Source organism: Pseudomonas sp. PGPR40 (assembly GCF_022014505.1).
GTDB lineage: Bacteria > Pseudomonadota > Gammaproteobacteria > Pseudomonadales > Pseudomonadaceae > Aquipseudomonas.
The window spans coordinates 1-114700 of record NZ_JAKLSP010000004.1 but is presented as its reverse complement, the minus strand read 5'-3'; the positions used below and the strand labels follow the sequence as shown (position 1 = coordinate 114700).

98 protein-coding genes, 5 tRNA genes and 1 pseudogene (1 of these 104 cut by a window edge) are annotated in these 114700 nt (G+C 58.4%); 47 read left to right on the top strand and 57 right to left on the bottom strand.

Annotated elements, in window-relative coordinates; genetic code table 11:
* Positions 1 to 177, top strand: the 3' portion of a protein-coding gene (locus MEB48_RS05660; RefSeq protein WP_237882788.1) for a DUF4174 domain-containing protein. It extends 357 nt beyond the left edge of the window; only the last 177 of its 534 coding nucleotides appear in the window; its start codon lies off the left edge, out of view; it ends in the stop codon at positions 175 to 177.
* 191 nt (positions 178 to 368) lie between these two features.
* Here MEB48_RS05660 and ampC read toward each other — a convergent pair whose 3' ends face one another.
* Complete coding sequence (gene ampC / locus MEB48_RS05655) at positions 369 to 1523, bottom strand: class C beta-lactamase (RefSeq protein ID WP_330932693.1); 1155 nt, start codon at positions 1521 to 1523, stop codon at positions 369 to 371.
* A 160-nt stretch (positions 1524 to 1683) separates the two neighbouring features.
* On the opposite strand from ampC, the gene MEB48_RS05650 reads away from it, so the two are divergent.
* On the top strand, positions 1684 to 2556 hold the full coding sequence (locus tag MEB48_RS05650; RefSeq protein ID WP_237882665.1) for a LysR family transcriptional regulator: 873 nt from the start codon (positions 1684 to 1686) through the stop codon (positions 2554 to 2556).
* Between the two features lie 395 nt (positions 2557 to 2951).
* Entirely contained in the window at positions 2952 to 3107 is a 156-nt protein-coding gene (locus MEB48_RS05645) for a hypothetical protein (RefSeq protein WP_237882664.1), read from the top strand.
* 129 nt (positions 3108 to 3236) lie between these two features.
* Here MEB48_RS05645 and trhP read toward each other — a convergent pair whose 3' ends face one another.
* Positions 3237 to 4562, bottom strand: a complete 1326-nt coding sequence (trhP, locus tag MEB48_RS05640) for a prephenate-dependent tRNA uridine(34) hydroxylase TrhP (RefSeq protein ID WP_237882661.1) — start codon at positions 4560 to 4562, stop codon at positions 3237 to 3239.
* A gap of 164 nt (positions 4563 to 4726) precedes the next feature.
* On the opposite strand from trhP, the gene MEB48_RS05635 reads away from it, so the two are divergent.
* A complete protein-coding gene (locus MEB48_RS05635; protein WP_237882659.1) occupies positions 4727 to 5788 on the top strand; it encodes an AI-2E family transporter in 1062 nt (353 codons plus the stop codon).
* On the opposite strand, the gene MEB48_RS05630 is transcribed toward MEB48_RS05635, so the two are convergent.
* The 3 genes from MEB48_RS05630 to MEB48_RS05620 all read right to left on the bottom strand — a co-directional run bounded on the left by MEB48_RS05630 (position 5776) and on the right by MEB48_RS05620 (position 6876).
* Positions 5776 to 5967 carry a hypothetical protein gene (locus MEB48_RS05630; protein WP_237882657.1) on the bottom strand — a complete coding sequence of 64 codons (192 nt, stop codon included), beginning with the start codon at positions 5965 to 5967 and terminating at the stop codon, positions 5776 to 5778. The genes MEB48_RS05635 and MEB48_RS05630 overlap by 13 nt on opposite strands.
* Positions 5968 to 6067: 100 nt before the next feature.
* Positions 6068 to 6262, bottom strand: a complete 195-nt coding sequence (locus tag MEB48_RS05625; RefSeq protein ID WP_095053103.1) for a hypothetical protein — start codon at positions 6260 to 6262, stop codon at positions 6068 to 6070.
* Positions 6263 to 6501: 239 nt separating this feature from the next.
* Positions 6502 to 6876: a hypothetical protein gene (locus MEB48_RS05620; RefSeq protein WP_237882656.1), complete on the bottom strand. Its 375-nt coding sequence runs from the start codon at positions 6874 to 6876 to the stop codon at positions 6502 to 6504.
* A 237-nt stretch (positions 6877 to 7113) separates the two neighbouring features.
* Here MEB48_RS05620 and MEB48_RS05615 point away from each other — a divergent pair, with 237 nt between their 5' ends.
* Complete coding sequence (locus MEB48_RS05615) at positions 7114 to 7932, top strand: shikimate 5-dehydrogenase (protein ID WP_237882654.1); 819 nt, start codon at positions 7114 to 7116, stop codon at positions 7930 to 7932.
* 113 nt (positions 7933 to 8045) lie between these two features.
* Here the strand turns inward: MEB48_RS05615 and MEB48_RS05610 are convergent, their stop codons facing one another.
* Positions 8046 to 8693: a YceH family protein gene (locus MEB48_RS05610; protein WP_237882652.1), complete on the bottom strand. Its 648-nt coding sequence runs from the start codon at positions 8691 to 8693 to the stop codon at positions 8046 to 8048.
* A gap of 140 nt (positions 8694 to 8833) precedes the next feature.
* On the opposite strand from MEB48_RS05610, the gene MEB48_RS05605 reads away from it, so the two are divergent.
* Positions 8834 to 9343 carry a DUF1993 domain-containing protein gene (locus MEB48_RS05605; RefSeq protein ID WP_237882650.1) on the top strand — a complete coding sequence of 170 codons (510 nt, stop codon included), beginning with the start codon at positions 8834 to 8836 and terminating at the stop codon, positions 9341 to 9343.
* Positions 9344 to 9535: 192 nt separating this feature from the next.
* Here MEB48_RS05605 and sstT read toward each other — a convergent pair whose 3' ends face one another.
* The gene (gene sstT, locus MEB48_RS05600; protein ID WP_237882648.1) at positions 9536 to 10795 is read right to left on the bottom strand and encodes a serine/threonine transporter SstT; all 1260 of its coding nucleotides are present in this window, start codon (positions 10793 to 10795) and stop codon (positions 9536 to 9538) included.
* A 329-nt stretch (positions 10796 to 11124) separates the two neighbouring features.
* Between sstT and MEB48_RS05595 the strand changes: the two genes are divergently transcribed.
* Positions 11125 to 12279 (top strand): MFS transporter, encoded by a 1155-nt coding sequence (locus tag MEB48_RS05595; protein ID WP_237882646.1) that lies wholly within the window; start codon positions 11125 to 11127, stop codon positions 12277 to 12279.
* Positions 12280 to 12282: 3 nt separating this feature from the next.
* Here the strand turns inward: MEB48_RS05595 and nhaR are convergent, their stop codons facing one another.
* Positions 12283 to 13182, bottom strand: a complete 900-nt coding sequence (gene nhaR / locus MEB48_RS05590) for a transcriptional activator NhaR (RefSeq protein WP_095053318.1) — start codon at positions 13180 to 13182, stop codon at positions 12283 to 12285.
* 181 nt (positions 13183 to 13363) lie between these two features.
* Here nhaR and MEB48_RS05585 point away from each other — a divergent pair, with 181 nt between their 5' ends.
* Both MEB48_RS05585 and MEB48_RS05580 read left to right on the top strand, forming a co-directional pair.
* Complete coding sequence (locus tag MEB48_RS05585; RefSeq protein ID WP_237882643.1) at positions 13364 to 13606, top strand: hypothetical protein; 243 nt, start codon at positions 13364 to 13366, stop codon at positions 13604 to 13606.
* Between the two features lie 28 nt (positions 13607 to 13634).
* On the top strand, positions 13635 to 14384 hold the full coding sequence (locus MEB48_RS05580) for a TerC family protein (RefSeq protein WP_007901783.1): 750 nt from the start codon (positions 13635 to 13637) through the stop codon (positions 14382 to 14384).
* Between the two features lie 219 nt (positions 14385 to 14603).
* Here MEB48_RS05580 and MEB48_RS05575 read toward each other — a convergent pair whose 3' ends face one another.
* A complete protein-coding gene (locus tag MEB48_RS05575; protein WP_237882641.1) occupies positions 14604 to 14774 on the bottom strand; it encodes a hypothetical protein in 171 nt (56 codons plus the stop codon).
* A gap of 171 nt (positions 14775 to 14945) precedes the next feature.
* Here MEB48_RS05575 and MEB48_RS05570 point away from each other — a divergent pair, with 171 nt between their 5' ends.
* The 3 genes from MEB48_RS05570 (at position 14946) to MEB48_RS05560 (ending at position 16220) form a co-directional block, all read left to right on the top strand.
* Entirely contained in the window at positions 14946 to 15674 is a 729-nt protein-coding gene (locus MEB48_RS05570) for a peptidase C39 family protein (RefSeq protein ID WP_237882639.1), read from the top strand.
* Positions 15675 to 15767: 93 nt separating this feature from the next.
* The gene (locus MEB48_RS05565; protein ID WP_030130813.1) at positions 15768 to 15983 is read left to right on the top strand and encodes a DUF6021 family protein; all 216 of its coding nucleotides are present in this window, start codon (positions 15768 to 15770) and stop codon (positions 15981 to 15983) included.
* Positions 15984 to 15995: 12 nt separating this feature from the next.
* Positions 15996 to 16220 carry a hypothetical protein gene (locus MEB48_RS05560; RefSeq protein ID WP_217857233.1) on the top strand — a complete coding sequence of 75 codons (225 nt, stop codon included), beginning with the start codon at positions 15996 to 15998 and terminating at the stop codon, positions 16218 to 16220.
* A gap of 56 nt (positions 16221 to 16276) precedes the next feature.
* On the opposite strand, the gene pbpG is transcribed toward MEB48_RS05560, so the two are convergent.
* Together pbpG and folD are read right to left on the bottom strand one after the other, a co-directional pair.
* Entirely contained in the window at positions 16277 to 17215 is a 939-nt protein-coding gene (pbpG, locus tag MEB48_RS05555; protein WP_237882637.1) for a D-alanyl-D-alanine endopeptidase, read from the bottom strand.
* Positions 17216 to 17451: 236 nt separating this feature from the next.
* Entirely contained in the window at positions 17452 to 18306 is an 855-nt protein-coding gene (gene folD, locus MEB48_RS05550) for a bifunctional methylenetetrahydrofolate dehydrogenase/methenyltetrahydrofolate cyclohydrolase FolD (protein WP_237882635.1), read from the bottom strand.
* Between the two features lie 274 nt (positions 18307 to 18580).
* On the opposite strand from folD, the gene MEB48_RS05545 reads away from it, so the two are divergent.
* The 12 genes from MEB48_RS05545 (at position 18581) to MEB48_RS05490 (ending at position 29098) form a co-directional block, all read left to right on the top strand.
* A tRNA-Arg gene (locus MEB48_RS05545) sits at positions 18581 to 18657 on the top strand.
* A 32-nt stretch (positions 18658 to 18689) separates the two neighbouring features.
* A tRNA-His gene (locus MEB48_RS05540) sits at positions 18690 to 18765 on the top strand.
* 58 nt (positions 18766 to 18823) lie between these two features.
* Positions 18824 to 18908 (top strand) — tRNA-Leu (locus tag MEB48_RS05535).
* A gap of 75 nt (positions 18909 to 18983) precedes the next feature.
* Positions 18984 to 19059, top strand: a tRNA-His gene (locus tag MEB48_RS05530).
* A 386-nt stretch (positions 19060 to 19445) separates the two neighbouring features.
* Positions 19446 to 20756: a trigger factor gene (gene tig / locus MEB48_RS05525; RefSeq protein WP_237882633.1), complete on the top strand. Its 1311-nt coding sequence runs from the start codon at positions 19446 to 19448 to the stop codon at positions 20754 to 20756.
* A gap of 93 nt (positions 20757 to 20849) precedes the next feature.
* Positions 20850 to 21485: an ATP-dependent Clp endopeptidase proteolytic subunit ClpP gene (clpP, locus tag MEB48_RS05520; protein ID WP_038982405.1), complete on the top strand. Its 636-nt coding sequence runs from the start codon at positions 20850 to 20852 to the stop codon at positions 21483 to 21485.
* 112 nt (positions 21486 to 21597) lie between these two features.
* Entirely contained in the window at positions 21598 to 22881 is a 1284-nt protein-coding gene (gene clpX, locus MEB48_RS05515) for an ATP-dependent Clp protease ATP-binding subunit ClpX (protein WP_007901798.1), read from the top strand.
* 252 nt (positions 22882 to 23133) lie between these two features.
* A complete protein-coding gene (gene lon, locus MEB48_RS05510) occupies positions 23134 to 25530 on the top strand; it encodes an endopeptidase La (protein ID WP_237882631.1) in 2397 nt (798 codons plus the stop codon).
* A 149-nt stretch (positions 25531 to 25679) separates the two neighbouring features.
* A complete protein-coding gene (locus MEB48_RS05505; RefSeq protein WP_002552737.1) occupies positions 25680 to 25952 on the top strand; it encodes an HU family DNA-binding protein in 273 nt (90 codons plus the stop codon).
* Positions 25953 to 26005: 53 nt separating this feature from the next.
* Positions 26006 to 26082: transfer RNA gene (locus tag MEB48_RS05500), tRNA-Asp, on the top strand.
* Positions 26083 to 26184: 102 nt separating this feature from the next.
* Positions 26185 to 28056 carry a SurA N-terminal domain-containing protein gene (locus tag MEB48_RS05495; RefSeq protein ID WP_237882629.1) on the top strand — a complete coding sequence of 624 codons (1872 nt, stop codon included), beginning with the start codon at positions 26185 to 26187 and terminating at the stop codon, positions 28054 to 28056.
* 202 nt (positions 28057 to 28258) lie between these two features.
* Positions 28259 to 29098 carry a DUF2242 domain-containing protein gene (locus tag MEB48_RS05490; RefSeq protein WP_237882627.1) on the top strand — a complete coding sequence of 280 codons (840 nt, stop codon included), beginning with the start codon at positions 28259 to 28261 and terminating at the stop codon, positions 29096 to 29098.
* 346 nt (positions 29099 to 29444) lie between these two features.
* Here MEB48_RS05490 and MEB48_RS05485 read toward each other — a convergent pair whose 3' ends face one another.
* Together MEB48_RS05485 and MEB48_RS05480 are read right to left on the bottom strand one after the other, a co-directional pair.
* The gene (locus MEB48_RS05485; protein WP_237882625.1) at positions 29445 to 30485 is read right to left on the bottom strand and encodes an AraC family transcriptional regulator; all 1041 of its coding nucleotides are present in this window, start codon (positions 30483 to 30485) and stop codon (positions 29445 to 29447) included.
* A 3-nt stretch (positions 30486 to 30488) separates the two neighbouring features.
* Positions 30489 to 31619, bottom strand: a complete 1131-nt coding sequence (locus MEB48_RS05480; RefSeq protein ID WP_237882622.1) for a carbon-nitrogen hydrolase family protein — start codon at positions 31617 to 31619, stop codon at positions 30489 to 30491.
* 208 nt (positions 31620 to 31827) lie between these two features.
* Between MEB48_RS05480 and MEB48_RS05475 the strand changes: the two genes are divergently transcribed.
* Together MEB48_RS05475 and MEB48_RS05470 are read left to right on the top strand one after the other, a co-directional pair.
* The gene (locus tag MEB48_RS05475) at positions 31828 to 33867 is read left to right on the top strand and encodes an oxidoreductase (protein ID WP_237882620.1); all 2040 of its coding nucleotides are present in this window, start codon (positions 31828 to 31830) and stop codon (positions 33865 to 33867) included.
* Positions 33868 to 34041: 174 nt separating this feature from the next.
* The gene (locus tag MEB48_RS05470) at positions 34042 to 34968 is read left to right on the top strand and encodes a 1-aminocyclopropane-1-carboxylate deaminase/D-cysteine desulfhydrase (RefSeq protein WP_237882618.1); all 927 of its coding nucleotides are present in this window, start codon (positions 34042 to 34044) and stop codon (positions 34966 to 34968) included.
* A gap of 172 nt (positions 34969 to 35140) precedes the next feature.
* On the opposite strand, the gene MEB48_RS05465 is transcribed toward MEB48_RS05470, so the two are convergent.
* Positions 35141 to 36565, bottom strand: coding sequence for a type VI secretion system Vgr family protein (locus MEB48_RS05465; protein WP_237882616.1), 1425 nt, complete (start codon positions 36563 to 36565; stop codon positions 35141 to 35143).
* A 231-nt stretch (positions 36566 to 36796) separates the two neighbouring features.
* Here MEB48_RS05465 and MEB48_RS05460 point away from each other — a divergent pair, with 231 nt between their 5' ends.
* Complete coding sequence (locus tag MEB48_RS05460) at positions 36797 to 37501, top strand: YebC/PmpR family DNA-binding transcriptional regulator (protein ID WP_095053122.1); 705 nt, start codon at positions 36797 to 36799, stop codon at positions 37499 to 37501.
* A 131-nt stretch (positions 37502 to 37632) separates the two neighbouring features.
* Here MEB48_RS05460 and MEB48_RS05455 read toward each other — a convergent pair whose 3' ends face one another.
* The 3 genes from MEB48_RS05455 to MEB48_RS05445 all read right to left on the bottom strand — a co-directional run bounded on the left by MEB48_RS05455 (position 37633) and on the right by MEB48_RS05445 (position 40445).
* A complete protein-coding gene (locus MEB48_RS05455) occupies positions 37633 to 38934 on the bottom strand; it encodes a protein kinase (RefSeq protein ID WP_237882615.1) in 1302 nt (433 codons plus the stop codon).
* A 255-nt stretch (positions 38935 to 39189) separates the two neighbouring features.
* On the bottom strand, positions 39190 to 39942 hold the full coding sequence (locus MEB48_RS05450; protein WP_237882613.1) for an anti-sigma factor family protein: 753 nt from the start codon (positions 39940 to 39942) through the stop codon (positions 39190 to 39192).
* Positions 39939 to 40445: an RNA polymerase sigma factor gene (locus MEB48_RS05445; RefSeq protein WP_237882786.1), complete on the bottom strand. Its 507-nt coding sequence runs from the start codon at positions 40443 to 40445 to the stop codon at positions 39939 to 39941. Before MEB48_RS05445 ends, MEB48_RS05450 begins: the two co-directional genes overlap by 4 nt.
* A gap of 164 nt (positions 40446 to 40609) precedes the next feature.
* On the opposite strand from MEB48_RS05445, the gene MEB48_RS05440 reads away from it, so the two are divergent.
* Both MEB48_RS05440 and MEB48_RS05435 read left to right on the top strand, forming a co-directional pair.
* On the top strand, positions 40610 to 41707 hold the full coding sequence (locus MEB48_RS05440; protein ID WP_237882611.1) for a catalase family peroxidase: 1098 nt from the start codon (positions 40610 to 40612) through the stop codon (positions 41705 to 41707).
* Positions 41704 to 42249, top strand: a complete 546-nt coding sequence (locus tag MEB48_RS05435; RefSeq protein WP_237882609.1) for a cytochrome b — start codon at positions 41704 to 41706, stop codon at positions 42247 to 42249. The genes MEB48_RS05440 and MEB48_RS05435 overlap by 4 nt, the downstream gene beginning before the upstream one ends.
* A gap of 167 nt (positions 42250 to 42416) precedes the next feature.
* Here the strand turns inward: MEB48_RS05435 and MEB48_RS05430 are convergent, their stop codons facing one another.
* Both MEB48_RS05430 and MEB48_RS05425 read right to left on the bottom strand, forming a co-directional pair.
* On the bottom strand, positions 42417 to 43568 hold the full coding sequence (locus MEB48_RS05430; protein ID WP_237882607.1) for a M14 family metallopeptidase: 1152 nt from the start codon (positions 43566 to 43568) through the stop codon (positions 42417 to 42419).
* 484 nt (positions 43569 to 44052) lie between these two features.
* Entirely contained in the window at positions 44053 to 44394 is a 342-nt protein-coding gene (locus MEB48_RS05425) for a DUF6124 family protein (protein WP_237882605.1), read from the bottom strand.
* A gap of 130 nt (positions 44395 to 44524) precedes the next feature.
* Here MEB48_RS05425 and MEB48_RS05420 point away from each other — a divergent pair, with 130 nt between their 5' ends.
* Positions 44525 to 45190, top strand: coding sequence for a LexA family protein (locus MEB48_RS05420; RefSeq protein ID WP_237882603.1), 666 nt, complete (start codon positions 44525 to 44527; stop codon positions 45188 to 45190).
* Positions 45191 to 45229: 39 nt separating this feature from the next.
* On the opposite strand, the gene MEB48_RS05415 is transcribed toward MEB48_RS05420, so the two are convergent.
* The 4 genes from MEB48_RS05415 to MEB48_RS05400 all read right to left on the bottom strand — a co-directional run bounded on the left by MEB48_RS05415 (position 45230) and on the right by MEB48_RS05400 (position 50898).
* The gene (locus MEB48_RS05415; protein ID WP_237882601.1) at positions 45230 to 47185 is read right to left on the bottom strand and encodes an acetyl/propionyl/methylcrotonyl-CoA carboxylase subunit alpha; all 1956 of its coding nucleotides are present in this window, start codon (positions 47183 to 47185) and stop codon (positions 45230 to 45232) included.
* A complete protein-coding gene (locus tag MEB48_RS05410; RefSeq protein WP_237882599.1) occupies positions 47185 to 48000 on the bottom strand; it encodes a gamma-carboxygeranoyl-CoA hydratase in 816 nt (271 codons plus the stop codon). The genes MEB48_RS05415 and MEB48_RS05410 overlap by 1 nt, the downstream gene beginning before the upstream one ends.
* Positions 48001 to 48114: 114 nt before the next feature.
* Complete coding sequence (locus tag MEB48_RS05405; RefSeq protein WP_237882597.1) at positions 48115 to 49722, bottom strand: carboxyl transferase domain-containing protein; 1608 nt, start codon at positions 49720 to 49722, stop codon at positions 48115 to 48117.
* Positions 49723 to 49734: 12 nt separating this feature from the next.
* Positions 49735 to 50898: an isovaleryl-CoA dehydrogenase gene (locus MEB48_RS05400; protein ID WP_223489832.1), complete on the bottom strand. Its 1164-nt coding sequence runs from the start codon at positions 50896 to 50898 to the stop codon at positions 49735 to 49737.
* A 237-nt stretch (positions 50899 to 51135) separates the two neighbouring features.
* Here MEB48_RS05400 and MEB48_RS05395 point away from each other — a divergent pair, with 237 nt between their 5' ends.
* A complete protein-coding gene (locus MEB48_RS05395; protein ID WP_237882595.1) occupies positions 51136 to 52833 on the top strand; it encodes an AMP-binding protein in 1698 nt (565 codons plus the stop codon).
* A gap of 675 nt (positions 52834 to 53508) precedes the next feature.
* Here the strand turns inward: MEB48_RS05395 and MEB48_RS05390 are convergent.
* The 3 genes from MEB48_RS05390 to MEB48_RS05380 form a co-directional block, all read right to left on the bottom strand.
* Positions 53509 to 54408, bottom strand: coding sequence for a hydroxymethylglutaryl-CoA lyase (locus MEB48_RS05390; protein WP_237882593.1), 900 nt, complete (start codon positions 54406 to 54408; stop codon positions 53509 to 53511).
* A gap of 143 nt (positions 54409 to 54551) precedes the next feature.
* Positions 54552 to 54953: a MerR family transcriptional regulator gene (locus MEB48_RS05385; protein ID WP_237882590.1), complete on the bottom strand. Its 402-nt coding sequence runs from the start codon at positions 54951 to 54953 to the stop codon at positions 54552 to 54554.
* Positions 54954 to 55150: 197 nt separating this feature from the next.
* Entirely contained in the window at positions 55151 to 56080 is a 930-nt protein-coding gene (locus MEB48_RS05380; RefSeq protein WP_237882588.1) for a LysR family transcriptional regulator, read from the bottom strand.
* Positions 56081 to 56244: 164 nt separating this feature from the next.
* Here MEB48_RS05380 and MEB48_RS05375 point away from each other — a divergent pair, with 164 nt between their 5' ends.
* Positions 56245 to 57474, top strand: a complete 1230-nt coding sequence (locus tag MEB48_RS05375) for an acyl-CoA dehydrogenase (protein WP_237882585.1) — start codon at positions 56245 to 56247, stop codon at positions 57472 to 57474.
* 153 nt (positions 57475 to 57627) lie between these two features.
* Here MEB48_RS05375 and MEB48_RS05370 read toward each other — a convergent pair whose 3' ends face one another.
* A complete protein-coding gene (locus tag MEB48_RS05370) occupies positions 57628 to 58968 on the bottom strand; it encodes a substrate-binding domain-containing protein (RefSeq protein ID WP_237882583.1) in 1341 nt (446 codons plus the stop codon).
* A gap of 192 nt (positions 58969 to 59160) precedes the next feature.
* On the bottom strand, positions 59161 to 59973 hold the full coding sequence (xthA, locus tag MEB48_RS05365) for an exodeoxyribonuclease III (protein ID WP_237882581.1): 813 nt from the start codon (positions 59971 to 59973) through the stop codon (positions 59161 to 59163).
* Between the two features lie 330 nt (positions 59974 to 60303).
* On the opposite strand from xthA, the gene MEB48_RS05360 reads away from it, so the two are divergent.
* The 4 genes and pseudogenes from MEB48_RS05360 to MEB48_RS05345 all read left to right on the top strand — a co-directional run.
* Complete coding sequence (locus MEB48_RS05360; RefSeq protein ID WP_237882579.1) at positions 60304 to 60954, top strand: GNAT family N-acetyltransferase; 651 nt, start codon at positions 60304 to 60306, stop codon at positions 60952 to 60954.
* Between the two features lie 64 nt (positions 60955 to 61018).
* Positions 61019 to 62746, top strand: coding sequence for an autotransporter assembly complex protein TamA (locus MEB48_RS05355; RefSeq protein ID WP_237882577.1), 1728 nt, complete (start codon positions 61019 to 61021; stop codon positions 62744 to 62746).
* Entirely contained in the window at positions 62743 to 66417 is a 3675-nt protein-coding gene (locus tag MEB48_RS05350) for a translocation/assembly module TamB domain-containing protein (RefSeq protein ID WP_237882575.1), read from the top strand. Before MEB48_RS05355 ends, MEB48_RS05350 begins: the two co-directional genes overlap by 4 nt.
* 63 nt (positions 66418 to 66480) lie before the next feature.
* Positions 66481 to 66677, top strand: a pseudogene (locus MEB48_RS05345) (MFS transporter); the annotation flags it as partial.
* Between the two features lie 96 nt (positions 66678 to 66773).
* Here MEB48_RS05345 and lpxH read toward each other — a convergent pair.
* Both lpxH and MEB48_RS05335 read right to left on the bottom strand, forming a co-directional pair.
* Positions 66774 to 67511: a UDP-2,3-diacylglucosamine diphosphatase gene (lpxH, locus tag MEB48_RS05340; protein WP_237882573.1), complete on the bottom strand. Its 738-nt coding sequence runs from the start codon at positions 67509 to 67511 to the stop codon at positions 66774 to 66776.
* A complete protein-coding gene (locus MEB48_RS05335; RefSeq protein WP_237882571.1) occupies positions 67508 to 68011 on the bottom strand; it encodes a peptidylprolyl isomerase in 504 nt (167 codons plus the stop codon). The genes lpxH and MEB48_RS05335 overlap by 4 nt, the downstream gene beginning before the upstream one ends.
* A 262-nt stretch (positions 68012 to 68273) precedes the next feature.
* On the opposite strand from MEB48_RS05335, the gene MEB48_RS05330 reads away from it, so the two are divergent.
* The 4 genes from MEB48_RS05330 (at position 68274) to MEB48_RS05315 (ending at position 76198) form a co-directional block, all read left to right on the top strand.
* Positions 68274 to 69971: a glutamine--tRNA ligase/YqeY domain fusion protein gene (locus MEB48_RS05330; RefSeq protein WP_237882569.1), complete on the top strand. Its 1698-nt coding sequence runs from the start codon at positions 68274 to 68276 to the stop codon at positions 69969 to 69971.
* Between the two features lie 24 nt (positions 69972 to 69995).
* Entirely contained in the window at positions 69996 to 71378 is a 1383-nt protein-coding gene (cysS, locus tag MEB48_RS05325; protein ID WP_237882567.1) for a cysteine--tRNA ligase, read from the top strand.
* Positions 71379 to 72176: 798 nt separating this feature from the next.
* Complete coding sequence (locus MEB48_RS05320; RefSeq protein ID WP_237882565.1) at positions 72177 to 74810, top strand: non-ribosomal peptide synthetase; 2634 nt, start codon at positions 72177 to 72179, stop codon at positions 74808 to 74810.
* 182 nt (positions 74811 to 74992) lie between these two features.
* Positions 74993 to 76198 carry an MFS transporter gene (locus tag MEB48_RS05315; protein ID WP_237882563.1) on the top strand — a complete coding sequence of 402 codons (1206 nt, stop codon included), beginning with the start codon at positions 74993 to 74995 and terminating at the stop codon, positions 76196 to 76198.
* Between the two features lie 203 nt (positions 76199 to 76401).
* Here MEB48_RS05315 and MEB48_RS05310 read toward each other — a convergent pair whose 3' ends face one another.
* The gene (locus MEB48_RS05310; RefSeq protein ID WP_237882561.1) at positions 76402 to 78255 is read right to left on the bottom strand and encodes a sigma-54-dependent Fis family transcriptional regulator; all 1854 of its coding nucleotides are present in this window, start codon (positions 78253 to 78255) and stop codon (positions 76402 to 76404) included.
* Positions 78256 to 78621: 366 nt separating this feature from the next.
* Between MEB48_RS05310 and MEB48_RS05305 the strand changes: the two genes are divergently transcribed.
* Genes MEB48_RS05305 through MEB48_RS05280 form a run of 6 tightly spaced genes read left to right on the top strand, consistent with a single transcriptional unit; the run spans position 78622 to position 84557 of the window.
* Positions 78622 to 79716, top strand: a complete 1095-nt coding sequence (locus tag MEB48_RS05305) for an ABC transporter ATP-binding protein (protein WP_237882559.1) — start codon at positions 78622 to 78624, stop codon at positions 79714 to 79716.
* Positions 79716 to 80813 carry an ABC transporter ATP-binding protein gene (locus tag MEB48_RS05300; protein WP_237882557.1) on the top strand — a complete coding sequence of 366 codons (1098 nt, stop codon included), beginning with the start codon at positions 79716 to 79718 and terminating at the stop codon, positions 80811 to 80813. Before MEB48_RS05305 ends, MEB48_RS05300 begins: the two co-directional genes overlap by 1 nt.
* Positions 80810 to 81676: a carbohydrate ABC transporter permease gene (locus MEB48_RS05295; protein ID WP_157712578.1), complete on the top strand. Its 867-nt coding sequence runs from the start codon at positions 80810 to 80812 to the stop codon at positions 81674 to 81676. The genes MEB48_RS05300 and MEB48_RS05295 overlap by 4 nt, the downstream gene beginning before the upstream one ends.
* Positions 81677 to 81684: 8 nt before the next feature.
* Positions 81685 to 82485, top strand: a complete 801-nt coding sequence (locus tag MEB48_RS05290) for a carbohydrate ABC transporter permease (protein WP_123358324.1) — start codon at positions 81685 to 81687, stop codon at positions 82483 to 82485.
* 10 nt (positions 82486 to 82495) lie between these two features.
* Positions 82496 to 82768, top strand: coding sequence for a DUF2160 domain-containing protein (locus MEB48_RS05285; RefSeq protein ID WP_038983664.1), 273 nt, complete (start codon positions 82496 to 82498; stop codon positions 82766 to 82768).
* Between the two features lie 46 nt (positions 82769 to 82814).
* Positions 82815 to 84557, top strand: coding sequence for an ABC transporter substrate-binding protein (locus tag MEB48_RS05280; protein WP_095053160.1), 1743 nt, complete (start codon positions 82815 to 82817; stop codon positions 84555 to 84557).
* Positions 84558 to 84744: 187 nt separating this feature from the next.
* Here MEB48_RS05280 and MEB48_RS05275 read toward each other — a convergent pair whose 3' ends face one another.
* The 26 genes from MEB48_RS05275 to MEB48_RS05150 all read right to left on the bottom strand — a co-directional run bounded on the left by MEB48_RS05275 (position 84745) and on the right by MEB48_RS05150 (position 112782).
* The gene (locus tag MEB48_RS05275) at positions 84745 to 85059 is read right to left on the bottom strand and encodes a helix-turn-helix domain-containing protein (protein ID WP_007896134.1); all 315 of its coding nucleotides are present in this window, start codon (positions 85057 to 85059) and stop codon (positions 84745 to 84747) included.
* A complete protein-coding gene (locus MEB48_RS05270; RefSeq protein WP_237882784.1) occupies positions 85049 to 85399 on the bottom strand; it encodes a type II toxin-antitoxin system RelE/ParE family toxin in 351 nt (116 codons plus the stop codon). The genes MEB48_RS05275 and MEB48_RS05270 overlap by 11 nt, the downstream gene beginning before the upstream one ends.
* 183 nt (positions 85400 to 85582) lie before the next feature.
* Complete coding sequence (locus tag MEB48_RS05265; protein ID WP_237882555.1) at positions 85583 to 85960, bottom strand: type II toxin-antitoxin system VapC family toxin; 378 nt, start codon at positions 85958 to 85960, stop codon at positions 85583 to 85585.
* Positions 85957 to 86337, bottom strand: a complete 381-nt coding sequence (locus tag MEB48_RS05260; protein ID WP_237882553.1) for a type II toxin-antitoxin system Phd/YefM family antitoxin — start codon at positions 86335 to 86337, stop codon at positions 85957 to 85959. The genes MEB48_RS05265 and MEB48_RS05260 overlap by 4 nt, the downstream gene beginning before the upstream one ends.
* 174 nt (positions 86338 to 86511) lie before the next feature.
* On the bottom strand, positions 86512 to 87975 hold the full coding sequence (gene nuoN, locus MEB48_RS05255) for an NADH-quinone oxidoreductase subunit NuoN (protein WP_237882551.1): 1464 nt from the start codon (positions 87973 to 87975) through the stop codon (positions 86512 to 86514).
* A gap of 7 nt (positions 87976 to 87982) precedes the next feature.
* Positions 87983 to 89515 carry an NADH-quinone oxidoreductase subunit M gene (gene nuoM / locus MEB48_RS05250; protein WP_237882549.1) on the bottom strand — a complete coding sequence of 511 codons (1533 nt, stop codon included), beginning with the start codon at positions 89513 to 89515 and terminating at the stop codon, positions 87983 to 87985.
* A 39-nt stretch (positions 89516 to 89554) separates the two neighbouring features.
* On the bottom strand, positions 89555 to 91408 hold the full coding sequence (nuoL, locus tag MEB48_RS05245; RefSeq protein WP_237882547.1) for an NADH-quinone oxidoreductase subunit L: 1854 nt from the start codon (positions 91406 to 91408) through the stop codon (positions 89555 to 89557).
* Positions 91405 to 91713 (bottom strand): NADH-quinone oxidoreductase subunit NuoK, encoded by a 309-nt coding sequence (gene nuoK, locus MEB48_RS05240; protein ID WP_007905077.1) that lies wholly within the window; start codon positions 91711 to 91713, stop codon positions 91405 to 91407. Before nuoK ends, nuoL begins: the two co-directional genes overlap by 4 nt.
* Before the next feature lie 2 nt (positions 91714 to 91715).
* Positions 91716 to 92219 carry an NADH-quinone oxidoreductase subunit J gene (gene nuoJ, locus MEB48_RS05235; protein ID WP_007905076.1) on the bottom strand — a complete coding sequence of 168 codons (504 nt, stop codon included), beginning with the start codon at positions 92217 to 92219 and terminating at the stop codon, positions 91716 to 91718.
* 9 nt (positions 92220 to 92228) lie between these two features.
* Positions 92229 to 92774, bottom strand: coding sequence for an NADH-quinone oxidoreductase subunit NuoI (gene nuoI / locus MEB48_RS05230; RefSeq protein WP_198044941.1), 546 nt, complete (start codon positions 92772 to 92774; stop codon positions 92229 to 92231).
* 12 nt (positions 92775 to 92786) lie between these two features.
* The gene (nuoH, locus tag MEB48_RS05225; RefSeq protein WP_237882545.1) at positions 92787 to 93794 is read right to left on the bottom strand and encodes an NADH-quinone oxidoreductase subunit NuoH; all 1008 of its coding nucleotides are present in this window, start codon (positions 93792 to 93794) and stop codon (positions 92787 to 92789) included.
* Positions 93791 to 96505 carry an NADH-quinone oxidoreductase subunit NuoG gene (gene nuoG / locus MEB48_RS05220; RefSeq protein ID WP_237882543.1) on the bottom strand — a complete coding sequence of 905 codons (2715 nt, stop codon included), beginning with the start codon at positions 96503 to 96505 and terminating at the stop codon, positions 93791 to 93793. Before nuoG ends, nuoH begins: the two co-directional genes overlap by 4 nt.
* 137 nt (positions 96506 to 96642) lie before the next feature.
* Entirely contained in the window at positions 96643 to 97998 is a 1356-nt protein-coding gene (gene nuoF, locus MEB48_RS05215) for an NADH-quinone oxidoreductase subunit NuoF (RefSeq protein WP_237882541.1), read from the bottom strand.
* Positions 97995 to 98492, bottom strand: a complete 498-nt coding sequence (gene nuoE, locus MEB48_RS05210; RefSeq protein WP_237882539.1) for an NADH-quinone oxidoreductase subunit NuoE — start codon at positions 98490 to 98492, stop codon at positions 97995 to 97997. The genes nuoF and nuoE overlap by 4 nt, the downstream gene beginning before the upstream one ends.
* Positions 98493 to 98494: 2 nt before the next feature.
* Complete coding sequence (nuoC, locus tag MEB48_RS05205) at positions 98495 to 100279, bottom strand: NADH-quinone oxidoreductase subunit C/D (protein ID WP_237882537.1); 1785 nt, start codon at positions 100277 to 100279, stop codon at positions 98495 to 98497.
* 72 nt (positions 100280 to 100351) lie between these two features.
* Positions 100352 to 101026, bottom strand: a complete 675-nt coding sequence (locus MEB48_RS05200) for a NuoB/complex I 20 kDa subunit family protein (protein WP_046037844.1) — start codon at positions 101024 to 101026, stop codon at positions 100352 to 100354.
* Between the two features lie 10 nt (positions 101027 to 101036).
* Entirely contained in the window at positions 101037 to 101450 is a 414-nt protein-coding gene (locus MEB48_RS05195) for an NADH-quinone oxidoreductase subunit A (RefSeq protein WP_007905050.1), read from the bottom strand.
* Between the two features lie 623 nt (positions 101451 to 102073).
* Positions 102074 to 103399, bottom strand: a complete 1326-nt coding sequence (gene aceA / locus MEB48_RS05190) for an isocitrate lyase (protein ID WP_095053167.1) — start codon at positions 103397 to 103399, stop codon at positions 102074 to 102076.
* A 512-nt stretch (positions 103400 to 103911) separates the two neighbouring features.
* Positions 103912 to 104673, bottom strand: a complete 762-nt coding sequence (locus MEB48_RS05185) for a secretin N-terminal domain-containing protein (RefSeq protein ID WP_237882535.1) — start codon at positions 104671 to 104673, stop codon at positions 103912 to 103914.
* 234 nt (positions 104674 to 104907) lie between these two features.
* Complete coding sequence (locus MEB48_RS05180; protein ID WP_237882532.1) at positions 104908 to 105333, bottom strand: GNAT family N-acetyltransferase; 426 nt, start codon at positions 105331 to 105333, stop codon at positions 104908 to 104910.
* Positions 105326 to 106495, bottom strand: a complete 1170-nt coding sequence (locus tag MEB48_RS05175) for a ribosomal protein uL16 3-hydroxylase (protein WP_237882530.1) — start codon at positions 106493 to 106495, stop codon at positions 105326 to 105328. Before MEB48_RS05175 ends, MEB48_RS05180 begins: the two co-directional genes overlap by 8 nt.
* An 86-nt stretch (positions 106496 to 106581) precedes the next feature.
* Positions 106582 to 107952 carry an adenylosuccinate lyase gene (gene purB / locus MEB48_RS05170; protein ID WP_237882528.1) on the bottom strand — a complete coding sequence of 457 codons (1371 nt, stop codon included), beginning with the start codon at positions 107950 to 107952 and terminating at the stop codon, positions 106582 to 106584.
* A gap of 127 nt (positions 107953 to 108079) precedes the next feature.
* Entirely contained in the window at positions 108080 to 108703 is a 624-nt protein-coding gene (gene hflD, locus MEB48_RS05165) for a high frequency lysogenization protein HflD (RefSeq protein WP_237882526.1), read from the bottom strand.
* Positions 108700 to 109833 carry a tRNA 2-thiouridine(34) synthase MnmA gene (mnmA, locus tag MEB48_RS05160; RefSeq protein ID WP_237882525.1) on the bottom strand — a complete coding sequence of 378 codons (1134 nt, stop codon included), beginning with the start codon at positions 109831 to 109833 and terminating at the stop codon, positions 108700 to 108702. The genes hflD and mnmA overlap by 4 nt, the downstream gene beginning before the upstream one ends.
* A 59-nt stretch (positions 109834 to 109892) precedes the next feature.
* Positions 109893 to 110339 (bottom strand): NUDIX hydrolase, encoded by a 447-nt coding sequence (locus tag MEB48_RS05155; protein WP_237882524.1) that lies wholly within the window; start codon positions 110337 to 110339, stop codon positions 109893 to 109895.
* 217 nt (positions 110340 to 110556) lie between these two features.
* Positions 110557 to 112782, bottom strand: coding sequence for an NADP-dependent isocitrate dehydrogenase (locus tag MEB48_RS05150; protein WP_237882523.1), 2226 nt, complete (start codon positions 112780 to 112782; stop codon positions 110557 to 110559).
* Between the two features lie 492 nt (positions 112783 to 113274).
* Between MEB48_RS05150 and icd the strand changes: the two genes are divergently transcribed.
* A complete protein-coding gene (icd, locus tag MEB48_RS05145; RefSeq protein ID WP_007905029.1) occupies positions 113275 to 114531 on the top strand; it encodes an NADP-dependent isocitrate dehydrogenase in 1257 nt (418 codons plus the stop codon).
* Positions 114532 to 114700: the final 169 nt, after the last annotated feature.

Below are 114700 nucleotides of genomic sequence, written 5' to 3'. Positions count from 1 at the left end.
CTTGAAAAGGATGTCGTCGAGCTGAAAGAGATTTTTGCCACCATTGACCAGTTGCCTGCAGCCGAGAAAGAGGCAACGGTGCCACTACCTCCGCCGGTAAGCGAAACTGCGCCGGTCAAGGGTGCAAAAGGCAAACCGGCGAAGCCTGCCAAGCCGCCTGAGCAGCCGGATGATTGAGTTCTGCTGCTTGAACCAATGCCGGTAAATTAAGAAATTTGAGTGACGAAGATCCTGTGGGAGCGAGGCTTGCCCGCGAAGGCGTCGTGTCATTCAACATTGATATCGACTGACACTACGCTTTCGCGGGCAAGCCACGCTCCCACAGGTTCTGCGCCGGCTGCGATCTTTTGATTTTGACTCTTGATCCGTCAGTCGCTCAGCGCACTCAATATTTTGTGAGCGATTTTGACTCGCTCGGGGTTTGGGTAGTTTTTGTTAGCCAGGATCACGATGCCGATTTCCTTCGCCGGGATAAAGGCGACGTAGGCGCCAAAGCCGCTGGTTGAGCCGGTTTTGTTGATCAGCACAGTGTCGCGTTGAGGTTGCGGCGGGTTCAGCGGTTGGACTTCATGGGCCTCCATCGCCATCTGCGACGAGTTACCCGCCAGCAATGTGTCGAGCGTTACCGGATAGTTGTAGAACTCCCAACCCAACCCTTGAGTCATCTCGCCGACGGTGTAATAACCGGTATGTGTAGTGGCGATGGCTTGCTGCAAGGGTTTTTCCAGCGACGTCGGATTCATGTTCGCTTCAACATAGCGAAGCAGATCCGAGGCACTGGTTTTCACGCCATACGCTTCGGAATCCAATGCACCCGGCCCGACTCGCACAGGCTTGTCGTCCTTGTTGTAACCCTGGGCGTAAAGCGTCATCTGGTCCTGCGGCACCTTTAGGTAGCTGTGCTTGAGGCCGAGTGTCGGCATCAAGGTTTTTTCCATCAGCGCATCGAACGGTGCCCCCATGCTGTGGGCGGCCAGATAGCCGAATAGCCCCAGGCTGGGGTTTGAATACTGGCGATGAGTGCCGGCGGCGTAGGTCGGTTTCCATTGCTTGAAATAATCGAGCATCTTGTCCGGATGATCTGCATCACCGGGGAATTGCAGCGGCAGGCCGCCGGCGGTGTAGGTGCCCAGTTGCAGCACACTGATATTGTCGAGCGCGCTGCCACGCAATGTCGGCAGAACCTGACTGGCGTTGTCCGACAGGGTCAGTTTACCTGTCGCCTGGGCGTAGGCGGCGAGGGTGGCGGTGAAGGTTTTGCTCACCGAACCGATCTCGAACAGGGTGTGTTCGGTGACGGCTTTGCCGTTTTCTTTCGAAGCCACGCCGTAGTTAAAGTAATGCGGTTTGCCATTGACGGTGATCGCGACCGCGACACCGGGGATCTTCTGTTGCTGCATCACAGGCTCGATGGCGGTCTTGACGATTGCTTCGAGGCGGTCGTCAGCAAAGCTGTGACTGACGCCGAGTAGAAGTGCGAAAGCGCTATAAGACGCGAGTTTTTTCTGATTTTTTTCAGGCATGATTGAGTCACTTTCCATGAGTTTCTGTTGTGTTAACCGCTACACTCCGAGCGGTTTTTCGAGCTGGTCCATTGCTGGGCGAGCCAAATCTATGCAGTTTGTCGAGGGCCGACAAACGACGATATCTTGCACAAGCCATTAGAAAAATTTGGGAGTAGGCATGATCCGACCGCAATTACCCCTGAATGCGCTACGCGCTTTCGAGGCCTCGGCACGCCATCTGAGTTTCACTCGGGCGGCGGTGGAGTTGTGTGTCACGCAGGCGGCGGTGAGTCATCAGGTCAAAAGCCTTGAAGCCCAGCTTGGCGTGACCTTGTTCAAGCGCCTGCCCCGAGGCCTGATGCTGACCAACGAAGGTGAAACCCTGTTGCCGGTGTTGCGTGAATCCTTCGACCGGATTGCCGAAACCCTGGAGCGTTTCGAGGGTGGGCATTTTCGCGAGGTGCTAACGGTGGGAGCCGTGGGGACGTTTGCGGTCGGTTGGCTGTTGCCGCGGCTGACGGATTTTCAGTCGAAACATCCGTTCATAGATTTGCGCCTTTCAACCAACAACAACCGAGTGGACGTGGCCGCTGAAGGTCTGGATTACGCCATTCGCTTTGGCGCGGGGGCATGGCACGGGATTGAAGCGGTACGGTTGATCGAGGCGCCGCTGTCGGTGCTCTGCGTTCCCGAGATTGCGCGGCAGTTGCACACGCCGACTGATTTGTTGCAGCAGACGCTGTTGCGCTCCTATCGCTCGGATGAGTGGCCGGAGTGGTTTCAGGCGACCGGTCTTTCGGCTCATGCCGCCCCACCCCGGAGCATTGTCTTCGACTCGTCGCTGGCGATGATGGAAGCGGCGCTGCAAGGGGCAGGTGTTGCATTGGCACCGCCGCGGATGTTTGCCCGGCAACTGGCGGCGGGCGCAATCGAGCAGCCGTTTGCCATTGGGATCACCACCGGTAGCTACTGGCTGACCCATTTGCAGTCACGGCCTGAAACGTCGGCGATGGCGGCGTTCAAGGGCTGGTTGCTGCAAGCTTCGCTTTAATACAAAACCCGGGCTTGTATCAATTGTAGGAGCGAGCTTGCTCGCGAAAGCGGCGTATCTGGCGACATCAATGTTGACGGTACCGCCGTCTTCACGGGCAAGTCGGATCGCCGCACCGCTCGCTCCTACAGGGGATTGCGGTGTTGTCAGGATCGCTATCGCCCGCGGAATCTGTGGTTGCACCTGACCAACAGTCGCGACCGCTTTTCGGCTAATCGGTAGCCGCCGTTGGTCTCCTCGATAGCACCCCGTTTGCAGGCTTGTTTCCAACCTGTACGGCCCAGATTTGCTGGACCTCATCAGTGAGGTGCGTCATGGCTAACGATCCGATCCTTCAAGGTGGGACTTCCGATAACGACCCTGTCAGACCCATTCCCGATATGGACGATCCATCGATGGATCACGACGTACCACCCGGCATGGACCCTTCGCGAGACCCGGCCGATACGGACGTTGATCGTCCTGAAGACTGGAGAGATCCGGCCCTGGAGGATGACGATGACATCCCAGCGCCGAATGAAGAAACGCCATTGTCCGACGACAGGCGATAAATAAAACCTGCCACCTGTAGGAGCGAGCTTGCTCGCGAAGACGGCGGTACAGTCAACATTGATGTCGCCTGACACACCGCTTTCGCGAGCAAGCTCGCTCCTACAGGATGGTGTCGTGCTGTTCACGACTTAACCCACACTGACATCCCGCATCAACAACCCAAACTGCAAATCCACTGCATCCGGTATCGGCAAATACACCGTGTGCCCATCCCCTGGTGCCACTTGGATCGCCTCGCCTTTGCTGTTCTGCAGCTGATGCAAATCGAAGTGGAAGTTACCCTTGGGCGTCATCAGTTCCATGTGATCGCCCAGACCAAAGCGATTCTTCACCCGCACCTCGGCCAGCCGATCCCGACGTTCGCCGGTCAACTCGCCCACGAACTGCTGGCGCTCTGAAACCGAGCTGCCGTTCTGGTAGTTCTGGTATTCGTCATGCACATGCCGCCGCAGAAAACCTTCGGTGTAGCCACGCTGGGCCAGGGATTCCAGATCGGTCATCAAATTGCGATCAAACGCCCGGCCAGCCACTGCATCATCGATCGCGCGGCGGTACACCTGGGTGGTGCGCGCGCAATAGAAATGCGATTTGGTCCGGCCTTCAATCTTCAGTGAATGCACGCCCATCTGCGTCAGGCGCTCAACGTGCTGGACGGCGCGCAGGTCCTTGGCATTCATGATGTACGTGCCATGTTCATCCTCGAATGCCGGCATCAGTTCGTCAGGGCGATTGGCTTCTTGCAACAGGAACACTTGATCGGTCGGCGCGCCGATACCCAGGGTCGGTTCGGGGGGGAATTGCTGAACGATTTCACCGAGCTGATTTTCGCTGGCCGGCGTTGCCGAGTATTTCCAGCGACAGGCGTTGGTGCAGCTGCCCTGATTGGCGTCGCGCTTGTTCATATAGCCCGACAACAGGCAGCGTCCGGAGTAGGCCATGCACAACGCGCCGTGCACAAACACTTCCAGCTCCATCGCCGGGACGTGCTGGCGGATTTCACCGATTTCTTCCAGTGACAGTTCGCGGGACAGGATGATCCGGCTCAAGCCCAGTTGCTGCCAGAACTCGACGCTGGCCCAGTTCACCGTGTTGGCCTGCACCGAGAGGTGGATCGGCATCCGCGGGAAATGCCGGCGCACCAGCATGATCAGGCCGGGGTCGGACATGATCAGCGCGTCCGGCGCCATGGCAATCACCGGTCCCAGGTCCTTCAGGAACGTTTTGAGCTTGGCGTTGTGCGGGGCGATGTTCACCACCACATAGAAGCGCTTGCCCTGAGCCTGGGCCTCGGCGATGCCGAGCGCGAGGTTGGCGTGATCGAATTCGTTGTTGCGCACCCGCAGGCTGTAGCGCGGCTGGCCGGCGTACACCGCGTCGGCGCCGTAGGCGAAGGCATAACGCATGTTTTTCAGGGTGCCGGCAGGGGCGAGCAGTTCTGGGGGCATAAGCGTCATGGCGCAGGTCATGGCAGTGTCGATCGCAAAAGCCGGCGAGGGTAATCGACCTGTCCGCGGGGTTTATTGATCTGGATCTATGCTTGATGAACAAACGGATGGCTGTGGCGGACTAAATATCAGGACGCGCAAACGGCGCCCCTGCGCACTGACATGGATCGGACATGAACGAAACGAAGCTACAAAACACATCGTTGATGGTCTTGCTGACGCTGGTGAGCATCGCCTTCATCTGGATTGTGCTGCCGTTTTATGGCGCGGTGTTTTGGGCGATCGTCCTCGCCATTATGTTTGCGCCCTTGCAGCATCAGCTGCAACGGAAGTTCAACTGGCCACACAACCTGACGGCCCTGTGCACGTTGATTATCTGTGTGCTGATCGCGATCCTGCCGGTAATCATCATCAGTACCTTGCTGGTTCAGGAAGGCGCGGCGCTCTACAGCAGAATCGAAAGCGGTGAGCTGGACATCGCCGGGTATGTGTCGCAGTTCAAACAAAGCCTGCCGCCGTACGTTCAGTACCTGCTCGATCGTTTCGGCCTGGGCGAGTTGAGCGGGCTGCGGGAGAAAATCATCAAGAGCACGATGCAAGGCAGCCAGTTTCTCGCGACCACCGTGTTCAGTTTTGGTCAGGGGACGTTCGAATTCGTGGTGAGTTTTTTCGTCATGCTGTATTTGCTGTTTTTCTTCCTGCGGGACGGGGCCGAACTGGCGCGCAAGGTGCGCATGGCGATACCGCTGGAGGACAACCAAAAGCGTCTCTTGCAACTCAAGTTCAATCGCGTGGTGCGCGCCACTATGAAGGGCGACCTGTTGATAGCGGTCACGCAAGGGATATTGGGCGGTTTTATTTTCTGGTTTCTGGACATCCCGAGCGTGGTGCTCTGGGCGGTGTTGATGGCATTTCTATCTTTGTTGCCGGCGGTGGGCGCGGGCATCGTCTGGATACCGGTGGCGGCCTATTTCCTGTTTAGCGGCGCAATTTGGAAAGCTACGGTACTCACGTTGTTCGGGCTGTTCGTGATCGGCCTGGTGGATAACGTCCTGCGACCGATCCTGGTAGGCAAGGACACCAAAATGCCGGACTACCTGATCCTCATCTCGACCCTGGGCGGCCTGGCGCTTTTCGGTTTGAACGGTTTTGTCATCGGGCCGTTGATTGCTGCGTTGTTCGTGTCGAGCTGGGCGATTTTCATCGATGGCAAGCCAAAGGTTCAGCTGCCGTAAGCGCTGAGCTGGCCTGAGCCGATACGTTGCGACAAGGCTTGGGCGGCGGGAAGCGAGGTGAGCGGACCGCTGATCGGTTCACCGTCCTGCATCAGATACCAACAAGCAAGCAATCCTCGTGCTCTGAGCGGTGCGGGAACGGCGCTACCGATAACGGACATGATCTGAACCTGAGCCATAAGTACCTCCATCAATCTATGGGGCTACCTTACGGATCGGATGCTTGACCGAACAATCAACGCTTTCGATAGTCGTCATTGATGCCGATGAGTTCTGTGGTCAGTCCACCACTTGATCGAGCATGTGCATCACTTCCTGCTCATTGAGCAGGCCTTTGCGCACCAGGTTTTCTGCCAGCAGCGAGAGAAACTTTGCGCTGCGATGACCTTCCAGGTGTTTGAGTTCAGTCAGTGCGTTGTACACCTTGCCGGAAGTGCACAAGCCGACAATGCGATGCGGGTTTTGTGTGGGCATGGAGATCGTCCTTGTTTTTATCAACCTGTTGTTTACGGACAGATCCAAAGCTTGCGGACCTGATATGACATAAATATGACCGTTATCACCAAAGTCGGAGGAGGGCGGTCAGCGTCAATCATGCCAGCTTTACCTGTCGGTACTGTCCCGACAGCGACCTTGGCGAGATTTATTCAGACTTCGTCCAGTTATTGGTCACAAAAAAGGCCCCGCTTATAAAGCGGGGCCTGATGAGTGTATTACCAGCGGTCGCCACGATAATAACCATGGGGAGGGCCGTAATAGCCGCGTGGTGGACCATATCCGCGTGGCGGACCGTAATAGATCGGTGCCGGGCGGTAGTACATCGGTTGTTGAACATAGATCGGCGCCGGTTGGTAATAAACAGGAGGGGGCTGCACGTACACCGGTTGTGGTTGAACATAAACCGGTTGCTCCACATACACTGGCCGGTCACGGCTGATTATTGCTGAGCCGATGATTGCCGAGCCGACGATCGCACCAAACACAGCCGGACCTTCCCAGCCGCCATGACCACGACCACCTGCTTCTGCCTGCCCTGCGATAGCGAGAGCACCGATCAGCAAGGCTACTGTGGGAATTTTACGGATCATGATAAGTCCTCGGTTCTTCGACCCGGCGCTCATGTCTGCAATAGACACAAGTTGTCGCAGGGATACTTCTAAGACAGCTTTTTTTTGAAAATCAGCACAGCCACTGGGTAAATTTTGTGTAAGGTCTGTACCGGTTTCTTTACGGTGCTGTGCGCTGCCATACACAGCTTTATGATTGATCAGAACAAGGTGGGATGGCTAATCCCGTCCATCAGAAAGTGATTGAAGGAGATTCAAATGCAGATGAACCCCAACAGAGACACTCAACTGTGCATGTCACTCTCGGGGCGGCCCGGCAATTTCGGCCTGCGCTTTCACAACCATCTGTACGAACAACTGGGCCTGAATTTCTACTATAAAGCCTTCAGCAGCCAGGACTTGCCGGGCGCCGTTGGCGGTATCCGCGCCTTGGGTATTCGGGGCTGCGGAGTGTCGATGCCGTTCAAGGAAGCGTGTATCGCGCTGGTCGATGAGCTGGACGCATCGGCTGAGGCTATTCAATCGATCAACACTATCGTCAACACCAACGGTCATCTCAAAGCCTACAACACCGATTACATTGCCATAGCCCAGTTACTCGAAACCCATCAAGTTCCCAAGGACTCGACCTTTGCCCTGCGCGGCAGCGGCGGCATGGCCAAGGCTGTGGCCAGTGCCTTACGCGATGGCGGCTACAAAAACGGCCTGATCGTGGCCCGTAACGAGCGCGCCGGGCGTGCCTTGGCTGAATCGTTGGGTTATTCATGGCAGGCGGAACTGGGGAGCTTGCGCCCGCAGATGCTAATCAACGTCACGCCCATCGGCATGACCGGCGGGCCGGAGGCCGATCAACTGGCGTTCGAGCCTGACGCTATCGCTGCGGCCGAAACTGTCTTCGATGTGGTAGCAATCCCCTCGGAAACACCGTTGATCGTGCGCGGTCGTGCCGAAGGTAAGCGGGTGATCACCGGACTGGAGGTGATTGCGATCCAGGCGCTGGAACAGTTCGTGCTGTACACCGGCGTACGGCCGACCGATGAGCAGTTCCAGAAGGCCGTGGCGTTTGCCCGGGGCTGATTAGCTCAATTATTGTTGGCTGCACCGGCCCTTTCGCCGGCAAGCCGGCTCCTACAGGTTCGGCGCTGAACCTGTGGGAGTGAACCTGCTCATGATCGGTCTCCAGCCAGCCCCTATTCGAGGCGTGCCAAGCGCTCTTCCAGTGCCGCAATCCGTGCTTCAAGTTCTTCGATCCGCTCAACCGACACACCGCCACTGGCGCCACGTTCCACCGGATTCTGCCGAGCCGCCAGGATCGCTTCGATGTCCGCCGGATCGCCCAGCGCATGCATGTAACGATCTTCGCGCTGGCCGGCCTGGCGCGGAATCAACAGCGCCAGACCTCTGGCGATCAAGCGCTCCAGCTGATGCACCACTTGCTCGGCATCTTCGAAGTCATGCATGCGGCCGCTGCGGGTCAGCAGTTCGTTGACGGTTTGCGGGCCGCGCAGGAACAACAACCCCGTCAGAACCACCTGCGCCGGCACCAGTTCCAGCGCCTTGTCGACCCGATGCTCCCAGCGGTCGGCACGGCTGCCCATCACCAGTCGGGTGAAGCCACGACCTTCCAGCACGCGCAGGCTCTGGCCGACCTGGCCTTGGCTGAGATTCATCACCGGTTCACGGCTGGTTTTCTGGTTGCAGGCAATCACCAGCGCATTGAGCGTCAGTGGATAGGTTTCCGGGCTGGTGGCCTGTTTCTCGATCAACGAGCCCAGAATGCGAATTTCCGTGCTGTTAAGCCGCGGTTCGTCGGAGGTCGTTTCTTGTTCAGTGCTCATCGCGCTTTTCCCTATGCAGTCGAAGCATGCAGTCGAAGCCGCCTAGCCTAATCCTTGCAGGATAAAAGACAAGCCGCAGGGCGGTCGGGCATGGCTATAATCGCTCCACGTTTTTACTCCTGTCACCACACGAGACCATCATGACTATTTCCCTGTATGCCGCTTCCGTTCCGGTTTTCCAGCAAATGCTCACTGCCCTGAGCAACAACCTGAGCAAGGCCGAAGCCCACGCCACGGCGAAAAACATCGATCCGAACGCATTCCTGCAAGCCCGTCTGTACCCGGATATGTTCCCGTTGGTGCGTCAGGTGCAGAGCGCCGTTGATTTCGCCAAAGGCGTTTCGGCGCGTCTGGCTGAAGTCGAACTGCCGAAATATGACGATACCGAAACCACCTTCGCCGAACTGCAAGCGCTGATCGCCAAGGTCCTGGCCTTCATCGGCGAGATCAAACCCGAGCAGATCGACGGCAAGGAAGGCATCGAGATCGTTACCCGTCCGGGCACGCCTAAAGAGAAGCGTTTCTCTGGTCAGGCTTACTTGCTGAGCTATGGTCTTCCGCAGTTCTTCTTCCACGTCACCACTGCTTACGCACTGCTGCGTCACAACGGCGTGGAAGTGGGCAAGCGCGATTACATGGGCGCGTTCTAAACCGTCCAGATGCAAAAAAGCCCGCCAAGGTTTACGCCTCGGCGGGCTTTTTCGTTTTGCCTTCTGTAGGAGCCAGGCTTGCCGCGCAACCCCTGTAGGAGCGAGCTTGCTCGCGAAGGCGGCGAAACAGTAAACATTGATGTTGCCTGACACACCGCCTTCGCGGGCAAGCCCGCTCCTACAGGTGCATTGTTATGCCAGACGCTGGGCTTCCCGGGCTTCCCCGGCTTTCTGGGTCTTCTGTTCCTCACCCTGGCACGCCGCCGCAGTGAACAGCACGTCGGTGGAGGAGTTCAGTGCGGTTTCCGCCGAGTCCTGCAGCACGCCAATGATGAAGCCGACTGCCACCACCTGCATGGCGATTTCGCTCGGGATGCCAAACAAGCTGCACGCCAGTGGAATCAGCAGCAACGAACCGCCGGCCACGCCCGAGGCGCCACAGGCACAGATCGCCGCGACGATGCTGAGCAGAATGGCCGTCGGAATATCCACGGCGATGCCCAACGTGTGCACGGCGGCCAGGGTCAGCACGGTGATGGTGATCGCGGCGCCGGCCATGTTGATGGTGGCGCCGAGCGGGATCGACACCGAATAGGTATCTTCATGCAGGCCCAGACGTTTGCTCAACTCCAGGTTGACCGGAATGTTCGCCGCCGAACTGCGGGTGAAGAAGGCGGTGATGCCGCTCTCGCGCAGGCAAGTGAGTACCAGCGGATACGGGTTGCGACGCAGCTTCCAGAACACAATGGCCGGGTTCATCACCAGCGCCACGAACAGCATGCAGCCCAGCAATACGGCCAACAGGTGCATGTAACCGATCAAGGCACCGAAACCGGAGGTGGCGAGGGTAGAGGCTACCAGGCCGAAGATGCCCAGCGGCGCAAAGCGAATCACCACCCGTACGATAACCGTCACGCCATTGGACAAATCGCCCAGCACCTCGCGGGTGGTTGCGCCGGCATGGCGGATCGCGATGCCCATGCCGATCGCCCAAGCGAGAATGCCGATGAAGTTGGCGTTCATCAGCGCACTGACCGGGTTATCGACCACGCTCAATGCCAGGCTTTGCAGCACTTCGCTGATGCCGCCCGGTGCGCTCACCGCAACATCCTGGGTAGCCAGCACCAGACTCGACGGAAACAACGTACTGGCGACCACCGCCACCACGGCTGCTGCGAAGGTGCCCAGCAAATACAGAAACAAAATCGGCCGGATATGGGTTTCCTGGCCATGCTTATGGTTGGCGATCGAGGCCATGACCAGCACGAACACCAGAATCGGCGCGACAGCCTTGAGCGCCGACACGAACACTTTGCCAATGAAGGCGGTGGACTTGGCCAGCTCAGGCGCGAACAGCGCCAAGGCAATCCCGGCGATCAGGCCGATGATGATTTGCGTGACCAGGCTGCTGCGTTTCAGGCGTTGCAAAAGAGAAGGGGATGAAGCGGTCATAACGGCATCTCTGATTTTATTAGGGTGCAGGGTTCTGCTCATGCAGCAAAAAGCCGGGCAGGCCACATGGAGGGAACCGAAAGGTCGCTACATCAATGCCAATCAATGGCCGATGAGCAAAGTGTAAGTACCGCAGGCCGCGGACTTTATCACAGCGTAGCCGCGATCCTTCAGACCTGTGACGATCTGCCACCCGATTGCTAAACGCGATTTGCAGGTTCGTGCAACCTTGCCCGGAAACACTCTGTTAAGCTTCGCCATCCTCATTTTCAAGTTCTGCCAGTGAGCCTTCGGGCTGTCGCTGGTGTCGTCGTTTCCTGGAGTTCTGCATGCTGTTGCCCATTCTTCTGTTGTCCGCCGCCGGTTTTACGGTGCTGACCACGGAATTCATCATCGTCGGCCTGTTACCGGCAATCGCCCGTGACCTGGACGTCAGCATCCCCCAAGCGGGTTTATTGGTAACCTTGTTTGCGTTCACCGTGGCCGCGTTCGGACCGTTCCTGACCGCCTACTTCGCCAGGTTTGAACGCAGGAAACTGTTTATCAGCGTGCTGATCATGTTCGGCCTGGCCAATACGCTGGCGGCACTGGCGCCGAACATTGGGGTAATGGCCATTGCGCGATTGATTCCGGCGCTGGGGTTGCCGGTGTTCTGGGCATTGGCCAGTGAAACCGCGGTGGACATCGTGGGGCCGGACTATGCCGGGCGGGCCATTTCCAAGATCGGTTTCGGCATCGTCTGCGCCACGGTGTTCGGCATTCCGGTGGGTACGCTGATCTCCGATGCGTTCGGCTGGCGCAGTGCCTTTGGCATTCTGGCGGTGATCGCGTTTGCCAAGGCGTTGTTGCTGTTCATTTACTTGCCGAAAACCAATCTGCACCAGCATCAGGTGAGCTTCCGTTCGCAGTTCAAAATCCTGCGCAGCCCGTTGATGCTGGGGCATGTGCTGTTATCGATCCTGGTGTTCAGCGGCATGTTCACCGCTTACACCTACCTGGCCGACATCCTTGAACGCCTCGCCGGTTTCAACGGCATGGTGGTCGGCTGGTGCCTGATGGGCTTCGGTGCGGTCGGTTTGATCGGCAACTCGCTGGGCGGTCGCGCGGTGGATCGGCATCCGCTCATCGCTTCAGTGACGTTCTGTGCCTTCATGATCGCCGGCATGGTGGCGTTGGTGCCGAATATTCATTCACCCCTCGGTCTGGCGGCAGCGATGGGGATTTGGGGCGTGACTCAGGCCGCGCTGTTTCTGGTCAGCCACGTGCGGCTGATGAAGGCTGCGCCTGAGGCTCCGGCCTTCGCTGCATCGCTGAACATCGCCGGGGCCAACCTCGGAATCGGTCTGGGCGCGATGATCGGTGGGCGGGTGATCGACAGTGTTGGCTTGGGCGGCCTGGGTTTCGCGGCAGCCGGTTTTATCCTTGTCTCGATCCTGTTGGCGATGGCGCTGATGACCTTCAAACCTCGCGAAATCTGCGCCTGACGCTCACATCGCGGTGAATAGCTCGCGGCGAGCACCTTCGGTAATGGCGACAATGCCGGGGTGCTTGACCTTGCGTTCCACCGAGATGGCGTAGAACGACTCGCGCACCGCATCGGTCTGGCCAATCACTTCCACGCCATATTGGCGTTTCACCTCGTCGGCAATCACGCTCGGGCCGATGAATATCCCGCTGCCGGATTGGCCGAAAGCCTGCATCAAGGCGCTGTCGTCGAACTCGCCGACGATCTGCGGCTGGATCTGTTGTTCGGCAAACCAGCGTTGCAAGCGACTGCGCACCACGGTTTCCGGCCCGGGAATCAGCAGCGGAGCGCCGTGCAGGCTGCGGGGGAAATTCTGGCCGTAACGCGCCGCCAGCTCAACGGTGGCGAAGAAACTGATACCGCATTCGCCGAGTTTCTGGCTGTAGCCCTTGATGTCCAGATGCGAGGGCATCGGACTGTCGGAAATCACCAGATCGAGGCGTTGAATCGCCAGGTCGGCAAGCAAGCGTTCCAGTTTGTCTTCGCGACAGGTAATACGCAGCGGTTCGTTCAACTCCATGGTCGGCGCGATCAGGCGATAGACGATGGATTTGGGCACCACATCGGCGACGCCTACCCGAAACAGAATCTGTTGCTCATTGGGTTGCGCGCGGAGCATCAATTCCAGCTCGCCACCGAGTTGAAACATCTGCTCGGCGTAAGGCAGGGTCTGGCGCCCGGCTTCGGTGAGTTCCAATTGCCGGCCGACCCGGCGAAACAACTCGATGCCATAAGTTTGCTCGAGCAGGGAAATCTGCCCGCTGATGGTTTGTGGCGTCAGGTTTAGTTGCTCGCAGGCGCGCACGATGCTGCCGGTTTTGGCCACCACCCAGAAGTAATGCAGCTGTCGATAATTCAACATGTTGATGAAAATCCCCTTGTTCACATCATCCGTAGGCACAACAAATACGATTTCTGGATTCGTTAAAGACGAAGTATAACCGCTAAAAATACGAATTTTCCTGAAGTGTTTGCTTCCTTAGAATGCCTCGCTATCGACGAATCGCCTTTTCGATTCTGTCTGTTCTATCGAGGAAAGCATCATGAAGCTTAAAACCACGGCACTGCTGATTGCGTCTTTACTGGTGTTGGCCGGTTGCGACCAGGCCGAGAAAAGTGCTCAGCAATTGATGGGCAAGGCTGCCGAATCCGCCAAACAGGCGATTGACGATACCCATAAAGCTGCCGAGCAAGCGTTGAGCGATGCCACGGGCGGTTTGATCAGCAAGAAAGAACAACCGGCCAAAGAGACGGACAAAACCGAATCTACGTCCCAGGAAATCTAAACCGTCTACAACGAGTCAGGACTGACCCATGGAATACCTTTTAGAACTTGCTGCAAGCCCCACTGCCTGGGTCGCCCTGGCCACATTGGTGGTGATGGAAATCGTGCTCGGTATCGATAACCTGATCTTCATTTCGATCCTCACCAACAAGCTGCCCGAACAGCATCGCCAGAAGGCGCGGCGCATTGGTATCGGCATGGCGTTGATCCTGCGTCTGGCGCTGTTGAGCACTATCGCATTCATCGTCCAGCTGACCGAGCCTGTGATCGAGATTCTCGGCCATGCGTTCTCCTGGAAGGACATGATCCTGATTGCCGGTGGCTTGTTCCTGTTGTGGAAGGCGACCACCGAGATCCATCACAGCATGGACCCGGCCCCGGATGATCCGACGTCGGCCACCTCGACAGTGACCTTGGGCTTTGCCGCTGCGATCGGACAGATCCTGATGCTGGACATGGTGTTCTCCATCGACAGCATTATTACCGCTGTCGGCATGACCGAGCATTTGCCGATCATGATCATCGCGGTGGTGGTGTCGGTACTGGTGATGTTGCTGGCGGCTGACCCTCTGGCCAAGTTCATCAACGACAACCCGACGGTGGTGATGCTGGCGCTGGGCTTCCTGATCATGATCGGCATGACGCTGATTGCCGAGGGCTTCGGCGCCCACGTACCGAAAGGCTATGTGTACGCGGCCATGGCGTTCTCGGCCACGATCGAAGGCTTGAACATGCTGTCGCGTCGGGCCAGGCAGAAGCGCATCGCCGCTGAAGCTTAACCTTCGTTAAACGAAACGGCCGCCTGAACTCGAAAGAGTCCAGGCGGCCAATGCCAGCCGGTTCAGGCGCGGAACCTGTGGGAGCGGGCTTGCTCGCGAAAGCGGTCTGTCAGTAGACATTGATATTGACTGGAAAGACGCTTTCGCGAGCAAGCCCGCTCCCACATGGAATGCGCTTAGCTCACGGTTTTTTTTGTTTGGGCGACTAACCAGCGCCGGTCAGTGCGCGGTGGCGGGGCGTGCAGTCGGTTGATCGGTTTTCGGCACAGGTGCCGATTGAACCGGGTGGTGATGATGCCGGCGGGTAATACGCAACACTCCCCACAGCATGGCGGCGGCCACGGCCAGCCATCCGGAAATCAACATTACAATGGTCATTGTCAGGCTCATCAGTGCCTCCTTTTTGCCCTGCATCGGGCACACGCTCTTCCTTGGTAAATGACAGTCTAGCCGCTGCTGCATTTCAGACAATTGACCAAAGGTCGCCTGTCACCAACCCGTTCGTTCTATCGAATGCAGTCAACTGCCGGTTAAGGCTATACCGCTGCCGCGCGGCATCCTATGATCGACGGCCAAGCCGGGAGTGTGGATACCTGGCGTCTGAACAAGAGAGTGATGATGGTGCGGGTATTTTCGCGAATTCGGTCTTTAATGCTGATCGTTGGCTGCGTGGCCGGCCTGGCTGGCTGTGCGGGGAGCGTGGCGCCTGAGATCAAGCGCCTGCCAGAGCGGGTCGAACTCAGCGGTACGTTCTACCGTGGGCAAAGTTATCAAAGCGGGCCTCAGGTGTTGGCCAGCCTGCTGTCCCAACAAGGCATCGTGATAACCCCGGGGTTGCTCGACAAACCGCTGCATTTGCCTGGAGCCGAAGACCGCCTGCAGCAGAATATGCAGAACCTGGCGCGCGAATACGGGATGGTGGTTTATCCCCTCGACAGTCATTTGCCGGCGCTGCTGGCCCAGGTTGCGGCCGGTTATCCGGTCATGGTGCGCTTCACCGAAGGCTCGGCGTTCTGGGCAGAGCCCCGATACGCCATTCTCGCCGGTTACAACCGTCAGAAGCAGACTGTGTTGCTGCGCGCCGGGATGAATCGTCGGTTGCTGATGGGGTTCGGTGCCTTTGAATCGGCATTCGAGAATGCCGGCGGTTGGGCCGTATTGATCCAGAAACCCGACCAGATTCCGGTCAATGTCGATCAATCGCGCTGGCTGAAAGCGGCGAGCGATCTTGCCCAGTCAGGTCAGGAGCAGGCGGCAGCCAGGGCGAAGAAAGCGTTGGGCGCGCAGTAGTTCCCGTTTGTCATCTGTAGGGCACCACTCAACGTTATTGGCCTCTCATGTAAAGGACCCGAATAATCGCCGGGTCTTGACCAGGAGGCGTCCATGGCACATTCCAATACTCCCACCGGCCCGCACTCGTCTGAGCATTCGTCCGATAACGAGTTGGGGTTCGATCCCGATTCTCCGGACGTTGCCGATCCTCAGGTCGATCCCATCGGGCCCGCCAAGGCGCCCAGGGATATAAAACCGGGTGAGGAAGGCAAGAAAGCCCCGGCGAAACCTTACGATCCACTTGGCGATCTGAAACCCAAGTTCTAGTCAGAGGTGCCTATGTCTACCGATTCGAGCTTTGACGACAAACGTCCAGATCCTCCAGACAGTGTTCCAACAACCCCCGAAGAGGATCTGGATCCGGTGATGGATCCGGACAGCCCGTTAAGGGACCCCTTGGCCAGACCGACAGTGGTGCCGACAAAGCATCCGCAGGGTTGGAAAGACCCCAGTGCCGGGGATGGCATTCCGGATGATGATCAGATGCCTTTGCCCAATGATTAACTCTGGAAAAAAAGCCCCGATTATTCGGGGCTTTTCGTTTACAGGGGTTTTTGATCTTACTTCGACGCTTCAACCACACCGCTTTGGCGATGTTTAAGGTTCTTGTCAGACTTGTACTGCAGGGCAACGGACGGCACCTTGGCGCTCTTGCCGGTTTCCATCCAGCTGCGAATCCGGTTCGCATCGGCAAAGTGCGTGTACTTGCCGAAGGCATCGAGGATTACCAGTGCAACCGGACGGTCGCCCATGTGGGTGACCAGTACCAGGCAATGGCCCGCCGCGTTGGTGAATCCGGTCTTGGTCAGCCGGATGTCCCAGTTGGGCTTATTAACCAAATGATCGGTATTGCGAAAGCCCAGGCTGTAATTGGGTTTACGGAATCTGACGGTTTTTTCCTTGGTGGTGCTCAGTTGAGTCAATAGCGGGTACTTGTGTGCGGCGATCAGCAATTTGCTCAGATCGCGGGCGGTGGACACATTGCGCGGTGAAAGACCCGTCGGCTCGACAAAGTGGGTGCTGGTCATGCCCAGCGCTTTGGCTTTGGCGTTCATGGCGGCAATGAAAGCGACATAACCGCCCGGATAGTGATGCGCCAGCGTCGCGGCAGCACGGTTTTCCGATGACATCAGGGCAATCAGCAACATTTCCCGGCGCGGCAATTCGCTTTTGAGTTTGACTCGGGAAAACACGCCTTTCATTTCCGGGGTGTCGCTGATGTTGACGGAAAGATATTCGTCCATGTTTTGCCGGGCTTCCACCACCACCAGGCCGGTCATCAGTTTACTGACGGATGCGATGGGCACTACGACGTCCGGATTGCTGGCATAGATCACTTTGTTGGTTTGCATGTCCAGTAGCAAAGCGCTGCCGGAAGCGATCTTCAGTTGTGAAATGTCTCGGGGTGCCGCGGTAGTTTCTGCTGCGTTGACTGCTGGCGTGGCGAAAGTCCCTGTAATTGCAAAAAATACACTCAGGATTGAAAGACGGATTTTCACGCTGGCGGACTCATAAAGGGTGGATATGCCGTTTTGTAACGGGCTGTTTCTTTAAAGGGACGCATTTTAGGAGTATGGCTGAAGAACTGTCGATGGTTGTTCGATGTTCAGGTGAAAGTGCCTCTGAACCTGGGGAAAACAGGCATTTCCGGCGGATGGTCGAGCTTTTTTCGTGGGCGAAAAGAACCCCGCGATTGGCGGGGTTCTTTGATGCGGCGCTGCAAGCAAGCGTGAACTCAGTCGTGCAGTGTTTCCGCGGCGTACAGCGTGTTTTCCAGCAGGCAGGCGCGGGTCATCGGGCCAACGCCACCCGGAACCGGAGTGATCCAGCCGGCGCGGGGCAGGGCGGCTTCATAGGTCACGTCGCCGACCAGCTTGCCGTCTTCCTGGCGATTGATGCCGACGTCGATCACGATCGCGCCTTCCTTGATCCATTCACCTTTGACCAGGCCCGGCTTGCCGGCGGCAACCACCACCAGATCGGCGCGACCGACATGACCCGCCAGATCCTTGGTGAAGCGGTGGGTAACGGTCACGGTGCAACCGGCCAGCAGCAGTTCCATCGCCATCGGGCGGCCAACAATGTTGGAAGCCCCGACAATGACCGCGTCCATCCCGTATAGATCGGCACCGGTGCTTTCCAGCAACGTCATGATGCCTTTGGGCGTGCACGGGCGCAGCAGCGGAATGCGCTGGGCCAGGCGGCCGACGTTATAAGGGTGAAAACCGTCGACGTCCTTGTCAGGACGAATGCGCTCCAGCAATTTGGAGGCGTCCAGGTGTTCAGGTAAAGGCAGTTGAAGCAGAACGCCGTCGATCGCCGGGTCGTCGTTCAGGCGATCGATCAGATCGGTCAGTGCTTCTTGAGTGGTGTCGGCAGGCAGGTCATAAGCTTGGGAAAGGAAGCCGACCTCTTCACAGTCTTTACGCTTGTGCGAGACATAAACCTGAGAGGCAGGATCGCTGCCGACCAGGATCACCGCGAGGCCGGGCGTGCGCAGACCTTGCTGGCGACGCTGGGCGACTCGTTTGGCGATCTGCTGGCGCAGGCTGGCGGCGATCGATTTGCCGTCGATTAGTTGTGCAGTCATTGCGCGTGATTAACCATCGAGAGGGGAAAAAAAGAGAGCGCATTCTCGCATGTCATGAGGTGAGGGCAAAGGCGCTTGGTCTGCAAATTCCCCTAACCCCTTTAATTAAATGAATTTTTTATAAAAAGGATTTGACGCCCTCTGGGGGGCTCTATACTATTCGTCGCACTTGTCGGGCACAGCCTAGCACTGGTTGAGAAGGTCGAGCGGAATCAAGGTTCTGCAAGGCTGAAAAGCACTTAGTTTGTAGTCCTTCAAGGTTACAGCTAACAAGGCGCCCGTAGCTCAGCTGGATAGAGCATCCGCCTTCTAAGCGGATGGTCGCAGGTTCGAGTCCTGCCGGGTGCGCCATTAGGCAGCTTTGGCACAAGTAACGCGATATGGTGGGCGTAGCTCAGTTGGTAGAGCACGGGATTGTGACTCCCGTTGTCGTGGGTTCGATCCCCATCGTCCACCCCATATTTCGAAAGGCGCCAGATTTAACGGTCTGGCGCCTTTGCTTTAACAGCTTCAATCCGCGGATGTGGTGGAATTGGTAGACACACTGGATTTAGGTTCCAGCGCCGCGAGGCGTAAGAGTTCGAGTCTCTTCATCCGCACCAAATAAAGCTTCGCTCATGCCAGTGGCATGATTGGGGTTCAACAAAGAAGTCGTTCATTCTTTGTAATGCAATATGGTGGGCGTAGCTCAGTTGGTAGAGCACGGGATTGTGACTCCCGTTGTCGTGGGTTCGATCCCCATCGTCCACCCCATATTTCGAAAGGCGCCAGATTTAACAGTCTGGCGCCTTTTTTGTTTCAGTGGCCGCAGGTTCTGGGTCGCAGCGGCGGGGCGTTTCGTCGTATTTATGTTTCTCGATGATGCCGCGCTGCCCGCCGGCCTTGCTCGCAAGATCGGCTGTCAGGGAAATTGTTGGCAGTCTCTTCTATATATAGAAGGGTTGGTGCAGAGCCCCGGCATGACTGGCTGTATTTGCTAACAGGGCGAGGCACAACCGTTTGTCCCCGCCTATAAATTGCCTGCTGCTTTTTTACCCGTTTTCAGTAGGGTGACTTCTTGAGTTTGACCCACTAGAATGCATGCCCTTGATTCTGGGGTCGGAAACGGCCGGCTAACGTCTGTGCAACGAGGAATATCCATGCAAGTTTCTGTTGAAAATACTACTGCTCTTGAGCGCCGCATGAGCGTCACCGTGCCGGCTGAGCGCATCGAGACTCAGGTCAACAAGCGTCTGCAGCAGACTGCCCAAAAGGCCAAGATTGCTGGCTTCCGTCCAGGCAAAGTGCCAATGAGCGAAATCAAGCGTCGTTTCGGTGCTGACGCTCGCCAGGAAGCTGTAGGCGACGTGATCCAGTCTTCCTTCTATGAGGCAGTGGTTGAGCAGAAGCTGAACCCGGCTGGTTCGCCGTCGATCGAGCCAAAATCCCTGGAAGCTGGCAAAGATCTGGAATACGTCGCAATTTTCGAAGTGTTCCCTGAGTTCACCGTTGCCGGTTTCGAAGGTATCACCGTAGAGCGCCTGAGCGCTGACGTGGCTGATGCCGATCTGGACAAGATGCTGGAAGTCCTGCGCAAGCAGAACACCCGTTTTGAAGTTGCCGATCGCGCTGCTCAGAACGAAGACCAACTGAACATCGATTTCGTCGGCAAGGTCGACGGTGAAGTGTTCGCTGGTGGTTCCGCCAAAGGCACCCAGTTGGTATTGGGTTCCGGCCGCATGATCCCTGGTTTCGAAGACGGCCTGGTTGGCGCTAAAGCCGGCGAAGAGCGCGTTCTGAACCTGACCTTCCCTGAGGACTATCAGAACCTCGATCTGGCAGGCAAAACCGCCGAATTCACCGTGACCGTGAACACCGTTTCCGAGCCTAAGCTGCCAGAACTGACCGAAGAGTTCTTCGCTCAATTCGGCATCAAGGAAACCGGCCTGGAAGGCTTCCGCACCGAAGTTCGCAAGAACATGGAGCGCGAACTGCGTCAGGCGATCAAATCCAAGGTCAAGAATCAGGTGATGGAGGGTCTGCTGGCCACCAACCCGATCGAAGTGCCAAAGGCTCTGCTGTCCAACGAAGTTGACCGTCTGCGCGTGCAGGCTGTTCAGCAGTTCGGCGGCAACATCAAGCCTGACCAACTGCCGGCCGAGCTGTTCGAAGAGCAAGCCAAGCGCCGCGTTGTGCTGGGTCTGATCGTGGCTGAAGTGGTCAAGCAATTCGACCTCAAGCCTGACGAAGCCCGCGTTCGCGAGATGATTCAGGAAATGGCTTCGGCTTACCAGGAGCCTGAGCAGGTTGTGTCTTGGTACTACAAGAACGACCAGCAATTGAACGAAGTCCGTTCGGTTGTGCTGGAAGAACAAGTTGTGGATACTGTTCTGCAGAAAGCTAGCGTGACCGACAAATCGGTCTCTTACGAAGAAGCGGTCAAGCCGGTAGAAGCTCCACAAGCCGACTGATTGTTTTTGCGGTAAGAAGCACACACCATAAGCCAGCCTTCGTGCTGGCTTATGCGTACTCAAGACATAACTATTTGGGAGTGACTGCAGAGCATGTTCCGTAATTCGTATATTCAGCAGAACTCTGATATCCAGGCCGCAGGCGGCCTGGTCCCGATGGTTGTCGAGCAGTCTGCTCGTGGCGAACGCGCCTATGACATCTACTCACGCCTTCTCAAGGAGCGAGTGATCTTTCTGGTTGGTCCGGTAGAGGACTACATGGCCAACCTGATCTGTGCGCAACTGCTGTTCCTTGAAGCGGAAAACCCGGACAAGGACATCCATCTCTATATCAACTCGCCGGGCGGTTCGGTGACGGCGGGCATGTCGATCTATGACACCATGCAGTTCATCAAGCCAAACGTGTCGACCACCTGTATCGGTCAAGCGTGCAGCATGGGTGCGTTTCTACTCACCGCCGGTGCCCAAGGCAAGCGTTACTGCCTGCCGAACTCGCGTGTGATGATTCACCAGCCACTGGGCGGTTTCCAGGGCCAGGCCTCGGATATCGAAATCCATGCCAAGGAAATCCTCTTCATTCGTGAGCGTCTCAACACGCTGATGGCCAAGCATAGTGGGCGCACTCTTGAAGAAATCGAGCGCGATACCAACCGCGATAATTTCATGAGTGCAGATGCAGCGCGTGAGTACGGGTTGATCGATGAAGTGATCAACCAGCGGCCCGCTTAAAATAAGCAGCTCAAAATAAGGTGGGTCGGCGGGTCCGATCACCAGCGGGCTTGAAAAAGCCCGCAATAGCCTTCATCTTGTGTTGCAAGCCTATCGGATTTGGATCGAACGAATGACTGACACCCGCAACGGCGAGGACAACGGCAAGCTGCTCTATTGCTCCTTCTGTGGCAAAAGCCAGCATGAAGTGCGCAAATTGATTGCCGGCCCCTCGGTCTTTATCTGCGACGAATGCGTCGACCTGTGCAATGACATCATCCGCGAGGAGGTGCAGGAAGCCCAGGCCGAAAGCAGCGCGCATAAATTGCCTTCGCCTAAAGAAATCAGCGGCATCCTTGATCAGTACGTGATTGGTCAGGAGCGTGCGAAAAAGGTTCTGGCCGTAGCGGTGTACAACCACTACAAACGTCTGAACCAGCGTGACAAAAAGAATGACGACGTCGAACTCGGCAAAAGCAACATCTTGCTGATCGGCCCGACAGGCTCGGGTAAAACCCTGCTTGCCGAAACACTGGCCCGCTTGCTGAACGTTCCGTTCACCATCGCCGATGCAACCACTCTCACCGAGGCGGGTTATGTAGGTGAGGATGTCGAGAACATCATTCAGAAGCTGCTGCAGAAGTGCGATTACGACGTAGAAAAAGCCCAGATGGGCATCGTCTACATCGATGAGATCGACAAAATCTCGCGCAAGTCTGACAACCCGTCGATCACCCGGGACGTTTCCGGTGAAGGCGTGCAGCAGGCCCTGCTCAAGTTGATCGAAGGCACGGTTGCCTCCGTTCCGCCTCAGGGCGGTCGCAAGCACCCGCAGCAGGAATTCCTTCAGGTCGACACCCGTAACATCCTGTTCATCTGCGGTGGTGCATTTTCCGGTCTGGAAAAGGTTATTCAAAACCGTTCCACCAAGGGCGGCATCGGTTTCAACGCGGAAGTGCGCAGCAAGGAAGAAGGCAAGAAAGTCGGTGAATCCCTGCGTGAAGTCGAGCCTGACGATTTGGTCAAGTTCGGTCTGATCCCGGAATTCGTCGGTCGTCTGCCGGTACTTGCCACGCTGGATGAGCTCGATGAGGCTGCGTTGATGCAGATTCTCACCGAGCCGAAAAATGCTCTGACCAAGCAGTATGCCAAGCTGTTCGAGATGGAAGGTGTGGACCTGGAATTCCGGGCCGACGCGCTGAAATCGGTCGCCAAACGTGCTCTGGAACGCAAAACCGGTGCCCGTGGACTGCGCTCGATTCTCGAGGGTGTATTGCTCGACACTATGTATGAAATCCCCTCGCAGTCCGAGGTGAGTAAAGTAGTGATCGATGAAAGCGTTATAGAAGGCAAGTCCAAGCCACTGTATATCTACGAAAACAGTGAGCCGACTGCCAAGGCTGCGCCGGACGCCTAAGCGTCGCACTGCTGGAATAAAGAAGGGGCCTTCGGGCCCCTTTGCTATTGTGGGCCCCGGTGTGGGGGCTGGCTTGTAGGCGCTGGCTGGCCAGCGAAGGCTGCCTGTTTTCCCTTGTACTCAGGCCATCGCAAGCAGCAATCGTTTAACTGGTACTTTTATCAGCTTGTTTTTTTCCAAAACAGCCCCCATCTTGGTTTCAAGCTTACTTCCATCTGTTTACGGCCTTATGGCCGCCGTAGAGGCGAAATCATGAAGACAACCATCGAATTGCCTCTCCTGCCATTGCGTGATGTCGTGGTTTATCCGCACATGGTTATCCCGCTGTTCGTGGGGCGCGAGAAATCCATCGAAGCCCTCGAGGCAGCGATGACGGGCGACAAGCAGATCCTTCTGCTGGCTCAGCGAAATCCTGCTGACGACGATCCCGGTGAAGAAGCACTTTATCGCGTAGGCACCATCGCTACCGTTCTGCAGCTGCTCAAGCTGCCTGACGGCACGGTCAAGGTTCTTGTCGAGGGCGAGCAGCGGGGCGCCGTGGAGCGCTTCAGCGAAGTCGACGGCCACTGCCGCGCCGAAGTTTCGCTGATCGACGAAGCCGACGCGCCTGAGCGCGAGTCGGAAGTGTTTGTCCGCAGCCTGCTGGCTCAGTTCGAACAATATGTGCAGCTGGGCAAGAAAGTCCCTGCTGAAGTCCTGTCGTCGCTTAACAGCATCGACGAGCCAGGCCGCCTGGTAGACACCATGGCCGCGCACATGGCCCTGAAGATCGAGCAGAAGCAGGAAATCCTCGAAATCATCGATTTGTCGGCCCGGGTCGAGCACGTTCTGGCGTTGCTGGATGCCGAGATCGATCTGCTGCAAGTCGAAAAGCGCATTCGTGGCCGCGTTAAAAAGCAAATGGAGCGCAGCCAGCGCGAGTACTACCTGAATGAGCAGATGAAGGCCATTCAGAAAGAACTGGGCGACAGCGATGAAGGCCACAACGAAATCGAAGAGCTGAAAAAGCGCATCGATGCCGCCGGTCTGCCGAAAGACGCGTTGGCCAAGGCTCAGGCAGAACTGAGCAAGCTCAAGCAAATGTCGCCAATGTCTGCGGAAGCGACGGTGGTGCGTTCGTACATCGACTGGCTGGTTCAAGTGCCGTGGAAAGCTCAGAGCAAGGTGCGTCTGGACCTGGCCCGTGCCGAAGACATTCTTGATGCCGACCACTATGGCCTGGAAGAAGTCAAAGAGCGGATCCTCGAATACCTCGCTGTACAGAAGCGCGTGAAGAAGATTCGTGGTCCGGTGCTGTGCCTGGTCGGTCCTCCTGGGGTGGGTAAAACCTCTCTGGCGGAGTCGATCGCTCACGCCACCAACCGCAAATTCGTGCGCATGGCCCTCGGTGGCGTGCGCGATGAGGCGGAAATTCGTGGTCATCGCCGGACTTATATCGGTTCGATGCCAGGAAGATTGATTCAAAAGATGACGAAAGTGGGCGTCCGCAATCCGCTGTTCCTGCTCGATGAAATCGACAAAATGGGCAGCGACATGCGTGGCGATCCGGCGTCGGCGTTGCTGGAAGTGCTCGATCCCGAGCAGAACCACAACTTCAACGATCACTATCTGGAAGTCGATTACGACCTGTCCGATGTGATGTTCCTGTGCACCTCCAACTCCATGAATATTCCGCCGGCACTTTTGGACCGGATGGAAGTGATTCGTCTGCCGGGTTACACCGAAGACGAGAAGATCAACATTGCCGTCAAATACCTTTCGCCGAAGCAGATTGCCGCCAACGGTCTGAAGAAAGGCGAGCTGGAATTCGACGCCGAAGCGATCCGCGACATCATCCGCTATTACACCCGTGAAGCCGGTGTACGTGGGCTGGAGCGCCAGATTGCCAAGGTTTGCCGCAAGGCAGTCAAAGAGCATGCAATGGAAAAACGCTTCTCGGTGAAGGTCACTGCCGACATGCTCGAGCACTTCCTGGGTGTGCGTAAATTCCGCTATGGTCTGGCTGAGTCGCAGGATCAGATCGGCCAGGTAACTGGCTTGGCGTGGACCCAGGTGGGCGGCGAATTGCTGACCATCGAAGCCGCAGTCGTACCGGGTAAAGGCCAGTTGATCAAGACAGGGTCCTTGGGTGACGTGATGGTCGAATCGATCACCGCAGCCCTGACCGTTGTCCGCAGTCGCGCGAAGAGCCTGGGGATTCCCCTGGACTTCCACGAGAAGCGCGACACGCATATCCACATGCCTGAAGGGGCGACGCCGAAGGATGGCCCTAGCGCCGGTGTAGGCATGTGCACGGCCCTGGTATCGGCATTGACGGGCATTCCTGTGCGAGCAGACGTCGCCATGACGGGCGAAATTACCTTGCGTGGTCAGGTGCTGGCGATCGGTGGCCTGAAGGAAAAACTGTTGGCTGCTCACCGTGGCGGAATCAAGACGGTGATCATTCCTGAAGAGAACGTACGCGATCTGAAGGAAATTCCGGACAATATCAAGCAAGATCTACAGATTAAACCCGTTAAATGGATTGACGAGGTCCTGCAAATTGCGCTGCAATACGCGCCGGAGCCCTTGCCGGATGTGGTTCCGGAGATCGTTGCAAAGGATGAAAAACGCGAGTCTGACTCTAAGGAAAGAATTAGCACGCATTAGTACGCATTTGCCTGGGGGGCTTGTTGACAGTTTTTTAGAGCCCTTGTTATAAAGCGGCTCTTAAGTGTCTGTAGGCCATTCAGCACTCGTTTTTTTGCTTTCACCAAAAAACTTAGAATCAAACTCAAATAGATATAAGGGGACTTAGAGTGAACAAGTCGGAACTGATTGATGCTATCGCTGCATCCGCTGATATCCCGAAAGCTGCTGCTGGCCGTGCGCTGGACGCTGTAATCGAATCCGTCACTGGCGCTCTGAAGGCTGGCGACTCTGTTGTTCTGGTTGGTTTCGGTACCTTCTCCGTGACCGATCGTCCAGCTCGCATCGGTCGCAACCCACAGACCGGTAAGACGCTGGAAATCGCCGCCGCCAAAAAACCAGGTTTCAAAGCTGGTAAAGCACTGAAAGAAGCTGTCAACTAAGTTCGATTCAGGTTTTTGCCTATCCGGGTCGGGGTCATTCCTGATTTGGCAGCGGAGCGGTAGTTCAGTCGGTTAGAATACCGGCCTGTCACGCCGGGGGTCGCGGGTTCGAGTCCCGTCCGCTCCGCCAGTTACGAGAAGGCGCATCCTCGGATGCGCCTTTCTTCTATCCGGATTCTACCCACGCTCCACGGTTGCCTAATTTTGAAGTTCAACCGTTTCTGGGGGACGCATGCTGCAGAATATCAGGGACAATTCACAAGGCTGGATTGCCAAGACCATTATCGGGATCATCGTTGTATTGATGGCTTTCACCGGTATCGAGGCCATTTTCCAGGCGACGACCAACAGCCAGGATGCGGCCAAGGTCAATGGTGAAGAAATCAGTCAAAACGAGCTGAATCAGGCGGTCGATATGCAACGCCGTCAGCTCATGCAACAGCTGGGCAAGGATTTCGATGCTTCCTTGCTCGACGAAAAAATGCTGCGCGAATCGGCCCTCAAAGGCCTGATCGATCGCAAACTGCTGCTGCAAGGCGCAGAAAAATCGAAATTCGCTTTCTCCGAAGCGGCTTTGGATCAGGTGATCCTGCAAACACCTGAATTCCAGGTGGATGGCAAGTTCAGCGCCGATCGCTTCGATCAGGTGATCCGTCAACTCGGCTACAGCCGTCTGCAATTCCGCCAGATGCTGGCTCAGGAAATGCTGATCGGTCAGCTGCGCGCTGGCCTGGCCGGTAGCGGCTTTGTCACCGATGCACAGGTTCTGGCCTTTGCCCGTCTGGAAAAACAAACCCGCGATTTCGCTACCCTGAACGTCAAGGCAGATCCTGCGGCGGTGAAACTGACCGACGATGAGGTCAAGGCCTACTACGACGAGCACGCCAAGGAATTCATGACGCCGGATCAGGTGGTCATCGACTACCTCGAATTGAAGAAGGCGTCCTTCTTTGATCAGGTCAGCGTCAAGGACGAAGACCTGCAAGCGGCGTATCAGAAAGAAACCGCAAATCTGTCCGAGCAACGCCGGGCTGCGCATATTCTGATCGAAGTGAACGATAAGGTGACCGAGGCGCAAGCCAAGGCCAAAATCGAAGAAGTGCAGGCGCGTCTGGCCAAAGGTGAGAAGTTCGAGGCTCTGGCCAAGGAATTCTCCCAGGACCCAGGTTCGGCGAACAACGGCGGTGACCTCGGTTTTGCAGGTCCAGGCGTCTACGATCCAGCGTTTGAAAAAGCCCTGTATTCGTTGGCCAAGGATCAGGTATCGGAGCCGGTTCGCACGGACTTCGGTTTCCACCTGATCAAGCTGCTGGGCGTTGAAGCCCCTGAAGTGCCAACGTTCGCCAGCCTGAAAGACAAGCTGACCCGCGAGCTGAAAACCCAGCAGGTCGAGCAGCGTTTCGTCGAGGCGACCAAGCAATTGGAAGACTCGTCGTTCGAAGCCTCCGATCTGGCCCAGCCAGCACAGGACCTGAAGCTGACCGTCCAGACCTCCGCGCCATTCGGCCGGGAAGGTGGCGAAGGTGTTGCGGCCAACCGTGCCGTGGTAACCGCTGCGTTCAGTCCTGAAGTGCTGGATGAGGGTGCCAACAGCACCGCCATCGAGCTGGACCCGGAAACCGTGATCGTGCTGCGCGCCAAGGAACACCGCAAGCCTGCGCAACTGCCGCTGGAAAGCGTGGCTGCCAGCATTCGTGCGCAGCTGACCAAGGAGCATGCCAGTGCTGCCGCCAAGACCAAGGCTGATCAACTGATCGTCAGTCTGCGCGATGGCAAGACTGCACTGGACAAGGCGATCGATGGCCAGAACTGGAAGGTGACTCAAGCGGCGACTCGTGCTCAGGAAGGGGTCGACCCAACTGTGCTGCAAGCGTTGTTCCGCATGCCCAAGCCAGTCTCCAAAGACAAGCCGACCTTCAGCAGCGTGACCCTGGCCGATGGTAGCCTGGTGATCGTGCGTCTGGACGGCGTGAACGAAGCCGCGGCGCCGACCGAAGAAGAGAAGGTTCAATACCGTCGCTACCTCGCCTCGCGCATTGGCCAGCAAGACTTTGCGGCCTACCGCAAACAGCTGGAAAGCGAAGCAGACATCAAGCGTTTCTGATGCCTTGCTGAGTACTGCGCGACACAAAAGACCCCGGCCGAAAGGCTGGGGTTTTTTTTTTAAGCCTACGCAATGTGTTTGTGTGACTTCTCCTTAGAACCCGGCTCAACAAACATGTAACCGTTTTAAGACTTAATCGATGCTCCGCTAAGCATCGATCTGTTGCACAATACGCCCCGAACCGTTTTCCTCAGGATGTTCAATGTTTAGATCAATTCCCATGCGTGTTGTCGGGCTGGCCTTGGTGCTGGCCGCCGCTGCCGGTTGTTCGTCGAAGAAAGCCGCCATCTATGAGCATGAGAACTTCGACGACTCCGGAACGTTTTCGCGCAACTACCCGGTGACCGATGCGCAGACCTGCGAGGCCGCCCGTCGGGCTTTGCTCAGCCAGGGTTACATCATCACCAGCGCCGATTCGAAACTGGTCAGTGGGCATAAAAGTTTCCAGCAGACCGGCGAGACCCACATGGAGATCAGCTTCAACGTGGTCTGTGCCGATGACGGCAGCGAAGGGCATCACGCGACGATGTTCGCCAACGCCTTGCAGGACCGTTATGCGCTGAAAAAGACCAACAACTCCGCCAGCCTCGGTGTCGGTGTGTTGGGCTCGGTATCGATGCCGATCGGTTCGTCCGACGACTCGATGGTCAAGGTTGCCAGCGAAACCGTATCTTCAGCCAAGTTCTACGAACGTTTCTTTGCCCTGGTCGAGTTGTTCCTGCCGCCGGAAGCGAAGAAGGCTGCGCACATCCCCGAGAAGCCGAAAACCGACCTGGGTGTGCCTGAGACCAAGGCTGCGCCGGCTGAGTTGGCGCCAAACCCGGTCCCGGCGGCAGAACCTGCTCCTGCTCCAGCGCCGGTAGTCGAACCTGCTCCAGCCGCTTCGGAGCCTGTTGTGCCACCCGCTGAAACGGCACCGATTACCCCAGCCGAGAACTCCGAGCCAACTTCGTCCACGGAAACGGTCACTCCTCTGTCGGACTCCAGCGCAATGCCAGCACCGACTGAGCCAATTTCGGCCATGCCTGTCTCCGGCCAGTAATAGGCTTATGTTACGGATCGGGTCAGACAACTCCGATTCCGTAACATCTTCCAAGATTGACCCACATCAAACCGAGCCATATTCCGACAGCTCGTATCGAAAAAATCCTGTGATAAATTCCTGACCACCTGCTACGTTTATTCAGTAGCGACGTAGTGTCGTGCCAGTGTCATTTTTCTTTCATGCGGGCATTTTATGCTCAGGGCACTGGTCATTTATTCAGACGATTTTTTCAACAAGCGATGGGGGTTTAATAATGGACGATTATCAAGAAGAACTGCTCGAGTATCAGGCGTTTGAATTGGACCCGCTGGAACCGGCCGAAGACGCAACCGAGTTGTAAACCTTACGCGGATTGGCGATGACTGCGGCGAAACTCGCCGGGAGTCTGGCCGTTCCAGCGTTTGAAGGCCCGTTGAAAGGCTTCGGCGGAGGCAAACCCCAGCAGGTAGGCGATTTCGCCGAACGCCAGTTCGGTATCGCGGATGTAGGTCATGGCAAGGTCGCGGCGCGTGTCGTTGAGAATTGCACGAAATTGCGTGCCTTCCTCCGCGAGTTTGCGACGCAAGGTCCAGGTCGGTAGTTTCAAGCGTGCCGCCACTTCTTCCAGGTCGGGTTCCCGACCACCATTGAGCAACGGCCCCAGTAACTGAGTGATACGTTCACGCAGGCTGCGGGTGCGTGTCAGTTGCTCCAGTTCCCGTTCACACAGTTGCAGCAGGTGCCGCCAGGTGCTCGGGCAGTGCTGCGGATTGCGCTGGGCGAGGCTGTCCAGGCTCAGGCGCAGTTGATTCTGTTCGGCGCCAAACTGAATCGGACAATCCCCCAGCACGGCGTATGCCTCGCGGTAATCCGGCGCCTGGAATTCGATTTCGATCCGTTCGGCGCGTAGCGGGGCAGAGCTTATGCTGGACAATTGCTGCAACCAGCCGGCGATGATCGAATCCACCACGAAGCGGTTGTAGGCGTTGTAGGGGCTGATGGAATAGAAACGTAGCCAAGCGCCTTGGGCATCTTCGTGAAAGCTCGACTGGCCGCGATAGTTGGAGCCGTACAGTGCTTCGAAGCGAATCAGGCAGCGCGCCGCTTCCCGCACGGTGGGGGCCTGGGCGGCGGTGACTCCGGCCAGGCCGGCCTGGCTCAGGCGACTGAGCTGGCCCATGCGCAAACCCAGTGCCGGGTCGTCGGTCAGTTGAATGGCGCCGTGACCCAGGCGCATGTAGCGCGGGATCGAGAGACGGGCGCCGGCCTCGGCCAGTCGCGCGGCGTCGAGGCCGTACTGTTCGAGCAACGGTTGTGGGTCCAGGCCATGGCTGCGCACGGCGTCGGCCAGGCTATGGACGAAGCCCACCGACAAATCTCCGAGGCGCATCGGCTGCGGTTTCATCGCTTACAGCCAGAGATTCAGCAAACGCGCGCCCCGGGCATCGCCGTCGGCGAAATGTTGCCCGTTGCTGCTGAGGAAGCTTTGACCGGCGCTGCCCTTGTCCCAGAATTGACCGCGCAGAAACACGCTCATGCCGGCGATGGTCTGGCTGCCGGTCGGTTGGGCAATCAGCGTCAGCCGATGCCAGGCCTGACCCTCACTGAGTTCGCCAGCCTTGAGGCTCACAGAGCTCGGGGTGGACTGGCCTTTATAGCCGCGCCACGGTTGATCCCAGGCCCCTCGCCCGACGACGAATGCCGGGACCGCCACCAGTTGCGCGCCTTGATCGTCGAGTTTGCGATAGTTGTCGGGGTACCAACTGTCGCTGCCGATCAGCACGCCCAGCCGTCCGGCCGGTGTATCGACGACGTTGATCGTATGCTCGGAATTGGCTTCTACAGTGTCGCGTCCAGCGAAAGTCGGGTGCATTTGCCGCTGGGGCTGGCCGATCGGCAAGCCGTCGCGACCGAACACTACGCTGCTGTTGTACAGCGCGCCGTAGCCAATCTTCAGGGTGCCGTCGCTGACACTCGGCTCGGGCAACACGATGGAACCCGCCACCAGAGTGATCTGGAATTCTTTCGCCAGGCCGCCGAACAGCGCTTGGTAACTCTTGGCCATTTTCTTGGCTTTCATCCGCAAGTGCGCGTCGTCGAGACGGTTGCCGCCCTCGGCGCTGATCAGGGCGCGGATGAACTGCAAGGGGTTGCTCACCGCCAGCCAGTTCATGGCTTCCTTGAGCGTAGTGGCCTGGTACAACTCGTCTTTTTCGCCACTGATCATCAGCCAGGTACCGATATGTTCAGGCAATACGACGATGGTCTTTTCATTCAGCAGGCCCTGATCCTGAGCCTTCTGCAAGTAAGCCGCGAGCTTGCGATGCAGGCGTTCGGGGCTTTGATAGTCGGTGGGGAACAGCTCGGGCTGGATGCCTAGCAGATTGCCGCGGTCGGCGGGGATGCCTTGATCAACCGCGAGACTGATGCGCAGGTCCGACAGGTAATGACCCACCGGACGATCCGTGGCCCATATCGCGTAGGTCGTGAGGGCGGCGATCAACGCCATGGAGAGGATCAAGTACAAAAGTTTGCGCATGAGGAAACAGTCAACGGCCGCGTGCAGGGTTCGCGACTAGGGTAGGGCTCACGTCCTCGCTTGCCAAGGGGCGCTGCGCATTTGGATCAATAAGTTGTCAGTTACGGTCATTGAGTGACGGCAGTGCGACTCTTAGTCTGTCGAACATGACTGACGGGGCCGAAGAGCTCCTGCATTTTTTCCGTGATCGCTCGTTGTGGAGTTACCGATGGCCGCCGCTCATTACCCGCACCTGTTGGCCCCGCTGGACCTGGGTTTTACCACGTTGCGCAACCGCACCCTGATGGGCTCGATGCACACGGGCCTCGAGGAAAAGCCCGGCGGTTTCGAGCGCATGGCCGCCTACTTTGCTGAGCGTGCCCGTGGCGGCGTTGGTCTGATGGTCACCGGCGGTATCGGCCCGAACGATGAGGGCGGGGTTTACTCTGGCGCGGCCAAACTGACCACCGAGGAAGAAGCGCTCAAGCACCTCATCGTCACCCGTGCGGTGCACGAGGCGGGCGGCAAGATCTGCATGCAGATTCTCCATGCCGGGCGTTATGCCTACAGCCCGAAACAGGTGGCACCGAGCGCGATTCAGGCGCCGATCAATCCGTTCAAGCCTAAAGAGCTGGACGAGGAAGGCATCGAGAAGCAGATCAGCGATTTCGTCACCTGCTCGACGCTTGCGCAAAAAGCCGAGTACGACGGCGTCGAGATCATGGGCTCCGAAGGGTATTTCATTAACCAGTTCCTCGTAGCCCACACCAACCATCGCACCGACCGCTGGGGCGGCGCTTACGAAAACCGCATGCGCCTGCCGGTGGAGATCGTGCGCCGGGTGCGCGAAGCGGTCGGCCCGAACTTCATCATTATCTTCCGCTTGTCGATGCTCGATCTGGTGGAAGGCGGCAGCACTTGGGAAGAAATCGTGCAGTTGGCCAAGGCCATCGAGCAGGCGGGTGCGACGATCATTAACACCGGCATCGGCTGGCACGAAGCGCGTATTCCGACCATCGCCACCAAAGTGCCCCGTGCGGCGTTCAGCAAAGTCACGGCCAAGCTGCGTGGGGAGGTAGGCATTCCGCTGATCACCACCAACCGCATCAATACCCCGGAAGTCGCCGAACAGATCCTGGCCGAAGGCGATGCCGACATGGTGTCCATGGCGCGGCCGTTCCTCGCCGACCCGGATTTCGTCAACAAGGCTGCGGCTGGTCGTAGCGATGAAATCAACACCTGCATCGGTTGCAACCAGGCGTGCCTGGATCATACCTTTGGCGGCAAATTGACTAGTTGCCTGGTGAACCCGCGGGCCTGCCATGAAACCGAACTCAATTACCTGCCGGTGCAGCAGATCAAGAAAATCGCCGTGGTCGGTGCCGGTCCTGCAGGTTTGTCGGCCGCGACCGTAGCCGCCGAACGTGGCCATCAGGTGACGTTGTTCGATTCGGCCAGTGAAATCGGCGGCCAGTTCAACATCGCCAAGCGTGTACCGGGCAAGGAAGAATTCTTCGAAACCCTGCGTTATTTCAACCGAAAACTGCAGACCACCCGCGTCGAGGTATGCCTGAACACCCGCGTCGATGTGGCGAAACTGGTTGAGGGCGGTTACGACGAAATCATTCTGGCCACCGGTATCGCGCCAAGAACCCCGGCAATTCCCGGCGTTGAAAATGCCAAGGTGTTGAGCTACCTGGACGTGATCCTTGAGCGCAAACCGGTGGGCAAGCGCGTCGCGGTGATCGGTGCCGGTGGTATTGGTTTCGACGTGTCGGAATTCCTCGTTCACCAGGGCGTGGCCACCAGTCAGGACCGCGAAGCATTCTGGAAGGAGTGGGGCATCGATACACATCTCGAAGCGCGCGGCGGTGTTGCAGGTATCAAGGCTGAGCCGCAGGCGCCGGCCCGTGAGGTGTTCCTGCTGCAACGCAAGACATCCAAGGTCGGCGACGGCCTGGGCAAGACCACTGGCTGGATTCACCGCACCGGTCTGAAAAACAAGCAGGTGCAGATGCTCAACAGCGTCGAGTACCTGAAGATCGACGACGAAGGCCTGCACATCCGCATTGGCGAAGGCGGCGAACCGCAGGTGCTGCCGGTGGATAACATCGTGATCTGCGCCGGGCAGGATCCATTGCGTGAGTTGCAGGACGGTCTGGTCGCGGCCGGGCAGAATGTGCACCTGGTCGGCGGGGCGGACGTGGCAGCGGAGCTGGATGCCAAGCGCGCGATCAATCAGGGGTCGCGGTTGGCGGCTCAGTTGTAATGGTGTAGGCAGGCTTAGCTTGCCAATGGCCTTCGCGGGCAAGCCTCGCTCCTACAAGTTTCAGGTTGCTCACCCAATGGTGCTTTAACTCGAAACCCTGTAGGAGCGAGGCTTGCCCGCGAAGGCGTTCTGTCTGCTGCTAAGATACCGGCTCTTTACCCCGAGTCGGCATCAATGCTTTCCCCACTAACGGACTGGCTACCCCAAGCCCCTCTCGAACCTCTTCACCTCGACTGGCTCACCACTGCCGGCATCGACGTCGCGATCCTGCGTCTGGACCAGATCGACCCGCTGATCAGTGGCAACAAGTGGTTCAAACTCGTCGAACACCTGAAAGCTGCCGATCAGAATGGCGCCCGAGGCATCATCAGCCTGGGTGGCGCTCATTCCAATCATCTTCATGCACTGGCTGCAGCGGGCAAACGCTTCGGTTTCACGACGGTTGGCCTGCTGCGCGGGCATCGGCAAGAAACGCCGACGGTGAAGGACTTGGAGGCGTTCGGCATGCACTTGCATTGGTTGGGTTATGGAGGCTATCGAGCACGGCACGAACCCGGCTTCTGGGCGCCATGGCGGGAGCAATACCCCGAGCTACATCCAGTGCCGGAAGGTGGCGGCGGCTTGCTTGGGGCGAAAGGTTGTCGGCAATTAGTGACTCAGGCCCGCGAAAAGTTGAGCAGTCTGGGCTGGAGCCACTACGACGGCTGGTGGCTGGCCTGCGGAACGGGCACCACTTTGGCCGGTCTGGTTCTGGCCGAGGCGGGCGAACATCCGGTGTATGGCGCGTTGGCGGTGCCTGACGATCATGGCGTGGCGCAGCAGGTCGAATCGATTGTCCGCGAGGCGGGTTTACAGGGCCCGGCTTATGAGCTGTTCGATGCCAGCCGTGGCGGTTTTGCCAAAATCGAGCCGTTGTTACTCGAATTCATCGAGCAGACCGAGCAGGCCAGTGGCATTCCGCTCGAACCGCTATACACCGGTAAAGCGCTGATGGCGCTCAAGCAGCAAGTCGAGGCGGGAAGATTTGCCCGGGGCACGCGGCTGATCTTCATCCACACCGGCGGCTTGCAGGGCCGCCGGGGTTTCAGTTCACAAACCTGAAGGGCGCAGTCAGAGATATCAATATTGACTGTGCCGCCGTCTTCGCGGGCGAGCCAAATTTTGCGTCCTGTAGGAGCGAGGCTTGCCCGCGAAGAGGCCGGACCTGCCTAAACCACCCTCTCACGAACCCTCTGTCATCATCCCTGTGTGCAATCGGTCATCGACGAAGGCGTCACGGCATGAGATCCGAGCGGTTGACCAGCCAATCGAGCAGCAGACGACCATCGCGGCGTGGCTCCGGAGCAGGCCGGGAAGGCTGGGGATGGCCCATACCGGCACACAGCACCGGCCGGTCCGGGTCGCTGTCGAGAAAACTGACCAACACCTCGGTGCCGGCCACGGGCAGCCTGGCCGGATCGATCCGACCGTCTGGCGTTGCGAGGGCTACCGGTAGCCAGAAACCGGCGGGTTCCTCTGCCTCGAACGTTAGCGTCGGCCATAGCCTGACCTGTATCCGGCCTTGGTCATCGAGCATCGCCGGTTGCCCTACGGAGCCCAGCACCCGGGCAGTCTGATAGCCCGGGATGCTCGGCCGGGCCTCTTTGAGCGCCGGCCTGAAGACCGTTGACCAGGGAATGGCCGTGAACTGATTGCTGTAGCGCCGGGCAATGCCGGGCTGGTCCTCGGCGAGAATCGACGGCTGCTGTCCTTGGTGCCGGATGTCGGTGAGCAGCCACTGATCATTGAAACTTGAGAGCGGGTGTTGCGCCACTTGCAGGATCCGTCCGCTGCACAGTTCGCTCTGGTTACTTTCGCCGTGGATCTGCCGTTGCTGGCAACGCAGGCGTTCCAGCCGTCGGCGGCTGAGCTGATCGTGATGAAGCTGTTCGGGCGCGGGGCGTGTTGCCACCGGAGCCGTTCTGGCGAATGGGTGGTTAGCAGCTCCGTCGCCGATCATCTGCGAGCCGCGGTTTCTGGCCTCCCATTGTGCAGGGGCGGGGTCCGGGTCATGGCGCTGGAACAGTTCACTGATCACCGGCGAGATGGAGTCGTTGAATGCGTCGTCATGGAACGGCATCAGCAATGGCTCCTGGAGGAAACTCAGGCTGTCATCGGCGAGCACCAGCACATGCCCGTCGTGCTGATGCTCGAAGTGATAGTGGATGCCTTCTTCTTCACACAACCGCTGCAGGAAGGCCAGATCGCTCTCATCGTACTGAATGCAAAAAGGCCGGGGCGGGTAGCACCCGTTTGCCAGTTCGAAGCGGTAGCTGTGCTCGGGCAACTGATGCTCCTCCAGCAACTGGCGCACGATCGCGGGCACGCTGAGACGATGAAATACCCGACGCGAGCTATGCAGCTGAAGTTGTTGAAGATGGGGCGCGAGCACCAAAGAGTAGCCGACCCGGTGCGGGCCGCGATGTTCGCGACTGACGCTGTGGATCACGCCGTGAATGCCCTGGTCATCTGCCAGCCGCAGGAACGCCGGTTGTTGCAGCCATCGGTCGAGGTGCATTGACGGTGCGAGGCCGATCACCTCGATGTCGAATCGATAGGGCTGGTTGAGACCTTCACGGCCACTGAACTGCAACACCTGCAGACTCAAACCGCCGTCGAGGAGTGTCAGGGTGAAGGGGCTTTCCTTGTCGTTGTGCATCGAACGCGCTTCTGCCAGGGAGGATGGGCTCAGAGGGTACGAAACCACAGCCTTGAAGCGTCACCGCAAATCAACTTTTCAGAATCGCCCTACAAGCACTGGTGAAAATGTCGATCGGTCATGGGATGAAGATCTTGGAATTTTTGGTCGATTGGCATCTTTAGGCCGTATAAACTGGCGCAATGCGTCGGCCAATAGATGTCTCGGCGCCACAGATCAAGAGAGTGAGTAATGGGCGCACAGTGGAAGGTTAAACACAAAGAAGCGGCAGCCAACGCCAAGGGCAAAATCTTCGGCAAACTGGTGAAGGAAATCACCATCGCTGCGCGCAACGGTGCCGATACCGCCACCAACGCACACCTGCGTCTGGTGGTCGAACAGGCGAAAAAAGCCTCGATGCCCCGCGAAACCCTGGAACGCGCGATCAAGAAAGGCTCCGGCCAGCTCGGCGAAACCGTGCAATACCATCGCGTGACGTATGAAGGGTTCGCACCGCATCAAGTGCCGCTGATCGTTGAATGCGTGACTGACAACATCAACCGCACCGTCGCTGAAATCCGCGTCGCGTTCCGCAAGGGCCAGTTGGGCGCTTCCGGTTCGGTGGCCTGGGACTTCAACCACGTCGGCATGATCGAGGCGTCCCCGGATAGCCCTGACGCCGATCCGGAAATGGCTGCGATCGAAGCCGGTGCCCAGGATTTCGAACCAGGTGAAGATGGCGCGACGCTGTTCCTGACCGAACCTGCGGACCTGGATGCGGTGCAGAAAGCGCTGCCGGAGCAGGGTTTCACGGTGTTGTCGGCCAAGTTGGGTTACCAGCCGAAGAACCCGGTCAGTGGCCTGAGCGACGAGCAGATGGCAGAAGTCGAAGCGTTCCTCGAAGGCCTCGATAACCACGATGACGTGCAGGACATGTTTGTCGGGTTGGCGGGTTAAGTCTGTGTGTCATTGACGGCTTTTGTTGCCTGGCAGGCCGTCTTCGCGAGCAAGCCCGCTCCCACATTCGATCTGTGGCGTTCACAAATCCTATGTGGGAGCGGGCTTGCTCGCGAATGACCGCGCAGCGGTCACCGTCCCTTTAATTCCTGCACAACCTCGCTGAACCCCGGCCGCGCCAGCACCTCCGGCTGACAGCAGCGCTGCTGCAATGCCTCTAACGCCTCACGCCCTTCATCGCTCAGTCCCGAGTCGATCCGCGCCAGCAATTCCCCCAGCAGTACCCCGAACGCCCGTACCTCAATCCGCTGCAATGCACGGCTTTCAAGGCTGTCCGACGTGGCGTGGAAAGACGCTGCGCCAAAGTCGCCCAACAGACAATCCCCGTCCTCGTTCCACAGAATGTTGTGAGCATAGAGGTCGCCGTGGGTGATGCCTTGGCGGTGCAAGTGTTCAGCCACTGAAGCAATGCCAGCGGCGATGCGCAGCGCCACGCCGGCGCTGAACCGGGTGTCGTCTGCATAGACGTCGCGGGTGCAGGACGTCAGGCTCGGCAGCCCGGCAAGGTTGCAGTAACTCGGATCGATCAATTGCATCACCAGCCCGGCCGTTTGCTGCGGGTGATCGACAATTCGGCCCTCGACTCGGATCAGGTTAGGGTGGATACCGGCGGTGATGCAGGCGTTCATTTCGTGCAGCGGCGAGCCATCGCTGGTCATTTCGCCTTTGTAGAGTTTCACCGCTACCTGTTTCGTCTGTTGCCACAACCCCTGATGAATGACCCCTGACGCGCCTTCGCCGAGTTTTTTCTCCAGGCTCAGTTGGGACCAGGGAATGCTCGTCGTAGCTTGGAGGGCGACGGCATCGGCTTCGGTTTCCAGCGGGTTACCGGCGTACGCCAGCCAGGTCAGGCTCGGCAGGGTGAGCAGCCACTCGGGAAGCCCGGTGAGTTGATTGGCGGCGATGCGGATCAGTTCGAGTCGATGGCAATGACTCAGGCTTTCGGGGAGACGCTGTAACTGATTGCCGGCGAGCATGAGTTTTTGCAGGTGCGGGCGTTCACCCAGTTCGGTCGGCAGTTCCGTGAGGCGGTTGTCGGTCAGGATCAGCCAGCGCAACAGCGGCGGCAGGGCGGCGCCCGGCACGTTTTCGATGACGTTGGCCTTGAAGCCGATCATCGTCAGCGCGGTGCACTGGCCAAGGCAGGCGGGCAGTTCGGTGAACAGATTGTCCGAGCAGAACAGCACGCGCAAACGGGTCAGGCGATGCAAGTCGTCCGGCAGGCTGCGCAAGGCGTTGCCGCTGAGGTTGAGCACTTCCAGCGAGTCCGCCAGGTCGAAAATTTCCCGGGGGAACTCGGTCAGGCCGCAGGACAGATCCAGACGGGTGATGCCCGACAGTTGGCCGGCGCGCAGTTGTGCGAGGGTATCCATGGGCAGGTTCGCTATTGATCAGGAGGAGGGCGTGGGGCCCTGGAAAATGGGCGACATGATAGCGGGAAAGGTGTGGTGCTTGTCAGGCCGCCTTCGCGAGCAAGCCCGCTCCCACATCTGATCTGCAGTGGCTACAAAATCCGCGAACAATGGAGATCCAATGTGGGAGCGGGCTTGCTCGCGAAGGAACTTGTAGGAGCGTGGCTTGCCCGCGAAGAACGATGACGCGCAATACCTGAAAAACCGCGATGATGATCAAAACTTCAGCGTCTGCTTGAGCATCTGCGCCGCAGGCGTGTCACTCGGGCTGACCATCGCATAGTTGTATCCGGCCCCTGACCAGTACTCGGCCTGCAACTCACCGTCACTACGACTGCCCCGGGGTAGCAGGGTGTTTTTCGGCCCGGGTGGACGGACGTAGAAGCTGATTTTGTGCCCGCTCCGGTCTTCGTAAACCACCATTGCCGCCGGCCCTTGCTCGGTACTGAGCAGCCGCCCGCTGATGGGTGTGTATCCGGAAGCGGTCAGGTTCGGCAGACGATGGGCCTGGCTGAAATAACGGTCGAGCCAGCCCTGCATATCGCCGTCATCGCTGACTGTGTAATCCGCCGGCAGGATGCCTTGCTGGGCTATCAGCCGGTAGGCCTGCATCGCATCGGTCATCGGCATTGGGGCGCGGACCAGGGTCATTTCCCGTGCCTGCCAACCGCTCAAACCGCCGACGCTGACCGCGATCAGCAACACCGCGGCGCTGGCCAGATGGCGGCGCGACTGGCGTTTGACTCGCTGGCGAATCATGGCCGGGTCGAGTTCCGGGTTGGCCGGTTGCTGTAAGACGCCGCTCAACGCAGCGCGCAATTGTTGGGCATCGTGCTGCCAGGCGCGTACTTGCGCGGCCACTTCGGCGTTGTCGGCCAGATAAGTCTCCACCCGATGTCGGTCGGCCTCGTTGAGTTGGTGATCGACATAGGCGTGCAGGTCATGCTCGCTGGGAGGCATGCTGATCATTTGAGTCTCCGCAGGGAAGGGCGGGTGATTTCGCCGTCGCTGAGCTGGCGCAAGGCCTGGCGCGCGCGGGACAGGCGCGACATCACGGTGCCGATGGGGATGTCGAGAATCCCGGCGACCTCCTTATAGCTCAAGCCTTCCACCGATACCCAGAGCAGCAGCGCGCGCTGTTCGGTGCTGAGCTGATCGAAGGCTTGCAGGGTCGATTGGGCGATCACCGTGCGTTCTGCCGAAGGCTGCGCATCGTCACGTCCGGTAAAGAATTCGAGCATCCGCGCATAACGCCGGGAGCGCCGATGGGCGTCTAGAAACTGCCGATAAAGAATCGAAAACAGCCAGGCACGCAAGTCACCCTCGGGGCATTTGCCGCCCCAACTCGATAGCGCTCGTTCAAGACAGGCCTGCACCAGATCATCTGCGCTGCTGGGGTTGCGCGTCAGCGATGCGGCGAAGCGGCGCAGCCTTGGAATGACTTCCCTGAGTTGTTCGTCGATATCGTTCATGAAGTTCTGACTAGTCACTACGCTGTGGTAAGTGTTCAGGAAGACGTTCGGCATTCGAGGTTATTCCACGCTTGGAAAAATAAACATCGGACGATGGAATAAACCTTGGCGCGGTTCGTCTGCCTGATTCTTCTCACTTGTGGCCGATGGCCCTGGAGTCATTCATGGTAGATCGCTCATCACCGCCAACGGGGCCTGGCCGGCCACCGTTGAGTGCCGCGAGCCTGACGTTGCGCCTGACCGGCATTGCCGTGGTGGTCGCCGCGCTGGCCGGGGCTTTTGCCTACGTCAACGGCACACTCGACCCACAGCGCCTGACGCCGAAAACGCTGATCAATGTGCTGGAGAAAAACAACGGCGTTCACCCGGGGTTTCGTCGTAACCACGCCAAAGGCGTATGCGTGATCGGGCATTTCGAGAGCAGTGGCCAGATGCGTGAGTATTCCAGTGCCCAAGTGTTCAGCGAAGCGCGGACTCCGGTGGTCGGGCGTTTCGCGTTGCCGGCCGGCAATCCTTATGCGCCGGATAACAGCGTGCCGATTCGCAGCCTGGCGTTGCGTTTCACCCAGGCCAACGGTCAGCAGTGGCGCACCGGGATGAACAGCATGCCGGTGTTTCCGGTAGGCACACCGGAGGCGTTCTATCAGTTGCAACAAGCGCAGTCGCCGGATCCGGCTACCGGCAAACCGAACCCGGCGGCTGTTCCGGCGTTCTTCAGTTCTCATCCGGAAGCCGCACCGTTTCTGGCCTGGATCAAAACCGCCAAACCGTCGGCCAGTTATGCAACGGAAACCTACAACAGCGTCAACGCGTTTTACCTGGTGAACGCGGCCGGGCAACGGCAGGCGGTGCGCTGGAGCATGGCGCCGGTCGCTCAGGACGCGGCGGGTGCAACAGCCCCCGAGGGCGGTGATTTCCTCGAGAAAGATCTGGTACAGCGTTTGTCCGCCGGGCCGCTGCGATGGCAATTGAACTTCACCTTGGCGAACCCTGAAGATCCGGTCAACGACGCGAGCAAGGCCTGGCCCGACGGCCGAAAAGTGCTGAACGCCGGCATGCTGGTGCTCGAAAGCACCCAGCCGCAACTCAACGGCGAGTGCCATGACATCAACTACGACCCACTGGTATTGCCTAGCGGCATCGAAGGCTCCGACGACCCGTTGCTTGCCGCTCGCTCTGCGGGTTACGCCCGTTCCTACCTGCGTCGCACCAGCGAAGTCAGCCAGTTGCCCTCTGCGAATAAACAGGAGTCTCGTCAATGAGCGCTCAACCGAACCATTTCGCGCCCTTAGCGCGGCTGCTGCACTGGCTGATGGCACTGATGATCATCTCGATGCTGTTTATCGGCGCGGGCATGGCTGCCTCGGTGTCCGAGCGCCATCAGTGGCTGATCCATCTGCATAAACCTTTGGGCGTTGCGATTCTGTTGCTGGTGATCGTGCGTCTGGCCGTGCGTTTTTCGACCCGGCAACCACCGCTGCCGGCGGACCTGCCGGGTTGGCAAGCGTTCGCGGCCAAGGCTTCGCATATCTTGTTGTACGCCTTGATGCTGATTTTGCCGCTGCTGGGCTGGGCGATGATTTCCGCGGCCGGCGATCCGGTAATGCTCAGTCGTTCACTGCAGTTGCCGTCGATCCTGCCAGCGAATGCGCAGGTGTTCGCGTTCCTGCGCAAGGCGCATGGGTATCTGGCGTATTTGCTGTTTCTGACTGTGCTGCTGCATTTGGCGGCGGCGTTGTTTCACGGTTGGGTGCGTCGTGATGATGTGCTGGACAGTATGTTGCGGGGTAAGGATCGCGGGTGAGTCAGGGTTGCTGAAAAATGTGTCGAGGGGACTTGTAGGAACGCCGCATCGCCCCGTTGGGCTGTGAAGCAGCCCAACATGCCGGATTGCTGTCGAGTGAAGCGTCAAAAGATCGCAGCCTTCGGTAGGCGTTGGTGAAACCTGCGATATTTTGATCTTAAGAGCAATCAGCGCAGGGTATCGACCATATCGGCAATGGTCGTCAGCACATCCGTGCCCAACTGCTTTGAGCGCTTGCCGGACCAGCCAGTCAGCGCATTCGGTGCGTCGTTATTATCCTTGAAAGGCATTTCCAGGGTCAGCGACAGGCAGTCGAACTTCTGACCAACGCTGTTGCAGGCCAGGGTCATGTTGGCTTTGCCGGGCAAGTCGCGGGTGTAGCCGTGTTTGGTCTGGAAATCCCTGGTTTGATGTTTCAGATGACTACGGAAATGTTCTTCGAGCTTTTCGATCCGCGGCGTATAGCCCGGATTGCCTTCGCAACCGGCGGTAAATACGTAAGGGATTTCTTCATCGCCATGGATGTCGAGGAACAGGTCGACGCCATACTTTTCCATCTGCTGCTGAACGAACAGCACTTCCGGGCTGAGTTCCTGACTGGCGTTCTGCCAGGCGCGGTTCAGGTCCTGGCCCATGGCGTTGGTGCGCAAATGACCGTGGAAGGCGCCGTCCGGGTTCATGTTAGGCACCAGGTACAGGTCGGCGCTGGCCAGGAGTTTTTTCAGCACCGGGTCGTCGTGTTTTTCCAGGCGCTCGATCACGCCTTCCATGAACCATTCGGCCATGTGCTCCCCGGGATGTTGCTGGGCGATGATCCAGACCTTGCGTTGACCTTCGGCACCTGAACCTTTACGCAACAACTGGATGTCGCGACCTTCAACGCTCTTGCCGGTGGCCAGCAGTTCGGTGCCGGCTTTGGTCAGTGCCTGTTCGATCAGCCAGTCATGGCGGCCACGGCTATAGGGCTCGAAATAGGCGAACCAGGCATGAGTGGCAATGGCTTCGAGGCTGAAACGCAGGCAGTCGCCTTCGAAGATGGTCGGCACCCGGAACCAGTTGACGTGGTCATAGGACGCCACCGCCTGATAGCCATCCCAGGCTTTGTTGTATGAGGATTTACTGGCGTTGTTCAGACGAAACCAATGTTCTTGACCGACGTGCAAACCACTGGCCTTGAAGTGGAACCACTGGAAGTGCTGGCTGCGGGTGTCTGGCTTGATCGCCAGTAGCGCTTGTAGAGGATTGCTGATGTCCAGCACTTCGATGTTGCCGCTGTCGAAGTTTGCGCTGATGTCGAAAGAAGATTTAGCCACGGCCATAATCAGTTCCTGAGTATGATTTTTATGGCTGCTACTTTACACGCAAGGGAGAGATAGACCGGGGGAAAATTGCGGGGTTGAAAAGGGGGGCGTCCTCCTTGACGCCGATGCAGCTTAGAGACTGTACGAGTGATTCTCAAGTGCTATTTTGCGTTAGTTTGGCCCAATGTTACCGGGCCTCTCTTGCCAACAGATATTCTTTTGATATCATCCGCGCCAATCGAATTTGCAGCACCCACAGACTTCATTAGCCTGAAGCCAAAGCCAGAATAACTGGCAAAAAAAAGACCCGGCAAAAAGCCGGGTCAAAAACCGTGATTAGCCTGATGAGGAGATAGTCCAGGAGACCGACCTAAGGTCCCTTGGGCCATCGACTGATCTCGCGACCAGTTGGTGCAATAATAATCATTATCATTTGCAAGTCAAATGTTTTTATCTGCGCGATTGGAAAATTATTCCTGTCTTCTTCCAAAGCGCTTCCTCGTCAATCGTTCTGATTGCCCTCCAGGGACCGGTCGATCATCGCCTTGGCCATGTCGATCATGTGCACCGTCGAAAATGCCAGATCCCGGCTTGCGCCCTGCAGCTGGTTGGCTGATTCATGCGCGGTGGCGGCGGCACATCGCAACAGATCCGAAGCATGGACCAGTGCCTCTTCGCTGCTGATGTTACGGTTCACATCGAAGAAACGTTCTTCGCTGGTCTGTTCTGACACAGCTGGTTTCAAGTAATAGTCCAGCGCCCGCTGCGCGGCAGCAGAGCCTTTTGGCGAGTTGAGGGTGGTATCGAATTGCATGTCGGGCAGGGTATTGCTGGGGATGGTCATGACGATGGCAAGCTCCGTGATTAGATTCAAATCCGTGAGCTCAGCTTAGTACGTACTGTATTTGTGTCTTTAATTTAAATACTACAATTTGTGTTTTGTTGGTCGGAGTACCCCACGTATCGTGCCGCACATGGATAAATGGATTGAATTGGTCAAGGCCAAAATGAGTGAACTCAAAGTCACTCAAGAAATACTCGCCGAGCGCATCGGAATGTCCCAGGGCGGCGTCGGCCATTGGCTGAATAAACGTCGTCAGCCCGGCATCCAAGACATGAACCGTGTCTTGCAGGCACTGGGGATGGACTATCTGGAAGTCGCGATGGTGATCAGGGAACCGCAGATCTCACAGGATGAAGAGATCTCTCTGGCGCAAAAGTACAACCCGTACTTTCGCTACCCGGTCAGTGACTGGCGGGAAACCGGGGAGGTGCGCGACGGGGAGTTATTGACCTACGGCGCTTCATCGGCTGTCAGCAAACCGCGCTTCGAACTGTCCGATTACCATGCACAGGGCGCAGCGTTCTGGCTGGTGGTGGTCGGCGATGCGATGACCGCACCCACGGGTGTGAGCATTGCCGCGGACATGTTGATTCTGGTGGACCCGGCTATCGTGCCGGAGCCTGGCAAACTGGTGATCGCCCAATGGCCCGGCAGCGTCGAGGCGGTTTTTCGCAAACTGATCGAAGAGGGCGGGCAGCGTTATCTGGTCCCGCTCAATCCGACCTATCCGAAAGCCCTTTTTACCGAAGAATGCCGAATCATCGGCGTGGTGGTTCAGGCGACTGCCAAATTCTAATCAGATCGGTCCTCGCAACGCGTAGGACCGATCTTCATTTCACGCGTGTTCCAACTCCACCAACGCACTGCCTTCGCTGACCATCTCGCCTTCCTGGCAATACAACGCCTTGATAATCCCGGCGTGAGGCGCGCGAATGCTGTGCTCCATTTTCATCGCTTCCAGCACCACCAATTGCGCGCCGGCTTCGACCGTTTGCCCGGCCTCCACCAACACTCGCACGATGCTGCCGTTCATGGGCGCGGTGAGCCCGCCCTGATGGCTGTGACTGGCTTCGACGGCACCGATCGGGTCATACGCCTCGATGCGGCGCAGTTCACCGTCCCATTGCAGATACAGCGTATCGCCACGGCGGATTGCCCGGTGCTGGCGGCGCAAGCCGTTGTGTTCGGTCAGCAGGTATTCGCCCTTGAGCTGTGCGGTATGAGCATCGGTATTGCCCAGGGTCAATGCCCGATCTTGCCCCTCGCAACTCAAATGCAGGGTGATTTCTGTCGGCAGTCCGGCACGGAATCCGTTGCCGATACTCCAAGGAGAACTCAGGTCATCAGTGCGGGTTGTGCTCGGCTGGCTCTGGGCAAATGCCTGCGCGGCCGCTTGCCAGAATTCATCGCTGAGGTCTGAAGGTGCTGGCAACAGTTGATCCTGATAACGCGGAATGAACCCGGTATCCAGTTCAGCCGCGGCAAACGCCGGATGACCGATGATCCGGCGCAGGAAGTTGATGTTGGTCTTCAACCCGCCAATGGCAAACTCGTCAATCATGCTCAGCAGCCGCAGCCGCGCCTGTTCACGGTCTTCGCCCCAGGCAATCAGCTTGCCGAGCATCGGGTCGTAGAACGGCGAAATCTCGTCGCCTTCTTCGACGCCACTGTCCACGCGACGCCCCGGCCCTTTGGCGGATTCGCGGTACAACACCAGACGCCCGGTGGCCGGCAGGAAATCATGACCCGGGTCTTCCGCATACAACCGAACTTCAATCGCATGGCCGATCAGCGGCACCTGATCTTGAGTCATCGACAACGCTTCACCGCGAGCCACGCGAATTTGCCAGGCCACCAGGTCAAGGCCGGTGATGGCTTCGGTGACCGGATGTTCAACTTGCAAGCGCGTGTTCATCTCCATGAAGAAGAACTCACCGCGCGCATCCAGTAAAAACTCCACGGTGCCGGCGCCGACGTAACCGATGGCCTGCGCCGAGCGTACGGCGGCTTCGCCCATGGCCCGACGCAATTCCGGGCTCAGCCCCGGAGCCGGGGCTTCTTCGACGACTTTCTGATGCCGACGCTGAATCGAACAATCACGCTCATTGAGGTACAGACAGTTGCCATGCTGGTCGGCGAATACCTGGATTTCCACGTGACGTGGCTTGAGCAGGTACTTCTCCACCAACATCCGCGAATCGCCGAATGAGGACTGCGCTTCGCGCTGCGCGGAGGCCAGGGCTTCGGCCAGTTGGCTGACATCCTCGACCACTTTCATGCCTTTGCCGCCACCGCCCGCCGTGGCCTTGAGCAACACCGGATAACCGATGCGTTCGCAGGCGTCGCGGAAGGTGTCGAGGTCCTGGGCTTCGCCGTGATAGCCGGGTACCAGCGGCACGCCGGCAGTTTCCATCAAGGCTTTGGCCGCAGACTTGCTGCCCATGGCATCAATGGCCGAGGCGGGCGGGCCGAGGAAGATCAGGCCCGCCATTTCGATCGCGCGGGCGAACCCGGCGTTTTCCGAGAGAAAACCATAACCGGGATGAATCGCCTGAGCGCCGCTGGCTTTCGCCGCGGCGATCAGTTTGTCGATTTGCAGGTAACTGTCGGCGGCTTTGCTGCCGCCCAGGTCGACGCGGATATCCGCTTCGCGGCTGTGCCGGGCGTCACGGTCGATGGCGCTGTGCACGGCCACCGTGGTCAGGCCCAGAGCTTTGGCGGTGCGCATCACCCGGCAGGCGATTTCGCCGCGGTTGGCCACCAGCAGGGTGGTGAGGACAGGTGCGCTCATCAACGCGGCTCCTTGAGGGTGGTTTCGGCTTGCCAGTTCGGCGGGCGTTTTTGCAGGAAGGCGCGCAGGCCTTCCTGGCCTTCGGGACTGACGCGGATCCGGGCGATGGCATTCTCGGTGTAGCGCCGCAACGCCGGGGTCAGCGCGCCGTGGCCGACTTCACGCAGCAAATCCTTGCTGGCGCGCATGGCCGCCGGGCTGTTGAGCAGCAGGTTGTCGATCCACTGATCGACTTTCTGCTCCAGTTCAGCCATCGGGTAGCTCTCCGACAAGAGGCCGATTTCCCGAGCCCGTTGTCCGCCAAAACGTTCGGCGGTCAAGGCATAGCGCCTTGCCGCGCGCTCGCCGATGGCTTGCACCACGAACGGACTGATGACCGCCGGCGCGAGGCCGATGCGCACTTCCGACAGGCAGAACTGTGCTTCTTCGGCGCCGATGGCCATGTCACAGCAACTGATCAGGCCCAGCGCGCCGCCATAGGCCGCGCCTTGCACCACCGCCACGGTCGGGATTTTCAGTTTGGCGAGGTTGTACATCAACTCCGCCAGTTCCCGCGCGTCATCGAGGTTGGTGTGGTAATCGAGTTCGGCCGATTGCTGCATCCAGGCCAGATCGGCACCGGCGCTGAAATGCTTGCCGCGACCGCGGATCAGCAGAAAGCGCAGGCTGGGATCGCTCGACACTTTGTCCAGGGCGAGGATCAGTTCGCGGATCATTTCGGCGTTGAAGGCGTTGTTTTTCTGCTCGCGGCTGAGCCACAAGGTCGCAAAACCCCTTGGATCGCTCAGCAGTTCGAGGGTGTTGAAGTCGCTCATGTGTTACGTCTCCACAACTCATGTGGGAGCGGGCTTGCTCGCGAAGAACGATAACGCGGTGCATCAGGTAAACCGCGGTGAATCCTTCGCGAGCAAGCCCGCCCCCACAGAAAATCACATCCGGAACACGCCGAAGCGGCTCGGTTCGATTGGCGCGTTCAGCGACGCCGACAAGGCCAGAGCCAACACGTCGCGGGTCTGCGCCGGGTCGATGACACCGTCGTCCCACAGCCGGGCGCTGGAATAATAGGGATGCCCCTGTTCTTCGTACTGATCGAGGATCGGTTGCTTGATCTCGGCTTCCTGCTCGGCGCTGAAACCATGGCCACTGCGTTCCGCTTGCTCACGCTTGACCTGCACCAGTACCCCTGCTGCCTGTTCGGCACCCATCACGCCAATCCGTGCGTTCGGCCACATCCACAGGAAGCGTGGATCGTAAGCCCGCCCACACATGCCGTAATTCCCGGCGCCGAAGCTGCCACCAATGATCACGGTGAATTTCGGCACCTTGGCGCACGCCACGGCCGTCACCAGTTTCGCACCGTGCTTGGCGATGCCGCCGGCTTCGTATTTCTGGCCGACCATGAAACCGGTGATGTTTTGCAGGAACAGCAACGGGATGCCGCGCTGGCAGGCCAGTTCGATGAAGTGCGCGCCTTTCTGCGCGGCTTCGGCGAACAGGATGCCGTTGTTGGCGAGAATCGCGATCGGGTAACCGTGCAGGTGGGCAAAACCGCACACCAATGTCGTGCCGAACAATGCCTTGAACTCATCGAACACCGAGCCGTCCACCAGGCGCGCGATCACTTCGCGCACGTCGAACGGTTGCTTGGCGTCCGCCGACACCACGCCGTACAACTCGTCGCTGCTGTAAAGCGGCGCGATCGGCGTGTGTTGTTGCAGTTCACCGAGCTTGCGCCAATTGAGGTTGGCGACGCTGCGGCGGGCCAGGGCGAGGGCGTGTTCGTCGCTCTCGGCATAGTGGTCGGCGACCCCGGAAATCCTGCAGTGCACATCGGCCCCGCCGAGGTCTTCGGCGCTGACCACTTCACCCGTCGCGGCTTTCACCAGCGGTGGGCCGGCGAGGAAAATCGTTGCCTGCTGACGGACCATGATTGCTTCATCGGCCATTGCGGGTACATAAGCGCCACCGGCGGTGCACGAGCCCATGACCACCGCAATTTGCGGAATGCCCATCGCGCTCATGTTGGCCTGGTTGAAGAAGATCCGCCCGAAGTGTTCGCGGTCCGGGAACACTTCATCCTGACGCGGCAAGTTGGCGCCGCCGGAGTCCACCAGATAAATGCAGGGCAGGCGATTTTGCTGGGCGATAGTTTGCGCGCGCAGGTGTTTTTTCACCGTCAGCGGGTAATACGAGCCGCCTTTCACGGTGGCATCGTTGGCGACGATCATGCATTCAACGCCTTCCACCCGGCCGATTCCGGCAATCACACCAGCGGCTGGAACATCTTCGCCATACACCCCGTAGGCCGCCAATTGGCTTATTTCGAGAAATGGCGAACCCGGATCGAGCAGGCGATTGATCCGTTCACGGGGCAGTAATTTACCCCGCGATGTGTGGCGTTCTTGAGCCTTTGGGCCGCCACCTTGCGCCACTTGAGCGAGGAGGGTGTGCAGGGCGTCGACCTGTTTGAACATCGCCGCGCTGTTGGCCGCGAACTCCGTTGAACGGGGGTTGAGCTGGGTATGCAGAATAGCCATGTGCAGCTCCGTTTAGCGGGTTTCGTTGAACAGTTCGCGACCGATCAACATGCGACGGATCTCACTGGTGCCGGCGCCGATTTCGTACAACTTGGCGTCACGCAGCAGACGACCGGCCGGGAATTCGTTGATGTAGCCGTTGCCACCGAGAATCTGGATCGCGTCGAGGGCCATTCGGGTCGCGCATTCGGCGCTGTAGAGGATGACTCCGGCAGCGTCCTTGCGGGCGGTTTCGCCGCGCTCGCAGGCCTGGGCCACCGCATAGAGGTAGGCGCGGCTGGCGTTGAGTTGGGTGTACATGTCGGCGACCTTGCCCTGGATCAGCTGGAATTCGCCGATGCTCTGGCCGAACTGTTTGCGGTCGTGAATGTACGGGACGATCAGGTCCATGCAGGCTTGCATGATCCCGGTCGGGCCGCCCGAGAGCACAACGCGCTCGTAGTCGAGGCCGCTCATCAGCACTTTCACGCCGCCGTTGAGCACGCCGAGGATGTTTTCTTCCGGCACTTCGACGTCATCGAAAAACAGTTCGCAGGTATTCGAGCCGCGCATGCCGAGTTTGTCGAACTTGTTGCTGCGGCTGAAGCCTTTCCAGTCGCGCTCGACGATGAATGCGGTGATGCCGTGCGGGCCTTTTTCAAGATCGGTCTTCGCGTAGATCACATAGGTGTTGGCGTCGGGGCCATTGGTGATCCAGGTTTTGCTGCCGTTGAGCACGTAGTGATCGCCGCGTTTGTCGGCGCGCAGTTTCATTGACACCACATCGGAACCGGCATTCGGTTCGCTCATGGCCAAGGCGCCGATGTGCTCGCCGCTGATCAGTTTTGGCAGGTATTTGCTTTTCTGTTCGTGAGTGCCGTTGCGGTTGATCTGGTTGACGCAAAGATTGGAGTGGGCGCCGTAGGACAGGGCGACCGAGGCCGAGCCGCGGCTGATTTCTTCCATGGCGACGACGTGCGCCAGATAACCCAGGCCGGCGCCGCCGTACTCTTCCGGCACGGTAATGCCGAGCAGGCCCATGTCGCCGAATTTGCGCCACAGGTCGGCGGGGAACAGGTTGTCGATGTCGATCTGAGCGGCGCGCGGGGCGATCTCTTTGGCGACGAAGGACTGAACCTGATCGCGCAGCATGTCGATGGTTTCACCGAGGGCAAAGTTCAGGGAGGGGTAGCTCATGGGGCACCTTTTGGCTTTTTTGTAGGGTGGGGAGGGCAGTGATTCGGCTCTCACCTTTACGTTAACGTAAGCCTGTGACGAATGGCTGTCAATCACCCTTTACGTTAACGTCAACTTAGATGATTCTGTAGGAGCCGAGATTGCTCGCGATGAACGATGATGAGGTCCTATGGCTGGACCGCAGCGCTCCTTTCGCGGGCAAGCCTCGCTCCTACAATAAAGACAATAGGGGTCATCATGGATCAACCCAGTGCAAGCCCGCAGCGCAGCTATACCCGTGGTTCCCAGGACAAAGCCTTGCTGGCGATGACCATCGGTCAGGCGTTCGATAACACGCTCGCGCAATACCCGAACGGGGAAGCGCTGGTCGTGCGCCATCAACAACTGCGTTACACCTGGCAGCAGTTGGCAGAAGCTGTCGACCTGCACGCCAGAGCATTTTTGGCGTTGGGCTTGCAAACCGGTGACCGGCTCGGCATCTGGGCGCCGAACTGCGCCCAGTGGTGCATCAGCCAGTTCGCCAGCGCGAAAATCGGCGTGATCCTGGTCAACATCAATCCGGCGTACCGCAGTTCCGAACTCGAATACGTGTTGAAGCAGTCCGGTTGCCAATGGCTGGTCTGTGCCGGGGCTTTCAAAACCTCCAACTATCACGCCATGTTGGAAGGATTAGTGCCGGAACTGGCGGAGCAATCCATCGGCCAGTTGCAGAGCGAGCGCCTACCGGAACTGCGTGGGGTGATCAGCCTGGCTGCGCAATCGCCATCGGGTTTCCTGCCGTGGTCGCAGTTGAGCGATCTGGCGGCCAGCGTGTCGGTCGAACAATTGCGCGAGCGCCAGGACAGCCTGCATTTCGACCAGGCGGTAAACATCCAGTACACCTCCGGCACCACCGGTTTCCCCAAGGGCGCGACCCTCAGTCATTACAATATTCTCAACAACGGTTACATGGTCGGCGAAAGCCTCGGGCTGACGGCCAATGATCGGCTGGTGATTCCGGTGCCGCTGTATCACTGCTTCGGCATGGTCATGGGCAACCTCGGCTGCGTCACCCACGCCAGCACCATGATTTACCCCAACGACGCCTTCGATCCATTGCTGACGCTGAGCACCGTCGCCGAAGAAAAAGCCACCGCGCTTTACGGCGTGCCGACCATGTTCATCACCATGCTCGATCAGCCCAAGCGCGCCGAATTTGATTTGTCGAGCCTGCGCACCGGAATCATGGCCGGGGCGACCTGTCCGATCGAGGTGATGCGCCGGGTTATCAATGAAATGCACATGAGTGAAGTGCAGATTGCCTACGGCATGACGGAAACCAGCCCCGTGTCTTTACAGACCGGTCCGTCAGACGAACTGGAACTGCGCGTCACCACCGTCGGCCGCACCCAGCCGCAACTGGAAAGCAAGATCATCGACAAGACGGGCAACCTGGTACCGCGCGGCACCATCGGTGAACTGTGTACTCGGGGCTACAGTGTGATGCTCGGCTACTGGAATAACCCGCAAGGCACCGCTGAGGCTATTGATGAGGCGGGCTGGATGCACACCGGCGATCTGGCCAGCATGAACGACGAAGGCTATGTGTGTATCGCCGGGCGCAACAAGGACATGATCATCCGCGGCGGTGAGAATATTTACCCAAGGGAGCTGGAAGAGTTCTTCTTCTCCCACCCGGCGATCGCCGACGTGCAGGTGATCGGTATTCCTTGCTCCCGTTATGGCGAAGAGATCGTCGCCTGGATCAAATTTCACCCCGGCCACAACGCCACCGAGCAGGAACTGCAAGCCTGGTGCAAGGAGCGCATCGCACACTTCAAGACGCCGCGTTACTTCAAGTTCGTCGAGGAGTTTCCGATGACGGTGACGGGGAAGATTCAGAAATTTCGGATGCGTGAGATCAGCATCGAGGAGTTGCGCAGTAAAAACGCCTGACACATAACCAGTGTGGGAGCGGGCTTGCTCGCGAAAGCGGTGGATCAGTCACCATCAATATTGACTGACACACCGCATTCGCGAGCAAGCCCGCTCCCACATTTGGATCGAGAAAAACCGGAAGGCAAGAAAGCACAAAGGGGAGCCGAAGCTCCCCTTTAATTTTGTCGTACGTGCTCTTTTTTTATTATTGAGGGGCGGTCTGTTGTTGTTTTTGGCAACCGTGGCCCTTTACCGCTGTTTTTGTCGATCCCCATCCGGGATCAAGAGCAAACGTATTTTTTTGAGCGCTGATCTACTTTTTCGCCAAGCGATCCAACCAGTTCGGGAGCTACCTGAAGGTAGTTTTATTGTTCTCTGCCCGGTTGCGGGTTACTTCGAAAAGCACCCTGAAAAGCACATCTTCTCCAAAAAAATCTGTTAGCTGCGTCTCTGCCGTGTTGTTCTTGTTATGTCAGAGTCGTTACGTCTTATTTTTATTGGTTTGCAGTTTTTATTCTTGTTATGCCATAGAGATAGCAGAAGCCGTGCCAACTTTTAAAAACCCTTTAAAATCAATGCTTTGGTTTTTTCGTAGGGATTTTCATCCGAGCCAAACCTCACAATTTGTTTCCGTGTTACTCGTTTCCGCCCACTTTTCAGAACGCGCGGTAACACCCGGACACATCCACATTGTCACTGCGCGCTGCGGACCTTGGCCACGCGTGAACCGGTAGGGCGCCCCAGCACTGCGCAAATCTGTTGGCCAGCCCGAATCAAGGCATCCAGGTCGATTCCGGTCTCGATGCCCAGGCCGTTGAGCAGGTAAACCACGTCTTCGGTCGCGACATTACCGCTGGCGCCTTTGGCATACGGGCAACCGCCGAGGCCTGCGATGGAGCTGTCGAACACCGCAATGCCTTCCAGCAGACTGGCGTAGATATTGGCCATGGCTTGGCCATAGGTATCGTGAAAGTGCCCGGCCAGTTTTTCCCGTGGCACATCGGCCGAGACCACTTCGAACATCTTGCGGGTCGCGCCGGCGGTGCCAGTTCCGATGGTGTCTCCCAGGGAGACTTCATAGCAGCCCATGGCATAGAGCTCGCGAGCAACCCAGGCAACTTGTTCCGGTGCAATGTCACCTTCATAAGGGCAGCCCAGCACACAGGACACGTAACCGCGCACGCTGACGCCGTGTTGTTTGGCGGCGTCCATGATCGGTACAAAGCGCTCGAGGCTCTCGCTGATCGAGCAATTGATGTTGCGCTGGGAGAATGCTTCGGACGCTGCGGCGAACACGGCGACTTCCTTGACTCCGGCGGCGATGGCGTCTTCAAACCCCCGCAGGTTGGGGGCGAGGGCGCCATAGGTCACGCCCGGTTTGCGCTTGATTTGCGCGAAAACCTCGGCGGAACCGGCCATTTGCGGCACCCATTTGGGCGAGACGAAACTGCCGACTTCTATATAGCCCAGGCCCGCGGCGGTCAGCGCGTCGACCAGTTGCACCTTGTCCGCGATGCTGATGGGTTGGGCTTCGTTTTGCAGACCGTCGCGAGGGCCGACTTCGACCAGGCGTACGTGGGTGGGAAGAAGCATGGGATTCACCTGTAGTAGTGGACGAACGACGCTTTACTGTGGGAGCGGGCTTGCTCGCGAAAGCGGTCTGTCATTCAACGCTGATGTCGACTGATCCGACGCCTTCGCGAGCAAGCCCGCTCCCACAGTAATGCGTCGTACGATTATTGGAGGGCCTGCTGGCTCTTGATTGTTTGCTCCAGAGCCTGGGTACAGCGCTCTTCGGCCGTGTCGAGTTCCAGTTTCATTTGTTCGATGTCCAGCAGTTGCTGTTCGAGTTGTTCCCGACGCTCGGCGATTTTCGCCAGCATGCTGTGCAATTGCTTGGTGTTACCGCTGGAGGGGTCATAGAGCTCGATCAGCTCGCGGCATTCGGCCAGGGAAAAACCAATGCGCTTGCCCCGCAGGATCAGCTTCAGGCTGACCTTGTCACGGGGCGAATAAATGCGTTCCTGACCGCGACGCTCGGGGCTGAGCAGGCCTTGCTCTTCATAGAAGCGAATGGCTCGTGTGGTGATGTCGAGCTCGCGGGCGAGGTCGGAAATGCTATAGGTCTGGCTGCTCATGGAAGCGCTCGAAAAAGGTCATGGCGCTAAGCTAATGGCAGGTTGACGTTTACGTCAAGGGGCATGGATCTTCATGGGTATCACTGGCCTCTTCGCGGGCAAGTCGGATCGCCGCACCGCTCGCTCCTACAAGACGACGGCGCAGATTCTGTAGGAGCGAGGCTTGCCCGCGAAGAACGATAACGCGGATTAATGTCCTACACCTTATCCAGCTTCTTCTCATGCGCCGTGACCTGCTGGCACAACTCGATCATCTGCTCGCGCATCCAGCGGTTGGCCGGGTCCTGGTCAGTGCTTTCGTGCCAGTAAAGGTGAGTTTCCACCGGCGGAACGTCGTTGACCGGCAGGTTCACCGCGTACAAATCATGGCGACGGGCGAAGCGTTCCGGCACGGTCATGACCATGTCGGTCTGTTGTAACACCTGGGACGCCATCAGGTAATGCTGGGAGCGCAGGGCGATCTTGCGCTGAATGCCCATTTTGCCCAAGGCCAAATCGACATAGCCCAAACCGCTGCGGCGACTGGAGATATGGATATGGGTCAGGGACAGATAATCGTCGAGGGTGAATTTTTCTTTGCCCGCCAACGGATGACCCTTGCGCATGGCGCACACGTAACGGTCCTCCATCAACTTGACGTGACGCACCTGCGGGTCGGTGTTGAGTGGCGCATCCACCGCGAAATCGAGACGCCCGGCTGCCAGTTCCTTGGTGGTCTCGCGACGTTTGGACAGGAAACTTTCAATGATCACCGTCGGCGCCAGGCGTCGCAGGCGCTGGAACAGCGGCGGCAGGATCACCGCTTCAGTGAGGTCGGTCATGCTGATGCGGTAGGTCTTGACTGCCTGCAACGGGTTGAAGATGCGGCTTTCCTGCACCGACACCCGCAGCAAAGAGAGGGCGTTACGCACGGGGCCGATGATGTTCTGCGCCATCGGCGTGGGCACCATGCCCTGGGCAGTGCGCACGAAAAGCGGATCGTTGAAGGTCTCGCGCAGGCGGGCCAGAGCGTTCGAGACCGCTGGTTGAGTAATGCCGACAATCTGCCCGGCGCGCGTCAGGTTGGCTTCGGTGTAGATCGCGTCGAAGACGATGAAAAGGTTGAGGTCGACCTTACTCAGATTCATTGCGCTGCGCTCTCTGTTCTTGTTTTAGGAAGGTAGCTCGATCAGTCGATCATATATCGGTGATGAATGTTAATACACGCCGAGAATAGGCTAGGTAAATTTTCATAGCTGTTCTAGCATCGATTGCATGCCCTGAACAACCTCCCTCAAGAAGGTAGCTGCCCATGGATTTCGCTTATTCGCCCAAAGTGCAAGAACTGCGTGAGCGCGTGACCGCGTTCATGGACACCTACGTTTATCCCGCTGAAGCGGTGTTCGAACGCCAGGTCGCCGAGGGCGATCGCTGGCAGCCGACAGCGATCATGGAAGAACTCAAACTCAAGGCCAAGGCTGAAGGCCTGTGGAATTTGTTTCTGCCTGAGTCCGAACTCGGCGCCGGCCTGACCAACCTCGAATATGCGCCACTGGCGGAAATCATGGGCCGCTCGCTGCTGGGCCCTGAACCGTTCAACTGCTCCGCGCCGGACACCGGCAACATGGAAGTGCTGGTGCGCTACGCCAATGAAGAACAGAAGCAACGCTGGCTCGAACCGCTGTTGCGCGGCGAGATCCGCTCGGCGTTCGCCATGACCGAACCGGACGTGGCCTCGTCCGACGCCACCAATATGGCCGCCCGCGCCGTGCGTGATGGCGACGAATGGGTGATCAACGGCAAGAAATGGTGGACCTCTGGCGCCTGCGATCCGCGCTGCAAGATCCTGATCTTCATGGGCCTGAGCAACCCGGATGCACCGCGCCATGCGCAGCACTCGATGATTCTGGTGCCGGTGGATGCCCAGGGCGTGAAGATTGTGCGTCCGCTGCCGGTGTTCGGTTATGACGACGCGCCTCATGGCCACGCCGAAGTGCTGTTCGAAAACGTCCGGGTGCCGTACGAAAACGTCCTGTTGGGTGAAGGACGCGGCTTCGAAATTGCTCAGGGTCGCCTCGGCCCAGGCCGGATTCACCACTGCATGCGTTCGATCGGCATGGCTGAGCGTGCGCTGGAATTGATGTGCAAACGTGCAGTCAACCGCACTGCGTTCGGTAAACCCCTGGCGCGTCTGGGCGGCAATATCGACAAGATCGCCGACTCGCGGATGGAGATCGACATGGCGCGCCTGCTGACGTTGAAAGCGGCGTACATGATGGACACCGTCGGCAACAAGGTGGCGAAGAGCGAAATCGCGCAGATCAAAGTCGTCGCGCCGAACGTGGCATTGCGGGTGATCGACCGGGCGATTCAGATTCATGGCGGGGCAGGGGTTTCCAACGATTTCCCGCTGGCCTACATGTATGCCATGCAACGCACCCTGCGCCTGGCCGACGGCCCGGACGAAGTGCACCGCGCGGCGATCGGCAAGTTCGAGATTGGCAAATATGTGCCGAAAGAGATGATGCGCAGCGGGCAGTAACACCCTGTGGCGAGGGGGCTTGCCCCCGTTCGGCTGCGAAGCAGTCGTGAATCATCCACCGCGTTTCTCCAGAGCAAACATGGTAGCCGGTTTTAGGCCCGCTTCGCGGTCCAACGGGGGCAAGCCCCCTCGCCACAATGTTGTGTGCTCACTTCAGTAAACCCAAACCTCAACCCGCCGATTCTTGATCCGCCCCTCATCCCCGCTGTTGGCCGCCACCGGCATTTCGGCGCCGAAACCGCGAATCTCGCGAAATACCACGCCGCTTTTCACCAGTTCTCGTCGCACCGCCATGGCCCGCAATCTCGACAGCAGATCGGCTCGCGCCGGGTCGCTCTTGGCGTCACCAAACCCTGCCAGCGTCACTTGCCGATTGGTTTTGTCGTGCTGCTTTATATAGTCGAGCACCCGCGACAGGTCCTGTCGGGCCTTGTTGTCCAGCATCGCGCTGCCTTCTTCGAAACGGAAGTTCACTGTCAGACGCTGAGCATGACGACTGAGTGCCTGATACGCCTCAGGCATCAACGCATTCGGCGTGACGGCCATGGCCTGAACCGTCTGTGCGATAAAACCACTGGCCGCGACGATCGCCTGGCCTTTGCTGCTTTGGGCAAACTTCACCAAGGCCTTGGCCCAGGGATTTTTCCCATTTGGCGGTAGGTAAAAGAACAGCCGACGGGACAGTGGGTAATCTTCCGTCGCGATCAGGCTATTGAGCGGCAGCATGGCCTGGGAGTCGCCATCGACAATGGCCACGGCTTTGGCCTGGCGCACATAAGGCAAACCGATGAAGCCGATGCCTTGCAGGTCCAGACTGACCGCGTCAGACAATTGCTCGCTGGATTCGAAGCGTTTCGCGTTGCCGCTCAGGGTTTTCCCACGCGGGCTTAGGACCAGTTCCTTGAACGTATCGTAGGTGCCCGATTGATCATCCCGCGCATAGAGATGAATCGCCCCACCGGTGCCGCCGAGTTCTTCCCAGGTTTTCGCTTCGCCGCTGAAGATCCGCGCCAATTGTACGGTGTTGAGTTGCTTCAGCGGATTATGCGGATGAAGGATGATTGCCAGCCCATCGATGGCGATGACTTGCTCGGCAATCGGGCTTTTCAGGTCGCCCAGCGGCTCAAGATCCAGCCGTTCGCTGTCCTTGATCGGGCGCGAGGAGGCCGCGAGATCGGCGGATGCGATTTTCAGGGCTTTGAACCCGGTGCTGGAACCGTGGGCCGCGACCTCCACCTCAACTCGGTGTCCCTGAACAGTTTCGCCGACGATGCGTTGTTCGTTGGCTTTGTCCGGGGTATCGCGGTGAACCTTGAGCAGGCCCTGTTCACGCATCAACCCCTCGACCAGTGCCGGGCCCAATGCCGCGCCAATGGTGTTGGAGCCCTGGATACGCAGGACCGGGCCATGTTCAGGCATTGGCAAATCGCCGGCCGACACCGTTAATGGCAGCAGGGCGGCGAGCATCGACACAAACAACACGCGCAGCGTCATGCCGGCACCTTATAAGCCTGGGAAAGTGCCGGGAGAATAAGTCAGTAAGGTTTCTGAACGATGACAGTGATCGTTCCCACGCTCTGCGTGGGAATGCATCCCGTGACGCTCTGCGTCACATTCAAGAGCGGAACGCGGAGCGTCCCCGGCGGCGTTCCCACGCAGAGCGTGGGAACGATCAGCAAAACCGGATCAGCTCAACTCAAGCCAGATCGGCGCGTGATCCGAAGGTTTTTCCATCCCGCGCAGATCGTAATCGACACCCGCATCCTTCACCCGTGGCAACAACCCATGGGACGCCATGATCAAGTCAATCCGCAGCCCGCGCTTGGGTGTATCCTCGAAACCGCGGCTGCGGTAGTCAAACCAGCTGAAACGGTCGGCAACGTCCGGGTTCAGGTGACGGAAACTGTCCACCAGACCCCAATTCTTCAGGCGGGCCATCCATTCGCGTTCTTCGGGCAGAAAGCTGCATTTGCCGGTTTTCAACCAGCGTTTCATGTTGTCCGGGCCGATGCCGATGTCGCAATCTTCCGGGGAAATGTTCACATCGCCCATCACCACAATCGGCTGGTCGTTGCTGAACTGGTTTTCCAGCAACTGCTGCAGATCGCTGTAGAAACGTTCCTTGGCCGGGAATTTTGTCGGGTGATCGCGACTTTCGCCCTGTGGGAAATAGCCGTTCATGATGGTCACCGGCACGCCATTGGCGTCGGCGAAAGTGCCCCATATGAAGCGCCGCTGAGCGTCTTCTTCGTCAGTGGTGAAACCCTTGTACAACGCGATCGGTTCCTTGCGCGAGAGCAGGGCCACGCCGTAGTGACTCTTTTGCCCGTGAAAATACACGTGATAACCCAGCGCCTGAACCTCGGCGAGGGGGAACTGGTCGTCGTGGACCTTGGTTTCCTGCAATCCGATCACGTCCGGTTGATGCTTTTCAATCAGCGCCGCCAGCTGATGCGGGCGAGCGCGCAGCCCGTTGATGTTGAAGGAGACGATCTTCATGGTCGGCAGTCCTAGCAAAAGTGCGATGCTAGCTGACATGTAGGAATGGGGCCAGCCTTGGGGTGAGGGGATTCGTTGTGTCCTGTCAGAGATGTGTTGGCAGATCGGGCCTCTTCGCGGGCAAGCCACGCTCCCACAGGATTCGTGTCGTGCACAAAATCTGTGAACGCCACTGAAACTGTGGGAGCGTGGCTTGCCCGCGAAGGCGTCCGCTCAGTCGATGAAGATCGTGGCTTGGTCTATACCTGTGTGGGGAACTGTGAAGCTACCCAAAGGCTCGTACCAATAAGAACGCGGCCTTCTGAGCCGCGCCAGGGGAGATCTACCGTCATGCCCGAAACCTCCACCACCATTGCCGATGTCCACATGCTCGACAGCGGCTATTCCCGCGAAGCACGCTCCCTGCTGTACCAGGCGTACCGGCACGAGCCGACGTTCGGTTACCTGTTCGAAGCCGAACGCCCCGGGTATGAACAACGGGTACGGGCGACGGTGCGCGAACTGGTCAAACAACACTTTTTTCAGGATTTGCCGGCCATTGGCTTGCTGGTCAACGACCGCTTGATCGGCATCGCCCTGATCGCGCCGCCGCAACGTCGCCTGGGGATCACCGAAAGCTGGGCCTGGCGCCTGCGGATGGTGCTCAGCACCGGGTTTCGCTGTACCCGACGCTACCTCGATTACCACGCCGCCGTGATGGCGTGCGTGCCGTCCGACTCGGTGCATGTTTTGCCATTACTGGGGGTTCATCCGCAATTCCAGGGCAAGCACTTCGGCGAACAATTGCTGCAAGCGGTCCATAACTGGTGCGCGGTCGATGAGCACTCCCAAGGCGTGATCCTCGACACGGGGAATCCTCGTTATCTGGAGTTCTATAAGCGTCAGGGCTATGAGGAAATCGGCGAAGTGGCCGTAGGACCGATTCGTGAACACGTGTTTTTCCACGCCAACCCGCAGGTGTTACAAACAGCAACGGCGTGAAGGTGAAACTTTCGCGGCAGGTCAGGCTCTATCAGGCTCCCACGCTCGTGATAGCATCCGCGCTATGAAGTTTTCCGGAAGATTTACCAGTGGCGTGCTGATGCTGATCTCTAGCTGCGCGGCACTGGCGCAAAGTGAATTGGATGTGCGGATCAAACCGTCCAACGATGAACTGAAAGCCAATATAGAAGGCTATATCGGTAGCCTCGGCGATCGTGATGAAGAAGCCTTGCTGCGCTTCAGTCGTGGCGCCGAAGAACAGGCGCGCAAGGCCGCCCAGGCCTTGGGCTATTACCAGCCGCAAATCGACAGCGACGTGAAGGGCGGCAAGACGCCGCGCCTGGTGCTGAACATCGATCCGGGCGAGCCGATCCATTTGCGCAACGTTACGGTCCGCATCGACGGCCCGGCGGCCTCGTTCAAATCCTTTCGTGTACCGAAAAGCGACCTGCTGAAACCTGGCGCGGTGCTGAACCATGGTCATTATGAAGACGCCAAGCGGCTGATCCAGAACCAGGCCTCGCGCTACGGTTTTTTCAGTGGACGCTTCACCCGCCAGAAACTGTTGGTGGACCCGCGTGCCGGCGTCGCCGACATCGAATTGATCTATGACAGCGGCCCGCGCTATGCGCTGGGTAAAGTCAATTTTGAAGGCGATACACCGTTTGATGAAGACCTGCTGCAACGCATGGTGCCGTTCAAAGCGGGTACGCCCTATGACTCCGAACTGATTGCCGAACTCAATCAGGCGCTGCAGTCGAGCGGCTATTTCGAGGGCGTGCGCGTGGACGCAGCGCCGACCGCGTCCAAGGACGACGTGATTCCGGTGGCGGTCAAACTGGAAACCCGCAAGCCACGGACCATGGGGTTGGGTCTGGGTTTTTCCACCGACGTCGGTCCACGGGTCAAAGCCAACTGGACCCGCCACTGGGTCAATCCTCAAGGGCACAGTTACGGCTGGGAGGCCGAGATTTCGGCGCCACGGCAGAACGTCGGGCTGTTTTACGACGTTCCGCTGGACCCACCATTGACCGACAAACTGCGCTTTGCCGGTGGTTATCAATATGAAGAAATCGCTGGCACCGACACCCTCAGCAAACTGCTGACGCTCGGCCCCGAGTGGCACAGCAAATTGCCCAGCGGCTGGCAGCGGGTGGTGTCGCTCAAATGGCAGCACGAGGAATACAAGCTCGGTGACGATTCGGGGCTCAGTACCTTGCTGATGCCCGGCGTGAGTTATTCGTACCTGAAAAGCGATAACCGTATCGACCCGCACAATGGTTATCGCCTGCAATTCGAAACCAAAGTCGCCAAGGAAGGATTGGGTTCGGACACCAACCTGATCTACGGCACGGCGCTGGTCAAAGGCCTGACCACGGTCTTCGACAAACACCGCTTGCTCGGTCGGGTGCAGGTCGGCGGTAGCGCCACCAATGGCTACAAATCGGTGCCGCCGTCTCTGCGCTTCTTTGCCGGTGGCGATCAGAGCGTGCGCGGTTACGACTACCAGAGCCTGTCCCCGGAAAACTCCGATGGCGACCGCATCGGTGGCCGCTACATGGTGGCCGGCAGCGTCGAGTATCAATACACAATTGCCGAAAAATGGCGGGTCGCTACCTTCATCGACCAAGGCAACTCCTTCAACACACTCGAATTGCCGAACCTCAAGACAGGGGTCGGTATCGGCGTACGCTGGGTCTCGCCGGTGGGGCCGATTCGCCTCGACCTGGCCCACGCAATGGACGACGACGGCGGCATTCGACTGCACTTTTCCATGGGGCCTGAGCTGTGAAGCGTGGTTTGAAAATAACGCTGCTGGCAATTCCGGCGCTGCTGATGCTGATCGTGCTGACGCTGGTCACGGTGTTGGGCACGGCTACGGGCAGTCGTTGGGCGCTCGGGTTTGTGCCGGGTTTGACTGTGGAGAATTTCCAGGGCCGTTTGGGTGGGCAGTGGAGTGCCGATCATCTGGTGTGGCAGCAGGACAGCAGTCGGGTTGAGCTGAGCAAAGCGATTTTCGCCTGGTCGCCGTTGTGTTTGACACGCATGACGCTGTGCATCGAGCAACTGCAGGCCGAGCAGGTCAGCCTGCAATTCCCGCCGGGCGTGGAAGAAGAAAGCAGCGGCCCGATCAGTCTGCCGGACTTGAAATTGCCGCTGGCTATCGAGTTGGGCGACGTCAAAATCGGCCGTCTGCTGTTCAACGGCAGTGAAGAACTCAAGGGGCTGCAACTGGCGGCGCACTGGACCGAGAAGGGTTTGCAGATCGACTCGGTGCACTTGCAGCGTGATGAACTGAGCCTGAACCTGTCCGGCCTGTTGCAGCCGAGCGGCAACTGGCCGCTGACCGCTGAAGGCAAACTGACCTTGCCGGCGCCGGGTACCGAACCATGGGCGCTGGCCCTGAAAGTCGACGGCGATCTGCTGAAAACCCTGAACCTGAAAGCCGACAGCAGCGGTTATCTGAACGGCCAACTCACTGGCGAGTTGCAACCGCTGGTGGAAAACCTGCCGGCCAAAGTGCGCATCACCGCCGACGGTTTCAAACCCAGCGCCGAGTTGCCGGACACCCTGCAACTCAATCAACTGGAACTCACCGGCGACGGCGACCTGAAAAACGGTTACCAGTTGCTCGGCAAAGCCACATTGCCCGCCGAACAAGGCCCGGTTGCGCTGTTGCTGCAAGGCAAGGTCGACGCCAAGGGCGCGCAGATCGCCGGCCTTGATCTGACGGCCAACGACAAACAAAGCCTCAAGCTCACAGGGCAAGTGGACTGGAGCAAAGGCCTGAGCGCTGATGCGAAAATCGACTGGCTGGATTTCCCGTGGCACCGTCTCTATCCATTGATCGACGAGCCGCAAGTGGCGCTGCGCAGTTTCAACGGTGAAGTCTCCTATACCGACGGCAACTACATCGGTAACTTCAAGGCCGCACTGGATGGCCCGGCCGGGGCGTTCAGCCTGAACAGCCCGTTCAGCGGCGATCTGACCAAAATCCACCTGCCGCAATTCAAACTTGAAGCCGGGCAGGGTAAGGCCGAAGGGCACTTGAACCTGCAGTTTGCCGACGGTATCGCCTGGGATACGGCGCTGGACCTCTCCGCGATCAACCCGGCGTACTGGCTCGCGGAGTTGCCGGGCACGTTGGCCGGTCCCTTGCGCAGCAAAGGCGAGATGAAGAATGAAACGCTCAGCCTGACCGCCGACCTGGACCTGAAAGGCAAGTTGCGCGGGCAACCGGCGGTGTTGCAAGCCAAAGCCGATGGCGGCGGCGAGCAATGGAACCTCAGTGCCTTGCAGATTCGCCTCGGCGACAACAGCATCAACGGCCAGGGCAGCCTGCAACAGAAACTCGCCGGCCAGATCGACATCAAACTGCCGCGCCTGGCCCAGCTCTGGCCGCAACTGCGCGGTCAGCTCAATGGCCGGGTCGATGTCGCCGGCACGCTCAAAGCGCCACAAGGCAAGCTCGGTCTGCAAGGCACCAAACTGGCCTTCGAAGACAATCGCCTGCAAAGCCTCAACCTGGACGCCACCCTCGACAGCGCTCAGCGGGCGAAGATCGACCTCAAGGGCAGCGGCATTCAGACCGGTGATACGTCGCTGGGCACCTTGACCGCCAGCGGCCAGGGCGACATCAAAAACCAGAAACTTGCCCTCGACTTGCAAGGGCCGAAGCTGAAACTCGCGCTCGGTCTCGACGGCACGCTGGATAAGGGCAATTGGCGTGGGCGTCTGGCCAGTGGCAATATCCAGGCCGGCGGTCAGGACTGGAAACTGCAAAATCCAGCGAAGCTCGAGCGATTGGCGGACGGCAAAATCAACTTTGGTGCCCATTGCTGGATGTCCGGCCCGGCCAGCCTGTGCGGCGAAGATCAGCGTTTGATGCCCGAGCCGAAGCTGCGTTACCACCTCAAGCAATTCCCCATCGACAGTCTGGCGCAGTGGTTGCCGAAAGATTTTGCCTGGAAGGGCAAGCTCAACGCCGACCTGCAACTGGACTTGCCGGCCAGCGGCCCGAATGGCCAGATCAGTATCGACGCCAGCGGCGGCACCTTGCGTATGCGCGAGAAGGAGCAATGGCTGGACTTCCCGTACCAGACCCTGAAACTCACCAGCAAACTCACGCCAAAACGCATCGACACCGACCTCAACTTTGTCGGCGGCAAGCTCGGTGAACTGATGGTTCAGGCGCAGATCAATCCGATACCGAAAAACAAACCGCTGACCGGTTCATTCCGCCTCAGTGGTCTGGACTTGTCGGTGGCGCGGCCGTTTGTGCCGATGGTCGAGAAACTCACCGGGCATTTGAGCGGCAGCGGCACATTGTCCGGCGGACTGCTGGCGCCGCTGGTCAATGGCAACCTTGTGCTGCGCGACGGTGAAATCTCCGGGCCTGAACTGCCAATGGCGCTCGAAGCCTTGCAACTTCAAGCCGTGATTGCCGGTGAAACCGTGCAACTGAATGGCGGCTGGAAAAGCGGCAAGACCGGGCAGGGCAGCCTTAATGGCAACATTGCCTGGGGCCAGGCGCTGGTGGTGGATCTGGCGCTCAGGGGCTCGCAGTTGCCGGTCACGGTTGAGCCCTATGCTGCGCTGGAAGTCGCGCCGGACCTGAAGATCTCCATGAAAGACGACAGACTGGCGATCGTCGGCAAGGTGCTGGTGCCCAAGGGCGAAATCATCGTGCGCGAACTGCCGCCGTCGACGGTCAAGGTCTCCGATGACACGGTGATCGTTGGTCAGCAGACCGAAGAGGGCAAACCGCCGATGGCCATGGCGATGGACATCGATGTGGTGGTGGGGGAGGACAAGCTGAGTTTTACCGGGTTTGGCCTGACCGCCAACCTGCAAGGTCATGTGCACATTGGCGACAACATGGACACCCGTGGCGAACTCTGGCTCAACGACGGGCGTTATCGCGCCTATGGCCAGCGACTGACGGTGCGCCGGGCGCGCTTGTTGTTTGCGGGGCCGATCGATCAGCCGTATCTGGACATCGAAGCGATTCGCCAGACCGACGACGTGATCGCCGGCATTCGCCTCAGCGGCAGCGTCGAGCAGCCGACCACGCAGATTTTTTCCGAGCCGGCCATGAGTCAGGAGCAGGCGTTATCCTATCTGGTGCTGGGCCGTCCACTGAGCACCAGCGGTGAAGACAACAACATGCTCGCCCAGGCCGCCCTTGGGTTGGGTTTGATGGGCAGTTCGAAGGTGACCGGCGGCTTGGCCAAGAATTTGGGTATTCAGGATTTCCAGCTCGATACCCAAGGCAGCGGCGAGACGACCAGCGTGGTCGCCAGTGGCAACATCACCGAGAAGCTCAGCTTGCGTTATGGCGTCGGCGTGTTCGAACCGGCCAATACCATTGCCTTGCGCTACAAGCTGAGCAAAAAGGTCTACCTCGAAGCTGCCAGCGGCGTGGCCAGTTCGCTGGACATCTTCTATAAGCGGGATTTCTAGGTCCCGTCTCCCTTTAACACCGAGTCGCTCCGTTCGCTGGCAAGTCAGCTCCTACGGGTGCCGGCCTTGAATGCGCTGGGCGGGGCGGGCAACCCGGCCTACGCGCAGCTGGATCATGTGCTGACCAGCCAGGCGTACATGCTCTCCACCGTGGATTACTTCACTTGCTCGGGTGGGTATTCATGGGGTTGATTCTGCTGGTGTGGCTGGCGAAACCGCCGTTTGCGGCGAAGGCGGGACCTGCTGCCTCCGGGCATTAAGCGACCTCTTGTAGGAGCGAGGCTTGCCCGCGAAGGCGGCGTGTCAGTCTACGTAAATGTTGATTGACACGCCGCCTTCGCGGGCAAGCCTCGCTCCTACAGAAGGATTGGGTTACCAAAATCAAACGGCGCCAATGCAAACCCTTGCTCATCCACCTGCAACGCCCAGCCCTGACGATCCCAATCCCCTAATACAATGCGTTTGGCCGACTGCTCGCCAATCTGCAATTTGTGGATGGCGGGGCGATGGGTGTGCCCGTGGATCAAGGTTTTCACGCCATATTGCTGCATGATCCGCGGCACTTCTTCCGGCGTGACATCAACAATGTCATTGGCCTTCATCCGCGTTTGCGCGCGGCTTTCATTGCGCAGCTTGCGCGCCAGTTTATGGCGAGTACGCAAGGGCAGATGACGCAGGATGAACAGGGTGATCGGGTTACGCAGATAGCGACGCAGCTTCATATACGCTTCGTCACGGGTGCAGAGGCTGTCGCCGTGCATCAACAGCACCGGCTCGCCGTAGAACTGCACGACACTGGGGTCCTTCAGCAATGTACAGCCGGCCTGTTTGCAAAAGGCCTTGCCGAGCATGAAGTCGCGATTGCCGTGCATCAGAAAAATGGCCGTGCCGCTGTCGCTAAGTTCGCGCAGGGCCTGGCAGATGGAACACTGGAACGGCGTCATGGCATCGTCGCCAATCCACGCCTCGAAAAAGTCGCCCAGAATGTACAACGCACTCGCCGAACGGGCGCGTCCAGCGAGCAAATCCAGAAACGCCCGGGTTATGTCCGGGCGCTCCTCTTCCAGATGCAAGTCTGAAATCAGCAGTATCACTCAATGATCTCGGCTTTCTCGATGATCACGTCGTCTGCGGGTACGTCCTGGTGGCCGGCTTTGGAAGTGGTGGCCACGCCCTTGATCTTGTCGACCACGTCGGTGCCTTCGACTACTTTGGCGAATACAGCATAGCCCCAACCCTGAGTGGTTTTGCCGCTGTGGTTCAGGAAGCTGTTGTCAGCCACGTTGATGAAGAACTGGGCGGAAGCCGAATGCGGCTCCATGGTGCGGGCCATGGCTACGCTGTACTTCACGTTCGGCAGGCCGTTGTCGGCTTCGTTCTGGATGCTTGGGCGCTTGTCTTTCTTTTCTTTCATGCCTGGCTCGAAACCGCCGCCCTGGATCATGAAGTTGCCGATAACGCGGTGGAAAACGGTGTTTTCGTAGTGACCGGCTTTGACGTACTCGATGAAGTTGGCCACGGTGATCGGGGCTTTCTCAGCGTTCAGTTCCAGGACGATGTCGCCGAAGTTGGTAGTCAGTTTGACTTGGGTCATGATCTGTACTCGTTCTATGAATTCGTGGGTTTCGGGGCGCATTGACCCTCAACCAGTCCGGCCAGTGGCGGCCAAGGCACGCAGTTTAGCGTGCCGGGCGCGAATTTCGAGGCTGTTTTTCATTGCCGGCCGATTAAATGCAACCGATTGCCGGCCTGCTCTGTCAGCCACTTGACAGCATCGGCTATGATAAGCCCCTTTGATTTATAACAGCCGCTTTGATTTGGCCAACTGGCCGCGCACTTGTACGTTCAAGGATCCTATGAGCAAGCCCACTGTCGACCCTACCTCGAATTCCAAGACCGGCCCTGCCGTGCCGGTCAATTTCCTGCGCCCGATCATCCAGGCGGACCTGGACTCGGGTAAGCACACGCAGATCGTCACTCGTTTCCCGCCTGAGCCCAACGGCTACCTGCACATCGGTCACGCCAAGTCGATCTGTGTGAACTTCGGTCTGGCCCAGGAATTCGGCGGCGTCACGCACCTGCGTTTCGACGACACCAACCCGGCCAAGGAAGACCAGGAATACATCGACGCGATCGAAAGCGACGTCAAATGGCTGGGCTTCGAATGGTCCGGTGAAGTGCGCTATGCCTCGCAGTATTTCGACCAGCTGCACGACTGGGCGGTAGAACTGATCAAGGCCGGCAAGGCCTATGTCGACGACCTGAGCCCTGAGCAAGCCAAGGAATACCGTGGCAGCCTGACCGAGCCGGGCAAGAACAGCCCGTTCCGTGACCGCTCCGTGGAAGAAAACCTCGACTGGTTCGCCCGCATGCGTGCCGGCGAATTCCCGGACGGCGCACGCGTGCTGCGGGCCAAGATCGACATGGCCTCGCCGAACATGAACCTGCGCGACCCGATCATGTATCGCATCCGTCACGCGCATCACCACCAGACCGGCGACAAGTGGTGCATCTACCCGAACTACGACTTCACCCACGGTCAGTCGGATGCCATCGAAGGCATCACTCATTCGATCTGCACCCTGGAGTTCGAAAGCCATCGTCCGCTGTACGAGTGGTTCCTCGACAACCTGCCAGTACCGGCTCAGCCGCGTCAGTACGAATTCAGCCGCCTGAACCTGAACTACACCATCACCAGCAAGCGCAAGCTCAAGCAACTGGTCGATGAAAAGCACGTTCATGGCTGGGACGATCCGCGCATGTCCACGCTGTCGGGCTTCCGCCGCCGTGGCTACACGCCGAAATCGATCCGCAACTTCTGCGAAATGATCGGCACCAACCGTTCCGACGGCGTGGTCGATTTCGGCATGCTCGAATTCAGCATCCGTGACGACCTCGACCACAGCGCCCCACGCGCCATGTGCGTGTTGCGTCCGCTGAAAGTCGTGATCACCAACTACCCGGAAGGCCAGGTCGAAAACCTCGAATTGGCGTGCCACCCGAAAGAAGACATGGGCGTGCGCGTTCTGCCGTTCGCCCGTGAGCTCTACATCGACCGTGAAGACTTCATGGAAGAGCCGCCAAAAGGCTATAAGCGCCTGGAGCCGAACGGCGAAGTGCGTCTGCGCGGCAGCTACGTGATCCGCGCCGACGAAGCGATCAAGGACGCCGATGGCAACATCGTCGAACTGCGTTGCTCGTACGACCCGGAAACCTTGGGCAAGAACCCTGAAGGCCGCAAGGTCAAAGGCGTGGTGCACTGGGTGCCGGCTGCGGCCAGCGTCGAATGCGAAGTGCGTCTGTACGATCGCCTGTTCCGTTCTGCGAACCCGGAGAAAGCCGAAGACAGCGCCAGTTTCCTGGACAACATCAACCCTGATTCGCTGCAAGTCCTCACCGGTTGTCGTGCCGAGCCTTCGCTTGGCAATGCACAGCCGGAAGACCGTTTCCAGTTCGAGCGCGAAGGTTACTTCGTCGCGGATATCAAGGACTCGAAGCCCGGTCATCCGGTGTTCAACCGTACCGTGACCCTGCGCGATTCGTGGGGCCAGTGATTCAGCGTTAAGGAAGGAGCATTCGTGCTTACGATCTACAACACGCTCACCAAGAGCAAAGAAGTCTTCAAGCCTCTGGATGGCAACAATGTGCGCATGTACGTCTGCGGGATGACCGTGTACGACTACTGCCACATTGGCCATGGCCGCAGCATGGTCGCGTTCGACCTGGTGACCCGCTGGTTGCGGTTCAGCGGTTATAACCTGACCTATGTGCGCAACATCACCGACATTGAAGACAAGATCATCAATCGGGCGAAGGAGAACGGCGAGCCGTTCGACGCGCTGACCGAACGCATGATCACCGCGATGCACGAGGACGAGGCGCGCCTCAACATCCTCAAGCCGGATATGGAGCCCCGTGCCACCGATCATATCGCTGGCATGCAAACCATGATCCAGACCCTGATCGACAAGGGTTACGCCTACGCACCGGGCAATGGCGACGTGTACTACCGCGTCGCCAAGTTCATGGGCTACGGCAAACTGTCGCGCAAGAAGATTGAAGACCTGCGCATTGGCGCACGGATCGAAGTCGACGAGTCCAAGCAGGACCCGCTGGACTTCGTGCTGTGGAAAGGCGCCAAGCCGGGCGAGCCGAGCTGGCCTTCGCCGTGGGGCGACGGGCGTCCGGGCTGGCACATCGAGTGCTCGGTGATGTCGACCTGCTGCCTCGGCGAGACCTTCGACATTCATGGCGGCGGCAGCGACCTCGAGTTTCCGCACCATGAAAACGAAATCGCCCAGAGCGAAGCAGCCACCGGCAAGACCTACGCCAACGCGTGGATGCATTGCGGCATGATTCGCATCAATGGCGAGAAGATGTCCAAGTCCTTGAACAACTTCTTCACCATTCGCGACGTGCTGGAAAAGTACCACCCGGAAGTCGTGCGTTACCTGCTCGTATCGAGCCACTACCGCAGCGCAATCAACTATTCGGAAGACAACCTCAAGGACGCCAAGGGCGCACTCGAGCGTTTCTACCACGCGTTGAAAGGCCTGCCGAACGTGGCGCCGGCTGGCGGCGAAGCCTTTGTCGAGCGTTTCACTCAGGTGATGAACGACGATTTCGGCACCCCGGAAGCCTGTGCGGTGCTGTTCGAGATGGTTCGCGAGATCAACCGTCTGCGCGAGAGTGATCTCGATGCGGCGGCGGGTCTGGCGGCTCGTTTGAAAGAATTGGCCAGCGTGTTGGGTGTGTTGCAACTTGAGGCCGATGACTTCTTGCAGGCTGGTGCCGAAGGGCGCGTGGATGCAGCCGAAGTCGAGGCGCTGATTGCTGCACGTCTGGCAGCTCGTGCCGGTAAAGACTGGGCCGAATCCGACCGCATCCGCGACCAGCTCACCGCCATGGGTGTGGTGCTGGAAGATGGGAAGGGGGGGACGACTTGGCGATTGGCTGACTGATGATCGTTCCCACGCAGAGCGTGGGAACGATCAAACAAAACCCGCCTTGTGCGGGTTTTTTGTTTTTTAAGGGGGCGCTTGGCAGGGATGATTTTGCGGGTAAAAGTTTTTGCTGAAGGCTGTATACGTCTGGCCCAGACGATGCGTGTTTCATAACATAAGGACATATTTTTATTTGAGGTTCTTCGGGTAATTCCTGATTTTAGGGTGACCAATACATTATTTTTATCAGTGTTGAATTGAAACGGTGTTGCGTTATCTTTAGATCTCGTCGAGGGTCAAACTCTGAGTGGTTGTTAAATGGTTGTGAGTTTTTTAGAGTTGTTTTTTTGCTGCAGTCGTCGTGGTAAAAATTCAAGTAACTAATAGTTTGCAGTGCTCAGGATGTTTAGAGGATGGTAATTATCCTTCGCCTGGGAAATATTAGTGTCTTTAGGTGTTGCTGGTATAAGTCATTCGGTATGAGCAGTACGGGAAATCTTGACGGGGAATAAAAATAGTTCCCAGTGATTATGTGAGTCCGGTGTGCATATTTAAGTGTTTGTGGTTGAGTCTCTTAAGTTGTTAGCGTTCGTAGGTGATGAATGAATATAGCCTATTTGTAATTATTGTCGGAGCTTTCTTGCGTATGAGTAGGATTTTTCTTTATTCGCTGTTTTGTCAATGGTGAGGTCGTAACGGCAAACGAGAGACGTGGTTCAATGGACAATATTTTATAGAATTTGCACTGGTCCGATTTTAGGTGCAAATAATCGATAAAAGTGGAGTTTTCGCTTCCAGGAGGGAAAGGTGAAGAATATGTCTAAATATCCGGATCATCTGTGCATTAACCATTTATTTGAGGCGCAAGTTGCGCGCAACCCTGAGGCAGTGGCACTGGTCTTTGAGGGGGAGGCGCTCAGCTATGGTGAACTCAACGCCAGGGCTAATCGGCTGGCCCATCGGTTAATTACCTTGGGTGTTGGACCTGACCAGCTTGTGGCGATCTGTGTCGAGCGCTCCCCTGCGATGATTATTGGCCTGATGGCGATCCTGAAGGCGGGCGGTGCCTATGTGCCGCTCGATCCGGAATATTCGGGGGAGCGGCTGGTGTTCATTCTTGCAGATACGGCTCCAGTCCTAGTGCTGGCTGACGCGGCGGGGCGCCGAGCGCTCGGGGCTGCTTTGCAGGTTCATACCGTCCTTGATCCTGGTGATGTCCACGCTGAAGTGGACGCCAATCCTGAAGTCACCGGCCTTACCCCCAACAACCTCGCCTATATCATCTACACCTCGGGCTCAACCGGACAACCTAAAGGGGTCATGGTCGAGCACGCTCAGGTGATGCGTCTGTTCGACACGACACATCCATCTTTTGGTTTTGAGGCCAGTGATGTTTGGTGTCTGTTCCACTCTTTTGCCTTCGACTTCTCGGTCTGGGAACTGTGGGGAGCCCTTCGTTATGGAGGGACGCTGGTGCTGGTCCCGCATGCGATTACCCGTTCTCCGCAAGCGTTTTACCAGTTGATTTGTGAGCAGGGCGTCACCGTTTTGAACCAGACCCCGAGCGCCTTTACCACCTTGATGGAGTACGTACAACCGTCATCGGACCGGCTGCGCTATGTCATCTTTGGAGGCGAAGCGCTGCAGCCGTCGACCCTGCGCAACTGGTATGGGGTGCGTGGCGAATTTGTCCCACAACTGGTCAACATGTATGGGATCACGGAAACCACGGTCCACGTCACCTATTACCCTCTGACGTCATCAGATGCACAACAAGCCGACAGCGTGATCGGTCAACGTCTGCCGGATTTGAACCTCTATCTTCTGGACGCGCATGGCCAGCCTGTTCCAATGGGAGCGGTGGGTGAGATATATATCGGCGGGATCGGTGTTGCGCGTGGATATCTCAACCTTCCCGAACTGACGGACGAGCGTTTCTTGCTCGATCATTTTGCAGGCAAGCCTGACGCGCGCATGTATAAAACGGGGGATTTGGCCCGTTATCTGTCGAACGGAAACCTGGTGTTCCTGGGCCGCAATGACGATCAGGTCAAGATACGGGGCTTGCGGATTGAGCCGGGCGAAATCGCGGCCAGATTGACCGAGCATCCCTCCATCCGCGAGGCGGTTGTGGAGGTGCAAGGCGTAGACACCGACAAGCGACTGATCGCTTATGTGGTGGCTCAGCCAGAGGTCTCGAACAATGATGCCTTTATATTCAAGGCCGACTCCGAGGCGGATTTACCGCTTGCAGGACGACTGCGTGATTATCTGAGTGAGCGTTTACCCGACTACATGGTGCCGTCTGCCTTTGTGCTCATTGAAAGCTTGCCGCTGACGCCTAACGGCAAGCTTGATCGGCGGGCGTTGCCTGTTCCTGAGGAAGAGGCCTTTGCTCATGCGGCCTATGAGGCCCCACAAGGTGAGACTGAGACTATCCTGGCAGCGCTTTGGTCAGAGTTGCTCGGGGTTGAGCCGGTGGGGCGCCATGACAACTTCTTCGCGCTCGGCGGCCATTCGCTCATGGCCGTCCAGCTGATGCAAAAAATCAGGAGTTATGGTTTGGAGTGTTCGCTGAGCGACATTTTTGAACACCCGCGTATGGCTAACCTTGCCTTTCAAATCGCACAGTCTCCTTTGCTTAATCGGCATGTCGGAGCGATCACGGTGCGCAGTGGCGGGACTGAGTCCCCGGTCTTTTTTGTTCCTTCGGGATTAGCTGATTATTCGTATGCTATTTCTCTGGCACAACAGATCCGGGTGAGCTGCCCGATCCATGTGTTGCCCTGGTCGGCCATTGGCGAACCTTTTCCTCACTCAATGGAGGTTATGGCCGAAAGAATGGTACCGCTCATCCAGGCGATTCAGCCTGAAGGGCCTTATCGAATTGCGGGATATTCTTCTGGAGGAATCCTCGCTTACGCAATCGCCCATGTGCTTATGTGCAAAGATGCCAGCGTTGAGTTTTTAGGGTTTATTGATGTTCCGGCGCCACATAAGTTGATTTATAAAAATAAAGATATAAAGCACTATTTTATTGAACATGTTAGGTCGGTGGTTTCCGAAGCGGAGAGTCATGAACTCGATAGATTAAGTGAGTGTGATGAGTTTGGTGAGCTGATAAGAAAAGCCCAGGATCTGGGAGGCTATGATTTAAATGCAGATATCTCACTGGAAACAGTCAAATGGCAAGCTGTTTATCAATTTTCACAAATTGCCGGCGCCTATAAGCCAGCGCCATTACCGATCAATCTCTATCATTTCTACGCTGCGGATCGTGAGCGTGCCAGTCTGCCTCATGTTGATATGGTAGGCGGGTGGAGAGAACGATTACCTGATTTGGCTATTCGTTCTATTTCTGTTCCGGGCGGGCATCTGTCCATGATGGCTGATGTCAGTAATCGCAAGCACTTGGCTGAAGCATTTAATCGAGCACTTTTGCAAGGATGATTGAGCGTTAGCTTTTACAGACGCCACTAGTCGGCATGCAAGTGGGGGCTGTTGCAAATTTTGTAACTACCCACTCGTATGCTTGTTCAATGGACATTTTTGTCGCCGGTAAACCGCATCCAATTGTTTACGTCACGTGTAGCGGGATACTTATCAGCGTCGAATTATAAACTGGAGAAATCATGGCTAATCCCTATCGCGAGCTTCTGACAACCCCCGGCGTCATGGGGTTAGTCATCGCGAGCTCCATTGCCCGTCTGCCACAGGCAATGATCGGCATCGGCATCATTACTATGTTGGTGCAGCAGACGGGCCTTTATTGGCTGGCTGGCTCTGTCGCAGGTACATTTACATTAGCGAATGCGCTGATCGGCCCGCAAATATCGAAACTCGTTGATCAGCGAGGTCAGAGTCGGGTTTTGCCCTTTGTGACTGCCTTCAGCATTGGTATGTTGCTGGCGCTGATACTTGCTGTCTACATGCGGGCCCCAGCGGTACTGTTTTTTATTCTTGCGGCACTGGCAGGCACAATGCCCAGCATGCCCGCGATGATAAGAGCGCGCTGGACACAGCTTTTCCGTGGCAAGCCGCAACTACACACGGCCTTCTCACTGGACACTGTTCTAACTGAACTCGCGTTTATTATCGGCCCACCACTCGCCATTGCTCTGAGCATCAGCTTCTTCGCCGAAGCCGGACCGCTTGTTGCCGTCTTGCTGCTGGTAATCGGTGTGACTGCTTTTCTTCTCCAGCGGCGGACAGAACCGAAGGTGGTTGTAGGCAGCATGAGGAGCGCAAGCTCGACCTTATTTATCCCCGGCCTTCGCACCATCGTTCTGGCACTTCTAGCGATGGGTGTAATTGGCGGATCAATCGATGTGGCAGTTGTTGCTTTCGCCAACGCACAAGGCTGGCCAGCGTCCGCCAGCTTCATCCTGGCAGCCTATGCGCTCGGCTCAATGGTTGCTGGCCTGACGTTCGGCGCGTTAAGGGTTTCCTTACCGATTGAAAAGCAGTTCTTTGTTGGGGTACTGGTAACGGCAGTCACAGCCGTATTGCCCATTTTCTCACCGGACGTCTACATCCTTGCGGGAATGCTCTTTGTGGCAGGTGTGTCATTCGCGCCAACGATGGTCATCGTCATGAATCTCGGCACGATCATTGTTCCACCTTCCAGGATCACCGAAGGACTAACGTGGATGACGACCGGCATCAGCATCGGTGTTGCGCTCGGTGGAGTACTTTCGGGCCTGATCATCGACGTCTATGGCGCGCGGGCAGGGTTCGGTATAGCCATTGTCGCGGGGCTCGTAATGGTAGTGGTCGTAATTATTGGTCTGCGCACACTTGGTACCGCGTCAGCGACGTGTGGCGAGCCAACCTTCTAGTCATCGGACTGTCTGGATGAGCATGTATGTAGCGCCAACTGAGAGCAATTCAACTCACGCGATGACACAGTGCCTATTTTGGATTGAGCATCGAACGGTTTGAATACCGAAGGCCAAAACGAACAAAGCTTACAGGTGCCCAAGGCTGCCTTCAGCTTTGAAAAAGTTTTCTCGGACATTAGCGGTGCGGAGCGTGGGAACGATCAGTCGCCTGACTGGCGCAATCGCTTGTAAAGGGTGTTGCGACTAACCCCGAGCCTGCGGGCTAAATGGGAAATATTTCCCCCAGCCGCCTGCAACTGCCGATTCAATTCCTCGGCATCATTGAGGTCGACGGTTATCGGCTCCGGCGTAACCACCAGCTCCATCTCCAGATCGACAAAAAAATCATCCGGCAAATGCTCCGGCCGCACGGGTTGTTCCTCGGCCATAGCCAGCGCCACCTGCATCACACTACTGACCTGACGCAAATTCCCGGGCCACGGATGGCGACTGAACAGCTCCATCACTTCACGGCTCAAGCCAGCCCATTGGCTCGGTTCGCGGTGCTGTTCCCATAGCCGTTTGAACAGCGCTTCCTTATCGCTGCGTTCGCGCAGCGGCGGCAGTTCCAGGGTCAAACCACCAATGCGGTAATACAAGTCCTCACGAAACCGCCCCAGCTGAACCTGCTCGCGCAACGAGCGGTTGGTCGCTGAAATGATCCGAATGTCCACCGGAAACAATTCGCTGCTGCCCACCGGTTGCACGCAACGCTCCTGCAACACCCGCAGCAGCCGGGCCTGGGTCGGCAGTGGCATGTCGCCGATTTCATCGAGGAACAGCGTGCCTTTATCGGCCTTGCGGATCAGCCCGATGCTGCCTTTCTGGCTGGCGCCGGTGAACGCGCCTTTCTCGTAGCCAAACAGCTCGGATTCCACCAGTTCGGCGGGGATCGCTGCACAGTTGACGGCAATGAACGGCTGTTTGCTGCGTGAACTGGCCTGATGCAGGGCTTTGACGAAGACTTCCTTGCCGACTCCGGTTTCCCCATGGATCAACAGCGGGATGTCCTTTTCCAGCAAGCGCTCGGCCTGGCGCACGGCTTTTTCCACGCGGCTGTCGCCAAAGTGCAGGGTATTGAGGCTGATCGCTGTGGGCGCCGCCACGGTGGGTTCAGCGCTCTTTGTTTCTTCAGAAAACAGATGTGCCTGAATCGGCACTGGTTTCGGTCGCTTTAACAGGCATTGAAAACGGTTGCGCCCCGAGGCTTGCAGGGCAAATGGCAGGCCATCCGGCTGGTTCAGCAGTTCCAGCAATGAGACTTTGAACAGGCTCTCGACGCTGACCCGCGACAGGCTGATCCCCAGCAGATTGTCAGCCCGGCGATTGGCGGATAGTACCTGACCGGTTTCATCGAAAATCAGCAACCCGGCCCATTGGCTGTCGAGGTTGTTCAGCCCGGTGTTGAAGGTCAGTTGGAAATGCTGGCCGTGGAACAGGTTGAGGATCAGCCGGTTCTCCACCGTCTGGCTCATCATTTTGACCATGCCCAGTGTATGGGACGGCGGCAGATAACTGTCGCTGGACACGTCCAGCACCGCGATCACCTTGCGCTCGGCATCGAAAATCGGTGCGGCGGAACCGGTCATGAAGCGGTTGGCCTTGAGAAAATGTTCATCGTGCTCGATGTGCACGGCCTGCTCACAAGCCAAGGCAGTGCCGATCGCGTTGGTGCCGCTGCAACGCTCCATCCAGCTGGCGCCAGCGCTGAAACCGCGGGTGAGGCTCGGCTCGATGAAACGCTGGGTGCCCCAGGACGTCAGCACCTGGCCCTGATTGTCGGCGAGCATGATCAGGCAATTGGAGTTGCTGAGGATGTTCTCGTAATACGGCAGAACTTCCTGATGGGTGGTCTGCACCAGTGAATGCTGGCTCTCCAGCAACTGGGCGATGCCATCGGCCGGCAGCTGATCAAACGCCGGCGCACTCTGATGATCGAGCCCGAACGCGCGGCAGCGGGACCAGGAGTCCTGGATGATGGCGTCGTGGGAGAGCGGCGGGGCAGGTGCGGCCATGGCAGTCGATCTCTGAGCAAGCTTTTATTGTTTTTATGGGTATGCATCACGTTCAAACGCCACATACCCCTGTAGGAGCCAGGCTTGCCGGCGAAGGCGATTTCGACGACGCCTTCGCCGGCAAGCCTGGCTCTACGGGAGCAATGTGTGGCTAAAAACGTCTATAGAGTGTTGTTCACATTTGTTCATTGTCAATCTTTGAACTGTTCAATTGTTCAGTCGCCGTTGTTCATTTCTGTTCAGCAACGAACTCAACTTTTATCTCATTTTGAGAAATTTTAAACCGAATCAACCGCTTGGAATTTCTGGCACGAATGTCGCTGTAGTGCTCAGGTCGCTTGACTCCAATAATAAAAAGGCCGAGCCATGTCACTAGTCCTGGAGCACGTCAGCCGTACCGTCGAGGGTCAGACCTGGATCGACGATGCGTGCCTTAACTTCGAACCCGGATCGTTCAACGTTTTGCTCGGTCGCACGCTGTCCGGCAAAACCAGCCTCATGCGCCTGATGGCCGGTCTGGACAAGCCCGACAGCGGCCGCATCCTGATGAACGGCGTCGACGTCACCCAGCGCCCTGTGCGTTTGCGCAATGTGTCGATGGTTTATCAGCAGTTCATCAATTACCCGACCATGACGGTGTTCGAGAACATCGCCTCGCCGCTGCGTCAGTCCGGCGTTTCCAATGAGCTGATCCAGAGCAAAGTGCTGGAAACCGCAAAGATGCTGCGCATCGAGAAATTCCTTCAGCGCCATCCTTTGGAACTCTCCGGCGGTCAGCAACAGCGCACGGCCATGGCTCGGGCGCTGGTCAAGGACGCCGAGCTGATTCTGTTCGACGAGCCACTGGTGAACCTCGACTACAAACTGCGCGAAGAGCTGCGCCAGGAAATGCGCGAGCTGTTCAAGGCCCGGCACACCATCGCGATTTACGCCACCACTGAACCCAACGAAGCCCTGGCGCTGGGCGGCACCACCACGATTCTTCACGAAGGTCGGGTGATTCAGAGCGGCAAGTCCGCCGAGGTTTATCACCAGCCGCAAACCGTGCTGGCGGCGGAGCTGTTCTCCGAGCCGCCGATCAACCTGATGCCGGGGCGCATCGCCGGCAACGAAGTCAGCTTCGCCAATTTTGTGCACTTCCCGTTGAATGTCGATCTGCGACCGGTGGGCGAGGGCGAGTTCCGTTTCGGCGTGCGCCCCAGCCACATTTCGCTGGTGCCGAGCAACGACGATGACCTGGAACTGGCGGTGACCGTCGAGGTGGCTGAGATCAGCGGTTCGGAAACCTTCCTGCACGTGCGCAACGAGTATTTCCTGCTGGTGCTGCACTTGCCGGGCGTACACGAATACGACGTCGACGCGCCGATTCGCATCTATATCCCGACCCATAAACTGTTTGTGTTCGATAGGCAGGGGCGACTGGTTCAGGCGCCCGGCCGCCGCATTGCGAGGGTTGCCTGATGGCCGAAATCCGTTTGCAGAGCCTTGCCCACAGCTATACCCCAACGCCGTCCGGCCCTGAGGATTATGCGATCCGCGAGATGGATCATGTGTGGGAGCAGGGCGGTGCTTATGCGCTGCTCGGGCCTTCGGGGTGCGGCAAGTCGACCTTGCTCAACATCATTTCCGGGTTGCTCAGTCCGTCCCAAGGGCATGTGCTGTTCGATGGCAAAGCGGTCAATGATCTGACCCCGGAAAAACGCAACATCGCCCAGGTTTTCCAGTTTCCGGTGGTCTACGACACCATGACGGTGTTCGATAACCTGGCCTTTCCTTTGCGCAATCAGGGCATGGCGGAAGCGAAAATTCACACTAAGGTGCAGGAAATCGCTGAAGTCCTCGACCTCCAGGCATTGCTGCACAAGAAAGCCCGCAACCTCAACGCCGATGAAAAACAGAAAGTCTCCATGGGCCGTGGGCTGGTGCGCGATGACGTGTCGGCGATCCTCTTCGATGAACCGCTGACGGTGATCGACCCGCACCTGAAGTGGAAGCTGCGGCGCAAGCTCAAGCAGATCCACGAGCAGTTCAACATCACCATGGTCTACGTCACCCACGATCAACTCGAAGCTTCGACCTTCGCCGACAAGATCGCCGTGATGTATGGCGGGCAGATCGTGCAGTTCGGCACGCCACGGGAATTGTTCGAGCGGCCGAGCCACACCTTTGTCGGTTATTTCATCGGCAGCCCGGGGATGAACCTGATCGAGGTTAAGCCACAAGCCGGCGGTGTCGGTTTTGCCGGGACTCATTTGCCGTTGTCCGACGCGATGCAGAAACGAATCGCCGAGTCCGAATGGAAAACCCTGAAGGTCGGTATTCGCCCGGAGTTCATTCATGTGTGGGATGAACCCTGTGATGACGCGCTGCAGGCACAGGTCGTACACGTCGAAGACTTGGGTACCTACAAGATCTTGACCCTGAACCTCGACGGCGCACCGCTGAAAGTACGCCTGGCCGAAGACAAGCCAGTGCCCGAAGGCACGGCGTACATCAGTTTTCCGGCGCAATGGCTGATGGTCTATGCCGATGATTACCTGCTGGAGGTGCTGCCATGAACAAGGTGCAGAACAACAAAGCCTGGTGGCTGGTGTTGCCGGTATTCCTGCTGGTGGCGTTCAGTGCGGTGATCCCGATGATGACCGTGGTCAACTACTCGGTGCAGGACATCTTCGACCAGTCCAGCCGCTACTTCGTCGGTGCTGACTGGTACAGGCAGGTGCTGCTCGATCCGCGATTGCACGACTCGCTGCTGCGCCAGTTCATCTACTCCGGCTGCGTGTTGCTGATTGAAATCCCGTTGGGCATCGCCATCGCCCTGACCATGCCGACCAAGGGTCGCTGGTCGTCGCTGGTGCTGATCATTCTGGCGATTCCTTTGCTGATCCCGTGGAACGTGGTCGGCACCATCTGGCAGATTTTCGGCCGGGCCGACATCGGTTTGCTCGGTTCGAGCCTCAACGCCATGGGCATCAACTACAACTATGCGGCCAACACCATGGACGCCTGGGTCACGGTGTTGGTGATGGATGTGTGGCACTGGACGTCGCTGGTGGCGCTGTTGTGTTTCTCCGGTTTGCGGGCGATTCCGGATGTGTATTACCAGGCCGCGCGGATTGATCGGGCATCGGCCTGGGCGGTTTTCCGACACATCCAGTTGCCCAAGCTCAAGAGCGTGCTGCTGATCGCGGTGATGCTGCGCTTCATGGACAGCTTCATGATCTACACCGAGCCGTTCGTGCTGACGGGTGGCGGTCCGGGCAATGCCACGACGTTCCTGAGTCAGACGCTGACCCAAATGGCCATCGGGCAATTCGACCTTGGCCCGGCGGCCGCTTTTTCGCTGGTGTACTTCCTGATCATCCTGTTGGTGTCGTGGCTGTTCTATACCGCCATGACTCACTCTGACGCCAATCGGTGAGGCCTGCCATGAGCAAGAGAAAGCTAATCCCGTTGCTGATCTACATCCTGTTCCTGCTGGTGCCGATCTACTGGCTGCTGAACATGTCCTTCAAGAGCAACACCGAAATTCTCGGCGGCCTGACGCTGTTTCCCCAGGATTTCACCTTCGCCAATTACAAGGTGATCTTCACTGACCCGAGCTGGTACACCGGTTACCTCAACTCGCTGTATTACGTGAGTTTCAACACGCTGATCTCCCTGAGCGTGGCGCTGCCGGCGGCGTATGCGTTTTCGCGCTATCGTTTTCTCGGCGACAAGCACCTGTTTTTCTGGCTGCTGACCAACCGCATGGCACCACCGGCGGTGTTCTTGCTGCCGTTCTTTCAGCTGTACTCCTCGATCGGGCTATTCGATACACACATCGCGGTGGCGTTGGCTCACTGTCTGTTCAACGTGCCGTTGGCGGTGTGGATTCTTGAAGGTTTCATGTCCGGTGTTCCCAAGGAAATCGACGAAACCGCCTACATCGACGGCTACAGTTTCCCCAAGTTCTTCGTGAAAATTTTCGTCCCGCTGATCGGCTCCGGGATCGGTGTTACGGCGTTTTTCTGCTTCATGTTTTCCTGGGTCGAGCTATTGCTGGCACGAACCCTGACCTCGGTAAACGCCAAACCCATCGCGGCGGTGATGACCCGTACAGTCTCGGCGTCCGGCATCGACTGGGGCGTTCTGGCGGCAGCAGGGGTTTTGACTATTCTGCCGGGCATGCTGGTGATCTGGTTTGTTCGCAACCACGTGGCCAAGGGTTTTGCCTTGGGCCGAGTATGAGGAATTGATGATGGAATGGATGAGCTGGACCGGCCCCACGGCGGCGTTCTTCAGCGTCATTGCCTTGACTCTGGCGGGCATGACGACCTGGGAATTGCGTTCGCCGAGCATCCCTCGGCGTGGTTTTTTGCCGATTGCCACTACCCGTGGCGATCGGCTGTTTATCGGTCTTCTCGGCAGCGCCTACCTGCATTTGCTGGTAATCGGCGTCACCGACTGGAGCATCTGGGTGGCGTTCGCGTTGTCCCTGGTGTGGCTGTTGGCTGTGATGCGTTGGGGCTAGTCGAATCGCTCGGCAATCGTGCTCCGCCACTTAAACAGGAGGTCTTATGTTCGATAAAAACAATAAGCTGCGACATAGCATTTCATTGGCAGCCCTGCTGGCACTCAGCGGTTTGAGCGCATCTGCCTGGGCCGATGCCTACGAAGATGCTGCGAAGAAATGGATTGGCAGCGAATTCAAACCGTCCACCTTGACTGCCGAACAGCAGCTCGAAGAACTGAAGTGGTTCATCAAGGCGTCCGAGCCGTTTCGCGGGATGAGCATCAAGGTGGTTTCGGAAACCATTGCCACCCACGAATATGAATCCAAGGTGCTGGCCAAGGCCTTCACCGAGATCACCGGGATCAAGCTGACCCACGACTTGCTGCAGGAAGGCGACGTGGTGGAAAAGCTGCAGACCCAGATGCAATCGGACAAGAACATCTATGACGGCTGGGTCAACGACTCGGACCTGATCGGCACGCATTTTCGCTACGGCAAGACCGAATCGATCACCGACCTGATGGCCAACGAAGGCAAGGCCTACACCTCGCCAACGCTGGACATCAAGGACTTCATCGGCATCTCGTTCACCACCGCGCCGGACGGCAAAGTCTATCAACTGCCCGACCAGCAGTTCGCCAACCTCTACTGGTTCCGCGCTGACTGGTTCGAGCGAGCGGATTTGAAAGCCAAGTTCAAAGAAAAGTACGGTTATGAACTGGGCGTACCGGTGAACTGGTCGGCCTATGAAGACATCGCCAAATTCTTCAGCGAAGACGTCAAGGAAATCGACGGCAAGCGCGTCTATGGCCACATGGACTACGGCAAAAAAGATCCGTCCCTCGGTTGGCGTTTCACCGATGCCTGGTTCTCCATGGCCGGCGCTGGCGATAAAGGCATTCCCAATGGCTTGCCGGTGGACGAGTGGGGCATCCGCGTCGAGGATTGTCATCCGGTCGGCTCCAGCGTGACCCGCGGCGGCGACACCAACGGCCCGGCGGCGGTCTATGCCACCACCAAATACGTTGACTGGATGAAAAAATACGCACCACCGGAAGCGGCGGGCATGACCTTTTCCGAATCGGGCCCGGTGCCGTCTCAGGGCAACATTGCCCAGCAAATCTTCTGGTACACCGCGTTTACTGCTGACATGACCAAACCGGGCCTGCCAGTGATGAACGCCGACGGCACACCGAAATGGCGCATGGCGCCGTCGCCGAAAGGTCCGTACTGGGAGGAGGGCATGAAACTCGGTTATCAGGACGCCGGTTCCTGGACCTTCCTCAAGTCCACACCTGAAAAGCAAAAACTCGCGGCCTGGCTGTACGCGCAGTTCGTGACGTCGAAAACCGTATCGCTGAAGAAAACCATTGTCGGCCTGACCCCGATCCGCGAATCGGACATCAACTCTCAAGCCATGACCGACCTGGCACCGAAACTCGGTGGTCTGGTGGAGTTCTATCGCAGCCCGGCACGCGTGCAATGGACTCCGACCGGAACCAATGTGCCGGACTATCCTCGCTTGGCGCAACTGTGGTGGAGCCACATCGCGGAAGCCGCCAGTGGCGAGAAAACCCCGCAACAGGCACTGGACGGTCTGGCCAAGGATCAGGATGCAATCATGACCCGTCTGGAACGCTCCAAGGTACAACCGACCTGCGGACCGAAAATGAATCCTGAGAAGGATGCTCAGTATTGGTTCGACCAGCCGGGTGCGCCGAAAGCGAAACTGGCGAACGAGAAGCCTAAAGGCGAAACCGTGAGCTATGCCGAACTGCTGAAATCGTGGGAGGCGGCGCGTAAGTAATCGTCTGAATGTGAAACGCGAACGGCACCGTAAGGTGCCGTTTTACTTTGTGCCAGTTCCACCGCCATCGCGGGCAAGCCCGCTCCCACAGTTAATCGTAGGAGTTCCCCCAATGGTGTGTTCACTGGAGATCCACTGTGGGAGCGGGCTTGCTCGCGAAGGCGTCATTGAAAACGCCGCAAACACTTCAGGTCAGCGCCGCCAGTTGTTCAACCGTCTCCGGAAAGCGCTCAACCAGCCGGATCAGCGTTGTCGCCTGAGCATTAGGTTTCGCCCGTCCTTGCTCCCAGTTCTCCAGCGTCCGGGTGTTGGTGCGCAAGTACATCGCGAATACCGAACGGGAAAGGTTGAGCTGTTGGCGTATGGCTACCACTTCCTCGGCAGTGATTGGCACCAGTTTTGGCAGTTTGACCTTGTGGGTTCGCAGCGTGACCTTGCCTTGGCGCTCGTCGGCCAAGGCTTCAAGGCCTTCCATCAGTTCGGCAAAAATGTCACGTTTCATGGTGGGATCTCGTGTTGATTTCGCTATATAGAGTTTGTCTGAAAAGTTTCTTCTGGGAAGGCGACAAGTCGTCTTGCTCGTTTTTGCTATATACGGTGAACAGCCAGAATTGATCAAAACCCGACCACCAGTAATAAATCACCCTTAGTCCACTGCGCTTGCCTTTGCCTCGTCGCTGGTCGGAGAAACGGACCTTTCGCAACCCGCCCATACCTTCCACCAGGTCGCCAGTTTCCGGGTTTTTCAGCAGCTCCAGTTGAAAGCTGCGAAACAGTTCGTCGTCCAGGTAGTCATTTCTGTGCTTCTGAAATACGGGTAATTCGATAAAAAGAGCGTCCATGTTCTGTACGTTACCTGCGTATATTTCTATCACAAGAATCGAATAGGTCAAGGCTTCTGTTCCTGCCCAATTCGGTCAAGTCATTACGTTAAAGTCGAAGGCAGGATCGGGATGTAGGACGCGGCTGATTCACCTGCGAGGCGATTCTGGATATTTGGGAGGGGAGGGGCAAAGGTGGGTCGGTTAAACCAAAATTGCTAAATCTGTGTACTTGGCCACTAATGGGTCGGCGGTGAGCAGTTTCATTGGCTCTGTCATGGCCGTTGCAACAATGAGCCGATCGAATGGGTCACGGTGGTGATGTTCGAGGTCTTTCACTGCTATGGCGTGTTCTGAGGTCACTGGTAGTTCGATGAAACCGCTTTCGAGGCTGTACTGCCGGATTTCCTCCAGATCAACGTCTAGCTTTCCTAGTCCAACCTTGATCGCCATCTCCCAGAATGTCGCTGCACTGATGTAAATATCGGCAGCATTCTCAATTAGCTTTCTGGCTTTGCCAGATAGTTTGGGGTCATCACTGAGCGTCCAAAGCAAGATATGTGTGTCGAGCAGAACCCTCATTCGTGAGTCCCCTCAAAAGCATCCAGTATTTCGTCGGGAAGCGGCGCATCAAAGTCGTCAGCGAGAACCAGTTTGCCTTTCATTGCGCCGATACGACGTCCGCAGGGCTTGCCCACGGGGACTAATCGGGCAAGGGCTCGCCCATGTTTGGCAATAGTGATGATCTGCCCGGCTGCCGCGTCATCGACGAGCTTGGACAAATTGTTTTTTGCTTCGGCTAACGGAACGATGATCATAAGTTCTCCTGCATATTCTGGACAAATATAGCCAGAATATTTGGAGACGGCAAAGGCGAGAGGACGATAGGTCAAACTGTTGGTCGAGTGAGCGGTGAATTCAAAACCATTTTCCGACCTCGAAAGAATTTCTAGCTTCATTGGATGCTCCTGATTAGCTCTTCACCCACCTTAGCGCTCAGCAGCAGCTGGCGAATGTCAGCCAATGCTGATGTCTTCGCAGTCCTTTTCCGAGAAAGGGGAGAGCAATCCCCAAAACGCAAAACGGCACCCGAAGGTGCCGTTTTTGTTTGTAACCAAGTATCGCTTAAGCGATCAACCCGCCAACCCCGTTTGCTGAACCAGGTTCAGCAGCGGCTGTGGATACAGGCCGAGGAAGAACGCCAGTACGGCAATCGCCAGCAGCATCACGCCGCCTGCACGTTGTTCCCAGTGCAGTTGGGCATCGTGGCGACGCAGGTTCGGTTCCATCAGGTACAGGGTGACCATGACGCGCAGGTAGTAGAAGACGCCAATGGCGCTGCCCAGTACCAGGGAGCCGACCAGCCACCATTGCTGCGATTCGACACCGGTGGCGATGATGTAGAACTTGCCGATGAAGCCCGCGGTCAGCGGGATACCGGCCAGGGACAGCATCATCACGGTCAGGACGGCGGTCAGGTACGGACGGCGCCAGAACAGGCCGCGGTATTCGTACAGGGCATCCGCGTCACGGCCGTTGTATGGCGAGGACATCAGGGTGATCACCCCGAACGCGCCGAGGCTGGTGATCACGTAGGTGACCAGGTACACGCCGATGGCTTCCACGGCCAGGCCTTTGCTCGCCACCAGGGCGATCAGCAGGTAGCCGAAGTGGGCGATGGACGAGTAACCCAGCAGACGCTTGAGGTTGCTCTGGGTCAGTGCCAGCAGGTTACCGAACAGGATCGACGCGATGGCGATGATGGTCAGTACGTCGCTCAGCACACCGCTGCTCGCCGCTGGCGAGATCTGGAACAGACGCACCATCACTGCAAACACAGCGACTTTCGACGCGGTGGCCAGGAACGCTGCCACCGGTGCCGGAGCACCTTCGTAAACGTCCGGGGTCCAGAGGTGGAACGGTACCAGCGACAGTTTGAACGCCAGGCCGATCAACATCATGCCCAGGCCTAGTTGAGCCAGAGAACTTGGCAGACCGGTGGCCGCCAGGGCCTGACCGATGCCGTTGAAGCTCAGGCTGCCAGCGTCGGCGTAGAGCAGGGCCATACCGAACAACAGGAACGCGGAACCGGCGGCCGACAGCACCATGTACTTGATGCCGGCTTCCAGCGAGCGCTTGTTGAAGAAGGCGTAAGCCACCAGACCGTAGACCGGTACCGAGAGCAGTTCCAGACCAACGAACAACCCGGCCAGGTGCTGCGCGCTGACCAGCACCAGGCCACCGGCGGCGGACATCAGGATCAGCAGGTAAAGTTCTTCACGGTTGCCCGGGTAACCCGAACCGCCATCGCCGAGGTAGGCGTGGGCGAGGGTCACACAGGCGAGGGTGGCGACCAGGATCAGCGCCATGTACAAGCAAGCGAACGTGTCGATCTGCAGCAGTGGCGTCACGGCCAGCGGCGCGACTTTCAGAGCTGGGAGGATCGACAGCAAAGCCAGGTTCAGACCTGCCACCGACAGCAGAAAGGTCTGTGAGTGGTTGCGGCGCCATGCGATAGCCAGCATCACCACGATGATCGTGGCGCTGGTGATCAACAATGGCGCAAGCGCGATAAAGTGTTGAGTCGTGAATTCCATAGCGCTCTTACCGGGCCGAAGCGAGTTGAGTGAAGGCGGTGCCGAGCCACTGCTGCACGCCATGCATCGTCGCGGCAGAGGTGTCGAGGAACGGTTGCGGGTACACGCCGATGTAGATCAGCAACGCCGCCAGTCCAACCACCATGATCAGTTCGCGACCGTCCATGCCATGCAGCACCGCGTCCGATTTCGACGGGCCGAAGAAGGCACGATGGACCATGATCAGCGAGTAGACCGAGCCGAACACCAGACCGGATGTAGCGATCACGGTGATCCATGGAGCGCTGGCGAAGGTGCCGATCAGGATCAGGAACTCACCGACAAAGTTACCGGTCGCCGGCAAGCCCAGCGACGCGGCGGCGAAGAACAGGCTAAGGGCCGGCAGGTAGGCAATCTTCGACCACAGGCCACCCATCTCTCGCATATCGCGGGTGTGGGTACGCTCGTACAACTGACCGGAGAGGATAAAGAGTGCCGCGGCCGACAAACCGTGCGCCAGCATCTGCATCACCGCGCCCTGCAGCGCCAGTTGGCTGCCGGAGTAGATGCCGATCAGCACGAAGCCCATGTGGGAAACGGACGAGAAGGCGATCAGACGCTTGATGTCGGTTTGCGCGAAGGCCAGGAACGCACCGTAGAAAATCCCGATCAGACCCAGGGTCATGGCGAACGGCGCGAACTCGGCCGAGGCATTCGGGAACAGCGGCAGGGCGAAACGCAGCAGGCCATACGCAGCAGTCTTCAACAAGATACCGGCCAGGTCCACGGAACCCGCGGTCGGTGCCTGGGCGTGAGCATCAGGCAACCAGGAGTGGAACGGTACGACTGGCAGCTTGACCGCGAAGGCGATGAAGAAGCCGAGCATCAGGATGTACTCGGTGGTCATCGACATCTTGGTCTTCAACAGATCGGCGTAGTTGAAGGTAATCACGCCGGTGTCGTTGAAGTTGACCAGTACCAGACCCAGGATCGCCACCAACATGATCAGGCCGGAAGCCTGAGTGAAGATGAAGAACTTGGTCGCCGCGTAGATCCGGGTTTTCTTGCCGTCCGAAGAACTGTGACCCCAGAGCGCGATGAGGAAGTACATCGGCACCAGCATCATTTCCCAGAAGAAGAAGAACATGAACAGGTCGAGGGCGAGGAACACGCCGACGACACCGCCCAGGATCCACATCAGGTTCAGGTGGAAGAAGCCCACATGACGCTGAATCTCTTTCCACGAGCAGAGTACCGAGAGGACACCCAGCAGACCGGTCAGCAGGATCATCAACAGCGACAGGCCGTCGAGGGCCAGGTGCACGTTGATGCCGAAGCGCTGGATCCAGACGTGTTTGAACTCAATCACCCACGTCGGATCGGCACCAGGCGCCGGTGCCAATGAATAGTCACCGTTGGCCCACAGCCAGAGGCCGAGGGAGAGCAGCAGGGACATGGTGATCAGCGCAATCCAGCGGGGGAGGGTAGCGCCGAAGCGCTCACCCATCCAGCACAGCAGGCCGCCGATGAAGGGGATCAGGATTAGCCAAGGCAGAATCATGACGGGCTCGTTTCCTTTCGCAAGTTCGCAAGGTTCATATCAGACCGCTACCAGCACGACGGCGCCGATTACCAGCACGGCACCAGCAGCCATCGAGGCGGCATACCAACGCAATTGACCGGTCTCGGTGCGGCTCAGGGCGGTGTGACCGCCTTTGGCCATACGCGGGATCAGACCGATAGTCTGGTCAAGCGGGTCTTTGCGCAGTACATGGCTGATCGCAAGGTAAGGCTTGACGAACAGTTTGTCGTAGATCCAGTCGAAGCCCCAGGCAGCGAACCACCAGGCTGAAAGGACGCGGCCGATGCCGCTGTTGGCGACGGCGGTGGCGAAGCGACGCTTGCCGAGGAACAGCAGCGCTGCCAGCAGGATACCGGCCAGGGCGATGGCGCCCGAGGCGATTTCCAGACTGTGCTTGGCTTCGCCACCGGCATGGCCGACGCTTTCCGGCAGCACACCGTGCAACGGCGGAACGATCATCGCGCCGACGAACGTCGACAGTACGATCAACACCGACAACGGCAGCCAGTGAGCGATACCGTGACCGGCATGCGCTTCGGTCTTCGCTTCACCGTGGAACGCAATGAAGATCAGGCGGAAGGTGTACAGCGAGGTCATGAAGGCACCGACCAGACCTGCATAAAGCAGACCCTGGTTACCGCTGGCAAACGCTTCCCAAAGGATTTCATCCTTGGAGTAGAAGCCTGCGGTTACCAGAGGCAAGGCCGCCAAAGCCGCGCCGCCGACGATGAAGCTGGCGTAGGCCAGTGGCAGTTTCTTCCACAGACCGCCCATCTTGAAGATGTTCTGCTCGTGGTGGCAGGCAACGATCACCGCACCGGAGGCAAGGAACAGCAGTGCCTTGAAGAAGGCGTGGGTCATCAGGTGGAAGATCGCGCCATCCCATGCGCCGACGCCCAGGGCCAGGAACATGTAGCCGATCTGGCTCATGGTCGAGTAGGCGAGGATACGTTTGATGTCGGTCTGAACCAGTGCGGCAAAACCTGCCAGCACCAACGTCACGCCACCGACAACGCCGACCAGGTGCAGGATATCCGGCGCCAGGGCGAACAAGCCGTGAGTACGGGCGATCAGGTAGACACCGGCGGTCACCATGGTCGCGGCGTGGATCAGTGCCGAAACCGGCGTCGGACCGGCCATCGCATCTGCCAGCCAGGTTTGCAGCGGCAGTTGTGCGGATTTACCGACAGCGCCGCCCAGCAGCATCAGGGTCGCCAGAACGATCCAGAAGTCACCGGCCTTGAAGTGCTCAGGCGCCTTGACCAGCAGCTCCTGAATGTTCAGCGTGCCCAACTGCTGGAACAGGATGAATAGGCCGATGGCCATGAACACGTCGCCGACGCGGGTCACGATGAAGGCTTTGAGTGCCGCGTTACCGTTGTTGCGGTTGCTATAGTAGAAACCGATCAACAGGTACGAGCACAGGCCCACGCCTTCCCAGCCGAAGTACACGAACAGCAGGTTATCGGCCAGGACCAGGAACAGCATGCTGGCGATAAACAGGTTGGTGTAGGCAAAGAAGCGCGAGTAGCCGGCTTCACCGCGCATGTACCAGGACGCGAACAGGTGGATCAGGAAGCCGACGCCAACCACCACACCGAGCATGGTCAGTGACAGACCATCCAGGTACAGCGCGAAGTCAGGCGTGAAGCCTTCCACCGCCATCCACTGCCACAACACGTGGGTGTAGTGACCGCCTTCAGGGGGCGCAACGTTGAACTGCCAGATGATGTAAGCAGTGACGATTGCCGACAGGCCAATGGAGCCGACGCCGATCAGCGCCGAAAGGTTTTCCGACCAGCGACCGCGTGAGAACGCCAGCAGCAGAAAACCTATGAGAGGGAATACGAAAGTCAGATAGAGAAGGTTCATCCGCGCATCTCGCTGGCAGCGTCGATATCGAGAGTGTGGAAGCGGCGATACAGCTGCAACAGAATCGCCAGGCCAATACTGGCCTCGGCGGCTGCCAGGCTGATCACCAGGATGAACATGATCTGTCCATCCGGTTGACCCCAGCGGCTACCGGCAACGATGAACGCCAACGCGGAGGCATTCATCATGACCTCCAGGCTCATCAGCACGAAGAGAATGTTGCGCCGGACCATCAGGCCGACCAGACCGAGGCAGAACAGGATGCCGGCGACCGCCAGACCATGCTCCAAAGGGATAGCAGGCATCGTCATTGCTCCTTGGCTTCATTGCGGCCCAAGTGGAACGCCGTGACGGCTGCGGCGAGCAGCAGCATCGAGGCGAGTTCGACCACCAGCAGATACGGACCGAACAGGCTGATGCCCACGGCCTTGGCGTCTACGGTGGTGTGGCCGATGGCCTGACCGCTGGCATCGCTGAACAGCACGTACAGCAATTCAACCAGCAGCAAAGTGCCGAGGGCGACCGGGCCGAGCCAGATACCGGGCTTGAGCCAGACGCGCTCTTGCTGAACCGAGGCCGGGCCCAGGTTCAGCATCATCACCACGAACACGAACAGCACCATGATGGCGCCGGCGTAGGCGATCACTTCCAGTACACCGGCAAACGGTGCGCCAAGGGCGAAGAACGTCATGGCCACGGCGATCAGCGAAATGATCAGGTAGAGCAGGGCGTGCACGGGGTTGGTGTTGGTGATCACGCGAAGCGTGGACACAACCGCGATACCCGATGCGAAATAGAAAGCGAATTCCATCTTTCTTCCTTAAGGCAGCAAGCTCTTCACGTTGATCGGCTGGGCTTCATTCTGCGCGGAGCCTTTCGGCTTCCCGGCAATCGCCATACCTGCAACACGATAGAAGTTGTAATCAGGGTTTTTGCCGGGGCCAGAGATCAAAAGATCTTCTTTCTCGTACACCAGGTCCTGACGTTTGAACTCGGCCATTTCGAAATCCGGTGTCAACTGGATCGCGGTGGTCGGGCAGGCTTCCTCGCAGAGGCCGCAGAAAATGCAGCGCGAGAAGTTGATACGGAAAAACTCCGGGTACCAGCGGCCGTCATCGGTTTCAGCTTTCTGCAGCGAGATGCAACCCACCGGGCAGGCCACGGCGCACAGGTTGCAGGCTACACAACGTTCTTCGCCGTCGGGGTCGCGGGTCAGCACGATACGTCCACGGAAGCGCGGTGGCAGGTACACGGCTTCTTCCGGGTACTGCAGCGTGTCGCGCTTGCGGAAGGCGTGGCCGAAAATCATCACCAGGCTGCGAAGCTGGGTGAAGAAGCCATGCACGATGTCAAAAATGTACTTCATGATTCTCTATCCTCACTGAGCCGCGACGGCGGGCGTGTTGAGCAACACGACCGCAGCGGTCACCAGCATGTTGACGAGGGTCAGCGGCAGGCAGAACTTCCAGCTGAAATCCATCACTTGGTCATACCGTGGGCGCGGAATCGAGGCGCGCAGCAGGATGAAGAACATGATGAAGAACGCGGTTTTCAGTGCGAACCAGATGAACGGGATCTGCGGCAGAATGCCGAACGGACCGTGCCAGCCACCGAAGAACAAGGTCACCAGCAGCGCCGAAATCAACACGATGCCGATGTACTCGCCGACGAAGAACATGCCCCATTTCATGCCGGCGTATTCAATGTGGTAACCGTCGGCCAGTTCCTGTTCCGCTTCCGGCTGGTCGAACGGGTGACGGTGAGTCACGGCGACGCCAGCGATGAAGAAGGTCAGGAAACCGAAGATCTGCGGAATGATGAACCACAGGTTCTGCGCCTGGTATTCAACGATGTCGCGCATGTTGAACGAGCCAACCTGGATCACGATGCCCATCAGCGACAGGCCCATGAACACTTCGTACGACACGGTTTGTGCCGAGGCCCGCAAGCTGCCCAACAGGGCGAACTTGTTGTTACTCGACCAGCCGGCGAACAGCACCGCGTAGACCGACAGACCGGCCATGGCGAAGAAGAACAGGATGCCGATGTTGATATCCGCCACGCCCCAGGTCGGGGTGATCGGGATGATCGCGAAGGCAATCAGCAAGGCGCTCATGGCCACGACCGGCGCCAATGTGAAGATCACTTTGTCGGCGAACGGCGGGGTCCAGTCTTCCTTGAAGAACATCTTGATCATGTCGGCGGCGATCTGGAACGCGCCGAACGGGCCAACGCGGTTCGGACCGTAACGGTCCTGCCAGAGGGCGAGCAGACGACGCTCGACCCAGCTCAGCAGCGCGCCGCACACCACCACAGCGAGCAGAATCACGATGGCCTTGAGGACCGCGATGATTACGTCGATCACTTCAGGCGTGAACCAGGTCATAGCGCTGCCTCCTGCAGACCGTCAACGGATTTGCCAAAGATCGCAGGCGGAATACCAGCGAAACCGGCCGGCAATGCGACCAGACCGGCACCCAGCTCTTCGTTGATGCGCAGCGGCAGACGCAAGGTCTGGCCGGCCACATTCAAGCTCAGCAGGGCACCGTCATTGACGCCCAGACGATCGGCTTCGGACTTGGCCAGCGACAGGTAAGGGGCTGGAATGCGTTCTTGAACCGGCGCGGCTTTGGAAGAGTTCTCTTCGCTGCCGAACAGGTGGAAGAACGGCACGACCTGCCAAGTGCCCGGAGCCGGGTTGAACGCGCGCGGAACACTGGCGAACCAGTTCAGCGAATCCCCGGTGCTTTCGATCAGGCGAGTGCCCGGGTCGCCCGCACGCAGGTGACCACCGACTTCGTCCTGGAATTTGTTCCAGGCTTGCGGCGAGTTCCAGCCCGGCGACCAGGCGAATGGTACCTGCTGACGCGGTTCGGCCGAGCCCGAGTAACCTTCCATGGAGAACGCGAATGCAGTGTCGTTGTCCTGGGAAGTACGCGGTTCGTGCACGCTGATGTCGGCGCGCATGGCGGTCCGGCCGCTGTAACGCAGCGGTTCGCGAGCCAGCTTCAGGCCTTTGATACGGAACGCCGCGGACGGTGCGGCATCGACGATGCGCGCCAGTTGCGGTTTGCTCGCAGCAACGGCAGCGGTGACGTGGTCCAGTTGGGTCCAGTCGATCGGCTGGTTCAACAGGGTCGAACGCAGGGCATGCAGCCAGCGCCAGCCTTCGTGAACCAGAATGCTTGCGTCGAGGTAAGTCGGGTCGAAGACCTGGAAGAAACGCTGGGCGCGGCCTTCCTGGCTGACCAGCGTACCGTCGCCTTCAGCGAAGCTGGCGGCTGGCAGAACCAGGTGCGCGCGATCGCTGGTGGCGGTCTTCTGATGGTCTGCCACGATCACCACTTTCGCAGCGTTCAGGGCAGCATCGACCTTGGCTTTGTCGGTGCGGGTGTACAGATCGTTTTCCAGCACGACGATGGCGTCGGCCTTGCCGTCGATCACCGCTTGCAGGGCGGCGTCGACCGAGTCACCACCGAGCATGGCCAGGCCGAGGCTGTTGGCCTCTGGCACGATCAGGCTGATGGAACCGTTCTTCTCGCGCAGCTTCAGCGCCTTCGCAATGTTGGCAGCAGCCTCAATCAATGCCTTGGAACCCAGCGAGGTGCCGGCAATGATCAGCGGACGCTTGGCCGCGAGCAGGGCGTTGGCGATGCGCTGAGCCAGTTCGAGGGCTTCAGCGTCCAGGCCTTCAACGGCCGGCGCGCTGGCATCGAGGGCGTGAGCCACGGCGAAACCGATGCGGGCCAAGTCGTCGGGAGCTGCGTGAACGCATTCTTCAGCCACGTCGTCGAGCTTGGTTTCAGCCAGGCTGGCGATGAACAGCGGGTTCAGCGCGTCCTGACCGATGTTCTTCACCGCGGCATCGAGCCACGGCTGAACGCGCATGGCATCGGCCATGTCTTCGGCCTTGCCCTTGACCGATTGACGCAGGGCCAGGGCCATGCGCGCAGCAGTCTGGGTCAGGTCTTCGCCGAGGACGAAAATCGCATCGTGATCTTCGATGTCGCGCATGTTCGGGATCGGCAGCGGGCTGTCTTTGAGCACCTGCACAACCAGACGAATGCGCTCAAGCTCAGCGGCTTCGATACCGGAGTAGAAGTGCTCGGCGCCGACCAGTTCAAGCAGCGCGTAGTTGCTTTCGAGGCTGGCGCGCGGCGAACCGATACCGACGATATTGCGACCGCGCAGCAGGTCGGCGGCTTTATCCAGCGCTTCGTCGAGGCTCAGCTTCGCGCCATTGGCCAGCAGAGGCTGACGCGGGCGGTCTTCGCGGTTGACGTAGCCATAGCCGAAACGGCCACGGTCGCACAGGAAGTACTGGTTCACCGAACCGTTGAAACGGTTTTCGATGCGACGCAGTTCGCCGTAACGCTCACCCGGGGAAATGTTGCAACCGCTGGAGCAGCCATGGCAGATGCTCGGCGAGAACTGCATGTCCCACTTACGGTTGTAGCGCTCGGAGTGAGTCTTGTCGGTGAACACACCGGTCGGGCAGACCTCGGTGAGGTTGCCGGAGAACTCGCTTTCCAGGGTGCCGTCTTCAACGCGACCGAAGTACACGTTGTCGTGGGCGCCGAATACACCGAGGTCGGTGCCGCCGGCGTAGTCTTTATAGAAGCGCACGCAGCGATAGCAAGCGATGCAGCGGTTCATTTCGTGGGAAATGAACGGGCCCAGTTGCTGGTTCTGGTGAGTACGCTTGGTAAAACGATAACGGCGCTCGTTGTGGCCGGTCATCACCGTCATGTCTTGCAGATGGCAGTGACCGCCTTCCTCACAGACCGGGCAGTCGTGAGGGTGGTTGGTCATCAGCCATTCAACGACGCTGGCGCGAAACACTTTCGCTTCTTCGTCGTCGATGGAGATCCAGCTGCCGTCGGTAGCTGGCGTCATGCACGACATGACGATCCGACCACGCTTGTCGTTCTCGTCGGTGTACTGCTTGACCGCGCACTGGCGGCAAGCGCCAACGCTGCCAAGGGCTGGGTGCCAGCAGAAATAAGGGATATCGAGGCCTAGCGACAGACACGCCTGTAACAGGTTGTCTGCCCCATCGACTTCGAGCTCTTTGCCGTCTACGTGGATAGTGGCCATGGTTCAAAGTTCTTCGTTGGCCCGGTGTCAGCGGGCGTGGCTAATGGAATCTTGTTATCCGTCCGAATCCAAACAGCCTCGAAAGGCGTCATCGGACGAAAAGGCGAAGGGCACGGACCCTTCGCCTTTTTAAGCGTTTACGCGCCGACTACGATCGGCTTTGCCAGAGGCGGGACGACGGCGCTAGTGGGCGCGATGCCGGCTTCGAACTCTGGACGGAAATATTTGATGGCGCTGCCCAACGGCTCCACGGCACCCGGTGCGTGTGCACAGAAGGTCTTGCCCGGGCCGAGGAAACCGACCAGACCCAGCAGGGTCTCGATATCGCCGGCTTGCCCTTCACCGTTCTCGATCGCGCGCAGCAGCTTGACGCTCCACGGCAAACCGTCACGGCATGGGGTGCAGAAACCGCAGGATTCACGGGAGAAGAACTCTTCCATGTTGCGCAGCAAGGACACCATGTTGACGCTGTCGTCCACCGCCATGGCCAGGCCGGTACCCATACGGGTGCCTACTTTGGCGATGCCGCCGGCGTACATTTGTGCGTCCAGGTGTTCCGGCAACAGGAAGCCGGTACCGGCGCCGCCTGGCTGCCAGCACTTGAGCGTGTAACCGTCGCGCATGCCGCCGGCGTAGTCTTCGAACAGCTCGCGACCGGTGACGCCGAACGGCAACTCCCACAGCCCAGGGTTCTTGACCTTGCCGGAGAAGCCCATGAGCTTGGTGCCCATGTCTTCGCTGCCTTCGCGGGCCAACGATTTGTACCAGTCCACGCCGTCGGCAATGATCGCCGGTACGTTGCACAGGGTTTCAACGTTGTTCACACAAGTCGGCTTGCCCCACACGCCGACGGCGGCAGGGAAGGGCGGCTTGGAGCGCGGGTTGGCGCGGCGGCCTTCGAGGGAGTTGATCAGTGCGGTTTCTTCACCGCAGATGTAACGTCCGGCACCGGTGTGGACGAACAGCTCGAAATCAAAACCCGAACCCAGGATGTTTTTACCCAGCAGGCCAGCAGCCTTGGCTTCTTCCACGGCACGGTTCAGGTGCTTGGCGGCGGTGGTGTATTCGCCGCGCAGGAAGATGTAGCCACGGTAGGTTTTCAGCGCGCGAGCACTGATCAGCATGCCTTCGATCAGCAGATGGGGCAGTTGCTCCATCAGCATGCGGTCTTTCCAGGTGTTCGGCTCCATTTCATCCGCGTTGCACAGCAGGTAGCGGATGTTGATGGATTCGTCCTTGGGCATCAGGCCCCACTTCACGCCCGTGGGGAAGCCTGCACCGCCGCGACCCTTGAGGCCGGAATCTTTCACGGTCTGGACGATATCGTCCTGGGCCATGTCGGCGAAGGCCTTGCGCGCAGCGGCGTAACCGTTCTTGGCCTGGTACTCGTCGAGCCATACGGCTTCGCCGTCGTCACGCAGACGCCAGGTGAGCGGATGTGTCTCGGCCGAACGCTTGATGCGGTTGGCAGGACCAAAGGAAGTCAGGGTCATACGTAGCCCTCGAGCAATTTGGCAACGCCGGCAGGCTGCACATCACCGAACGTGTCGTCGTCGATCATCAGCGCTGGCGCCTTGTCGCAGTTGCCGAGGCAGCAGACCGGCAGCAGGGTGAAACGACCGTCGATGGTGGTCTGACCCAGGCCGATGCCCAGCTTGCTCTGGATTTCGCTGACCACCGACTCATGGCCGCCGATGTAGCAGACCATGCTGTCGCAGACGCGAATGATGTGACGCCCCACCGGCTGACGGAAGATCTGGCTATAGAACGTTGCCACTCCTTCAACGTCGCTGGCCGGGATGCCGAGGATTTCGCCGATGGCGTAGAGCGCGCCGTCAGGCACCCAGCCACGTTCCTTCTGAACGATCTTCAGGGCTTCGATCGACGCCGCGCGCGGGTCTTCGTAGTGATGCAGCTCGTGCTCGATGGCCGAGCGCTCGGTTTCGCTCAGGGCGAAACGGTCTGTCTGGATAAGCGGGCTGTTCATGCTTAGCGGTCCACGTCGGCCATAACGAAATCGATACTACCCAGGTACGCGATCAAGTCCGCGACCATGCTGCCTTTGATCACCGAAGGGATCTGCTGCAGGTGCGGGAAGCTTGGGGTACGAATCCGGGTGCGGTAGCTCATGGTGCCGCCATCGCTCGTCAGGTAATAACTGTTGATGCCCTTGGTCGCTTCGATCATCTGGAAGGATTCGTTGGCCGGCATGACCGGGCCCCACGAAACTTGCAGGAAGTGCGTGATCAGGGTCTCGATGTGCTGCAGCGTGCGCTCTTTGGGCGGCGGCGTGGTCAGCGGGTGATCCGCCTTGTACGGGCCTTCCGGCATGTTGCGCATGCACTGCTCGATGATCTTGATGCTCTGGCGCATCTCTTCGACACGAACGATGCAACGGTCGTAGGCATCGCCATTGGCCGCCAGCGGCACTTCGAATTCGAAGTTCTCGTAGCCGGAGTACGGGCGCGCCTTACGCAGGTCGAAATCGCAACCGGTGGCGCGCAGGCCGGAACCGGTGACACCCCATTCCAGGGCCTCTTTGGTGTTGTAGTCGGCGACGCCGATGGTGCGGCCACGCAGGATGCTGTTGTCCAGTGCGGCTTTCTGGTATTCGTCCAGACGCTTGGGCATCCACTCGACGAAGTCCTTGACCAGCTTTTCCCAGCCGCGCGGCAGGTCGTGAGCGACACCGCCGATGCGGTACCAGGCCGGGTGCAGACGGAAACCGGTGATGGCTTCGATCACCGTGTACGCCTTCTGGCGGTCGGTGAAGGTGAAGAACACCGGGGTCATGGCGCCGACGTCCTGGATGTAAGTCCCCAGGAACAGCAGGTGGCTGGTGATCCGGAAGAACTCGGCCATCATGATGCGGATGACGTCGACCTTCTCGGGCACCTTGATGCCGGCCAGCTTCTCGACCGAGAGCACGTACGGCAGGTTGTTCATCACGCCGCCGAGGTAGTCGATACGGTCGGTGTACGGAATGAAGCTGTGCCAGGACTGACGCTCGGCCATCTTCTCGGCACCACGGTGGTGGTAACCGACGTCCGGCACGCAGTCGACGATTTCTTCGCCGTCCAGCTGCAGAATGATGCGGAACGCACCGTGCGCCGAAGGGTGGTTCGGGCCGAGGTTGAGGAACATGTAGTCCTCGTTCGGACCGGAACGCTTCATGCCCCAGTCTTCAGGCTTGAAGCGCGCGGCTTCTTCCTCAAGCTGTTGCTTGGCCAGGGTCAGGCTGAACGGGTCGAACTCGGTGGCACGGGCCGGGAAGTCCTTGCGCAGCGGGTGACCTTCCCAGGTCGGCGGCATCATGATGCGGGTCAGGTGCGGGTGACCGGCAAAGTTGATGCCGTACATGTCCCACACTTCACGCTCGTACCAGTTGGCGTTCGGCCAGAGACCGGTAACGGTCGGCACGCTGAGGTCGCTCTCGGACAAGGCGACCTTGATCATTACGTCACTATTACGTTCGATCGACATCAAGTGATAGAACACAGTGAAGTCGGCGCCGCTTGGCAGCCCTTGACGCTTGGTGCGCAGACGCTCGTCCACGCCGTGCAGGTCATAGAGCATGACGTACGGCTTGGGCAGGTTGCGCAGGAAGGTCAGGACTTCGACGAGTTTGACGCGGGCAACCCAAAGCACCGGCATGCCGGTGCGGGTCGGCTGGGCGGTGAACGCCTCCGGGCCAAAACGGTTATTCAGTTCGACGACCACATCCTGGTCGTCTGCCTTATAAGGCGGGATGTACAGAGCACTGCCTGTAGTCATGGTTATTTATCGCTTTCGGTCAACGTAAAGAATGAAGCCAGTTTCTCGTTTCTTTGTAAGAACAGATCTGGATCAGACTTCGTCGGGGCTGCGCAGGTTGGTGACTGCGATTCGCTGTTCGCGGCGCTTTTCCTTCTCGGAAGGCATCTCGGCGCGGTATACGCCTTGATCACCAACGACCCAGGAAAGTGGACGACGCTCCTGGCCAATCGACTCCTGCAACAGCATCAAGCCTTGCAGAAAAGCTTCAGGGCGGGGCGGGCAGCCAGGCACGTAGACGTCCACGGGCAGGAACTTGTCCACCCCTTGAACGACGGAGTAGATGTCGTACATGCCACCGGAGTTGGCGCACGAACCCATGGAGATGACCCATTTAGGCTCGAGCATTTGCTCGTAGAGACGCTGAATGATCGGCGCCATCTTGATGAAGCAGGTACCGGCGATAACCATGAAATCCGCCTGACGCGGCGATGCCCGGATCACCTCGGCGCCAAAGCGCGCGATGTCGTGGGGCGCCGTGAAGGCGGTGGTCATTTCCACGTAGCAGCACGAAAGACCGAAGTTATACGGCCACAGGGAGTTCTTGCGCCCCCAGTTGATCGTGCCGTTGAGCACGTCTTCGAGCTTGCCCATGAAAATGTTTTTGTGGACTTGATCTTCTAACGGATCGGAAACGGTTTCCCGCTGGCCAATCGGATACTGCTCGTTAGGAGCATCGGGGTCGATCCTGGTGAGATTGTATTGCATTGCCAAAGCCTCATTGTTTCAGCTTCGCTTGCCGCTTGCGCCGAGCTTCCGGAGCCCAGTCAAGGGCGCCCACTCGGAATAGGTAGACAAGACCTGCCAACAGAATTGCTATGAAAACGAGAGCTTCGACGAATCCGGTCCAGCCGCTTTCGCGGACGGACACAGACCAGGCAAAGAGAAAAAGGGCTTCGATATCGAAGATCACGAAGAGCATCGCGACCAGATAGAATTTGGCTGAGAGCCGCAAGCGGGCGCCACCGGTAGGTAGCATGCCGGACTCGAACGGTTCGTTTTTGCTGCGACCCCAGGCTTTTGACCCAAGGAGGCTGGAGACGCCGAGCATGAAGGCGCAAAGGCCGCCGACACCCAGAAGGAAAATGGCAAAGCCCCAGTTGTGGGCCATGAGTCCGGTCGCTTCGGGCATGCTGGTAATCCTTAACAGAGAGCAAAGGTCTCTGAGCTTGAAAAGAAACAAAGCAGTGACGATATGTCGCAGCAATCAATCGCGGTGATTTTATGGCTAAACACCGAGCAAGTAAAATTCCGATAGCGAAATTATTCACAAGAATAAGGACATCGCGCGCCTCCAAAGCCCTGTAGCCCATGCCGCTCGGGCATTAGCGGGGATTTTGTCAAATATGTCTTGTAGGTAATGTAACGAACATAGTTGGCGATAAATGATAATCAATATTATTTGGCGTGGTTTTCAAACTATTTAACGAGTGAGTGGCTGGGAAGTTGTCTTATATGCGCGTTACTGCATGTAGCACGCGCTCCCGTTTTACCCCTTTTTTCTGATCGCGACACCGCTCTGGATCAATGTTTTTGTCTGCCTGAGTCTGTAGGAGCGAGGCTTGCCCGCGAAGAATGCGCTGCGATTTTTCAGGAATACCACGTCATCGTTCTTCGCGGGCAAGCCTCGCTCCTACAGAGGAAAGAAAAATCCCAGGCAAAAAAACGCCCCGAACCAGTCGGGGCGTCAGATGGGCGGCTTTGCGGTTAGCTTTTTATTCGGTCCGCAAGGGCCGTTTGCTTAAACGAAGCAGATCAGTGGAACTGTTCTTCTTCGGTCGAACCGGTCAGCGCGGTCACCGAGGACGTGCCACCTTGAATCACGGTGGTCATGTCGTCGAAGTAGCCGGTGCCCACTTCCTGCTGGTGAGCCACGAAGGTGTAACCCTTGGCGGCATCAGCGAATTCCTGCTCTTGCAGCTTCACGTAGGCAGTCATGTCGTTGCGGGCGTAGTCGTGCGCCAGGTTGAACATGCTGTGCCACATGTTGTGAATGCCGGCCAGGGTGATGAACTGGTGCTTGTAACCCATGGCGGACAGTTCGCGCTGGAACTTGGCGATGGTCGCGTCGTCCAGGTTTTTCTTCCAGTTGAAGGAAGGCGAGCAGTTGTACGACAGCAGTTGGTCCGGGTATTCCTTTTTGATCGCTTCGGCGAAGCGACGAGCCTCGTCCAGATCCGGCTTGGCGGTTTCGCACCAGATCAGGTCGGCGAACGGCGCGTAGGCCAGGCCGCGAGCGATAGCCTGATCCAGGCCGGCGCGCACTTTGTAGAAGCCTTCCTGGGTGCGTTCGCCAGTCACGAATGGCTGGTCGTACGGATCGCAATCGGAAGTCAGCAGGTCAGCCGCGTTAGCGTCGGTACGGGCCAGGATGATGGTCGGTGTACCGGCAACGTCAGCTGCCAGGCGAGCAGCGGTCAGCTTCTGTACGGCTTCCTGGGTAGGAACCAGTACCTTGCCGCCCATGTGGCCGCATTTTTTCACGGAAGCCAGTTGGTCTTCGAAGTGAACACCGGCGGCGCCTGCTTCGATCATGCTCTTCATCAGCTCGTAGGCGTTCAGAACGCCACCGAAACCGGCTTCAGCGTCAGCCACGATCGGAGCGAAGTAGTCGATGTAACCTTCGTCGCCCGGGTTCTTGCCGGCTTTCCACTGGATCTGGTCAGCGCGACGGAACGAGTTGTTGATGCGCTTGACCACGGTCGGAACCGAGTCCACCGGGTACAGCGATTGGTCCGGGTACATCGATTCGGCGGAGTTGTTGTCCGCAGCCACTTGCCAGCCCGACAGGTAAATCGCCTGGATGCCGGCCTTGACTTGTTGTACAGCCTGGCCGCCGGTCAGGGCGCCCATGCAGTTGACGAAATCTTTCTCGGGACGGAAGGACGGCTTGGCACCCTGGGTTACCAGGTTCCAAAGCTTCTCGGCGCCCATTTTTGCAAAGGTGTGCTCAGGTTGAACCGAGCCACGCAGACGGACGACGTCAGCAGCGGAGTAATTGCGTGTCACGCCTTTCCAGCGCGGGTTTTCAGCCCAGTCTTTTTCGAGGGCTGCAATTTGCTGTTCGCGTGTCAGTGCCATGGAGATAAACCTCGTCGCGTCTTTAATCGAAAGTGGTTCTGGGGTGGACAATTCCTGCGTGCCAACTACGCATTTCAAAAGGGGCGTAAAAGGCTGCTCGCTGACCAGAAGCTTAGGCGGTCAAGTCGGGTTCGGCGGGGAAGGCGACGGGATGAACGATGGGCTCGAGGGGAAAGTGAGCAGGTAAGGGCGAACTGACGGGCGCATTCGGGCGTCGTGGGCCTTGGTGCGAACTTCAGTGTGGAGCCGGGTTACCTAATACGCTTCCGTCCCTCGGGACAACTTCGTTCCAGTCGGCAACCTCGTCAAACACGCCTTGTGGGCGGTACAGACACGAATCGGCTCGCGGGGTAGGTGCGAACAGCAACTCGAAAGCCCTTGCCAGGGCCTCTGATTAGCGGGAGCGAGGCCATCATGCCTTTGCTTTTTTGGCTCGTCAAACGTTTTGTAGTGCTTTTTTTATGGCACTACATCTTTGGTCTAATACGACTAATCAGTCAGTTTTTGGTGCTTTAGTCCAACGTATCGACTTTCACCCGCAGAGTCATGTCATCCCGGCCCTGAGTCGAGTAGCTGTGGGTCAGGCCCTGTTTGTCGGTCTGAGTCTGACGATTCACGCCAGCCAGGGTGATCCACTCGCCCAGTCGACCGCTGACCGTTGTGTCGGTACTTTGCACGTTCACTACATCGGGACGTTCCTGGCTCATCCGGTCACGGTTAGTACTGATTACCAGATGAACGATGTCGCCGGTAACGCTGGCGGTGACGTAGAAGCCTTGGGTGACATTGCGGTATTCGGTCTGGCTGCGCAGGTCGCCATAGGAGTCGGTCTGCGTGCTGGTCAGCGGCACGCTCTGGCCGACCTGGATCAGCGCCGGTGTGCCTTCGCTGGCCTGAACCTGCTGGATACCGCCGTCGCGGCTGTCAGTGCTGCGGTTGATGATGCGAGTCTGGCTCGGCTTGGCGCCGTTCACTGAGTAACCCTGATCGCCCTGGAAACTGTTTTCGTTGGTATCGACGGTGATCAGCAGACGCTTGGCGGCCACGTCGAGTTGGCCGATCAAGGCTTTAAGTTCGTCGATCTTGCGCTGTTCTGCGTTGACGATCAGCTGATTGCCATAGGCGCTGACCTGGCCGTCCTTGCCGATGAAATTCTGCGCCACCGGCAGCAGATCGGCGCTGGTGCGATAGTTCAGGGGCACGATCTCGGTGGCGGCCATGACCGAAAAACTGCAGATAAGCAGCAGCGTGGTGAGTAGGGTGCGTAGGGACATATCCGGTATCTCCGCCTTCAAAGTCTTGATATTGCCAGTTTGTCGGCCCGGCGTGGTGCGAGTTGAATCACAGACAGCAAAACGCCCCGGCATCGGTTGATGGCGGGGCGTGATCGTTCCCACGCTCCGCGTGGGAATGCAGCCTGTAACGCTCCGCGTCACTGCCGCGAGGGGACGCAGAGCGTCCCGAGAGGCATTCCCACGCGGAGCGTGGGAACGATCAGTTGCAGGGTCTCAAGCGGAGTGCCGCACCATGTCCACGTGCGGAATCCCGGCTTCCAGGAACTCCTCACTGACCATGCTGAAGCCCAAGCGCTCATAGAACGCTGTGGCCTGCACTTGCGCGCTCAGCATCTGCTGCTTCAGCCCGCGCTTCTCGGCTTCACCGATCACCGCGTGCATCAGCGCATCGCCGACTTTCAAGCCGCGCCAGTCCTTCAGTACCGATACCCGGCCAATATGCCCATCGGGCAGCAGGCGGGCGGTGCCAATCGGAAAGTCGCCTTCGAAGGCCAGAAAATGCACCGCCGTAGCGTCATCGGCATCCCATTCCAGTTCAGGCGGAACGGATTGCTCGGCGACAAACACCGTTTCACGAATGCGCCGGATCTCGGCGTTGTCCTTTTGCCAGTCTGCGACACGTACGTGAATTTTATTCATCGGCAAACCCCAGGCTTCCTTGCTTGATCAGTTCACACAGCAGGCCGCGGCCGTCTTCATCACTTAGCCATTGGCCAAGGTTGTCGACGTGCAGCGCATCGGCGGCGCAAATCATCTTCAGCAACTCGCGCAGTTTGCCCGGCAGATAACGGCTTTGACCGCTGGCGAACAGCAACAGGTCGTCATCGACTTCGGACCAGGCCAGACGTGCGCTCGGGTTGCGGATCAACACCGCCCCTTGCTCGAGGCTGGCGAGCAGGTCTTCTTCTTCGATCTCCTCCGGGCCAACCACCAGCTCCGGGTAGCGCGGCTCGGTCATGAACTGGCCGAACCAGGTCAGCAACAGGCGCTCGTCGCTCATGTGCTCGGCCAGCAGGCTTTTCAGGCGATCGAGGGCATCGTGCTGGATCTGATGAGGATCGACCGCCGGCAGCGCGTCGGCGTCGGTGTAACGCTCTTCGTCCGACAGGAACTGGCTGAGGAAGTCGGTGAAGTGGGTCAGCACTTCAGCGGCGCTCGGTGCACGGAAACCGACCGAGTAAGTCATGCAGTCGTCAACGGCCACACCACAGTGGGCCAGGCGCGGCGGCAGGTAAAGCATGTCGCCCGGTTCCAGTACCCATTCGTCGGTGGCGTCGAAATCAGCGAGGATGCGCAAGTCGGCGTGTTGCAGTAATGGGCTCTCGGAATCGCACATCTGGCCGATTTTCCAGTTGCGCTTGCCGTGGCCTTGCAGCAGGAACACGTCGTAGTTATCGAAGTGCGGACCCACGCTGCCACCTGGAGCGGCGAAGCTGATCATCACGTCGTCGACACGCCAGCTCGGCAGGAAGCGGAAGTGCTCCAGCAGTTCGCTGACTTCCGGGACGAATTGGTCGACGGCTTGCACCAGCAGAGTCCATTCGCGTTCCGGCAACTTGCTGAATTCGTCTTCGGCAAACGGACCACGGCGCAATTCCCATGGGCGTTCGCCGTGCTCGATCACCAGGCGCGATTCGACTTCTTCTTCCAGCGCCAGGCCGGCCAGTTCGTCGGCGTCGATCGGGCTTTCGAAATCAGGAATCGCCTGGCGGATCAGCAGGGGTTTTTTCTGCCAGTAGTCGCGCAGGAATTCGCGCGCCGTGATGCCACCCAGAAGTTGAAGAGGAATGTCAGGATTCATGTGTAACCTATTGAAAAAAAGCACTTTTCAGACGGGAATAAAAACGCCCGGCGCTGCCGGGCGTCTCAAACGGGTAGAGCGGTCGATCAGATGCGTTTGGCTTGTGCCACAGCGTTGCCGATGTAGTTGGCCGGGGTGAGCAGTTTCAGCTCGGCCTTGGCTTGCGCAGGCATGTCCAGCCCGTCGATGAAGGTCTGCAGCGCTTCAGGGCTGATGCCCTTGCCGCGAGTCAGCTCTTTCAATTTTTCGTACGGGTTTTCGATGTTGTAGCGGCGCATCACGGTCTGGATCGGCTCGGCCAATACTTCCCAGCACGCGTCCAGGTCGGCAGCAATTTTCTGCTCGTTGAGCTCGAGCTTGCTGATGCCTTTGAGGCTGGCTTCGTACGCGATCACGCTGTGAGCGAAGCCAACGCCGAGGTTGCGCAGTACGGTGGAGTCGGTCAGGTCGCGCTGCCAGCGGGAGATCGGCAGCTTGCTCGCCAAGTGCTGGAACAGTGCGTTGGCGATGCCCAGGTTGCCTTCGGAGTTTTCGAAGTCGATCGGGTTGACCTTGTGCGGCATGGTCGACGAACCGATTTCGCCAGCAATGGTGCGCTGTTTGAAATAACCCAGGGAGATGTAGCCCCAGATGTCGCGGTCGAAGTCGATCAGGATGGTGTTGAAGCGCGCGATCGCGTCGAACAGTTCGGCGATGTAGTCGTGCGGCTCGATCTGCGTGGTGTACGGGTTGAAGCCCAGGCCCAGCTCGTCTTCGATGAAGGCGCGGGCGTTGGCTTCCCAGTCGATCTCAGGGTAGGCCGACAGGTGAGCGTTGTAGTTGCCGACAGCGCCGTTGATCTTGCCCAGCAGCGGAACGGCGGCGACTTGAGCGATTTGACGCTCCAGACGGTAAACCACGTTCGCCAGCTCTTTGCCCAGGGTGGTCGGCGAGGCCGGTTGACCGTGGGTGCGCGACAGCATCGGCACGTCGGCGAAACGGATCGCCAGTTCGCGGATGGCTTCGGCGGTCTGGCGCATCAGCGGCAGCATCACGTCATCACGGCCTTCGCGCAGCATCAGGGCGTGGGACAGGTTGTTGATGTCCTCGCTGGTGCAGGCAAAGTGGATGAATTCGCTGACGGCAGCCAGTTCCGGCAGCTTGGCCGCTTGCTCTTTGAGCAAGTACTCAATGGCTTTGACGTCGTGGTTGGTGGTGCGCTCGATCTCTTTGACACGCTCGGCGTGCTCCAGAGAGAAGTTTTCCGCCAGGGTGTTCAGCACCGCGTTGGCTTCGGCGGAGAACGCCGGCACTTCGCTGATGGCAGGGTGAACGGCCAGGCGCTGGAGCCAGCGCACTTCAACCAGGACGCGAGCACGGATCAGACCGTATTCGCTGAAAATCGGGCGCAGGGCCTGGGTTTTGCCGGCGTAGCGGCCGTCAACAGGGGAAACCGCAGTGAGCGAAGAGAGCTGCATGGGGTGTTCTCGGACAGTCGGGCAACGAAATGGGGCGCGTATCATACATGAAAAAATCCGCCGGTCCGTTGCCAACTGACCGGCGTATTACGCGTTACTGACTACAAAGCGGTATTGCGGGCGCGGTTCAGCTGCTGCGCATCAGCGGGTAAAGCTCTTTAAGCAATTTGCGCCGGCTGATCACCAACTGCCAGCGATGACCGCCCAACTGCCGCCACAGGCGTGCCGAACGGATCCCGGCCAGCAACAGCGCGCGAATCTTCGAGGCATTGCTCGGTTGCTGCAGGTTGCGCATGTCGCCATGCACCTGAATCCGTTGGCGCAGGGTGCTCAGGGTGTCTTGGTACAACGCACCGCAGGCAGCGATCACGTTTTCGTGAGCCGGACCGAAGTGTTCGACCTGAGATTGAATCTGCGGCAGACGCTTGCCGATCACTTCCAGCATGTCATTGCGCTTGGCCAGCTGACGCTCCAGGCCCAGCATTGACAGGGCGTAGCGCAGCGGTTCGCGCTGAAGGGTGCTTGGGTCGCGTTCCAGGGCGCCGATCAGTGCGCGGTAACCGTCACGCAGGTTGATGTCGTCACCGCCATAGACTTCCAGTGTGTCCTTGGGGTCGCGAATCAGCAGGCTGCCGAGCATGCAAGTCAGGCCGGCTTCGTTGGTCTGGCCAGTCTTGGCGATCTTGTCCACCAGCACGGCGGCGAGAAACACGCCACCCAGGGCTGTCAGTTGCTCCTGAGTCGGGCTCATGGGCGCTGACCCTTGCTGGTCCAGGGTTCGGCCACTTCGATCACGCCGCCGCCGAGGCAGATTTCACCGTCGTAGAACACCACGGACTGGCCTGGGGTGACCGCGCGTTGCGGGTCATCGAAGGTCGCGCGGTAGCCGCTGGCGGTTTTTTCCAGTGTGCAAGGCTGGTCGCTCTGGCGATAACGCACTTTGGCGGTCAGTTTGCGCGGCTCGGTCAAATCGATCGGGTTGACCCAATAGATGTCCGAGGCGAGCAGGGCGCGGGAGAACAGATAAGGATGATCATTGCCCTGGCCAACGATCAGCTCGTTGTGTTCCAGGTCCTTGATCAGCACGTACCACGGCTCGTCACTGGCATCTTTCAAGCCGCCGATGCCCAAGCCCTGACGCTGGCCGATGGTGTGGTACATCAAACCGTGGTGACGGCCGATGACTTCGCCTTCGGTGGTCTTGATCTCGCCTGGCTGGGCTGGCAGGTATTGCTTGAGGAAGTCGCTGAAGCGGCGTTCGCCGATAAAGCAGATCCCGGTGGAATCCTTTTTCTTCGCGGTGGCCAGGTCGTGTTTCTCGGCAATCGCGCGCACTTCGGGTTTTTCCAGCTCGCCGACCGGGAACAGGGTCTTGGCGATCTGTTCACCGCCGACGGCGTGCAGGAAGTAGCTCTGGTCCTTGTTCGGGTCCAGGCCCTTGAGCAATTCGGTGCGGCCATCGATGTCGCGGCGACGCACGTAGTGGCCGGTGGCGATCAGGTCGGCGCCGAGCATCATGGCGTAATCGAGGAACGCCTTGAACTTGATTTCGCGGTTGCACAGGATGTCCGGGTTCGGCGTGCGACCGGCCTTGTATTCGGCCAGGAAGTGTTCGAACACGTTGTCCCAGTACTCGGCGGCGAAGTTGGCGGTGTGCAGCTTGATGCCAATCTTGTCGCACACGGCCTGAGCGTCCGCCAGGTCATCCATGGCGGTGCAGTATTCCGTTCCATCGTCTTCTTCCCAGTTCTTCATGAACAGGCCTTCCACCTCATAACCCTGTTCGATCAGCAGGAGAGCGGAAACGGAAGAGTCCACGCCGCCGGACATGCCGACAATGACGCGCTTCTTTTGTGTATCAGAAGGGGCTGGATCACGCATAGGGATTCAATGAGTGTCTTGAAAAAGGACGCGATTCTAGCAGGCTCAAGCCTGCAAGGCTAAAGAGAAGGGCGGATCAGCTCGAGGCTGAAGTGTTTACCGTCCAGATAATCATCGATACAGCGGATGATCAGCTCACTGCGCCAGTTTGCGCGCTGTTGCAGCAGTTCGTCACGCGTCAGCCATTTTGCGCCGACGATACCGTCGTCCAGCTGATAGTCCGGGTGGTGTTTGAGCGGTTTTGCGGTGAAACAGACCCGCTGGTAGGTCACGCCGTTGCTCGGCGCGGTGTAGAGGTAAATGCCTACCACGCCCGTCGGCTCGACGTCCCAGCCGGTTTCCTCGAGGGTTTCACGCACGGCGGCGTCGATCAGGGTTTCGTCCGGGTCCAGATGGCCGGCGGGCTGGTTGAGCACCGCTCGTCCGTGTTTGAGTTCTTCGACCATCAGGAAGCGACCATTGTCTTCGACGATGGTGGCGACGGTGATGTGGGGTAGCCAATCCATGAAGCTTCCTCGAATTTTGAATGTTGAAACCCGATCCCTGTAGGAGCTGGCTTGCCAGCGAAGACGGTGGGTCAGTCAATGAAATGTTGAATGATAAACCGCTTTCGCTGGCAAGCCAGCTCCTACAGGGGGTTTGAGGCTCGGCAGATAGAATTGTGCGAGCACCACAAACAGAAACCCCGGCACTGGGCCGGGGTTTCTTTGCATCCTTACAACCTTAAACCAGCGCAGCGATCGCGGCGTTGAAGGTGTTGCTCGGGCGCATGGCCTTGCTGATCAGCTCGGCATTGGCGTGGTAGTAACCGCCGATGTCCACTGGCTTGCCCTGAACGGCGTTGAGCTCGGCAACGATGGTCGCTTCGTTCTCGGTCAGGGTTTTGGCCAGTTCGCCGAACTGCGCTTGCAGTGCAGTGTCTTCGGTCTGGGCGGCCAGGGCTTGAGCCCAGTACAGCGCCAGGTAGAAGTGGCTGCCGCGGTTGTCGATGTTGCCGACTTTACGCGATGGCGACTTGTTGTGGTCCAGGAACTGGCCAGTGGCCTGATCCAGGGTCTTGGCCAGCACCAGCGCTTTAGGGTTGTTGTAGGTAACACCCAGGTGCTCAAGGGAAGCGGCCAGGGCCAGGAACTCACCCAGGGAATCCCAGCGCAGGAAGTTTTCTTCCAGCAGCTGTTGAACGTGCTTCGGTGCCGAACCGCCAGCGCCGGTTTCGAACAGACCACCGCCGTTCATCAGCGGAACGATCGACAGCATCTTGGCGCTGGTGCCCAGTTCCATGATCGGGAACAGGTCGGTCAGGTAGTCGCGCAATACGTTGCCGGTCACCGAGATGGTGTCCTTGCCTTCGCGGGTGCGCTGCAGGGTGAACTTCATCGCGTCGACGGGCGACATGATCTGGATGTCCAGACCGGTCGTGTCGTGATCCTTCAGGTAAGCCTGAACTTTCTCGATCACTACGCCATCATGGGCGCGCATCGGGTCCAGCCAGAAAATGGCCGGAGTTGCGCTTGCACGGGCACGGTTGACGGCCAGTTTGACCCAGTCCTGGATCGGCGCGTCTTTGGTCTGGCACATGCGGAAGATGTCGCCGGCTTCAACCGACTGTTCCAGCAGAGTGCGGCCAGCGCTGTCGGAAACCCGAACCACGCCGTTTGCCTTGATCTGGAAAGTCTTGTCGTGGGAGCCGTACTCTTCGGCTTTTTTCGCCATCAGGCCAACGTTTGGCACGCTGCCCATGGTGGTCGGATCGAAAGCGCCGTGCAGCTTGCAGTCTTCGATCACCGCCTGGTAGATAGTGGCGTAGCAGCGATCCGGGATCACAGCCTTGGTGTCGTGCAGCTGGCCATCAGTGCCCCACATCTTGCCGGAGTCACGGATCATCGCCGGCATCGAGGCGTCGACGATAACGTCGCTCGGCACGTGCAGGTTGGTGATGCCTTTGTCGGAGTTGACCATGGCCAACGACGGACGAACGGCGTAGACCGCCTGGATGTCCGCTTCGATCTGCGCTTGTTGCTCAGCCGGCAAAGCCTTGATGCGAGCATACAGGTCGCCGATGCCGTTGTTCAGGTTGAAGCCGATCTGTGCCAGCACGTCAGCGTGTTTGGCGAGGGCGTCTTTATAGAACTCGGCAACGATCTGGCCGAACATGATCGGGTCGGAGACCTTCATCATGGTGGCTTTCAGGTGAACCGACAGCAGCACGCCTTTGGCTTTGGCATCTTCGATCTCGGCCGCGATGAAGCTACGCAGTGCGTTTTTGCTCAGAACGGCGCAATCGAGGATCTCACCGGCTTGTACGGTGGTCTTTTCTTTCAGAACGGTGGTGGTGCCGTCTTGAGCGATCAGTTCGATTTTGACGGCGTCAGCGGCGTCGATCAGGGCGGCTTTTTCGCTGCCGTAGAAATCGCCGGTGCTCATGTGAGCCACGTGGGACTTGGAGTCTTTGGCCCAGGCGCCCATTTTATGCGGGTGCTTGCGCGCGTAGTTCTTGACCGACAGCGGTGCGCGACGATCAGAGTTACCTTCGCGCAGAACCGGGTTCACGGCGCTGCCCTTGATCTTGTCGTAACGCGATTTGGCGAGCTTGTCGGCATCGCTGGTCACGGTTTCCGGGTAGTCCGGCAGTGCGTAACCCTGAGCTTGCAGCTCTTTGATCGCGGCTTGCAGTTGCGGAACCGAAGCGCTGATGTTCGGAAGCTTGATGATGTTGGCTTCCGGCGTAACGGCCAGGTCGCCCAGTTCGGCGAGGTGGTCGGCTACGGCTTTGTCACCCAATTGCTCGGGGAAGCTGGCCAGAATGCGCCCTGCAAGAGAGATATCGCGGGTTTCAACGGCGATATCAGCCGAGGCGGTGAAAGCCTCTACGATAGGCAACAGTGAATAGGTGGCGAGGGCTGGGGCTTCGTCGGTGAAGGTATAGATGATCTTCGAGCGGGTGGGCATATTCGGATTAACTCTCTCTTCTTTGCTAAAGCGTGCGCAGAAACTCGAGGGGCGCCGGGTAAGCGCGTTCGTTCAAAGTCATCCATGAGCCGAATGTCGAGATTCTTCGCGGTGATGTTGGGTGCATCAGTCGAGCGTCAAGCGGGTGGACTGCGATAACAATCCGGCTTATTCGGGCCCAACGTCTTGTGATAGAGCGGTCGGCCGTCGTGACTCTTTGGTCAGCGGCGGCATTATACATAGGTAGCTGGCAATCTGCCGATGGTTCATAAGCAACGTTTTTCGTCCATTGGTCTAAAGGTCGCAGGTGGATGTGGGGCGTAGAGTCGTTCGCCGTGCTTGAGTTTGGCGCTTTTCCCTTTGCTTTCAGGCTTGTACGTCGCGAACTGTGCAGCTTCGTGGCAGATGGGCGGAACATAGGGTTTGCGCGCCGATTTAACTGGGGTACGCTCGAACGCAGCCAGATGTTCAATCCAAACAATGGAGTACAGCATGGGATACAAGAAGATTCAGGTTCCAGCCGTCGGCGACAAAATCACCGTCAACGCGGACCATTCTCTCAATGTTCCTAATAACCCGATCATCCCCTTCATCGAAGGCGATGGTATTGGCGTTGATATCAGCCCGGTCATGATCAAGGTTGTCGATGCTGCTGTTAAGAAGGCTTACGGCGGCGAGCGCAAAATTTCCTGGATGGAAGTCTACGCCGGGGAGAAAGCGACTCAGGTTTACGATCAGGACACCTGGCTGCCTCAGGAAACCCTGGACGCGGTCAAGGATTACGTGGTTTCCATCAAGGGCCCTCTGACCACGCCGGTCGGCGGCGGCATCCGTTCGCTGAACGTGGCTCTGCGTCAACAACTCGACCTGTATGTATGCCTGCGCCCGGTGCGCTGGTTCGAAGGCGTACCTAGCCCGGTCAAGAAGCCAGGCGATGTCGACATGACCATCTTCCGTGAAAACTCGGAAGACATTTATGCCGGTATCGAATGGAAAGCCGGTTCGCCGGAAGCGACCAAGGTCATCAAGTTCCTTAAAGAAGAAATGGGTGTCACCAAAATCCGTTTCGACGAAAACTGCGGTATCGGCGTCAAGCCGGTCTCCCTGGAAGGCACCAAGCGTCTGGCGCGCAAGGCTCTGCAGTATGTGGTCGACAATGACCGCGACTCGCTGACCATTGTGCACAAAGGCAATATCATGAAGTTTACCGAAGGTGCCTTCAAGGAATGGGCCTACGAAGTGGCCGCTGAAGAATTCGGCGCGACCCTGCTCGACGGCGGTCCGTGGATGCAGTTCAAGAACCCGAAAACCGGCAAGAACGTCATCGTCAAGGACGCCATCGCTGACGCCATGCTCCAGCAGATCCTGCTGCGCCCGGCCGAGTACGATGTAATCGCGACCCTGAACCTCAATGGCGACTACCTCTCCGACGCCCTGGCGGCCGAAGTGGGCGGTATCGGTATCGCGCCGGGTGCCAACCTGTCCGACACCGTGGCCATGTTCGAAGCGACCCACGGTACTGCGCCGAAATACGCCGGCAAGGACCAGGTCAACCCGGGTTCGTTGATCCTGTCCGCCGAGATGATGCTGCGTCACATGGGCTGGACCGAAGCGGCGGATCTGATCATCAAGGGTACCAATGGTGCGATTTCGGCTAAAACCGTGACCTATGACTTTGAGCGTCTGATGGAAGGGGCCAAGCTTCTGTCTTCCTCCGCGTTCGGTGATGCGTTGATCTCGCACATGTAAACCGGCTGATAAAAAAAACCGCCTTCGGGCGGTTTTTTTATGGTGCGCCAGGCATGGCGCGTAGCGCCGTGACTGGCGCTGTTCAGCTCATTATGGTGATGAGTTGGATGACTTGGAGGTGGAAGTCCTCTACACACCCGGCAAGGGGAAGTGTTAGCCGAAGGCAAGG

What these genes read in the sequence shown, in the direction of transcription:
- MEB48_RS05625 (WP_095053103.1), bottom strand. Translation starts at nt 6,262, where the DNA reads ATGCCCACACAAAACCCGCATCGCATTGTCGGCTTGTGCACTTCCGGC.
- MEB48_RS05280 (WP_095053160.1), top strand. Translation starts at nt 82,815, where the DNA reads ATGTTCGATAAAAACAATAAGCTGCGACATAGCATTTCATTGGCAGCC.
- MEB48_RS05580 (WP_007901783.1), top strand. Translation starts at nt 13,635, where the DNA reads ATGGAATACCTTTTAGAACTTGCTGCAAGCCCCACTGCCTGGGTCGCC.
- purB (WP_237882528.1), bottom strand. Translation starts at nt 107,952, where the DNA reads ATGCAGCTCTCTTCGCTCACTGCGGTTTCCCCTGTTGACGGCCGCTAC.
- MEB48_RS05310 (WP_237882561.1), bottom strand. Translation starts at nt 78,255, where the DNA reads ATGGCCGCACCTGCCCCGCCGCTCTCCCACGACGCCATCATCCAGGAC.
- MEB48_RS05405 (WP_237882597.1), bottom strand. Translation starts at nt 49,722, where the DNA reads ATGGCTATTCTGCATACCCAGCTCAACCCCCGTTCAACGGAGTTCGCG.
- MEB48_RS05570 (WP_237882639.1), top strand. Translation starts at nt 14,946, where the DNA reads ATGATCGACGGCCAAGCCGGGAGTGTGGATACCTGGCGTCTGAACAAG.
- MEB48_RS05470 (WP_237882618.1), top strand. Translation starts at nt 34,042, where the DNA reads ATGCTTTCCCCACTAACGGACTGGCTACCCCAAGCCCCTCTCGAACCT.
- nuoM (WP_237882549.1), bottom strand. Translation starts at nt 89,515, where the DNA reads ATGATTCTGCCTTGGCTAATCCTGATCCCCTTCATCGGCGGCCTGCTG.
- MEB48_RS05370 (WP_237882583.1), bottom strand. Translation starts at nt 58,968, where the DNA reads ATGACGCTGCGCGTGTTGTTTGTGTCGATGCTCGCCGCCCTGCTGCCA.
- MEB48_RS05320 (WP_237882565.1), top strand. Translation starts at nt 72,177, where the DNA reads ATGTCTAAATATCCGGATCATCTGTGCATTAACCATTTATTTGAGGCG.
- MEB48_RS05425 (WP_237882605.1), bottom strand. Translation starts at nt 44,394, where the DNA reads ATGACCATCCCCAGCAATACCCTGCCCGACATGCAATTCGATACCACC.
- MEB48_RS05490 (WP_237882627.1), top strand. Translation starts at nt 28,259, where the DNA reads ATGTTTAGATCAATTCCCATGCGTGTTGTCGGGCTGGCCTTGGTGCTG.
- MEB48_RS05265 (WP_237882555.1), bottom strand. Translation starts at nt 85,960, where the DNA reads ATGAGGGTTCTGCTCGACACACATATCTTGCTTTGGACGCTCAGTGAT.
- MEB48_RS05385 (WP_237882590.1), bottom strand. Translation starts at nt 54,953, where the DNA reads ATGAGCAGCCAGACCTATAGCATTTCCGACCTCGCCCGCGAGCTCGAC.
- nuoE (WP_237882539.1), bottom strand. Translation starts at nt 98,492, where the DNA reads ATGAACAGCCCGCTTATCCAGACAGACCGTTTCGCCCTGAGCGAAACC.
- ampC (WP_330932693.1), bottom strand. Translation starts at nt 1,523, where the DNA reads ATGCCTGAAAAAAATCAGAAAAAACTCGCGTCTTATAGCGCTTTCGCA.
- MEB48_RS05380 (WP_237882588.1), bottom strand. Translation starts at nt 56,080, where the DNA reads ATGAATCTGAGTAAGGTCGACCTCAACCTTTTCATCGTCTTCGACGCG.
- MEB48_RS05260 (WP_237882553.1), bottom strand. Translation starts at nt 86,337, where the DNA reads ATGAAGCTAGAAATTCTTTCGAGGTCGGAAAATGGTTTTGAATTCACC.
- nuoG (WP_237882543.1), bottom strand. Translation starts at nt 96,505, where the DNA reads ATGGCCACTATCCACGTAGACGGCAAAGAGCTCGAAGTCGATGGGGCA.
- MEB48_RS05495 (WP_237882629.1), top strand. Translation starts at nt 26,185, where the DNA reads ATGCTGCAGAATATCAGGGACAATTCACAAGGCTGGATTGCCAAGACC.
- MEB48_RS05185 (WP_237882535.1), bottom strand. Translation starts at nt 104,673, where the DNA reads ATGTCCCTACGCACCCTACTCACCACGCTGCTGCTTATCTGCAGTTTT.
- MEB48_RS05275 (WP_007896134.1), bottom strand. Translation starts at nt 85,059, where the DNA reads ATGAAACGTGACATTTTTGCCGAACTGATGGAAGGCCTTGAAGCCTTG.
- MEB48_RS05615 (WP_237882654.1), top strand. Translation starts at nt 7,114, where the DNA reads ATGCAGATGAACCCCAACAGAGACACTCAACTGTGCATGTCACTCTCG.
- MEB48_RS05410 (WP_237882599.1), bottom strand. Translation starts at nt 48,000, where the DNA reads ATGAGCGACTTCAACACCCTCGAACTGCTGAGCGATCCAAGGGGTTTT.
- icd (WP_007905029.1), top strand. Translation starts at nt 113,275, where the DNA reads ATGGGATACAAGAAGATTCAGGTTCCAGCCGTCGGCGACAAAATCACC.
- nuoI (WP_198044941.1), bottom strand. Translation starts at nt 92,774, where the DNA reads ATGAAGTACATTTTTGACATCGTGCATGGCTTCTTCACCCAGCTTCGC.
- nuoL (WP_237882547.1), bottom strand. Translation starts at nt 91,408, where the DNA reads ATGAACCTTCTCTATCTGACTTTCGTATTCCCTCTCATAGGTTTTCTG.
- MEB48_RS05285 (WP_038983664.1), top strand. Translation starts at nt 82,496, where the DNA reads ATGGAATGGATGAGCTGGACCGGCCCCACGGCGGCGTTCTTCAGCGTC.
- MEB48_RS05485 (WP_237882625.1), bottom strand. Translation starts at nt 30,485, where the DNA reads ATGAAACCGCAGCCGATGCGCCTCGGAGATTTGTCGGTGGGCTTCGTC.
- MEB48_RS05400 (WP_223489832.1), bottom strand. Translation starts at nt 50,898, where the DNA reads ATGAGCTACCCCTCCCTGAACTTTGCCCTCGGTGAAACCATCGACATG.
- nuoF (WP_237882541.1), bottom strand. Translation starts at nt 97,998, where the DNA reads ATGACCCTGACTTCCTTTGGTCCTGCCAACCGCATCAAGCGTTCGGCC.
- MEB48_RS05395 (WP_237882595.1), top strand. Translation starts at nt 51,136, where the DNA reads ATGGATCAACCCAGTGCAAGCCCGCAGCGCAGCTATACCCGTGGTTCC.
- nhaR (WP_095053318.1), bottom strand. Translation starts at nt 13,182, where the DNA reads ATGTTGAATTATCGACAGCTGCATTACTTCTGGGTGGTGGCCAAAACC.
- MEB48_RS05300 (WP_237882557.1), top strand. Translation starts at nt 79,716, where the DNA reads ATGGCCGAAATCCGTTTGCAGAGCCTTGCCCACAGCTATACCCCAACG.
- MEB48_RS05295 (WP_157712578.1), top strand. Translation starts at nt 80,810, where the DNA reads ATGAACAAGGTGCAGAACAACAAAGCCTGGTGGCTGGTGTTGCCGGTA.
- MEB48_RS05455 (WP_237882615.1), bottom strand. Translation starts at nt 38,934, where the DNA reads ATGGATACCCTCGCACAACTGCGCGCCGGCCAACTGTCGGGCATCACC.
- MEB48_RS05440 (WP_237882611.1), top strand. Translation starts at nt 40,610, where the DNA reads ATGGTAGATCGCTCATCACCGCCAACGGGGCCTGGCCGGCCACCGTTG.
- MEB48_RS05585 (WP_237882643.1), top strand. Translation starts at nt 13,364, where the DNA reads ATGAAGCTTAAAACCACGGCACTGCTGATTGCGTCTTTACTGGTGTTG.
- trhP (WP_237882661.1), bottom strand. Translation starts at nt 4,562, where the DNA reads ATGACGCTTATGCCCCCAGAACTGCTCGCCCCTGCCGGCACCCTGAAA.
- MEB48_RS05335 (WP_237882571.1), bottom strand. Translation starts at nt 68,011, where the DNA reads ATGACCCAAGTCAAACTGACTACCAACTTCGGCGACATCGTCCTGGAA.
- xthA (WP_237882581.1), bottom strand. Translation starts at nt 59,973, where the DNA reads ATGAAGATCGTCTCCTTCAACATCAACGGGCTGCGCGCTCGCCCGCAT.
- lon (WP_237882631.1), top strand. Translation starts at nt 23,134, where the DNA reads ATGAAGACAACCATCGAATTGCCTCTCCTGCCATTGCGTGATGTCGTG.
- mnmA (WP_237882525.1), bottom strand. Translation starts at nt 109,833, where the DNA reads ATGCGTGATCCAGCCCCTTCTGATACACAAAAGAAGCGCGTCATTGTC.
- MEB48_RS05460 (WP_095053122.1), top strand. Translation starts at nt 36,797, where the DNA reads ATGGGCGCACAGTGGAAGGTTAAACACAAAGAAGCGGCAGCCAACGCC.
- MEB48_RS05290 (WP_123358324.1), top strand. Translation starts at nt 81,685, where the DNA reads ATGAGCAAGAGAAAGCTAATCCCGTTGCTGATCTACATCCTGTTCCTG.
- MEB48_RS05180 (WP_237882532.1), bottom strand. Translation starts at nt 105,333, where the DNA reads ATGAATAAAATTCACGTACGTGTCGCAGACTGGCAAAAGGACAACGCC.
- MEB48_RS05150 (WP_237882523.1), bottom strand. Translation starts at nt 112,782, where the DNA reads ATGCCCACCCGCTCGAAGATCATCTATACCTTCACCGACGAAGCCCCA.
- MEB48_RS05560 (WP_217857233.1), top strand. Translation starts at nt 15,996, where the DNA reads ATGTCTACCGATTCGAGCTTTGACGACAAACGTCCAGATCCTCCAGAC.
- MEB48_RS05315 (WP_237882563.1), top strand. Translation starts at nt 74,993, where the DNA reads ATGGCTAATCCCTATCGCGAGCTTCTGACAACCCCCGGCGTCATGGGG.
- MEB48_RS05360 (WP_237882579.1), top strand. Translation starts at nt 60,304, where the DNA reads ATGCCCGAAACCTCCACCACCATTGCCGATGTCCACATGCTCGACAGC.
- nuoK (WP_007905077.1), bottom strand. Translation starts at nt 91,713, where the DNA reads ATGCCTGCTATCCCTTTGGAGCATGGTCTGGCGGTCGCCGGCATCCTG.
- MEB48_RS05465 (WP_237882616.1), bottom strand. Translation starts at nt 36,565, where the DNA reads ATGCACAACGACAAGGAAAGCCCCTTCACCCTGACACTCCTCGACGGC.
- MEB48_RS05565 (WP_030130813.1), top strand. Translation starts at nt 15,768, where the DNA reads ATGGCACATTCCAATACTCCCACCGGCCCGCACTCGTCTGAGCATTCG.
- MEB48_RS05355 (WP_237882577.1), top strand. Translation starts at nt 61,019, where the DNA reads ATGAAGTTTTCCGGAAGATTTACCAGTGGCGTGCTGATGCTGATCTCT.
- MEB48_RS05305 (WP_237882559.1), top strand. Translation starts at nt 78,622, where the DNA reads ATGTCACTAGTCCTGGAGCACGTCAGCCGTACCGTCGAGGGTCAGACC.
- MEB48_RS05630 (WP_237882657.1), bottom strand. Translation starts at nt 5,967, where the DNA reads ATGGCTCAGGTTCAGATCATGTCCGTTATCGGTAGCGCCGTTCCCGCA.
- MEB48_RS05420 (WP_237882603.1), top strand. Translation starts at nt 44,525, where the DNA reads ATGGATAAATGGATTGAATTGGTCAAGGCCAAAATGAGTGAACTCAAA.
- MEB48_RS05450 (WP_237882613.1), bottom strand. Translation starts at nt 39,942, where the DNA reads ATGATCAGCATGCCTCCCAGCGAGCATGACCTGCACGCCTATGTCGAT.
- MEB48_RS05415 (WP_237882601.1), bottom strand. Translation starts at nt 47,185, where the DNA reads ATGAGCGCACCTGTCCTCACCACCCTGCTGGTGGCCAACCGCGGCGAA.
- clpP (WP_038982405.1), top strand. Translation starts at nt 20,850, where the DNA reads ATGTTCCGTAATTCGTATATTCAGCAGAACTCTGATATCCAGGCCGCA.
- hflD (WP_237882526.1), bottom strand. Translation starts at nt 108,703, where the DNA reads ATGAGCCCGACTCAGGAGCAACTGACAGCCCTGGGTGGCGTGTTTCTC.
- MEB48_RS05200 (WP_046037844.1), bottom strand. Translation starts at nt 101,026, where the DNA reads ATGCAATACAATCTCACCAGGATCGACCCCGATGCTCCTAACGAGCAG.
- MEB48_RS05595 (WP_237882646.1), top strand. Translation starts at nt 11,125, where the DNA reads ATGCTGTTGCCCATTCTTCTGTTGTCCGCCGCCGGTTTTACGGTGCTG.
- MEB48_RS05195 (WP_007905050.1), bottom strand. Translation starts at nt 101,450, where the DNA reads ATGCCCGAAGCGACCGGACTCATGGCCCACAACTGGGGCTTTGCCATT.
- sstT (WP_237882648.1), bottom strand. Translation starts at nt 10,795, where the DNA reads ATGACCGCTTCATCCCCTTCTCTTTTGCAACGCCTGAAACGCAGCAGC.
- MEB48_RS05155 (WP_237882524.1), bottom strand. Translation starts at nt 110,339, where the DNA reads ATGGATTGGCTACCCCACATCACCGTCGCCACCATCGTCGAAGACAAT.
- MEB48_RS05390 (WP_237882593.1), bottom strand. Translation starts at nt 54,408, where the DNA reads ATGCTTCTTCCCACCCACGTACGCCTGGTCGAAGTCGGCCCTCGCGAC.
- nuoC (WP_237882537.1), bottom strand. Translation starts at nt 100,279, where the DNA reads ATGACTACAGGCAGTGCTCTGTACATCCCGCCTTATAAGGCAGACGAC.
- MEB48_RS05605 (WP_237882650.1), top strand. Translation starts at nt 8,834, where the DNA reads ATGACTATTTCCCTGTATGCCGCTTCCGTTCCGGTTTTCCAGCAAATG.
- MEB48_RS05620 (WP_237882656.1), bottom strand. Translation starts at nt 6,876, where the DNA reads ATGATCCGTAAAATTCCCACAGTAGCCTTGCTGATCGGTGCTCTCGCT.
- MEB48_RS05480 (WP_237882622.1), bottom strand. Translation starts at nt 31,619, where the DNA reads ATGCGCAAACTTTTGTACTTGATCCTCTCCATGGCGTTGATCGCCGCC.
- nuoJ (WP_007905076.1), bottom strand. Translation starts at nt 92,219, where the DNA reads ATGGAATTCGCTTTCTATTTCGCATCGGGTATCGCGGTTGTGTCCACG.
- clpX (WP_007901798.1), top strand. Translation starts at nt 21,598, where the DNA reads ATGACTGACACCCGCAACGGCGAGGACAACGGCAAGCTGCTCTATTGC.
- nuoN (WP_237882551.1), bottom strand. Translation starts at nt 87,975, where the DNA reads ATGGAATTCACGACTCAACACTTTATCGCGCTTGCGCCATTGTTGATC.
- MEB48_RS05175 (WP_237882530.1), bottom strand. Translation starts at nt 106,495, where the DNA reads ATGAATCCTGACATTCCTCTTCAACTTCTGGGTGGCATCACGGCGCGC.
- MEB48_RS05645 (WP_237882664.1), top strand. Translation starts at nt 2,952, where the DNA reads ATGGATCACGACGTACCACCCGGCATGGACCCTTCGCGAGACCCGGCC.
- MEB48_RS05610 (WP_237882652.1), bottom strand. Translation starts at nt 8,693, where the DNA reads ATGAGCACTGAACAAGAAACGACCTCCGACGAACCGCGGCTTAACAGC.
- MEB48_RS05635 (WP_237882659.1), top strand. Translation starts at nt 4,727, where the DNA reads ATGAACGAAACGAAGCTACAAAACACATCGTTGATGGTCTTGCTGACG.
- aceA (WP_095053167.1), bottom strand. Translation starts at nt 103,399, where the DNA reads ATGGCACTGACACGCGAACAGCAAATTGCAGCCCTCGAAAAAGACTGG.
- MEB48_RS05270 (WP_237882784.1), bottom strand. Translation starts at nt 85,399, where the DNA reads ATGGACGCTCTTTTTATCGAATTACCCGTATTTCAGAAGCACAGAAAT.
- folD (WP_237882635.1), bottom strand. Translation starts at nt 18,306, where the DNA reads ATGACTGCACAACTAATCGACGGCAAATCGATCGCCGCCAGCCTGCGC.
- MEB48_RS05650 (WP_237882665.1), top strand. Translation starts at nt 1,684, where the DNA reads ATGATCCGACCGCAATTACCCCTGAATGCGCTACGCGCTTTCGAGGCC.
- MEB48_RS05445 (WP_237882786.1), bottom strand. Translation starts at nt 40,445, where the DNA reads ATGAACGATATCGACGAACAACTCAGGGAAGTCATTCCAAGGCTGCGC.
- MEB48_RS05575 (WP_237882641.1), bottom strand. Translation starts at nt 14,774, where the DNA reads ATGAGCCTGACAATGACCATTGTAATGTTGATTTCCGGATGGCTGGCC.
- MEB48_RS05435 (WP_237882609.1), top strand. Translation starts at nt 41,704, where the DNA reads ATGAGCGCTCAACCGAACCATTTCGCGCCCTTAGCGCGGCTGCTGCAC.
- nuoH (WP_237882545.1), bottom strand. Translation starts at nt 93,794, where the DNA reads ATGACCTGGTTCACGCCTGAAGTGATCGACGTAATCATCGCGGTCCTC.
- MEB48_RS05430 (WP_237882607.1), bottom strand. Translation starts at nt 43,568, where the DNA reads ATGGCCGTGGCTAAATCTTCTTTCGACATCAGCGCAAACTTCGACAGC.
- MEB48_RS05375 (WP_237882585.1), top strand. Translation starts at nt 56,245, where the DNA reads ATGGATTTCGCTTATTCGCCCAAAGTGCAAGAACTGCGTGAGCGCGTG.
- MEB48_RS05330 (WP_237882569.1), top strand. Translation starts at nt 68,274, where the DNA reads ATGAGCAAGCCCACTGTCGACCCTACCTCGAATTCCAAGACCGGCCCT.
- tig (WP_237882633.1), top strand. Translation starts at nt 19,446, where the DNA reads ATGCAAGTTTCTGTTGAAAATACTACTGCTCTTGAGCGCCGCATGAGC.
- MEB48_RS05475 (WP_237882620.1), top strand. Translation starts at nt 31,828, where the DNA reads ATGGCCGCCGCTCATTACCCGCACCTGTTGGCCCCGCTGGACCTGGGT.